The following is a 115343-nucleotide window of genomic DNA, read 5'->3' on the forward strand; positions in this document are numbered from 1 at the left end:
TTTTCAATTACCTGCTGTAATCGTCAGTGTTTCAAACGCTCGCAGCGTGCGACTTTGCGCAACCCTTCAAACCGGTGCGTTCTTCGACCTCGCCGGAACCGCTGATGTACCCGTAGCGCGACAGGTTCGGCATCAGCATCGCGGCGATGAAAGTGATGGTCACAACGGCTGCGACATAGAAGAAGAAATACTCCTCAATGCCTTGGGACCGGAGTGACAAGGCTACGTACTCAGCTGTGCCGCCGAATGCCGCGTTGCCGACGGCATACGGAAAGCCCACGCCCAATGCGCGTACCGCAGGCGGGAACAATTCAGCTTTTACAATCCCGGCGATAGGGGTGTAGAGCGACGCAATAGCCAGGCCACCAAACACCAGCAAGAATGCCGTAAACGGGCTGCTGACCGATTGCAGGGAATAGAGCAGGGGAATCACCAGCACCATGGCCAACCCGGAAAACATCAGCATGTGCGCCTTGATCCCGATACGGTCAGCGAGCAAACCAAAGAGCGGCTGGCAGAACATGAAGCCGACCAGGGCGGCGGTCATGATGAAGCTCACCGTTTCCGGACTGAAGCCAGCGGAAATCACCAGAAATTTTTGCATGTAGGTGGTGAAGGTATAGAAATACAGCGATCCGCCGATGGTGAACGCCACCACCAGCGCGACCGCCCGTTTGTGCTTGAACATGCCGCGTAGCGAGCCGGCGTCTTTGCGGTTCATGTCTTTCTTGGTGGCGGTTTCATGCATTGCACGCCGCAGATACACCACGACGATTGAGCTTAGCGCACCGATGAAGAACGGAATCCTCCAACCCCATTCGCGCAATTCTTCGCCGGTGAGGGTTTGCTGGAGAATGACCACAGTCATCAATGCCATGAGCTGACCGGCAATGATGGTGAAGTACTGAAAGGAACCATAAAAACAGCGACGACCAGGTGTCGCGATCTCACTGATGTAGGTGGCACCGGTTCCGTACTCTGCCCCTACCGATAAGCCCTGAATGAGTCTGGCGACGACGAGCAAAACCGGTGCAGCCACACCGATGGTTTCATAGGTCGGCATGACGGCAATCAGCAGGGAGCCGGCGCACATCATGAACACCGAAATAATCATCGAAACCTTGCGGCCGCGAGTGTCAGCGATCCAGCCGAAAATCCAGCCACCGAGCGGGCGCATGAAAAAGCCGACGGCGAAGACGCCGGCAGTTGCGAGCAACTGACTGGTGGTGTCGCCTTTGGGGAAAAACGAAGCCGCAAAGTAGATGGAGGTATAGGCGTAAATGAAAAAGTCGTACCACTCCACCAAATTGCCCGAGCAGGCACCCATGATGGCTCTGACGCGATTCGGACTTTTCACCGGATCGGTCTTGGCAGCGTGGCTGGTTGAGTCTGTGGTTGATGCGGACATGATGTTCACCCTTTCTTCAAGGCGAGACGATACGAGGAGCACACTGAGGCGTCTCCGACGTTGTTAGCTCGACGGGTTGATGTGCTTAACGCAGCGGCTTTGACCTGTTGACGATCAAGGCAAATGAAGAGGGGGGATGTACGCGAGAGGTCAGTTGCTCGCTGACTGGATGAGCCGGGTAGCTCAGGCAAAGATGAACGATGTAGATCATGGCACAAGCCCTCGAATCTTATTCTTGTAGTGAGTCGAGCGCTCTTTGGCGCCGACGTTGATTGCACGCTACCGCAGAGTCAGGTGGGTAATAAGCCGTCAGGCAGGCCTAACTGATATACCTAAATTCTATAGCTTGGCATGCAGCCCCGACGGGCCGGGGGATACAGCTGGCTCGAAAGCCTTGAGACCTCACGACACGCGGTTTGCGGGGCACTCCAGGGCCTGAAAATACGATTACACTCACAACACTTTCGACGCATATCGCGCCGAGCCCGATGCTGACTGGCCTGGTAATGGATGTCGTTCAACTCAAAACCCTGATTCATGTGGCCGAACTCGGCAGTCTCAGCAAGGCCTCCGACCGGCTTCACATCGCACAACCGGCACTTAGCCGGCAAATTCGATTGTTGGAAAAAGAGCTCGGCACCTACCTGTTTGATCGACATGGACGAGGCATGGAGATTACCGATGCCGGCCGCGAAGTGCTGGCGCATGCCACCCGCATCATGGAAGAAATGGAGTCCATTCGAAGTTCTGTGGTGGGCGGAAAGACCTCTTTTCGGGGAACGGTCGTCATCGGTACGACGCCGACGGTAGCGGAAATTGTCACCGTTCCGTTGGTACGCAAGATCAAAGAAGCGCATCCGAATCTCGCCGTCAGGTTTTCCTCAGCCTTCAGCGGCTATCTGCTGGATTGGGTTCAGCGTGGCGAATTGGAACTGGCGATTTCTTACGATCCGCAACCCTTGCATACGCTGCGTATCGTACCGGTGATGATGGAAAACCTGCTGCTGGTCGGCCCCGCCAGCGCCAACCTGCGTCTTGATACGCCGGTGTCGTTCGAGTCTTTGGCTGAGCAGCCATTGGTGTTGCCGAGCGCTCGACATAGCCTTCGCGTGATTCTGGATGATTGCGCACGAGAAGTCGGGATCAAGCTCAAGACCAGTGTAGAAGCGGATTCCTTTGGCGCGATGATCGCCTTGGTCTGCAATGGGTTCGGCTTGACCGCTTTGCCTTTGGCATCGATTTACACGCAAATCGAAGCGGGTGTGCTCAGTGCAGCCCCCTTGGTCGACCCCATTCCCATGCGCAAACTCGTTCAGGTTTTTCCTGCTGACAGGCGTGTCAGTCCGGCCGCCAAATTTGTCGGGGATGCCTTCATCGAGATTGCTGCCGATCTGGTCAGTCGCAAGATTTGGGCCGGGCACATGCTTTGAATTCTCGGTCAATTTGTTAGCCCCTCCGTGTAATAGCTTCTCACCACTGATGACACTGCCTTGAACCATCAAACGCGACTGCCTGGCGTATTCGGCATTTTTATATTGGGGATGCTGCAAGTTCTGGTCTGGGGAGGTTCGTTCTTCCTGATGGCCGTCATGGCCGATCCGATCATGAGAGAGACCGGTTGGGCCAGCCAATGGGTGTATGGCGCGCTGTCGCTGAGCATTCTGGTTTCCGCGTTGCTGGCGCCATTGACTAGCCGGCTTATCGCCCGCTACGGCGGCCGCCCCATCCTGGCCAGTAGCGGCCTGGGCGTCGCCATCGGGTTGTTTCTGATGGCGAGTTCGACCTCGTTGCCGATGTTTCTTTTGTCTTGGGCAGTGATTGGCGTCGGTATGGCGCTGGGGCTGTATGAAGCACTGTTCGCCGCCTTAGGGTCTCTGTACGGGGAGCGGGCGGGCAGTGCGATTACCGGGATCACGCTTATTTCAGGGTTTGCGACAACGCTGTCATGGCCTGCGGTTGCGCTGGTCATCGAACACGTTGGCTGGCGCACGACGTGCGTGGCTTATGGGGTGATATTGGTCATTGCCGTGGCACCGCTTTATCTCTGGGTGCTGGCGCGTGGCGCGGGGCCACTCGCAAAAAGCCATGCAATGAGTGATGAAAACCTCTCAATCGACCGGCGGATCTACCTGTTGCTCACGCTGATTTTTGCGTTGGGTGCAGTGATCATGACGGCGATGTCGGTCCAGCTGATTTCATTGTTGCAGGGGCAGGGCTACTCACTTGCCGCCGCCATCGGGTTGAGCGCCTTGCTGGGGCCGAGCCAGGTAGGCTCGCGCGTTCTGCAAGTGTTTTCGCGAAAGCGACACCCGATCTGGACGACATTGATCTCCGTGGTATTCGTGGCAATCGGTCTGTTGCTGGTGACCATCGCGCCGGCAATGACCGCGCTGGGGCTGGTGGTCTACGGCGCGGGTAATGGTTTGCGGGCGATCGTTCGAGGCCTGCTGCCACTGGCCCTGATGTCGCCCACCCATTATGTTTTGCTGATGGGGCGCATGGCTCGGCCTTCGCTCATTGGCCAGGCCTTGACACCCCTTGCGGGCGGTTACCTGCTGCAGACCTGGGGCGCTGGCGGTGTGCTGGCGGGCCTGACGTCGTTGGCCGTATTGAATGTGCTGTTGGTGTTTTTGCTCATTCGGTTGGTGTGAAACAACTGATCACTTCATGATGGTTTTTTGCCCTTCACAATGACCGCTTTCGAAAGCAGTCGGCTCCCATAGCGACGCAGAGCGTGTGGTTAACTGACTGCACAATTTATAAAGTTCTGCAGGAACATCGAGTTGTCACTGCGACGCCAGGCGAGTGTAAGCCGGGCGATAGGTGATACATCATTTATCTCTTTGAAAACCACCCCTGCTGCATGCACTTGCTGCATCGAAGCCGGTACAAGCGAAACACCCAGTTCTGCCGCTACCAAATGTACGACAGAGGCAAGTTGTGGAGCGCTTTGTCCCAGAATCGGATCAAAGCCCGCATCGCGGCAAGCAGCGATAACGGTGTCGAACAAGGTAGGTCCTACTTCTCTGGGATAGAGAATGAAAGGGTCCTGGCTGAGATCTTTCAGGCTCAATTTTTTCTGGCGTGCAGCCACATGATCTTTTGGCAGAACCGCGAGCAACGGTTCCTCCGAGAGAGTTCGCATCGTCAAATGATCAGCTTCAGCTATTCCCGGGCGAATAAAAACCGCGTCCAGGTCACCTTCCTTAAGGCCTGCCATTAATCGAATGGTATTGCTTTCCTCCAGGGTCAAATCGACATCCGGGTATGCCCGCCGAAAATTGCGAATCGCGGTAGCCACGACCGGATTGAAACTTGCGGATGCAGTGAAACCTATGCGCAGCGCCCCCAACTCGCCCCGAGCGGCTCGTTGAGCCGCATGCGTTGCTCGCTCTACCTGAGCCGGTATGTTTCGAACCAGGTCATGAAACGCCTGCCCAGCCGCAGTCAATTCTGCGCCTTGCGGGATTCGGTGAAATAACCGGGTGCCCACCTCACGCTCCAGGTCGCGGATCTGCAAGCTCAATGGAGGTTGTCCGATGCCGATTTTCTGAGCCGCGCGGGTGAAATTCTGCTCTTGAGCGACGGCTAGAAAGTAGCGGATGTGACGTAGTTCCATAGGTAGTAGCGCCATAGGTATTTGTAAAACATATGAAGATCAACAGCTCCATACAATAGTCCATTGGGATTCGTCTAGCTATGGTGGTTCACGCCGGCAAGGACCACCGCAGGCCTTGCCGCACCTCACCACCTCTGGAGTAGAAAATGTCCGTACGTTTGCGCAGTGCTCTTTTCACGCCGGCAACACACCCTGAACGTTTCGCCAAAGCCGAGGAGGTGGGCGCCGATCTTTTGATCATTGATCTGGAAGACGCGATAGCGCCTAAAGACAAAAAAAGTGCTCGTGCTACTGCGTTCACCACACTCAATGCGGCCAAAGAAACGCCGTTCCCTTGCATTATTCGTATCAACGGGCTGGATACGTCTACGGGGCTTAGTGACGTGCTTGAACTGTTGGCAAGTCCGGTTCAGCCTGAATTTCTGTTGCTTCCAAAAACCGAATCTGCTGCACATTTGCAGATAGTGGACCGTCTGCTCAGCGAAAAGGGACTCAACACCAAGTTGATCGGCTTGATCGAAAGTGCGGTCGGACTCAAGGCGGTATCAGACATCGCTCATGCAACGCCCCGGCTCGCCGCACTCATGTTCGGGGCGGCGGATCTGGCGGCGGATCTAGGCTGTGGACCCTTTGCAGCGAATCTCACGTTCGCACGTGTATCGCTTGTGAGCGCGTGCGCGACAGCGGCTATCGCTGCTATCGATTCTCCTTTTTTCGATATTCGCGACTTGTCCGGGCTTGAGCGGGCAGCGCTCCAGGCTGCCGACATGGGGTTTGCCGGTAAAGCGGCGATCCACCCGAGTCAGGTGGCGGCAATCAATCTCGCGTTTACACCGACCTCCGATGAAATCGATGAGGCACGGGCCGTTCTGATCGAAAACCAACGGGGTGTCGGGCAGGTGAACGGTGTCATGGTCGATGAGGCGGTCGCTCGTAACGCTCGACGCGTATTAGCCCGGTCAGGCCAATCTTTTGAGTTGTAATCGCCCAAAGCGTTTTTATGTGCTCGGCTGACAAAGAATCTCTATCAGGTGATCTCGCAACACATTCTTTTCACGCGGGTTGCGCTGTACGCACACTCGTAAATCACGCTTGGCCCATCCCTCCACAAGATCGATAACCTGAAGACGATCCAGGTCTGCTGGCTCTAACGCTGAGCGTGGGGCGATGCCGATACCGGCGCCCGATGAGACCAGGCGAGCTATCGCCCGAAATCCGGAGACCTGGACGCGCACATCTAATCGCCCGCCAAGGGCGCTGGCGTGACTCATCAAAAAGGTATGCAGTGCTGCGCCCGATTGAAGGCTGATGAATGGGAGCCCCAGGCATTCGGTAAAGCTCACCGAATGCTGGTTGGTGAATCGCCCGTTTAGCGGTGCTAACAAGACTAACTGGTCCTGCCGGTAGGGCAGAAATTCCAGATCTGGATGCTCGGACTCCAGGGCTACCACTCCGATGTCGGCACGGCCTGCGGACACGGCTGAAATAATGTCATGGCTCAATCGCTCCTCAAGGGTGATGCGGACATTGGGGTACTTGGAGAAAAAGCGCGCCAGGTCATCCGGCAAATATGAGCTGATGGCATTGTTGTTGGCAAAAAAGGTCACATGGCCGATCAAGCCATTGGCGAACGGTTGCAAGTCAGAGGTCATCTGTTCCAGCTGTGCCATGCAGCGTCTTGCATGTTCGACCAGCACATGACCCGCCGGGGTCAACCCCACGCCCCTGGCCTGACGCAGCAGCAAGGGTGTCCCGAGGCTGGCTTCAAGCCCTTTTATGCGCAAACTGACTGAGGAGGGAGCGAGGTTACAGCGCTCGGCGCCGCGCGACAGATTGCTTTCCTCGGCGACGGCCAAGAAGACCTTCAGGTCGATCAAGTCGTACAACATTGCGTTAGTCTCCGGCGAAACCATGATGGTTTTGTCTAATTTAACCTTTCGTAAGTCTCGCAGTGTTTGTATTTTACAAACGCTGTCTTCGTAAATGCTCGCTGCTCCCCTGACCGTGATTTGCCCATACTTGTGCATGCAAACTGTCAATGGGAGTACCTGATGTCCACTACAAAACCTTTAAAAGGCATTACCGTCGTTTCCATCGAACAGGCGTTGGCGGCGCCTTTGTGTACCTGTCGTTTGGCGGAAATGGGCGCAAGGGTCATTAAGGTAGAGCGAGCAGAAGGGGACTTTGCCCGCGGATATGACGACGCTGCCAAAGGACACTCTTCGTATTTTTTGTGGACCAATCGAGGCAAGGAATCGCTGGTACTGGATTTCAAGAATGCCGACGACGCGATGCTATTGAAACGGATCATCGCCAGCGCTGATGTATTCGTGCAAAACCTGGCGCCCGGAGCCCTTACTCGTGCAGGGTTTGACAGTGCGGAGCTGCGTACAGTGAATCCACAATTGATCACTTGCGACATCAGTGGTTACGGTACAGAGGGGCCCGCCAGTGGTTTGAAAGCGTATGACCTGTTGGTCCAATGCGAAAGCGGTCTGGCCGGCATCAGCGGTTCACCTGAGGGCTATGGCCGCATCGGCGTGTCGATATGCGATATCGGGGCAGGTTTGAATGCTGCGATTGGCGTGCTTTCGGCGTTGCAATTACGAGAACGAACCGGGCAGGGCTCCGGGATTTCCGTTTCGCTGTTCGATGGTGCTGCGGACTGGATGACAATTCCCTACCTGCACGAGATTTATGGCAATGGCGCTCCTACACGCCAGGGTCTGCGCCACCCCTCAATTGCTCCATACGGCGCTTATACCACTGGCGATCAGCGAGACATCGTGATCAGCATCCAGAACGAACGCGAATGGCAGCAGTTTTCTAACCTGTTCCTTGAAGGCACTGGTGCATCTACTGATCCTCGTTTTGCATCCAACACAGAACGCGTCCGTAACCGAGACGCTCTGGATGCGCTTATCAGTGCGTCCTTCGCCAGCCTGAGCGCCGAACAGGCGATTCACAAACTGGGTCAGGCCAATACCGCTTTTGGTCAGGTGCGCTCCGTCGCCGAGATGGCAGAGCATCCGGGCCTTCGTAAATGGCCGATGGCAGTCGAGACCGGAGACGTCGAGATGATTGCTCCTCCGGTACGCGCTCCTTGGGACGAACAACGATTCGAAAAAGCTCCGCTCCTGGGCGAACACAGTGATCGCTTGCGCGAAGAGTTCCAGGCAACAGCAGCACAGAACAAACAAGAGGAGGTCCCTGCATGAGCACTATTGATCTTCAACACCTGCGCCAATGGATCGGCAAGACCCATGTCGACCACGATGTCCTGTCTTCACGCCATGCGCGTTTGATGGCTGCAACGCTGGGCATCCCACAAAGCGATTTGGTCTCGGGTCATCCATTGCCGCCCTTGTGGCACTGGTTATATTTTCTTGACGGGCTGGCGCCGCAAGAGTTGGGGCGTGACGGTCACCCGGCGCGAGGTGGCTTCTTGCCTCCGGTGCCGTTGCCGAATCGTATGTGGGCCGGTGGACAGCTTGAATTCAAGAAAGCGTTGCCGCTGGATGGAAGCGTCGAGAAACGCTCCAGTATTGTTTCGATCGAGCACAAACAAGGTCGTAGTGGCGAGCTGGTGTTTGTCACCGTATTGCATGAAATTTTGCATGCCGGCGAAGTTGCCATTTCTGAACATCACGACATCGTCTACAAGGAGGCAACTCCAGTCGACTCAAACAAACCTATCGCCGCGATGCCGCAAGCCACTCATTCTTATGAATGGCTGCCTACCTCAACCACGTTGTTTCGCTATTCAGCACTGACTTTCAATGGTCATCGTATTCACTATGACGCTGATTACTGTCGAGAGGTTGAACGTTACTCGAGTCAAGTAATACATGGTCCGCTGAACGCGACTCTGCTGGCAGGCTATGCCGAACGTATCTCGGGGAAACCCGTAAAACTATTTAATTATCGAGGTGTTCGTCCTGCCTTGCTGGGTGCGACGCTGACATTAAATGCCGTCCATGAAGGTGACGACTTGCTGTTATGGGTCAGCTTGCCTGACGGCGCAGTTTCGATGCAGGCGCGCGCCAGTTTTTGAGTCTGCATTGCAGTGAGAAATACACGATGAAGTCACATCAAGGTGTTTGCCGTTTCAGTTGAAATAGACTTTATCCTAAATGGTTTTGTTAATTGATTAGATGATCAAGCAGGCAGTCTGTGCGAGTGGCTTTTGTCTTCGCACGGACTGTTGTTGGGCTGGTGGTTTGGCGCGTAAGTGCGTCAACAGATTATTTCCGCTCGTGGAGATTGAAATGATAATAATAAGTAATGCTGATAACAGTGCTGTCAAATGTCCTCCCATCACCAATAAAACACGGGTTCGAGCGATACTCGGAGCTTGCTCGGGCAATTTGGTTGAATGGTATGATTTTTTTATCTATGCCTATACGTCTATCTATTTTGCTTCGCTGTTTTTTCCGGCAGGAGATCAAAACAGTCAACTGTTAGCAACGGCGGGGATTTTTGCCGTGGGCTTTTTCATGCGCCCACTTGGTGGCTGGATATTTGGTTATATTGCCGATACGCGCGGTCGAAAAATATCAATGATCATTTCGATTTTCATGATGTGCGGTGGGTCATTGATGATCGCGATCATGCCAACGTATGAATCGATTGGTGTCGCGGCACCCATCCTGTTGGTTATAGCCAGGTTGATGCAGGGCCTTTCAGTGGGCGCGGAGTACGGAACAGGCGCCACTTACATCAGTGAAATGTCGACTGCCGGGCGTCGATCATTTTTCGGTTCATTCCAATACTCCACAATTATTGCCGGTCAGCTACTTGCGCTGCTGACAGTTGCTGTTCTTCAGCACGTATTGCTTCCCGAAGATTTGAAAGCCTGGGGTTGGAGAATTCCATTTCTCATCGGAGCGATTAGCGCCATTGTGGTCGTATTTCTACGGCGATCCATGACCGAAACGGCTTCAGTAAAAGAAATGAAGAGTAAGGAGGCCGGGTCTATTCGAGCATTGTTAAAGCATAAGCGGGCCGTCATTTTAACGGTGGCTATCACCATGGGATGTTCGCTGTACTACTATACGTTCACATCGTATATGCAGAAATACTTGGTGCTGTCAGTGGGGATGGATGCGGGGACGGTCAGTTTCATCATGACGTCTGCCTTGGTGTGCTTCATGATTTGCCAGCCATTTTTCGGCATGCTGGCAGACCGTATTGGCGTGAAAAAAAGCATGATGATATTTGGTGGTTTGGCAACATTGTTGGTTGTGCCGATTTTAACCACGTTAAAGACTGTATCGAGCCCGTATGCGGCCTTTGCACTTGTTATGTCAGGGCTCCTTGTCGCTGCCTTCTACACGCCCGTAACTGGCGTACTTAAAGCAGATCTTTATCCGGCCTCGGTCAGGGCACTGGGCGTTGGCCTGCCTTATGCGATCGGCAATGCATTGTGTGGTGGTACCGCGGAGTATGTGGCATTGATGCTCAAGTCGATGGGGATTGAAAGTTACTTCTTCTATTACGTAGCTGCATTGGTGTGCGTGACGTTCATTGCTTCGTTGTTAATGCCTGATTTGCGTAAGCATGGGTATCTGGATGGCACTGGAACTGTCGAGGACAATTTCGCGAAGTCGCCTGGGTACGGTCGTAGTGCGCACTCGTAAATTAGATCTGAGGTAACTACTGCGCTTTTGCCACTGCCGCATGTGCCACGCACACTTGAGGCAGTGGTTTTTTTGATGATTTGACCACCTGTAACCCAGGTGCTCGGACAGGGACCTTTACGCCACTGTCAGCCATGCACGCTGCTCAGATACTCAAACAACTTGGCCGCTTCCGGCGCCCGTTGCATAGGAGGACATTGAATGGCCGGTTGTCTATCGCTCTAGCCAATCAGAGTAAAGCAACGGGAAGTGTTCCTGGAGCCAGTCAAGAAAGACTTCCACCTGTGGGGCCAGGTGCGTGCGGCTTGGATACAGCAACGTCACCGGACGAGGTTGAGGCCGGAAAGGTTTCAAAATCTCCACCAGGGCGCCGTTAGTCAAATATTGGTCGACTGCAATACCCGGTACTTGAAGGATCCCGAAGCCTGCGACACCACATTGGACGTAAGCATTTGATTCGGTGACGGCGATTCCGGCATGGCTGATATAGGTTCTGTCCTGGCCATCAACCGAAAAGTGCCACGGGAGAGTCCTGTTGTTTTGGCCGGACAAGAAAGTAACGCCCCGATGGTCAACCAGATCCTCTAGTTCGGTTGGCTCGCTGTGCTCGTGCAGATACTTGGGGGCAGCGCATGTCACCATTGTTGCCATCCCGATCGGGCGGGCTATCAAGGTGGAATCCGGCAGCTCACCTATGCGTAGAGCGCAATCTATCCCTTCGCCCACTAGATCAACCGTACGATCGGTCACGCCGAGCACAAGGTTGATCTCTGGATAAATCTTCGTGAATTCTCTCAAACGGTCAATGAATTCAATCTGTGCGAATGCGCTTGGAATGTCGATGCGAAGCCGCCCCCCAAGTGTGGTTCCAGAGCGGTCAAACATTGAAGTCGCTTCCGAGATACTCCCGAGAATTTCCTTTACCCGGTCGTAAAAGCGTTCGCCTTCCGCCGTCAGTTTCACCTGGCGGGTGGTGCGCTGAAACAAGCGAACGCCCAACGAAGTCTCAAGTTCCTGAATATATCGGGTGACTTGAGGACGCCCGATTTGCAGCGACTCCGCCGCTTTGGTGAAGCTTCCCAGCTCGGCCAGCCTGGCAAACAAACGCATCGATTGAAGCAGTTCCATGACCTTCCTCATTCAGTATTGGCGAGCCGGGATTTGGCCTCTCAGGCATGACAATTGTTGCCGCTGAAAAGAACAATCATGTCATTTTGCACGCATTTATTGCGTTCTGCCAAAGCTGAACAATTGCGCCAGGGTGCAGCAGATCAATTGATCGAACTGTTCCTCCCACACTTTGGAGAACTGCAAATGAAGGCTTGGCTACTGAAAGATTTCGGACTTGATAACCTTGAACTGGGAGAAGTACCGACCCCACAACCAAAGTCCGGTGAGCTGTTGGTGAAAGTCGGAGCCGTTTCCCTGAACTTTCGCGACAAGGCCATCGTCGATGGCATTTACGAACCTCACAGGGTTCCGAAACCACTGATTCCTGTCAGTGATGCAGCGGGCACAGTGGTTTCGGTTGGTGACGGTGTAACGCGCTTCAAGATTGGCGATCGCGTCAATTCGCACCTGTACTCTCGATGGCTGGATGGCGCACCGGGGCCGCATGAGCCCGATTACTGCTTCGGCTCACCGCTGCCTGGCGGTTTGGCTGAATACATGATCATTCATGAGGATAGCGCGGTGCGTGCGCCGGACAATATGTCTGACGAAGAGGCTGCAACCTTGCCTATCGCCGCACTCACTGCCTGGTACTCGCTGGTCGACTTTGGACAGATTGAGCCTGGGCAGACCGTGCTCGTGCAAGGCACCGGCGGGGTATCGATTTTTGCCGTGCAGATTGCTGCTGCCCTCGGCGCCAAGGTGATTGCAACCTCTAGCAGCGATGACAACTTGAAAACGGTGAAAAATCTGGGCGCCGTTGCAGGGATCAACTATCGAACCACCCCCAACTGGGAAGATGAAGTGCTCAAGCTGACCGATGGCAAGGGCGTCGATCTGCTGCTCGATGTAGCCGGTGGAAGCAGCATCAATCAATCTGTTGCCGCTACCAAGGCTGCAGGCCGTATTGCGCAGATTGGCTTCTTGACCGGGCAAACTGCCCAAGTGAATCTCATGCCACTCATCTTCCGCCAGACGACCATTCGCGGTATCGCCGTAGCTCCGCGCTCTTCATTCGATCGGATGAACGTGTTTCTAGACACGCACAAAATTCGCCCTGTTATCGATCAGGTCTATCCGTTCGAGAAGGCTCGTGAAGCTTATGAGCATCTCGCCAAAGGTGCATTTGGGAAAGTAGTGATTACGATCGCTTGATGACAATCAGGGGGAGGGGCTGGCGGATTACCCGAGACGACGGCACCGATTGATAGCCCGACCACCACGTCATTGGATAGGCTGCTAAACAGCGAGGGCGCAAGCGCCCTCGCTACCCGCCTGGCGACTACCCAAGCTTGTGGTTGTCCAGTACTCGATTGACCGCTAACTCACCCAACATGATCATCCGTTGCAGCACCAGCATCGTTTGCCGTCGCGGGCCGTCCGTTATGTCGGCGAGATCGTTGACCATGGTGCTGGCTGATGCCAACGATTCACAGGCTTCGACGAGCAACGTTTCGTCATCCACCGCTGCGTCGATGGTGAAAATGGTGCTGGGCTTGTAGGGCGGTATCTGCGTTTTCGACGCCCCGGGGTCGAGGTAGAAGCTGAGTGCGCGGTCGGCCGCCTCTTTCATTTTCTTGGGGTCAAGATCAAGAAAGGCGTCGTAGGGTAATGGACTGGTATTCGGGGGGTTGGGCGTTACCTTGAACATAGTTAAAACTCCTTATGCCGTGAATAAAGAGCCAACCAACCTCGCTACCAAACGAAGGGTGGTGGCCATACGCAGGTTGGTAGACCGGGACATAAGGAAACCGGCGCACCCGAAGGTGCCCTGCGCAAGACCACCATAATGCCGAGACGAAAAAAACGCCGCGAATGGTGATGCTGTGCATACCTTATATCCGGGCTACCAAACCCGATCACTGTTTTGCAGTGACCAGCAAACGATATAGCCCGGTACCAAGTCGCACAAGCCGGCGGATTCTGGCGTACGCGTAGGCAACGACGCAAGGTGTTGTAGCCGCTTATGACGTAACACCGAGTGTCTTTAAACGCATACGTTAAACGCATGAAAGCGTTCAAAAATTGAGGTGGCGTCTGGCATTTTTTAGGGGTTGGCTATCGCAAGCGAGAGGTTTAGTGTGGTTGCTCCCATCAGGTAGAGAGATGGGGCCACGTGGTGCTTGGCTGGGTGCACTTCATCTTGACACCCACGACAGTGAGCCACATACCGATTAGACTGCTAGGCATTGATCCCGGAGGTCACTATGAGCGCCGAACTTTCCCCCATCGTTTCAGAGTTTGAAACCGAAGAGCAGGCCGCCAGCTACGACCGTTGGTTCCGTGCCAAAGTGCAGGCGTCGCTCGATGATCCACGCCCGAATGTCCCGCATGATCAGGTAATGGCTGATATGCGATCCCTTCTCGAAGCCAAGCGCAATAAGCGCGATGCTGGTTGAGTGGCGGCCCGAAGCGCGGGCTGAACTGTGGCAAATCATTGATTATATTGGCGACCGCCACCTTGTAGCGGCCAGCGAGCTGTACCACGCCATTGAGGCTGCTACCTCAGCCCTTCCGCAACATCCCTACCTTTATCGATTTGGTCGTGTACCCGGTACGCGGGAAATTGTTGTGCACCCCAATTACTTGGTGGTCTACCGGGTGACGGATCGAATCGAGATCGTGACCGTTTTGCATGCCAGGCAAGAATACCCCTGACTCCCCATCAGGGCTGTTTGCTAGTGGCCGTGCAAAAGCTTTCCAAGAACTGAGGTAGCGTCCGACATTATTGGGGGTGTTACGGTGCGGCCGCACCCACCGCCCACTTGAAATCCTGATGAGCGCGCGGTGAGATTCTATTTGATCCGAGGGTTTTGCAGGAGGTTACCGGATTGGACACCGGCGGACGGGTATGGCGCCATGTGCCTAGGAGTAACCCTGGATTGCTGTGTGACGTTCAGCCTGGGTTTCCCAATCTGCAGATCGCTCTGTCACGTATCAACGAGCTGAAGACACCCGGTTTTCCGCTGAAAAAATGGCGCTTAGTGATTTTGAAACGCTTTCAATCCTCGCTGTACGGCGGGCCTGGCTTCGATCGCGTCGAACCAGCGTGATAAGCGTGAAAGCACTGCCCAGTCCAGCCGGTCACGCATTGATGACGCAATGGTGAACGCAGAGATGTCCGCCATGGAAAACTGATCTCCGGCCATAAAGTCGCCGGTCAGAAACCGTTCTGCATAGACAAGTTGTTCAATGACGCGCAGATCGATGGCTGTGGCCGCATCAGTCCATCCTGCTTGGCGCAGGAAAAATGCCGCATGGCTCGGCCCGATTACGTCCGTTACGAAAAAGAAGTAACGATCAAACACCCTGTCGCGCTCTGGTCCAGGATGCGCTGGTGCGAGTCGGCCGGGAGCTTTGGCATCAGCGAACTGAATGATTGCGTTTGATTGGTTGATGACCAGTGCCGGTGTCGACGTATGGTCGACCAGGGTTGGGACTTTTCCTGCCGGATTAAGCGCCAGGTACGCCAAGTCACGATGCTCATTGGCTTGCAGATTCAGTCTCCGTGCCGTGTAGGGGATACCTGCTTCTTCCAAGGCTATCGCGGCCCTCAGACTGTTGCCGGTTTGAGCACCATACAGTTCTATTGTGGGGTTCATCAGGCACTCCATTGGAAATGAATGGACAATCATTGGATGCTAAGTGAAAAGCGGCGTATGCGTATGTCTTCAAGACCAAGTGCATACGCCCATAGTGATCACACTTCGAACGCTTGCCGGTTAGCGCGTACGAAGTCACCCACTGTTTGAGGCACTTGTCCGGTGATTTCGCCGATAACCCCGTCCTCACCGCTAAAGATTCCGTTCTGGTAATCGACCGCGACTGCCAGGAAGTGCTGGATCACAAACTCCGGCAGATCGTAGGTCTCCAGATGCTGGCGATACTGTTCCAGGGTCGAAGGGTTGTAGGTGATGGTGCGGCCTACAATGCCGCTGATTTCGTCGGCAATCTCTTGATGGTTCAACTCGACAGGGCCGTACAGCGGATAGGTTTTCCCGATGTGGCCAGACGGCTGTGTGAGAACGGCGGCGATTAGCCGCGCCTGGTCTTCAGCGGCGATGGGTGCATGTCGGCCGGTGCCGTATGGCAGCGTGATCTTGTTCTCCTTCACGATCTGATCAAGCACCCACGGAAAGATCAGCCACTCGGAAAAGAACGTCGGACGGATGTGCACGGTCGGTACGCCCGACCAGTCGAGTACCCGTTCTGCGATCCAGTGGTCGCGCGCGGCATGACTCAAAGAGTCTTCCCGAGCAGAAATTTGCGACATTTCCACAACGACCTCGACACCGGCTCGCCGGGCGGCATCCGCAAAATAGGCAGTCGCCTGAATGTAGCCAGGGCGCACGGGATAGCACAGGTAGGCGCCTGTGACCCCCTCCATCGCACGAACAATGTCGTCATGTTCAAGGAGGTCGCCCACAAATATTTCGGCGCCCTCGCTCTGGAGCGCTGCGCTGCGCTCGTCCTCCTGGTGCACAAAAGCCCGAACCGCATGGCCTCCGTTGAGAAGGTGGCGAATGGTGTAGACGCCGGTTTTTCCCGTAGCGCCGGTGACGAGGTATTTACGTTGCTGCATGGTGAATACTCCAAAGTTAAGGAACACACATTGCTGGCGCCGATATCACGTATCGCCGTCAGCTATCGAAAGGAGCGTGATCAATCAGGTCGCACACATTCGGGCAATCGAACCCGTGCACGTGACGGCGTCCGACATCACCGAGCCCGGTACCAATCGCCGTGTGAGGTTTCTTCCTGGCCACTTCAGCGAGCGCTTGGGTAAACGCGGCTTTCATTCCAATGCGGGGGTAGAGGGCCAGCGTATCCTCGACCAGCGATGGCGTGATTTCCTCCATCCGTAATCCCATCACGTCGACATGGGCGCCCATGTAGATCAGGGCGATCTCTGGCTGTTTGCGGTCGGCGATGCCGGCGCTAGAGTGAAGTGCGATCGCGTCCCAAACGAGTTCGGCTTTCGATTGCGGGTAACCGTTTTCCAAGAGGAAACGGCTGGCAGCGTCGGCGCCGTCGACCTCAAAACGTTGGTCGGCTGCAAATTCGTGCGTCAGACCCAGGTCGTGCAGCAGTGCGGCGAGATAGACAGCCTCGCGGTCGTATTTCAGGCCTCGCTGCTGGCCGAGGAATTCGGCAAACCACCACGTGCGATGCACATGGTGCAGGAGCGCTGTCGAGTGAACACGTTCGACGAGGAAGGAGGCCTTGCGAGCGAGTTCAGAGTCTGGAGCGCTGAAGCCGCCGATGATCACAGGTGTACTCATGTTTGCTCCCGGAGGATGAGGTTGGCTTGCAGTTCATTCTAAATAGGCGTGCTTGGCAGAGTTGACTATTTTCAGATGATTTGTGCCAATATTCCTGCCAGGTCAATGCGGGAGATCACTGTGAGAATTACGACGAAATCAAACCGTTCCTTGGTCGGCGTGGCACAAAAAAGAGTGGTGATTTTGGGTTTGCCGCCCGTGGACTCGCTTGATGTGATCGGCCCGGCAGAGGTATTTGCCTATGCAAACAACCTGCACCGCGGCGACTCTGCTCCCTACGTCCTTGAACTCGTTTGCGCGGGTGCCCATGAACACTTGGAGAGCAGCACCGGCATCGCACTCATGGCGCACAAGACGCTTGAACAGGAGCGTCTTGAAAACAAGGCCATCGACACCTTGATCGTGACGTCGGGCTGGAAAGCCATGGATCAGCTGGATCAGACCGCCATCGAGTGGATCCGCACGCGAGCCGAGAGCGTCAGGCGAGTGTGTTCGATCTGTGTCGGCGCGTTCGCCTTGGCCGAGACAGGGCTTTTGGATGGTCGAAAGGCAACGACCCACTGGCGGATGGCGCGCAGCCTGGCTGATCGCTATCCCAACGTGCAGGTGGATCCCGACCCGATTTGGGTCAAGGACGGCAACCTGTACACCTCGGCAGGCATCTCGGCGGGAATCGATCTTGCGCTCGCGTTGGTCAGCGAAGACCTGGGCGACGACATCGCTTTGGAGATCGCGAAGAATCTGGTTCTGTTTCTGCGACGTCCAGGCGGCCAGGCACAGTTCAGCGTCGCACTCCAGTCGCAGCATGCGACCGGTTCGAACCTGGATGAGTTATGTGTATGGATCAGTGAGCATCTACATTCGGAGCTTACAGTCGAGATACTGGCAGACAGGCTCGCCACCAGTGTGAGGACCTTGATTCGCATGTTTCAGAGGGAGTTCAAGACAACGCCTGCGAAGTACGTCGAGGACATCCGGGTCGAAGCGGCCTGTCGGCAAATAGAACTGGGAAGGCGGTCGATGGAGGAGGTTGCGCGCCGATGCGGCTATCACAGTGTCGACGTACTCAGAAAAGCCTTCGTGCGACGCATGGGGGTGAGTCCAAAGGAGTACGCGCAACGCTTCGCGCCAGTTAAGGACCCCGCTTAGATAGGCCCAATGGTCATGAGCTGCTGATTCATTTGAGTCAGTAGAATGTAATCGCTGCTCAGCACTAAAGTGACTTGTCATGGTCAATAAATCCCGCACGACCGTCAGCGGTCGTACTGCTCGGAGCCGACCGGATCCGTATCGGCATTTTGATCAAGGACAGTGAAAGCATGCTCGCCGCAAGATAATCAGCAACCGCCTCCACCTGGTTCCGTGAATCGGGACTCGCCGTACGTTTACCCCTCAATCCAATTCGAAGATTAAAAGCATGCACCTACGCAAAATTGCAGTTGGGCTGTCGGCCCTTGTTTTGCTCTCGACCGGGGCAGAAGCCCGCAGTCTGCTGGACCTCCTCAAACCGCCCACCCAGCATCAGGAACAAGCGTCCCACTCAGGCTCGATCAGCCAGAACGCGGCCCTGGAACTCTATTCAAACAAACAGAAACAGGCATCGTTCGACGGCTGCGCAGATCTGTTCCCGGCCGCCAAACCGATCAACATGGCCACTGTGCCTGCAACCATGAAACCCCTGGCCCTGTGCTCTGACAACTTCGCGGTGCTGTACTCGCAAACCAGCAAGACGCCGCTGGTAGTGGTCGAACGCCTTAATGCCGCCCAGTTGCAGGATGCCAAAGGGGAGGAGCGCACCAACCAGTTCTACCCGGACCCACGCATTCCCAAGAGTGGACGGGCAGAGTTGAGCGACTACCGTAGCCAACACCCGGCCGTGGACCGTGGCCATCAATCCCCGGCAGCCGATGCACCGAACCCCAATGCAATGGCTCAATCCTTTGCGCTGTCGAACATGGTGCCGCAAGACCCCACCAACAACCGGAAGATCTGGAGTAAGGTCGAGGCGGATGTCAGGAAATTTGCCAAGCGCGCCGATGGCAATGTTTTTGTCTTTACCGGCCCGCTCTTTGACTCAGGCCACACCACCATCGGCGACAACAAGGTCTGGGTGCCGACTCGTCTGTTCAAGCTGGTTTACGACGCATCGTCCAAGCGTGCCTGGGCCTACGTACTGCCCAACGCTGAAACCCGTATCGAGCGACCGATGGACTATGACGCTTTCGTGAAGAGTACCGGGCTCCACTTGCTGGGGAATCTTCCGGTCACAGGTTCCGTAGGGCGCTCTTGATGGCTTGATGAATTACACCCCAAAGGCTGGATGCAACCGATGGGGTGTTTCATTCACGGATGTATAGCGGCTCACTCAGATGCGAGCGCGACATCCCCCCGGACCTGTTGGGTGTCTGCGGCCGTCTGGCGACCCACCTTGAACCATGCTGCGTACAACGCCGGGACGAAGAAAATCGTCAGCAGTGTTGCCACGGTAAGGCCGCCCATGATCGCGATTGCCATGGGGCCCCAGAACACACTGCGCGTTAACGGGATCATTGCAAGCACGGTGGCCAGCGCCGTCAACATCACTGGACGGGCTCGGTGGATGGCAGCATCCAGCACAGCATTCCACGGGTCACGCCCTTCAGCGATCTCGATTTGCACTTGATCGATCAGGATCACCGCGTTGCGCATGATCATGCCACCCAGTGCGATGATCCCCAGGATCGCAACAAAGCCCAGCGGCGACTGGAACACCAGCAGCGCTGGCACCACTCCGATCAAGCCCAGCGGTGCGGTCAGCACCACCATCCACATGCGGGAAAAGTTCTGCAGTTGCAGCATAAGCAACAGAAGGATAGTGACCAGCATCAGCGGGGCCACCGCGAGTAGCGCTTTGTTGGCCTTGTTACTTTCTTCAACCGCTCCGCCCACATCGATGCGGTAACCGGTCGGCAGCCTGGCTTCGATGTCCTTAAGCAACGGCTGGATTTCCTGCGTCACTGATACACCCTGTTCTCCGTCCTTCACATCGGCACGCACAGTGATCGCCATGTCGCGATTTCGGCGCCACAGTACCGGCTCTTCCAGTTCCGCGCGCACCTGTGCGACTTGCGACAGCGGCACCACCGTGCCCTGACGCGTATAAAGGTTGATGTCTTTCAGCGTGTCGAGGCTCAAGCGTTCCTCTGGCACGGCACGAGCCACGATGTCGATCAGGTCCTCGTGCTCACGTAGCTGCGACAAGGTAGCGCCGTTCATCACGGTCTGGGTCGCCAGCGACACGTCGGCCGGCGTGAGGCCGAGCGCGCTCGCCTTGTCCTGATCCAGCTCGACCTTCAGCGTGCGAACCGGGTCGTTCCAGTCGAGCTGGAGATCACGCACCTTCGAGTTGGCCCCGACCACCTTCTCCACCTGGCGGGCAATTTGGCGTACAACCTGGGTATCGGGCCCCACGACGCGGAATTGCACGGGGTAGCCGACGGGTGGACCCAGCTCAAGCCGGGTTACACGCACCCATGCCTGCGGGAATTGTTGGTCAGCCGAGGCCATCAATCGCGCACGTACCCGCTCGCGTGCATCCAGGTCCTTGGTCATCACAACGAACTGGGAAAAGCCCGGATTCGGCAGCTCGGGGTTGAGCGAGAGGTAGAAGCGCGGTGCGCCGGCGCCGGTGTAGGCGGTGAAGTACTTGACCTCTTCGTCCTTCGACAGCAACGCCTCCATCCGTTTCACCTGCTCGGTGGTCGCCGCGATGGACGAGCCCTCTTTCAAGCGCAGGTCGATGACCAACTCAGGGCGCGAACTGTTGGGAAAGAATTGCTGTGGCACAAACTTCATGCCGGCCAATGCAAGTGCCAGGGCTCCAAACGTTGCGCCGATGACAACCCAGCGACGCTCAATGGCGGTATCGATCAGGCCACGCAGCCTGCGGTAGGGCTTCGTGTCATACGGATCACCGGCATGCTGGTGCTTGCCGAAGTCTTTGGGCAGCATCTTGACCGCCAGGTACGGTGTGAAGATACCCGAGCAAATCCACGAGAACAGCACTGCGGCACCGACGATCCAGAAAATGCCACCCGCGTACTCGCCCGTGGTGGATTTCGAAAGGCCAATGGGCAGGAAGCCCACGACGGTGATGAGTGCGCCGGTCAGGCGCGGCATGGCGGTGGACTGATAGGAGAAGGCGGCCGCCTTTACGCGGTCCATGCCGGCCTCCATCTTCACCACCATCATTTCGATAGCGATGATCGCGTCATCGACCAGCAGGCCGAGCGCAATGATCAGTGAGCCGAGCGAGATGCGCTCGAGGTTCCAACCCATCGCCAGCATCACCAGCGCCACACCACCCAGCACCAGCGGCACCGAGGTCGCGACCACAATGCCAGTGCGCCAACCCAGGCTGACCAGGCTCACCGCGATGACGATGATCAGCGCCTCCATCAGTGACCGCTCGAAGTCCCAGATTGCGTCTTTCACCGTGGAGGGCTGGTCGGCTACGCGCTCCAGTTCCACGCCATGCGGCAGCTCGGACTGGATCTTGTCGACCGCCGTCTCTATCGCGTTGCCAAGGTCCACGATGTTGCCGTCGCTGGTCATCGTGATGCCTAGCATCAGCACTGGCTGGCCGTTGTGGCGAACCGTGTAGGTTGGCGGATCCTCAAAGCCACGTGTAACGGTCGCAATGTCGCCGAGCTTGATCTGCCGGCCGCCTGCGGCGATGGGCACGTTGCGGATAGCCTCTTCGCTGGTGAACTGGCCGCTCACGCGCACCATGACGCGGTCGCCGTTGGTGTCGATCTGGCCTGCGGGCAACATGGCGTTCTGGCTCTTGAGGCTTTCGGCGATGGCCAGCGGTGTAATGCCCAGCGCTGCCAGGCGCTCGTGCGAGAACTCGACGTAGACACGCTTGGCCTGCTTGCCGATCACATCGATCTTCTTGACCATCGGCACCTTCAGCATGCGGCGCTTGATGTCCTCGGCGGCGTCCGACAAGTCAGCATGGCCAATACCGTCGCCCTTGACCGCGTACATCAGGCCATACACGTCGCCGTATTCGTCGTTTACGATCGGGCCGATCACGCCGTCAGGCAGCTCAAGGCTCAGGTCATTGAGTTTCTTGCGCGCCTGATACCAGGCCTCGCGCTGATCGGCCTTGGAGGTGCCGCCGCGCACGGTTAGCGTCATACCCGCGTAGCCTTGCCGCGCGTAGGTGACCACTTTCTCGAAGTTGTCGATCTGCTCGAATTTCTTCTCCATGCGGTTCAGGACCTGGTCCTGCATCTGCTGGGCGGTGGCGCCAGGCCAGATGACCATGGTAGTCATGGAGGGCACGGAAAAGTTCGGATCCTCGAGCTGACCCAGCCTGGTGAAGCTGAAGACGCCGGCCACCGCGACAAGAAGGAGCATGAACAGGACGATGGCGCGATGACGCAGCGCCCAGTCGGTGAGGTTGAAGTTGTTCATCGGGCGGCCTGCTGCGTGGTGTTCGCGTCAACGATTGTCGTCACGGGTAGCGCGACCTTCAGGCCGGAAGTCATTTTCTGGACGCCGGCGGTGACGACCAGTACGCCAGCCTTGGGGCCAGAGACGAGCACCTCATCTTTGCGGTAACCCCAAACGGCCACATGCTCCAGTTCGACGATGCCTACCGGATCTTTGCCCGCAGGCGTGACTACCCACAGCGCCGGCTGGCCGCTGCTTTGCGTCAGTGCCGTGGCCGGCACTGCCGCTACTGAGACATCAGTCATCACGCGTTCGGCCATTACCGTGGCAGTGGCGCCCAGCGGCAGCGCCTGTACTGGCTTAAGCCGCGCGCGATAGGTGCGTGTCTGCGCCGCAGCCTGCGGCGACAGCTCGCGCAGCGTGACATCGAATACCTCGTTCGGCGCACTGGCCAGCGATGCCTTGAACTGCGCGTTCTTGAATACGGACAACTGATCTTCGGGCACGTCGATGACGATCTCCGATTCATCTGGATTCGCAATCGAGACAACCGGTTGGCCCTCCGCCACGACCTGGCCTGCCTCAATGCGCACAGCCGTGACCACACCGCTACGGGACGCGCGCAGAACGGTGTACTTGAGCCGATTGCGTGCGAGTTCAAGCTTTCGCGCTTCAGCCTCGGCGGTCGCATGCGCGGTTTGGGCATTCGTATGTGCGCGCTCGTCGTCGGCCGCACTGACCGAGCCGTCAGTCTTCAGCGCGGTCAGGCGCTGGCGATCCGAATCGGCCTGGCGAGTTTGCTCGACGGAAACCGTCCACTGTTGTCGCGACGCTTCCTCAGCGAGGCGGTAGTCGCTGTCATCCAGCACAGCCAATAGGTCGCCTTCGCGCACAAACTGACCTACGTCGACCTTGCGTTGGGCTATCTTGCCACCCACGCGAAAGGCTTGGTCGACTTCATGCCGCGACTGTACGATGCCCACGTAACGACTGCTTTCGCGGGCATTGTCGTAGCTGATTTCAACGGTGCGTACTGGTCGTGGCGCCGGCACGGACGGCTTATCCGGGCTGCACGCGCAAAGCAGAGCGGCGACGGCCAAAACGCCGGCCGTAGTAAGGGAATTCTTCAAGACAGTTCCTCTTTGAAAATCGACAGATTCTTAGGAAAGTGGTGGCCGGTCGGCTTTGGCGGTTGCAGTCGGGTTTGAGGGTTGTTCAAACACCTGCCAGCCCCCACCCAGTGCCTTGTAGAGCTGCACACTGTCGAGCAGCAGCCGGGTGTCGCTGTCGTTCGCACTCAGGCGCACCGCGAGGCGTGTCCGTTGCGCGTCCAGCAGAGGCAACAGGTCGATCTGCCCTCTGTCGTAGAGCGACTGCGCATGGTTCAGTGCCGCCTCTGCGGAGTCGGTGGCCGACTGCAACGACGCAGCACGCTGGCGCTCTTGCCCCTGCGTGACGAGGGCGTTTTCCACGTCCTCGAGCGCGCGCACAATGCCGTCTTCGGCACGTAATAACGCCTCACGCTGACCGCTCTCGGCCACGTCGTTGATCGCGCGCGTGCGGCCGGCATTGAAGATCGGCATGGTGAGCAGAGCGGCCACGTTGGTGAAGCGGGCAGCGCCGAGATCCAGGCCGTTCATCTCAAGGCCCTGGCGGCCATAAGAGGCACCGAGGAACAGCCGCGGGAACCACTCAGCCGCGGCTTGTTGACGGCGCGCATTGGCAGCATCGAGCTGCGCCATCAGCGCCAATACATCAGGCCGGCGCTGTAGCAGGGTGGCGGGTTGTCCCTGTCGGGCCTCGGGCGCCAGCACGTTGGCATTGGATGGCTGGATACTGGCGGCGTTAATGGCCTGGTCACCAATCAATACTGCGATGCGGTGCCGCGCTACAGCAGCCAGGGTTTCCAAAGGAGGAATTTGCGCGTGCGCCGATGCGGCATCGGTCTGTGCGCGCTCGACGTCGAAGGAGGTTGCCAGTCCCGCACGGTGACGTGCGTTAACCAGGCGCAGTGTTTCGTCCTGTGCCGCGGAGATGGCGCGCAATGTTTCGACCTGGTGCGTCGCACCCACCAGTGTGAAGTAGTTGCTGGCTACATCGCTCATCACGAGCAGACGAACGCCGCGTACACCGTCCTCCGCAGCCACTGCCTCGGCGTCGGCCGCTGCCGCACCAGCGCGCAGGCGTCCGCTCAGATCCAGCTCCCATGAGACGTCAAGGCCCGCCCCCACAGTCTCGGTATCTGGCATCCCCTGTTTCTTGGCGGTGCTGTAACCGCTGCTACGATCGGAGCCGAAGGCGGACATTCCGACACTTGGAAAGAGCCCGGAGCGGCTGATCGTCTCACCGGCACGAGCGGTACGTACGCGCTCGGCAGCTATCTTGATATCGCGGTTCTCGCGCATTGCGCGGCGCACCAGATCTGATAACACCGGGTCGTTGAACGTCTCCCACCACGCGACTTCGGGTTCCATCTCGGAAGCCGTGCTTGCGGCGAACTTTTGCGGTAGGGGAACCGACAGTTTGGCCGCCTCCGTGGAACAACCGGTCAACGCCAGAGCGATAGAGGTGGCGAGCGCCGCACTCGTTACAAAACCGAGCAGGCGTTCAGCATGTTGCAAGGGCGCCTGCCCGAGGTAACGGGCCAGTGAACAGGAAGTGGAAAATCGCGACATCAGAGTGAGCTCGTGTAGATTCGAGGTTGCATCAGCGTAGGGGCGGGTGTGCGCGAAGTCGTCAGCGAACCGTCGCTGTTCGGTCGCCATGCGCTCATCTTGCGTTGCTGTTGAAGGGGTCACTCGGGGCCGGTGTCTACCGCCTGTTCACTGACCGCTGACGCCAGATCCGAGTCAATCGACTCCAGCAACTCTTCAGCAGACGAGAACTCGCGTTGACGCCCGGTGACCAGGTTTTCGAGGCGGCCTAACAGGGCTCCCGGCGCGGCATCACTACGCAACTTGACTACGTATGAGCGGCGGCTCGGGTATTTGGATTCAGGGTTCAGGCTCATCGCAGACCAGGGGTTCAAGAAAGTTCGACGAAAGCGTAGGCCGTCCCCTGGGTCGAGTCGTAAGCGAAAGGTCAGAGTTCGGTCGGGTCAGCACCCGCGAAACAGAGACGGCGACCAAGGAAGGGTACGCCGTCGCTTCAAGGCGACTTGGCAGTCTGAAGCAGTGAATGCGCACGTTTAGCCAGTTCGGTTCCGGCCGTTTCGGGCAATCGGTCAATCAGTGTCGACAATGCCTGGCGGTCCTCGGCCGTAGCCGCGTGATGCTCACACAACTCCACCCGCGCTAGCAGCTCCAGCCACGGTGCTTCCTGGGCGCGAGCCTCCTCAACTGCACGCCGCACCGCCACGCTGCCGGCGTCGGGCTGACCCTGCGCTCGCGCAATCGCTGCCTCCAGCAGTAATAGCTGCGGCAGGTATACGCGCTCGCCCAGTTCCTCGCCCACTCGAAGTGCTTCCCGTAGCTCGACTTGTGCGGCGTCGCAATCACCCGCCAGCAGCAACGCCTCGGCGGCGTAGCCGAGTACCTCGCTGGCTCCGGAGCGCATGCCGAGCCCGGTGTGTTCTTCGTAGGCTTCGCGGATGCGACGGTAGCCGTCGCTCGGGGAGCCGCTGCGCGCGTCGGCCCAACCGTGCCACCAACGGCAAGCCGTACGCCCCAGTGCAAGCGAATGCTCATCGACCAGCGCCTGCATGTCGTCGGCCAGCGCAGCCACACGCACGTGGTTTCCCATCCGCACCTCGATCAATACCTCCTGCCAGGCGGCGACCAGCCAGGTCATGGGCTGGCGCAACGCCTGCGCACGTACCCGCGCCTGTTGCAGATGGACTCGAGCTTGCGCAACCAGACCAGAGCGCAAGAGTTCTATCGCCAGCATGCCTTGAAGCATGACTTGGGGATCCGCCGCAAAGATATTGTTTGCCCCGATGTCCAGCGGCTCGGCGATCGCGAGGGCGCGCTCTAGCCAACGGCGGGTTGTCTGCGTGCGCCCCTGGAGGTGATGCACCTCGGCCTGCACGATGCACGCCGCCAGCATGAGCGCCGGATCGTTTGTGTCGCAGGAGAGGGCTTCGGCACGTTCCGCCACCTCCAGCGCCAGCGCGTAGTCGCCGCACAGTCCGAGCAGATAGCCGAAACCGTGCAGCAGGCGCCCGCGCATTGGATGCTCGGGTACATCGGCTAACAGCGTGTACGCGCGTTCGAACGCGTTCCTGGCTTCGCTGCCGACACCGAACGTGTGGAAGGCCGACATCCCCTGCAGCGTTGACAAGGTGATTTCGAGCGCATCGAGCTCCGTTCCTTCTGGTGCCTGCATGAGCAGGGCCAAGGCGCGCTCAGTAAGGCTGTAGCTCAAGTCCGGGCTGAAGTGCACCAATGCAGCTTCTGCGGCCTCGGCGTAGTAGCGCAGCGCAGTCATCGGCTGCCGAGCCCGATCGAAGTGCATTGCCAGTTCCGAGGCAGCAACCGGTACGCCTACCGTGCGCTCGCGTTCGAGAGCAGCGCCAACCTGGCGATGGAGTTGGGTACGCAATGAGCGCGGCGTGCGGTCGTACAGCACCTGGCGGAAGAGCGCATGCCGGAACGAGTAGGGCGGCTCCGCCGTCTCATCACCTTCGCAGGCCCGCGACGGTATGAGCCATACCTGCTCGCGTATCAGTTCCTCACAGGTGTGGGCCACCGAAGCGAGGTCGCGCTGAAGGGCCAGTGAAACCGTCTCAACCCGGAACTCGACCCCGCACACCGCTGCGGCCGAGAGCAGCGCACGCTGCTCCGGCCCAAGCTTGGCAATGTAGTGATCAATGATGGCTGCGAGGTTTTCGGGAACCGCCACACTCGCAAGCCGAGCTTCGATGGTGGCGTCGTCGTCCGTTGTGTCCATCACTTCTCTGATGACTGACGATACGAACAACGGCACACCGTCAGTGCGCTCGTGCAGGGCACGCACGAAGGCCTCATCGCATGCCAGCGAGGCCGAACGCAGCGCGATATAGTCAGCGACCTCGGTTTCCGAGAACGGATCAAGCACCACTTCCTCGCACAGACGTTGCAGGCGCAGTTCGTGGCGCAACGAACTGAGGGGATGATCGAGCGCAACCACCTCGGCGAGGCGGAAGCTCGACAGCCACATCAGCCGCGTGCGGCCGCGTCGTCGCGCCACATAATTGATCAACTGGACCGTCGCCCGATCGCTCCAATGCAGGTCTTCGGTCACCAGCAACAGCGGTCGCTGCTCCGTGTAGCGGTCCAGCAGTTCACCCATTTCCCTCAACATGCGGTCCGGACCGATTCCGGCTAACTCGCGCTGCAACGCGTCTCGCTCTTGCGCGGTACTTAACCACGGCAGTTGCAGCAGCCAGGTCGGCGCCACGGCGCGCAGCAGCGCCGGCAGGGTCGGGTCGCTGCGGCACAGATCGGCTAACGCCTCCAACACCGGCAGGTACGGCTCGCCAGTGCCGTAGTGTTCCACGCAATGGCCGCGTGCGCAGGCGATGCCGCCAAGGCTGGCGAGGAAATGTTCGATTAACGTGGTCTTGCCAATCCCCGGTTCTCCAGCGAGCCAGACCACGGCACGCTGGCCGCCATCCGCCCGTTCCCACGCCCGTTGCAGTCTTGATACCTCGGCGGTGCGACCGATGAATGGCGGTGACGGATGCGCGCCGGCCGCCGGCACCGTCACCGATACAGGTGGCTTCGACGGTACAGGGGAGGGCGCGGCGATGAAGCGATAGCCGCGCCTCGACACGGTCTCGATACAGCGGGGCTGCCGGGGGTCGTCGCCCAGCACCTTGCGCAAATCGCTGATGGCCGTTTTCAGTACCGAATCGCTGACAAACCGATGCCCCCACACGGCATCAAGCAAGGCATCTTTGGTCACTAGCGATCCCGGCTGGCGTGCAAGGACGCACAGCAGCGTGAAGGGAGTTGGCGCCAACGCCACGGCTTCTCCGTTGCGTAACAAGCAGGCGTTGGCTTCGTCGAGTTCGAACTCGACGAAGCGCAGTTGGACTGGATTCGGTTGGGGCTGTGGACGCGCCACGATTGATTCCTAAGACTGGGGCCGTTCTCCAATAACAACGCTGATCGGCTCTGAAGCCAAGCCTCATCGGTCGGAAACTGGCGCATGCGTGACTTCACTGCTGCGGCCCTGAGCCCCTGACACCTCGGTATTCCTCTCATAGTGGCCTGGCAATGATCTCAAAAAAATAATGACAACAATATCAATATTGAAATTTGTCTCAATTTTACATACCTTGACCCTGCCTGACGATGAGACCTGCGCGCCTCACGACTTCAATCACAACAAGGGCTCAAGATGAACAACAACAAGAAAGTTTCCGAATTGCCTCCCTCCGCCGTCGACGTGCTGGTCATCGGTAACGGTCCGGTAGGTGCGACAATCGCGGCGCTGCTCGGCCGCTACGGGGTCACGACCCTGGTACTGGACAAGACCCATGAGGTCGTACTGATGCCTCGCGCCATTGCTCTGGACAACGAGGCGCTGCGCATCCTGCAACTCGCCGGTTTGTCGGAAGACGCTTTCGAGAAGATCGTTATCCCAGAAGTGAGGATGCACTCCCCGGTACTCGGGCAATTTGGTCGCGCCAATACTGAGGGGTGCATCGACGGCCATCCGAAACTAGTGACGTTCTATCAACCCGACCTCGAACACGCGGTGCGCAGCCAGGTCTCCCGACTGAAGTCAGTGACCAGTCTTGGTGGCTTCGAGCTTGAGAGTCTGGTCGAGGAGTCGGATGGCGTCGTCGCCTCCGTACGGGATCAGAATGGGCAATCGCATTCCGTTCGCGCCCAGTATCTGGTCGGTGCGGATGGCGCAAGCTCCAGGGTCAGGGCACTGATTGGCCAGGAGTTCGAAGGGCAGACCTATGCGGAGGATTGGCTGATTGTCGATGTCATGAACCGGCATAAGTCAGCGATTGATCACATTGAGTTTCTCTGTAATCCGCGGCGGCCGACGCCGCACATGCCCGCACCCGGTGGAAGGGAGCGTTGGGAGTTCATGCTGCAACCCGGTGAATCGCGCGAAGAGCTGGAAAGCCCGGAAAGCATAGCCCGGCTAATCGCGCCATGGATCAACCCGCGAGAGTTGCAAATCGAGCGCAAGGCGGTGTATCGATTCCACGCGCGCTGCTGCAACAGATTCAGCAAGGGACGCATCTTCCTCGCAGGCGACGCAGCGCATATCACCCCTCCCTTTGTCGGGCAAGGCCTCGTAGCGGGGCTTCGAGACGGCGCCAACCTTGCCTGGAAACTGGCTTGGGTCCTTCGCGGCCATGCCGCGCCTGCAATACTCGATACCTATGACGTAGAGCGCCGCCCCCATGCCCAGGCGATGATCAATCTAGCGAAACTCATGGGCCGCCTGGTGATGCCCAAAAACAAGATCGCAGCTTTCTTTATCCACGGCTTGATGCGCACGCTGGCGTTGACTCCCGCTACCAGGAGGTACTTCGAACAGTTGGACATCAAGCCTAAGAACACCTTCAAGCACGGCCTGTTCGTGCAGCATCGCCGGGGCGACAAACTGGTACGTGGCAGCCTGTTTCCCCAGGCCTGGGTTCGTAACATGCAAAAGCAGATCAAGCTGAGCGACGATGCTCTTGGAGACAACCTGACCCTGGTTGGATTGGGTGTTGACCCGTTGTCACTGCTAACCACTGATCAGATCGTTTCCTGGGAAAAAATGGGAGGCCATTTCTTAGAGGTCAGAACACGCGGCCAACGCTCCGGCGGCAGCTGTGACTTCATCGAAGACATGAACCATGACATCCTGCCGCTGGCCCCTAAAGGAACGCTGGTCGCGGTTCGTCCTGACCGTATCATCATGCACCACGCCCCTGGCGCAGAGGCAGACAGTCTCCTTCGTGACTGCCGGGGCCTGCTGGTCAGCGACCACGCCACTCCTGATAGCGTTTCCGTTACTATCAATGAGCCCACTAGATTGCGAGCTTGATAATGCATTCCCCCACTCTTCCTTTAGAAGCTGATGCGCCAGAACCTCTCACGAGAGGCCACAAGAAACGTGAGCGCACCCGTCGCGGCCTGGTGGACGCGGCATTGCGTCTTATCGCACGAAAGGAAGTGGGGGAGATCGCGCTGCTCGAGGTAGCCGCGGAAGCAGAGGTATCCAACGGTACCATCTACAACTATTTTCGAACTCGCGACGAAGTACTGGAGGCGGTGGGCATCGCCATGGCCGCCGAGTTCTCCGACGCCATTTCCGCCCTGAGCACGGACGTGAACTGCGGCGCACAGCGGCTTTCGATTGGCGTGCGCATGTTTGTATGCCGGGCCGCCGACGATCACGAATGGGCCAATGCACTGCTGCGCATCATCCATTTCGATCAGGCCATGCGCTCGCGTTTGGCTGCCCATGTGCTTGGCGACCTGCGTGAAGGTCTGCGCGAGGGCACTTTCGCCTACGAGGACGAAGGCATTGCCCTGGACATGGTTGTATCGTGCACAACCGGAGCAATGCGCTCGGTTGTCGAGGGGCGTGCAGTGGCAGAGCACGATCTGCGGGTCGCCGAAATGATTCTCCGGGCTCTGGGCGTAACACCTGCCAGAGCCAAGAGAATCGCCGGCAAGCCGCTACCTGCCTGATCTGATGTCATCCTTGATCAGGCCAGGCCTGATCAATCCATCGCCGATAGCGCTTTGCCTGGCGACGAGACTTCAGCTGATTGCCGATCAATGCCATGAGGGGCGACGTCCCGGGTTGTGTCCGTTTGCCTTGGCTCAGCAAGCCAAGCTGCTTCTTGATCACCGACGCCACTGCGAGCGATGCCAGCGCCTTGTTCTTCCAGTGAACGACGATGGGCTCCACTTTGATGTCCCGACCTGCCATCCACTGTCTCGGCAGGGCTGGCTCGATTGCCAGCGCAGTGGCAAGTCCGACCATCGACACTGAGCCGCTCACCACTCGCTCAGCGACCTCCTTTCTACGCACTCCGCCAGTGACCATCAGCGGCATGCGCGCTATTTCTCCTATTCTCTCCGCGAACTCGAGAAAGTAGGCTTCTCGAGCCAAGCGGCTGCCATCGCGGGTCTGCCCCTGCATCGCCGGGCTTTCGTAGCTACCACCCGATAACTCGACCAGATCGACCGCCTTGGTGTTGAGCATTTCCACCACGCGAGCCGCATCCTCGGCATTGAAACCGCCTCGCTGAAAGTCCGCGGAATTGAGTTTCACAGCGACGCAAAAGATCGGTGCTACTCGCTGACGTATCGCGTCGATGGTTTGCAGCAGAATTTGCGCACGATTCTCCAGGCTACCGCCCCAGCGGTCATTACGCTGGTTGGTCAAGGGCGACAGGAATTGGCTAAACAGATAGCCATGCGCTGCATGAATTTCCACACCAGTGAATCCGGCGCGCTCTGCCAGCACCGCCGCTTGGGTATAGCGCTCAATCAGCTCTTCGATCTCCTGCTCATTCAAGGCCCTGGGCGGCACAAAAGCTTTTGACAGTCCGGGGATATCGACCGCCACTGCGGAGGGGCCCCTTGCCGGTTGCCCCATGGAAGCCAATAGCTGTCGTCCGGGATGATTGATCTGCATCCAGGCCTGGGCCCCACGGCTGCGGCAGGCATCGGCCCATAGCCGGAAATTCACCAGGTTCCGATCGTCCTCAAGCACGACGCCAGCCGGTCCGGTCAAGGCGTGGCGATCAACCATGACGTTGCCAGTGATGATCAGACCGGCCCCACCTTCCGCCCAACGCCGATAGAGCTTAACCAGCGCTTCCCCTGGAGCGTGATCCTCATTGGCAAGGTTCTCCTCCATGGCAGCCTTGGCAATTTGGTTTGGAATCACCGTACCGTTAGGCAATCGAAGCGGTTTGAAGAGCTTTGAGCCGGTCATGTTCTGTCCTTCAGCTAATAAAAATTCGCCAACATAACTGAACACGAGTGTTCAATTATGTCAATGTGCAGGACTTTTGTTGACCAGACGACATCGATCGCTGCATCCAGATTACTAGGTTGTAGGCCTGTTTTCGGACAGAAAAACCTACATTCTTAAAAATAGGGTTGACGCAAAATGAACACGAGTGTTCAATCTGTCCATGAGGTAATCCTGGAGAGAGAACCGTGGAATCCCTAAATCCAACACAACGCCGCATTCATCAAGCTGCCTTTCGCCTGTTCGCCGAGAGAGGCACCTCACAAGTGAACATCCTTGACCTCGCGCAAGAGGCAGGCGTGGCGCGCGGAACGGTTTATAGCAACATCGACAGCATGGAAAACCTGTTCGAGGCGGTCGCCAGCCATCTCGCGAGGGAGATGCATGAGCGCGTCAACAAGAGCTTCAATTCCCTCTCGGATCCCGCTCAGCGCCTTGCCAATGGCATTCGATTCTTCATTCGCCGAGCCCACGAAGACTCCCAGTGGGGCGCGTTCATCCATAAATTCGCCATGAGCAATTCTGCGTTACGCGAAATGTTCAGCAGCCAAGCGACCAAGGATCTTCTGAGCGGGCTTGCCACTGGGCGCTACACGTTTGCGCAGGAGCAATTGCTCTCAGTACTGACGCTGATATCGAGCAGCGTGCTCGGCTCGATTTTCCTGGTACTGGAAGGTCACAGGACGTGGCGCGAATCGGGCTCTGACACCGCCGAGCTGGTACTGCGGGCATTGGGTGTGCCGCCAGAAGAGGCTCGTGCGTTGGCGACCAAAGAGTTGCCGGCACTTCCATCTCTCGACTGAGTTCGTCACTGACTTGACTGGATAAACCCCTGATTTTTCGGGGGTTCGGGACAGCTTTGCCCTAAAAACCCGGAAAACAAGAACAATGAACAACAAAAACGAATTGCACCGGTTGGCGACACCACACCCCGCGCGGCATCCGCAGCCGACGGTAAAGGCCCAGGATCTGACTCACCTGATCTTCCAGCGACCGGACTTGAATGAGGCAGCGCGTTTCCTGACTGACTTCGGCCTGACGGTCAGTCGGCAGGAGGCCGATACGCTCTACCTGCGGGCCACCGAAGCCACTGCATATTGTTACCGCGTCCAACGTGCCGAACATGCACGTTTCATCGGGTTCGGACTTGCAGTGCAGTCCCTGGAAGATCTGGAAAAGCTCACTCGAATCCCGGGTGCGTCATCGGTCGAGAAATCGGAACATCCGGGTAAAGGGTATTACGTCAGACTGACGGATCCATCCGGTTTCATTGTGGAGGCCGTTTGCGACCAGACGCCAGGCAAGACGCTGGCTCATAGAGCTCCTCTCCACTGGAACCTGGTGCACGAGCAACCGCGGATCAACGCCACGCAGCGCCCGCCGATTGCTCCCCCTGAAGTACTCAAACTCGGTCACATCGTCATTGAAGTGGCCGACTACCAAGCGACCTGTGCCTGGTATACGCAGCATTTCGGGTTTATTCCCAGCGATGTGCAGGTACTCCCCGACGGCACGCCTATCGTCACTTTTATGCGCCTTGATCTCGGTGATATTCCCGCGGATCACCATACGCTCGCGATTGCGCAAGGGTTCATGGCCACCTACAGCCATAGCGCCTATGAAGTCGTCGATGCAGACGCCGTGGGAATGGGGCAGCGCGTCCTGCGCGAGCGCGGTTGGGCGCACTCATGGGGTATCGGCCGGCACATTCTGGGCAGTCAGATCTTCGATTACTGGCAAGACCCTTGGGGCGATAAGCACGAGCATTACTGCGACGGGGATATTTTCACGGCCACTCGGCCTACTGGCATTCATCCGGTGAGTCCCGAGGCAATGGCGCAGTGGGGGCAGCGCATGCCCAAGAGTTTTACCAAACCCAAGATGAACCTGACCAACGTGCTTCTGCTGATCCGCAATCTGCGACGCAGCCCGGACCTGACCATTCGCAAGTTGATAACACTCATGCGGATGTTCGGGTAGAGCTGCCGCCATGTCGGACAACTCAACCCGCCTTCAGAACAACACCACAGTTCTCGCGCCACCGAACGCGGGACAAACGCCGCTCCAGGAGTACCTTCAATGTCTGCTGTACACGTAGTCCGCTTTGAATTTCAGAACGGTATCCACTGGGGCGTGCTTCGCCAGGGCCGTATCACGATTGTCCCCGGTGTTTTTGAAACCACCGGCGAATTCATTCGCCAGAACAGTATCGACGACCTCGCTCAACTGAAAGGTACAGAGCTTGCGGAGGGCGAAGTAAAACTGCTGTCGCCGGTGACCCGTAACCAGCAGTTCGTTTGCCAGGGCGCCAATTACCGTCAGCACATGATCGAGTCGGGCATGGACCCGGATGCGAAGAAATTCAACATGATCTTCACCAAGGCGACGAGTTGCCTGGTGGCGGCCGACAGCGACCTGATCAAGCCGCGCCACGTGCGCTTCCTGGACTACGAGATCGAACTGGGGCTTGTGATGAAACGCGCGATCACCGGTTCAGTGTCTGTCACCGACACTAATCTGCATGAGTTCATCGCCGGCGTCGTCATCGTCAATGACTACTCGGCGCGTGACATTCAGATTCCCCAGATGCAGTTCTACAAGGGCAAGAGCTACCGCACTTTCGGCCCGGTCGGCCCGTACCTCTGCCTTCTGGATGCCTCGAACATTCATTACCTGAAAGACCTGCAGCTGCGCCTGACGGTCAACGACCAGGTGCGACAGAACGACAGCACGGCCAACCTGGTTTACGGCCCGGCTGAAACCCTGACCGAACTCTCCGCCTTGCAAGATCTTGCCGTTGGCGACCTGATCGCCACCGGCACTCCAGCGGGTTGTGCGCTAACGATTCCTTCGCCTGCGAAACAGCGCATTGCAGCCCTGATGCCCGAAGCCACCAAGTGGAAGCTTTTCCTCAAGGCGCAGGAAGGCCGGACGCAGTATCTCAAGGCAGGTGACGTGGTCGAGGCACGCATTCGCAGCGCCGATGGAGTGGTCGACCTCGGTGTGCAACGCAACCGAGTCGTGGGGGAAGCCTGATGGTTGTGCAGACCCTGAACGACATCGAAAGTCTTGAACGAGTCCCCTTGTCGGAGCGTGGCCTGGCTTGCAGCACTTATGAAGCGCTGCGTCAGGCGGTCGAGCGTACCCCCGAGGCACCAGCGCTGAGTTTCTTTGCCGATGCCGCCGATTTCAAGCGCACCTGCGAGTGGAACTACTCCCAGCTCTTCGCGGAGATCACCCGCGCGGCCAATGCCTTCCATGACCTGGGTATAAAACCGGGTGAGGTGCTGGCCTTCATCCTGCCCAACCTGCCGGAAACCCATTTCACTATCTGGGGCGGGGAGGCGGCGGGGATCGTCATGGCGATCAATCCTCTGCTCGAGGCCAAGCAGATGGCTGGCTTGCTGAATGCCGCGAAGGCATCCGTGGTGGTGACACTCGCGCCGACTCCAGGCAGCGATCTGTGGCCAAAACTGGCTTCGCAGCTGGATCAGTTACCCACGGTCAGGTCTGTCGTTTGGGTCAGCATGGAACCCTATGTCGCCGAACCTGTGCGTGAGGCTCTTAAGGTCGCGTCACTGAAGGAGCGAGACTTACACAGCGGTATCGCGATTCATGATCTGCAATCGCTGATGAAGACTCAGCCGCACACACACCTCAAGAGCGGTCGGCAAATCCGCCAGGAGGAGTGCTCTTCTTACATCTGTACGGGCGGCACCACCGGGCTGCCCAAGATCGCGGCGCGTACCCATGGCTCGGAGGTCTTCAACGCATGGGCCGTGGCTGCTCACTTGCAGCCACGCAGTGGGGGCCAGGTTATCTTTTGTGGCCTGCCGCTGTTTCATGTCAATGGCCAGTTGGTGACTGGACTGATGCCTTGGACTCAAGGCGACCACGTGATCCTCGGGACGCCTCAGGGGTATCGTGGCGAGGGGGTGATTTCACGATTCTGGGAGATGGTCGAGCACTTCGGTATCAACCTCTTTTCCGGCGTGCCTACTGTCTATGCGGCACTTCTGCAAAATGAATGGCAGGGCCGCGACCTATCCAGTCTTCGCTTTGCCATGTGTGGCGCCGCACCCATGCCGGCTGAGCTTTTCCGAGAGTTCGAGCGCCGGACCGGGGTAAAGATCCTTGAAGGTTATGGCCTCACCGAGGGCGCCTGCGTCTCCTCGATCAATCCGCCCCATGGCGAGCGCCATATCGGCTCCATCGGGATACGGATCGCCTACCAGAATATGCGCGCGGTCTTGCTCAACGATGCGGGAGAGTACCTGCGCGACGCCGACGTGGATGAGATCGGCCTCATCACGATCACTGGTCCGAATCTCTTCAATGGCTATCTGGAGGAGCGTCATCACCAGGGCCTCTGGATCGATATCGACGGTCAGCGCTGGCTGAATACGGGCGACTTGGGTCGTCAGGATGCGCAGGGTTATTTCTGGCTGACCGGACGCAAGAAGGAATTGATCATCCGTGGCGGTCACAACATCGATCCCAAGCAAATCGAGGAGGCTCTTCAGGCGCATCCTGCAGTCGCCTTGGCCGCTGCAATCGGCAGCCCCGATGCCTACTCGGGCGAGGTGCCGATCGCCTACGTTCAACTGCGCCCCGGGCAAGTTTGCAACGCCGAAGAACTTGAGGCGTTCGCGCATCTCAACATCAGCGAGCGGGCAGCCGTTCCCAAGCGCATTGAAATCCTCGAAGCGTTGCCACTGACTGCCGTGGGCAAGATATTCAAGCCCGCCTTGCAGCAGCGGGAAATTGCCAGAGTAGTCCAGCAGGAAGTGGAGCGTATGTGTCTGCAGGAAGTTGAGGTAGAGGTGGTACAGGATGGACGACGCGGGCTAGTCGCATGCATCCGGGCGGGAGGCAACCAGGAGTCGCTGGCCCTTCTTCTAGGGCGCTATAGCTTTCAAGTGGAGTGGCTTAAATGAGTGCAAGTTCGCCTTCATAAGTTAAACAAACATGCCCTGGTACTCATCAGCCAGGGCCCTTTTCACAACTTCGATCAACTCCAACCGGCACTGACATGTGCACGGGAAGGCCAAGCCTTGCCTGCGTACAACCAACAAAAAGAATAAGAGGTGGACAATGAAAGTGAATAACCGTGCGATCCCGTGTTTCTCTGTTCAGCAAGCATTTGCTTCCTGGATCAAATTAACCGGCGCCGTAGCCATACTCAGCGCTTCAACAACTGCGGGGGCCAATGGCATTGCCCTGAACGAACAAAGTGCAAGCAGTGCGGGAACTGCTTATGCAGGAAGGTCGTCATCCGCGCTGGACGCCAGCACCATCTTTGGAAATCCAGCAGGCTTGACCAAGTTGAAGCGTAGTGAGATTTCCGGCGGAGCCGCGGTCGTCTCGGTGAGCGACGACATCAGTGATGCGCAAAGCAATGTCCCGGGCACCAATAAAGGCGACTCGGTACCTTTGGGAGTCGTGCCCTTCGCTTATATGTCGACGCCACTTGATGATCGCTTTTCGATTGGTCTGGGCCTCTATGCACCCAGTGGTCTGATCAATGATTACGAGAGCAGTTTTCAGGGCCGTTACCATGGTTCCTATAGCACGACCAAGGAAATAACCCTACAGCCCACCATTGCCTATCGGATCAATGATTACGTGTCCATTGGTGGTGGACCGACCATCAACCGTTTCAATGCAAAGCTTAAGAATTACCTGGCCACCGGCGCCCTGAACAATGGTGAGGACACACTGGTCACCATCAAAGGCGATGACACTGCACTTGGCTACAACGTAGGCATCCTGGTCGACTTTACTGAGGCAACCCGTTGGGGGATCAACTATCACTCGAAGGTGGATTATGAACTCGAAGGGCATACTGAGGTTTCTGGTTCCCCGAGTGTTATTCCGCTGGACGGGAATTATGACAACAAGATAGACCTCACGATGCCCGAATCCGTGGACACCTCTATCACCCATCATTTCAATAGTCGCTGGACGGGCTACCTGGGGACCACCTGGAAACGTTGGAGCCGGATCCAGAAGGTAGAGGCAGTCAACAGCGGTCTTACCCCCGTGGGCCAGGCGGCTGGCCTTGGAAGTGTGACTGAAGAAATGAACTGGCGTGACACTTGGAGCACCGCAGTGGGCGCCGCCTATCAATTGAACCAACAATGGCTGCTGCGCGCAGGCTACGCCTATGATCCATCGCCCGTTAGAAATGCCGATCGCAGCGTGCGCATTCCGGTTGGGAATCGCCAAGCCGTGACTTTGGGCGGTGCTTATTCGCCGAATGCCGATCTGACGATAGACTTTGCTTATGGTTATCTCTGGGACTCCAAAGTCTCGGTAAAACAGTCGAACAACTCCGGTCTTCAACCGGAGTACAGTGCCAAATACGACAATAGTGCCAATGGAGTTTCAGTGCAGGCAACCTATCGGTACTAATCAGCCTAACCCTGAGCATTTCCATTACAAATTGATTAAGTAGTTTTTCCAGCACCCATTACTGAACCTGTCATGGGGCTCTTTACAGCGGGCGGACGCTACGCGTTCCACGGCGTTAGTAGCCATGCCTTATCGAGGCGCTTTACCAAGCTCCTCGCTGTCGGTGCACTCTCCACAAGAGGGGCTCTGCTTTAACTCTGCGCCTGTCTGAAGGTCGTCACTATCCGTGGCGATTTGGAAGACGCCGAACTCGCACTCCGCGAGTTCGGGACGGCGCCACCGAATTACGCAACCGATGGGGTGCTTCATTCACGGATAGATAGCGGCGGTTTAAAAGTTGCTGCGTGACATCGGATTTCAAACGCGACTCACGACTTAAACAGTCTTTCTTTCGGTTCGGTATGGCAAACAAGGGGCGGCTATTTCGGGACGGGTCAGTAGCCCTCTATCATGTCGGCAGCCTGTTGAGTCGCCTGGCTGGTGCGAGTGGCGAGTTTGCGGACTTCGTCGGCAACCACGGCGAAGCCGCGTCCGGCTTCGCCTGCGCGGGCGGCCTCTATCGCTGCGTTCAGCGCCAACAGGTTGGTCTGGTTGGCGATGCCTTGAATGGCGGCAACGATCTGCGTCAGTTTGGTGAGGTTTTCCTGCATGGCCTGGTGTTGTCGTTCCTGGGTCTCGCGCAACTGTCTCTCCTCGTGGCTCGCGTGAATGTCGGTGATGGCGCCCACCACCCGCAGCGGTGAACCGTCAGCCGCACGCCGGGTCTGGCCACGGCCGCGGAACCAACGGTACTCACCGTTCTTATGCCTGAGCCGGTAGTCGACGTCGAAGGGAGTCTTACCGCTGCGATCATCGACGTGTGCGACGAAGGCGCCTATCGCGCGCTGGCTGTCCTCCGGATGCAGGCGTGACGACCAGGCCTCCAGAGTATTGGGAAACTCTTCGGCCGTTGTATGGCCGAGCAGGCGCCGCATCTGAGAAGACCACCAGATGGCGTTCTTCGGATTGGCCGGATCGCCAGCCACCACCTCGATGTCCCAGAGCCCGTCGTGAAGCATTTCCCGGGCAATCTCGAAACGGGTGGCAGCCAGTGAAAGCGCCTCGTCCTGCAAGCGTTGTGCGTGGATGTCGCGCAACACTCCGGCGATGGTCACGGGTATGCCTTGGGCATCGCGGCGGGATTTTCCGCTGATGCGGCACCAGCGATATTCACCTTCGAAGGCCATTCGAACGTCCAGGGCATAGGATGTTCGGCCGCTGCGATCTGCAAGATGCTTCGACAACGCATCGTGGTTGCGCTGACGGTCACCCGGGTGCAGCCGCTCGCTCCAGAGATTGAGCTGGTCGGGCAACGGTGTCTGGATCGGCCAGGACCCCGACCACCGCAGTGCGCTATCGGTATCTGGTTGTGTGGTTGCGCCGAGCTCCAGTTCCCAGAACAGGTCACCCGACCCTTGAACGGCGAGTTCCCGGCGAGTCTCCAGCTGTTGCAACTGAACGTCGCGCTCGGCGAGGCGTGAGGTGATTTGCTCGAGGTTTGGGCTCAGCTTCTCTTCTCGCGCCCGCAGATCTCGCCGTTCACTGAGCAGGCTCTCCACCCTTGTCAGAATCCGCCGCAACAGCGGATCGGCCGACGTGATCGATGAGTCAGCGATCTCGGGTCGATCCAGCCTGTCTGCGAGTGAAGCCAGTGTCCTATGGGTAGTTCTGCTGAAGAACAACATACAGCGCCTCTCAGTCCGTGAAATTGAAGTCAAAGGTCATAACGAGGCTTGCCCGGCCTCGCTAAAGTAGGTGTATTGAAAGGCTGTTCACCGAGCAGTCAGTGTGACAATGCCTGGAGGTCGAAGGATGTAGCGCCCGGTAAGGTTGGCCACGTCTGTGGCCCGTCCATGATCTCTTCCGGGGTCAGCAGGCAGGCGTCCAGTTGCCGCTTCAACATATCCAGGTCGAGACCCTGACCGATGAAGACGATTTCCTGCCGGCAATCACCGGTGATGTCGTCCCATTTGGCCAGAATCCCTTGTCGGCGATAGTCGTCCTGGGGCCATTGCGATTGCGCGATGAATGTCCACCAGCGCCCGACATAGTCCCAACGAAATTGCCCGCCACTTTGCACCAGCATGCCGATGTCCAGATGCCGGCTGGCGACCCAGAAGTAGCCTTTGCAACGCAGTAGCCGCCCGTTGTGCCAGGGCCGCTGCAGGAACTCCAGCAGACGTTGCGGATGGAATGGCGCACGCTCCTGATATACCCAGGAAGCAATTCCATAGGTGTCCGACTCGGGAGGATGCTCGTCACTGGCTTCCAGACTTTTCATCCAGCCGGGTGACTGCACCAGACTCGGCAAATCGAAACGACCGGTGTCGAGGATCTTCGACAGATCGACGGCACCGTGGGTCATGGGCAGGATTTCCGCCTTCGGATTGAGGCCCGCGAGGAGGGCGCTCAGCTCCAGAAAGCCTTTCTCGCCGATCAGGTCCAGCCGACTGACGAGGATGACGTTGGCGTACTCCACCTGTTCGATCAGCAGATCGGACAAGTGGCGTAATGGCGTGCCCGTTTCGTCCTCGCCGCCAACGGTGTCCCGCGAGGCCAGCAGCGCCTGGAAGTTGCTGCCGTCGACGACGGTGACCAAGGTGTCGAGCCGCGCCAGTTCGCTCAGACTGAAGCCTTGCGAGTCGAGGAAGGCGAAGGTCTCGGCGACCGGCATCGGTTCGGAGATTCCGGTGGACTCGATCAGCAGGTAATCGAAGCGCTGCTGACGCGCCAGCAGGCTGATCTGCTCAAGCAGATCAGCGCGCAGCGTGCAGCAGATGCAGCCGTTGCTCATCTCGACCAGTTCATCGCTGCCGCGGTGTAACGACACATTGCGCGCTACGTCCTCGGCGTCGATGTTGACTTCGCTCATGTCGTTGACGATGACCGCCACCCGCATGCCTGCGCGATTGCGCAGGATGTGGTTGAGCAGGGTCGTCTTGCCGGAGCCGAGGAAGCCCGAAAGGACCGTCACCGGCAGCCGGCCCGACAGGGCCCGGTCAATCATGCGGCCACCGTTTTCGCATCGACGGCCTTGTCCAGGTAACTTTCGAACAGGTCGACGACCACCAGGCCATCATCCGCGGCATCGCCCCACAGATCCTTCACCTGGAATTCGACGTGGTAGGTGGGCTGGTGCGCTGCGCTCAAATCGCCGTGACCGATGGCATCCGGGAACGGCCATTTTTCCGAGGTGCGGTGTCGGACGATGCCTTCCTTGCCGCGCACATAGGCCGGCATACGCACGTGTCCGGCCACGTACTCGTCGCGAACCACTACCCGGTCGCCCACTTCAAATGGCGGACGGCCAGTGATGGCGGGGCGGCCCTTGTCGTGGGGCGGGTTGGCCAATTTGAAGGTTGAACCCAATGCCTGATCGAGTTCTTCCTGGGTAATGACGCCGGTTTCGACCAGCAACGTGGCCGTGGCGATAACGTAGCGCTCGTAATATTGCGTGCCAACGTGCTGGCGGACATCGAGTCGTTCTACGGCGTGACGTATTTCATCGACGCTGAATTTTTTCAATTGGTCGGCGCCGATAAACATCAGGCTGTAAGCCAGGTGTTCCCATTCCTGTTTGAATACTTGTTTGTAATCCTGGCTATTGATGACATGGGGAACCTTGCCAAAGCCTTGAAAACCACCGAGATCGTGAAAGCCATCCATAATAAAAACCTCCGAAAATTAGAAGATGAAGAGAGTCTATTGGGTCAACGTACGCGGGGCAGGGCAACCCCGATCAGCACATCCTTGGTCACCAGTTTCTGAAGCTCTTCTTCACTCATGTGCTCGGAGCCTTCGGGCCTTACGGGCAGTACCAGGTAGCGGCTTTCCGCGCTGGTATCCCAGACTTTGACGACCACATCGCTTGGCAACTCTGTGCCCATCTCACGCAGCACGGTGCGTCCTTCACGAACCAGGCGTGCACGGAACTCAAAACCCTTGTACCACTCCGGCGGCAACCCCAGGACCGGCCAGTTGGTGCAAGAGCACAGGCTGCAGACGATGACGTTTTTCAGCTGGGGCAAATCCTCCAGGGCCACGATGTATTCGCCTTGCGGGCCGGTGAAACCGAACTGCGCGCACGCGGCGGTGCCGTCTCTGAGCAACAGCTCCCGGAACTGTGGATCGACCCAGGCCTTGGCGACTACACGGGCGCCGTTTTCCGGGCTCCATTGGTGCACCATCAATTCGGTCAACTGCTCGATATAGCCCTCTGGAATCAGTTCCTTGTCTTTCATAACCTTGAACAAGGCCCAGGCCCGCTCGCTGGGCGTCGAAGTGGATGCTGGGGATACAGTGGCGCTCATGGTGTAACTCCTCATCGGTTTAACACGGTCAAAAAAGTGAAGAACAGCCCCCGGTTTTTTATTGATGTCCGGGAAGTTTGGGGGGAGTCAGCCTTACAACGTCTTCCAGTCGACAGCGGCCTCGAACGCTGCCGCCGCCTGGTAAATTGTGCCTTCGGCATAGTGCTTGCCAACGAACATCAGCCCGACGGGTAGGCCGTCCACCAGACCGCACGGGATCGACATGGCCGGATGGCCGGTAATGTCCTGTGGCGCGGTGTTGCCGATCATTTCCAGCGCTCGGGCCACGTACTCGGTGATCGAACAACCCGGCTCAGGGTGGGGCTGGGCAATGATCGGCACGGTCGGCATGACCAGCAGGTCGTAGTTCTGCAGTGCCTTGTCGTAACCGGCCCGGGCAAAGCGTGCGATGTTCTGAGCCTTGGCGTAGAAACGACCGTTGTAGCGTTCCAGACCGTACTGGCCGACGAACATGCACAGCTTGAGCGACGCGGACAATGCGTCCGCTTGTTCGCGCCAACCGGCCTGTTTATCCAGCAGACCGACGTCGTAGAGCCCCTTCCAGTTAAAGCCTGCGCCATTGCCATGCATCATTTGCATGGTCAGGCCTTCGCAGCCGATGGGGTGCCACAGCGAACCTGCCAGGTTGTGCTCGGGAACGGAGACCTCTTCGACGCGAGCTCCCAAGGCTTCGAGCCGGGCGATGGCGCCGCGTACCTTGTCGGCAACGCGTGGATCCTGGTTGGCCAGCTGGAAGCCTTCCTGCAGGATGCCGATCCGCAGGCCGCTCACACCTCGCTGCAGATAGTCGCAATAGGCGTCGACTTGAGGGGCGGCCTGGCGAGGATCGAGCCCGTCGGCACCGGCCATGACTTCCAGCATCAGCGCGTTGTCACGCACGTTGCGGGTGATGGGACCGGCATGGTCGATAGTGGCTTCGATCGCCATGATCCCGGTGTAGGGCACCAGACCGTGGGTCGGCTTCATGCCATAGGTGCCGCAGAACGCTGAAGGGATGCGGATCGAGCCGCCTTGATCGCCGCCAACCGCCAGGTCCACCTCGCCGGCTGCCACCAATGCAGCGCTTCCGGAGGAGGATCCACCAGCAGCGAAACCGTGCCGGTATGGGTTGTGTACGGGTGCCGGATCAGAGGTGTGGCTGCCACCGGAGAGGCAGTAGTGCTCACAGGTCGCCTTGCCCAGGATGGTAGCCCCGGCGTCTAGCAAACGGGTCACCACGGTTGCGTCAAACGACGGTACAAACCCTTCAAGGATTGAGGCGCCGTTCATCATCGGGACGCCAGCCAAGGAGATGTTGTCTTTGAGCGCAACAGTCTTGCCAGCCAGCTTGCCCTCACGGGCGCCATTTACTTCAGTCCTGTAATACCAGGCGTTGAGCAGGTTTTGCGGGTTAGACGGGCGGTAGCCGGAACTGCGGTCGTAGCGCACCGGCGGGGTGAAATCCGGCAACTCGTCGACCAGGTCGTATGCATCGAAACTTGGCTGCATCAATGCCAGGTATTCCACTGCCTGCTCGTGTGTCAGCTGCATGTTCAGCTGGCCAGCGATGTCCTGCAGTTGGTCGAGGGTAGGGCGAACAATGGCCATGGTTTTCCTATTCTTTTGTCTGTGATCGACGTCTGTGATCGACAACGGGTCAGCCTGTACGGGAGCGTTCGAGGGTGATTCGAAACACACCTCGCGCCGGGTACCTGGAGCGACATCAATCGAGTGGGTAACTGGGTTGAAGTTAGGCATCCTTCTCAGCCTTTGCTTGGCTGAGAAGGACAGCCATTTGGTTGAAAAGGACAACCTGCCAAGCGGGGCGCGCTCAGAACACTTTCAAGACGCGCAGGTTCAGGCGTGCGCCTTCCTTGAAGCCTTGTTCGACCTCGATGTCGGTGCCGATCTGGGCTTGAATCTGCAGCGTGGGCTCGATGAAATGCGTGACGGTGAAACGCCCGTAGGAGGTGGAGACCCCGTCGTGCTGATCGACCTCGTTGACGGTTGTCGCCGAGCCGGTGATGTAGCCGCCGCCCACGGCGAAGGTGGTGCTCGGCGTCCAGTTGTAGCGCACGGCGGCCTGGTACTCGTAGCGGGTGTTTTCTTCCAGCTTCGCCCCGGTCGGGCCGAAGTCATTGTTGGCCGACACCCAAGAGGCTTCGGCCACCGTGTCCAGCGCCCATTTCGGGGAGAAATGGTGGATGTACGCCGCCTGTAGCGTGGCGCGCCAGCGGTTCTCGCCGAGGTTCAGGGCATCGTTCTTGTCGTAGCTCCCCACCGGAAAGGACAGGTAGGGTGCCAAGGCGAAGATGTCTTTGTTTGCGGTGGGCAACGTCCACTTCAGCGGCGCGGTAATGATCGGGTCGCCGATGCCGCGGGTATCGCCCAAGGCACCGATATCTCCCGAGGCGTTCATCTGGCCGAAAGGCAACAGAATTTGCGGTTCCCATGAGAGGTTTTCTGACAGGCCGATGGCGTGCACATAGCGCAGGATGCCGATGTCCGAACTGAGCCTGGCGTCGTCGGAGACCTTGTGGCCGTTCTGGTACAGATCCGAGCGGTCGGCGTGCTGGTAGTAGAGCAGCAAGGCGTTCGCACCGGCCGGCAATGGCTCGAAATCGCCGGGAGCTACCTCGATGGCCTGGCTTTTGACAAACGGCAGGATGCACAGCACGAGTAAAGAGTGACTCAACTTCATGATCGATTTCCTGACAAAAGGGCCCCCAACCCCATGCGCTAGAGATGGGGGGCCAAAAGATGTTTGGGAGCGAGATCTGTGTCAGGGCAGAATTCGGATCAAGACCGCCCGTGGACGCCGGGTAGCGTCAGACGTCAGGTTTTAGGGATCACCGCGTCACGCAACATGCCGGTCTGCGGGTGGCAGTTGATGTACTCGAACACTTGATCCTTGGCGTCGGATACCGAGACTTCGTGATAAAGCCGTAGCTTCGACAGGCTGGTGGCGACCCGAAAGAAGGTCACGAAGATCCGCAGATGGGTCGGATGGGATTCGGCCCAGCGCTCGAGTTTTTCCAGGGAACGCCAGTGGCCAATGTTGTAGCTCAGGTTCAGAAGATTGCCGTCCAGGTCGATGTAATTCACGAAGCGATTGCTGTAGCAACCCAGGTCCTTGCCACTGTCGCGCAGGAAATCCATACCCGCCTGCAGCGTCGGCAGAATTTCGTTGAGATAGAGCGATCGTTCTTCTTCGCCGGCATCCGCCCAGTCCTGGCCGGAGCGGATAAGCGCGATATTGTCGTGGCCTTGCACGACCACGCGCCCACCTTTGGCCGGGTCGCCAACGATCACCGTCAGTTCACCGGAAGGTGCCATCCAGTCGGTCTGTGAAATCGGGAAGCGGTCACGCATCGATCCCCAGTAACCGTGCTCTTCGATTTCGTCACTGATGGTGTTCATCAGGGCGCCGACACCGGGTAATTCCTCGCGAAAGCCATACAGCGTCTCGAACTGCTCGGCCCGCGGCGCGACAATTTCCCGAAAGTAACCGAGACCATCGCTCAGGCGATCCTCCGATGACCACCATTCGATTACCTCAGGCGAGCGCAGCCAGCGGCAATGGGCGGCAGGGTCTTTCCAGTAACCGACGATCATCAGGTTGTCGTAACCGCTGTTGTCGGTGTGGTGAGTCAGGTCATGGCTCAGGGGACCGTCGGGCAGGCTCAGGCTGGCGGCGATGTGGCGCATGGCGTGCAGGGCCACTGCACGCTGGTCCTCCCCGCGGTACTGCACTCCCAAATATCCCATCACCACCTGTTCCAGTTGCTCATCGGCGCGCCCAACCCACATGGGGAAGGGGGGCTGGTATTCATCGGGGACGCGACGAGACAACGTCCTCGGGCATTTGAGGTGCTTATCGATTGCAGATTCCATGGTGGGCTCCTTGGTTCTATTTTTTGGTATGCGGTTATCTGTTCAACGTTTCGACGGGCACGGGCGACTGGCGGTTGGCGCAACCAGTCGACGCCGCAGCACCAGAGTCCCCAGCTCTAACAGGTAGGTGGCGAACTCTTCAGGTGCCAGGTCGCGCCTCTGCAAAAGCCAGGATGAATCGGACTGTCGCTGCTGCTCTGGCAGTTGCATGGGACACCTCATCAGTTGTGGTTGGAGGGGCACGGTGTGGGGTAGAAGTTAGGCGGGGACGGCACGGTACGCTTGGCTCGTACGGACAACCGTTTGGCTAGAAAGGACAGGCCCTGAAAACAGGATTACGATGAGCCAAATTGGTGCGCGCGCTCCGTCAGGCGGCGAATGCATGTATCGATAACGGGCAGGTGCAATCTGTGTGAAGCGTTAGCGGGACTCGCTCACGCAGCCGCTATCCCGAGCGTTGAGCATCTGGCATTTCATGCGCACATAACGTTGGCAACCCGAAAGGGGAGTGGCCTGCTATTTGCTAAACAGGGAACCAACGTTACCGTCACCGTTGTTGTCCAGCCGCCGCCGTGAGGTGAATGCCATGAGTCAAAGCAATCAGTATTCAACCCTTGCCGTTGCGGCTCCACGTCGCTTTGATTACTGGAAAGAAGTGGTGTGCCGTCACTGTCTCGCGGCCGACAGCAAACCGTTGGCGCAGAGCGATTTCAACGGGGCGTTGGAGGTGCACGGCATGGGGCCGCTGGACATCTGCACGCTGTCCTCGCCACTGCATTTTTGGGAGCGCTCCTCCCAGCATTTGCGCAGTGGTCCTGATGAAGATCTATGGCTCGGTTTCACCCGGCGTGGCTATGGTGAATTGGAGCAGGCAGGGCGCAGGGCAACGCTGGCGGCGGACAATCTGTTTCTTTATGACGCATCCCAGACGTTCCGATTCAGCCTGGGTGGTACCGAAAACCACTTGGTCCGCATTCCGCGACAGTTGCTCAGCCAGCGGTTGCCAGGCGTAGCAAGTTGCACAGCTGTGGTTCTGGACGATCGCCGTCCAGGGGTGATTCCATTGCGCGAGATGTTGCATCAAGCGGCGAGCATTCCTGCGAGCTTTCAAGACGAGGGGCTATCCAGCCGGTTTTCCAGCACCTTGCTTGACCTCCTGGCGATCAGCCTGGAACTTCAGGACATGAAGACGACCCATGAGGAGCTGGATCTTTATGGTCGGATCATGAACTACATCCAGCAGAATCTGACCGATCCGGACCTGTCGATAGAGCGCATCGCTCAAGTGCATTATGTGTCCACGCGAACCGTCACGCGCGCTTTCGCCCGTTACCAGAAAACGCCGGTTGCAGAGATCTGGAAAGAACGCCTGCTTGCGAGTCGCGAGGCAATAGAACGCGGCCAGGTACGCAGCATTTCTCAAGCTGCACTGGATTTCGGTTTCTCCGATTTCTCCCATTACAGCCATGCTTTTCGCAAGGCCTTTGGTGTGGCTCCTCATACACTCCTGCGCCGAAATTGAGAAAGGTTCCAGGATTCACAAAAAACGCCACTCAATGAGTGGCGTTTTTTTTGTGCATGAGATTCATGTTCTGCGTCCGGCCATTAGCCCGGCTTTGACGAGAGTTCAGAGCCTGAGGTATGAGTCGCCTGCAACGCACCCTGAAGGGTACTCATCACCATGTCATGCAGCAGCTTGCGGCGTACTCCCTTGCTTGCGTGGGGCTCTTCAACCCAGGCTGGCAGTTGGTTGAGAAGGGACACGATGCCGCTCAAGGTGGCACGCCGGGTGGCACTGGTCGGTTTACCGGTGAGCTGCTCTATAGTTTCCACCAGGTGCTCCTCGTAGCGTCGGCGCAGGGTCAGGATCAAGGCATGCTGTTCGCTGCTCAGGCAATGGAGGTCGTACTCTGCCAAACGGAAATGCGCCCCCATGCGCTCGTGCAGCAGGAGGTGCGCCTCAAGCAGGCCGTGCAGTCGTAGCGCAGGTGCGGATTTGCGACGACTCACCAGGCTGGCGCCGTGCAGCAACTGTTCGTAGAGTTCCTCGATCAGCTCGAACAGCAGGGCTTCCTTGCTGTCGATGTGGTTGTAAATGGAGCCGACATTGATCCCCAGGTAAGTGGCGAGGTCGCGCATGCTGACCCGGCTGAAACCACACCTGGCGAACAGCTCGAGCGCCTTGTGGCGGGTTTCCAGGTAGCGCGAGGGGTGCCCTTGTTCGACCGGTAGCGCCATCACTTTCATACGCGAAACTGCCCCAACAGCCGATTCAGTTGACCCGCCAGTTGGCCCAATGCCTGGCTGGCCTCGTTGGACCGGCCTGCGGCCTGGGCATTGTCGTGGGCCAGCGACGCTGCACGGGTGACATTCTGGTTGATGTCCTCGACCACGTGGGACTGCTCCAGGGTGGCGCTGGCGATCGAGGCGTTCAGGTCGGTGAGATTGCGCAGCGCGCTGAGAATCTGGTGCAGGCTTTCACCGGTTCGGCGGGCCTGTTCCACGGTGTGTTGAGCGGCTTGGCTGCTGGTGTTGATGACCTTCACCGCCGCTTCCGAGTTGCCCTGCAGGCGCTCGATCATGCCCTGGATCTGCGCAATGGACTGCTGCGTGCGCTGGGCCAGCAGGCGCACTTCGTCGGCGACCACGGCGAAGCCGCGGCCCTGTTCTCCCGCGCGCGCCGCCTCAATGGCGGCATTCAGCGCCAACAGGTTGGTTTGCTCGGCGATGGCGCGGATCACTTCCAGCACACTGCCGATCTGGGTGCTTTCCTGGGCCAGGCTCTGGATCACCTCGACAGCCTGGTCGATGGTCTCGGACAACTGGTCAATCTGGCTCAGGCTGTTGTCAAGGTTGTGCTGGCCCTGGCGTGCCTGCTCATCGGCCTGGCGGACTTCGTTGGCGGCATGTTCGGCGTTCTTCGCCACTTCCTGCACGGCGTAAGACACCTCGTGGATGGCGGTGGCCACCAGTTCCATCTGCTGGGACTGTTGCTGGCTGTGGCGCTGGCTGTCGCTGGCAATCTCGGCGAGTGATTGCGAGGCCTGGTCCAGGTTGCCGGCGGTCTGCATCGACTGGCCGATCACCGTGCGCAGCTTGTGGGTGAACACGTTGAAGTGCCCGCTCAGCGCGGTCAATTCGTCGCGCCAGCGGCTGTCCAGGTTGCGGGTCAGGTCGGCCTCGCCGCTGGCGATGTTCGCCATGGCGTCGACCACCTGCGCCAGTGGCGAAGCGATGCTGCGGGCAATCAGCAGGATCAGTGCACTGAGCAGCAGGGCGATCGTCACCAGGATGGCGATCGCCTGTATCAGTTGGCGGCGGAACTCGACTTTGACGTCGTCGACGTAGATGCCCGAGCCGACGATCCAGCCCCAGGGTTTGAACAGTTCGACGTAGGAAACCTTCTCCACCGGCGCCTCGGAACCCGGCTTGGGCCAGCGGTAACTCACCAGGCCGGAGCCGTCGCGTTTGGCCACGGCCACCATCTCGTCGAACAGCGCCTTGCCATCCGGGTCGAGGGTGCCGGTCATGCGCTGGCCCTGGAGCTTGGGATTGGGGTGCATGACCATCCGGGTGTCGAGGTCTTCGAGGAAGAAGTAGTCCTCGCGGTCGTAGCGCAGGTCACGTATTACCGCGCTGGCCTGCTGCTGCGCCTGCTCTCGACTGAGACCCTGAGCTTCCAGGTTTTGGAAGTGGCGCAGTATGCCGCTGGTGGTCTCGACCACGTGGCGGGTTTTCAGCGCCTTGGCGGCATAGAGGTCGTTATAGCTCTGCTTGAGCATCAGGCCGGCCAGAATCAGCAGCATCAGGATGGACATCAGCAGGATCAACCACAGGCGGCGGTTGATGGGGATATTACGCAGACCGAGCATGGGCGACTCCACGAGGTGTGGCAAAAGGGGGACAGCCGGACGCAACGGGCGCGTCCGGCCGGAGGGGCTCAGAGTGCGTAGTGGGCCAGTTCGCGGGCGATCAGCAGGCGCTGGACCTCGCTGGTGCCTTCGTAGATCTGGGTGATGCGCGCATCGCGGTAGTAGCGCTCCACCGGGTAGTCCTCCAGATAGCCGTAGCCACCATGGATCTGCATCGCGCTAGAGCACACGCGCTCGGCCATTTCAGAGGCGAACAGCTTGGCCTGCGAGGCTTCTGACAAGCACGGTTGCCCGGCGCTTTTCAGGCGTGCGGCATGCAGCACCAGCAGTCGGGTGGCATTGAGCCGGGTGTGCATGTCGGCGAGCAAATTGGACACGCTCTGGTGTTCGATGATCGGCTTGCCGAACTGGATGCGTTCGCGGGCATACCCCAGCGCGGCCTCGAAAGCGGCGCGGGCGATGCCCAAGGCCTGGGCGGCGATACCGATGCGACCGCCTTCCAGGTTGGACAGGGCAATGGCCAGGCCCTTGCCGCGTTCACCCAGCAAATGGTCCTGGGGGATCGTGCAGTTGTTCAGGGTCACTGCGCAGGTATCGGAAGCCTTGATACCCATCTTGTGTTCGCTACGGTCGACCACGAATCCTGGGTTGTCGGTCGGCACCAGGAAGGCCGACAGACCCTTCTTGCCCAGCTCCGGATCAGTGACGGCAAAGACGATGGCCAGCTTGGCACGCTTGCCATTACTGACGAACTGCTTGGCGCCGTTGAGCACCCACTGACCGTCGCGCAGTTCGGCGCGAGTGCGCAAGTTGTGCGCTTCGGTGCCGGCCTGTGGCTCGGTCAAGCAGAAGCAGCCGATGGCCTGGCCGCTGGCCAGAAGCGGCAACCAACGGTCTTGCTGGGACGGGCTGCCATATTTGAGCAAGGGGCCGCAGCCCACTGAATTGTGGATGCTCATCAATGCGCCGAGCGCACCGTCGCCGGCTGAGATTTCCTCCACGGCCAGGGCGTAGGCCACATAGTCGGTGTAGCTGCCACCCCACGTGTCCGGCACTACCATGCCCAGCAGGCCCAGTTCACCCATCTGCGCCACCACGGCGTCATCGATCCAGCCGGCCTTCTCCCAGGCTTGGGCATGCGGGCCGACTTCGCTGCGGGCAAAGTCGCGCGCCATGTCGCGGATCATGCGTTGTTCTTCGGTCAATTCGATATCGTGCATTGCGGTGTCTCCTGCCGATCAGGCGGTGCGAAGGGGGGTGGCGGAGGCCGGACGGAAGCCGCTGAAAAAGGAATGCACTCGCGGTGGTGCCAGTTCCGCCAGGGTGGGTGGGTTCCAACGTGGGGTCTTATCCTTGTCGATGATCAGGGCGCGCACGCCCTCCATCAGATCGCCTTTGTCGAACCACTGATAGTCCAGGTGCAACTCCAGGGCAAAGCAGTCGGCCAGGCTCAGGTAACGACCACGACGCAGCAGCTCCAGGGTCACGGCCATCGCCAGTGGCGAACGGCTGTCGAGCAGTTTGGCCGTCTGCTCGGCCCAGTCGCGCAGCTCGGGACGTTGCTCGCGCAGCAGGGCGGTGCGAATGGCCGGCACATCGGGCAGGGAGAAATACTCATCGATCACCTGGCGATAGGCCTTGAGTTCCGATCCCGCAATTCGCTCGGTGGCCATGCTGGCGAGCAGGTCTTGCAGGTCTTCCTCGGGAGCATCGGTCCAGTTCAACTGATCCAGCGCGGCACCCAGTTCGGCCAACTGCTCACTGGGCAGGCAGTAGTCAGCCAGGTTGGCATAGAGGGCGTCGGCGGCACGTATCTGGCAACCGGTGACGCCCAGATAGATACCCAGCTCACCCGGAAGTCGCGGCAGGAAATAACTGCCGCCGACATCGGGGAAAAAGCCGATGCCGACTTCCGGCATCCCCATCCGCGTGCGCTCGGTGATCACCCGCAGCGAGGCGGCCTGGGCCAAGCCCATACCGCCGCCCAACACATAACCATCCAGCAGCGCCAGCACCGGTTTGGAGTAGCGATGCAGATACTCGTCAAGGGCGTATTCCTCCTCGAGGAACACCTCGTGCATGTCGTCGCCGGCCTTGTGGCTGTCGTACAGCATGCGGATGTCGCCACCGGCGCAGAAGGCCTTTTCCCCGGCACCACGGATGGTCACGGCGACAATCTCCGGGTCCTGTTCCCAGACCCACAGGTGCCGGCAAAGCAGTGTCACCATGGGCAGGTCCAGGGTGTTCAACGCGCCGGGTCGATTCAGCGTCAGGTGGCCGACGCGGTTGCGCACACTGGCCAGCACCGGGGCTTGCTGCTCGCTCATGCTCAGGCTTCTCCACGGAACAGTTTGATGATGGCGGAGAAGTCCAGGCCGCCATTACCTTGCAGGCTGAAGGTCTGGTACAGCTGCTGTGCGGCAGCACCGAGCACCACCGGCTGGCGCACATGTTTCGCGGCTTCGGTGGCGAGGCCGAGGTCCTTGAGCATCAGATCGGTACCAAAGCCGCCACTGTAACCACGCGCGGCCGGAGCGTTTTCCAGCACGCCTGGGAACGGATTGTTGATCTCCGAACTCCAGCAGCGACCGGTAGAAGTGCCGATGACACCGGCCAGCACCTTGGCGTCCATACCCAGGGCCACACCCAGCGCCATGGACTCGGCAACGCCGACCATGGAGATGCCGAGCAGCATGTTGTTGGCGATCTTGGCCACCTGGCCGTTACCTGCGCCACCGCAGTGCACGATGTTGCGGCCCATCGCCGAGAGGATCGGCAGGGCTTGGTCGTACACACTGACCGGGCCGCCGACCATAAAGGTCAGGGTGCCTGCCGTCGCGCCGCCGGTGCCGCCGGATACCGGTGCGTCGAGCATCGGGTTGCCTTGGGCCAGGGCGAATTTTGCGACTTCGCGGGCACTGATCGGGTCGATGGTCGAACTGTCGATCAACAGCACGCCCTGGCCAATGTTGGCCAGCAGGCCGTCCTTGCCACGATAGACCTGCTTCACATGATCGGCGGTCGGCAGCATGGTGATGACCACCTCAACCCCGGCTTTGGCCACGGCGGCGGGCGAGTCAGCGGCGCTGGCGCCAGCTTCCACCAGGGCGGCGACCGCCTGCGGGAAAGGATCGAAGACGGTCAGGCTGTGGCCAGCCTTGAGCAGGTTGCGGGCCATTGGGCCGCCCATGTTGCCGAGGCCGAGAAATCCGATATGCATGATCACTACCTTTTGCGAGTGGGGAGGCGCTGTTGCGCATCGACCCGTTATGTCTGGTGTTGCACCGTTCAGCTCCCGGCCGGCCGACGCTGGGCGCCGGCCGGCAGAGATCATTTCAGGGTGATGGTGGTGTTCACCGAGCCGCCGGTGTCATCCTCGTCGAACCAGCGCTGGGTGACCGTCTTGGTCTGGGTGTAGAAGGTCACCACTTGTTTGCCGTAGGGGCCCAGGTCACCGAGTTTGGAGGCGCGCGAACCGGAGAACGAGAACAGCGGGACCGGTACCGGGATCGGCACGTTGATGCCTACCTGGCCGACGTCGATTTCTTCCTGGAAGTGACGGGCCGCAGCGCCGGAGCGGGTGAACAGGGCGGTACCGTTGCCATTCGGGTTGGCGTTGATGATCTCGATCGCTTCACTCAGGCTGGCGGCGTGCATGACGCACAGCACCGGACCGAAGATTTCTTCGCGGTACACGGACATTTGTGCAGTGACGCCGGAAAAGATGGTCGGGCCGACGAAGTTGCCGTCCTGGTAGCCAGGCACGCTAGGGTTGCGACCATCGAGTTCAAGCCTGGCGCCTTCTTCGATGCCGCTGGCAATCAGACTGTGGACACGATCCAGGGCCGCGCAGGAGATCACCGGGCCAATGTCGGTGCCAGGTTCAGTGCCGCCATTGATCTTGAGGGTTTTGGTCCGCTCGATCAGGTCCGGCAGCCAGGTCTGCGCTTCACCTACCAGAATGACTACCGGCAGAGCCATGCAGCGTTGACCGGCGGCGCCGAAGGAGGCGCCCAGCAGGTTGTTCAACGTTTGCTGCTTGTTGGCATCGGGCAGGACGATGGCGTGGTTCTTCGCGCCCATCATGCACTGCGCGCGCTTGCCGTTCTGGGTGGCGCGGTTGTAGACATGGGTACCGACTTTGGTCGAGCCGACGAAGGACACCGCTTTGATGTCCGGGTGGTCGCAGATCAGGTTCACCGCGTCGACGCCGCCATGGATGACGTTGAGCACGCCCTTGGGTACGCCGGCCTCGAGGGCCAGTTCGACCAGACGCATGGTCACCAGCGGATCTTGCTCGGACGGCTTGAGGACGAAGGTGTTGCCGGTGGCGATGGCCATCGGGAACATCCACAGCGGGATCATCGCCGGGAAGTTGAACGGGGTGATGCCGGCGCACACGCCCAGCGGCTGCATCAAGGTGTAGGTGTCGACGCCATTGGCGACGTTGTTGGCCAACTCACCCATCTGCAGATTGCCGATGGAGGCGGCGTGCTCGACCACCTCCAAACCGCGGAACACATCACCTTCGGCATCCGGCAGGGTTTTGCCCTGTTCGGCGGTGAGCAGGGCGGCCAGTTCCTTGATGTTCTCGCGGATCAGTTGCTGGTACTTGAAGAAGATCCGGGAGCGGGCGCCGATCGGAGTCTTGCGCCAGGTCTTGAAGGCTTCCTTGGCGCTGGCCACGGCGGCGTTCATTTCCTCGGCGGTGGCGAAGGGCACGCGGGCCAGGACTTCCTGGGTGGCCGGGTTGACTACGTCGCGCCACTGAGTGCTGCGTGACTCGACGAATTCGCCGTTGATGAGAAGCTTGACGCTTGGAATGCTGGAAGAGGTCATTTTCAGTTCTGCCTACTTTCTTTGGGTCGAGTTAAGCCACTCGGCCTGGAGGGCCGAGCGGTCGGATTTGAATTCAGGAGGGCCGGTGTACCGGCCCGGGTTCAGCCCTTGAGCTGCGGGAAGTCTTCTTCGAAGTACTCTTGCACGCCGCGTGCATCGCTCTGGCGGCGCTGCACTTCCATCTGTCGCAGTTCCACCCGGCGGATCTTCCCGGAGATGGTCTTGGGCAGTTCGCTGACGAATTCGATACGTCGCACCCGCTTGTAGGGCGCCAGGTGCTCGCGGGCGAAGGCGAGGATGCTGCCGGCCAATTCGGCACTGCCGGGTTCGTCATGGGCCAGGATCAGGAACGCCTTGGGCACGGCCAGGCGTAGCGGGTCAGGGCTTGGCACCACGGCCACTTCCATCACCGCCGGGTGCTCGATCAGTGCGCTCTCCAGCTCGAAGGGACTGATGCGGTAGTCGGAGGCCTTGAACACATCGTCGGCGCGGCCGACAAAGGTGACATAGCCATCCTCGTCGATCTGCGCGGTGTCGCCGGTGCGGTAGTAGCCGTCGCGCATCACTTCGGCGGTTTTTTCCGGGCTGTCCTCGTAGCACAACATCAGGCCGAGCGGACGCACGTCCAGTGGCAGGGCTACTTCTCCCTCGTTGCCGGGTACGCCGTCGGGGTCAAGCATGGTCACCCTGTAGCCCGGCAGAGGACGGCCCATGGAGCCGGGTTTGAGCAGTTGGCCGGGTGTGTTACCGACCAGAGCGGTGGTTTCCGACTGACCGAAACCATCACGCAGCGGCAAGTCCCAGGCATGCAGGATCTGCTCGATGATCTCCGGGTTCAGTGGCTCACCGGCGCCCACCAGTTCGCGCAGGTTCAAGCGCCCCTTGTAACTGCCCAGGTCCTCCTGAATCAGCATGCGCCACACGGTGGGCGGGGCGCACAGGCTAGTGACGCCATAGCGCTCCAGCGCGCCAAGCAGGGCAGGGGCGCTGAAGCGCGCGACGTTGTGGATGAAGATGCAGGCGCCGGCGTTCCACGGTGCGAAGAGGCAGCTCCAGGCATGCTTGGCCCAGCCCGGTGACGAGATGTTCAAGTGCAGGTCACCTGGCTGCAGGCCGATCCAGTACATGGTCGACAGGTGGCCGACCGGGTAGCTCTGGTGGCTGTGCAGCACCATCTTTGGCTTGGAGGTAGTGCCAGAGGTGAAGTACAGCAGCATCGGATCGGTGGCTAGCGTGCGGTCCTCGACGTCGAACTGCTCGGAATACTCGCTGGCGGCGCTGTGCGGGGTCCAGCCGGCGGGGGCCGGGCCGACGCAGATGCGGCTGCAGCCTTCTCCCAGGCCGACGAACTTGTCGACATGGGCGCTGCCGACCACCAGGTGACGAACCTGGCCGCGCTCGATGCGGTCGCCCAGGTCATCGGGGGTCAGCAGAGCGGTGGCGGGGATCACCACGGCGCCAAGCTTGAAGGCGGCCAGCATGGTTTCCCACAAGGCGACATCATTGCCGAGCATCAGCAGGATGCGCTCGCCGCGGCGTACGCCGAGGGCACGCAAGTGGTTGGCCACCTGATTGGAGCGCGAAGCCAGTTGCTGGAAGCTGTAGCGCTGTTCGCTGCCGTCTTCTTCGACGATCCACAGGGCGTTGGCCTGGTTGCCCTCGGCCATGGCATCGAAGTAATCCAGAGCCCAGTTGAACTCGTTCAGTTGCGGCCAGCGGAAGTCACGCACAGCAGTGGCGTAGTCGGTACGGTGGGCCAGCAGGAAGTCTCGAGCGGCGAGGAACGGTTGGCAGTTGCTGTTCATTGGAGTCTCCATCGATCGTGGTGACGATCGGCGCGGGTACAGGTACGGGATGGTCAGGCAGCGAAGGGGGCTTCGCTGCGGGCAGCAATGCGTACGAGACGCGTGCAGGTACCTGAGAGCGGGGAGACTGCGGCAAGCATGGATGTCTTCACGGTGTATGCCCTTGTTTGTTTTTGTTGGGTCTGGCGCGGTTCATGACCAGGCGCTTGAGCCCAGTATATGCATGCAAAAATCAATTAAAAATGCTCATAAAAACCGGTGCGTTGTGCAAAAAAATCATAGAGGTGGCGCGTTGGATTGGGGGGCACTCGCACTCTCAGGCGACGCGAGTGGCCCCCGTCTGGCAGGGGGATTTACCAGATCGGCAAGGTGTAGCTGAGGATCAGGCGGTTTTCATCCAGGTCGCTGCCGAAATTGGTCGAGCGCACTGTCGCGTTGCGCCACTTCACCCCGACATTTTTCAGCGGCCCGCTCTGCACGACATAGCCAATGTCGGTATCACGTTCCCATTCCTTGCCTTCCGGGCGGTTGCCGCCCAGATCGATGTTGTCACCGGTGAGGTAGCGGGTCATGAACGTCAGGCCAGGAATGCCGACGGCCGCAAAGTTGTAGTCGTAGCGCGCCTGCCAGGATTTTTCGTCCTTGCTGGCGAAGTCGCCGATCTGCACGAAGTTCACCAGGAAGGCATCGGTGCCGTTGACGTAGGCGTAGCCGGTGTCGCCGCTCATGCCTTGATAACCCAGGCCCAACGCATGCCCGCCGAGGTTGTAGGTGAACATCGCGCCAATCGCATTGTTATCGACATTGCTGCCGCCATCATCCGTGGAGCGGGCGAAGCGCAGATCCGTCTTCAACGACTGGCCGGTCGTCACCGGCAACACGTAGGTCAGGTTGACCAGGTGCTGGCTGTAGAAGTTGTCGAGATGGCCGTAGCTGTAGCCGGTGGCGAGGTTGCTGGTCCATTTGTAGTTCAGGCTGGCGAAATCGAAGCTGTCGCTGTCGAGATGACGTGTGGTGATGCCCTTGGCGCCGGTGCGGGTGATGCCCATGTCCTCGTAATCCGAGGAGTCGCGCTGATTGACCTGCGTCAGTCGCCCGGCATCCACGGTCAGGCCTTCGAGTTCCAGCGAGGTCAACTGACCGCCCTTGAAGGTTTGTGGCAACAGCCGTGAATCGTTGGCCAATACCGTCGGCAGTTTCGGCAACAGCGTGCCCAGTTTTAGCGTGCTTTTGGAGGCCCGCACTTTGGCGGTCAGGCCCAGTTCGCCGTACTCGTCCTGCGCACCTTTGCTCGTGTCGCGGTGGCGTTTGAGCAGGCCGGAGCCTGCGCGATCGGGGCTGGAATCAAGCTTGACGCCGAGCAGGCCGATGGCATCAAAGCCGACACCGATCAAACCGTCGGTGAAGCCTGATTCATAGCGCAGCAGGAAACCCTGGGCCCATTCCTCTTGTTCGGATTGGGCGGCGTTGGTCTGACGATAGTCACGGTTGAAATAGAAGTTGCGCAGCTCAAGGCTGGCCTTGCTGTCTTTGACAAAGTCCGCATGGGCTTGGGTGGCAAGGCTGCTGCTTGCCAGGAACAGGGTGATCAGGGTGGGTTTCATTGCTTGTCTCTTGTTGTTATGAGCAGTGATGTTATGAGCAAGCCGTTCCCGCACTGGCTGGGCCGGTGGAGGGAGGGCTCGTTGGAGGTGCCCCGCGCCGGGCGGCGCAGGGCGGGAGTAAAAAAGCGCGAGCAAAGGAGCGGACTCGCGCTCGGGGCCGTTGACCCCGCAAAGCTGCAGCGTTAGTGACTGCTGGCCATTGCAGCGCCCAGGCCAGTCTGGGCGCGGACGAACTGATCGGCATAGGCAGCGCGCTCGCGGTCGGCGCGCTCGCTACGGTCCAGCTTGGACGCCACCACGATGACCAGGAAGGCCAAAGGCATGGAGAACAGCGCCGGCTGATCGTAGGGGAAGATCGCCTGGGCATGGCCCAATACGCCGACCCACACCGACGGAGAGCCGATGACCAGGGCCAGGGCGCTGATCAGGCCAGTCAAACCGCCATAGAGGGCGCCACGGGTGGTCAGGCCGCCCCAGTACATGGCCATGATCAATACCGGGAAATTCGCAGAGGCCGCTATGCCAAACGTCAGGCCGACCAGGAAAGCGATGTTCTGGCCCTCAAACAGAATGCCGAGGGAAATCGCGACGATGCCCAGACCGACAGTGGCGATGCGCGACACACGCATTTCCTGCTTCTCGTCGGCCTTGCCCTTCTTCAGTACCGAGGCATAAAGGTCGTGCGAGATGGCCGAGGCGCCAGCCAGGGCCAGGCCGGCCACCACTGCAAGAATGGTGGCGAAGGCCACGGCGGAGAGGAATCCGAGAAACAGGTTGCCACCCACTGCCTTGGCCAGGTGCATGGCCACCATGTTGCCGCCGCCGATCATGGCGCCGCCGAGCTTACCGTCGACATAGTACTGCGGGTCTGTGCCGACGATGACAATGGCGGTGTAGCCCAGGATGCAGACCACCAGGAAGAAAAAGCCGATGAACACCGTGGCGAATAGCACCGATTTACGCGCCTCCTTGGCATTGGGCACGGTGAAGAAACGCATCAGGATGTGCGGCAGGCCGGCGATGCCGAAGACCAGTCCGAGGGACAGTGACACCGCGTTGATCGGATCGGCCAGCAAAGTGCCCGGGCCCATAATCTGCACGCCGCTGGCATGCACCGCCACGGCTTGGGCGGCCAGCGTCTCGAAGCTGAAGCCGAAACGGCTCAGGGCCAGCAGCATCAAGGTAGTGCCGCCGGCCAGCAGCAGAACCGCCTTGGTGATCTGCACCCAAGTGGTGGCGAGCATGCCGCCGAAGATCACGTAGACCAGCATCAACAGGCCGACCACCACCACCGCCGTGCGATAGTCGAGACCGAACAGCAGCTTGATCAACTGACCGGCACCCACCATCTGCACAACCAGGTAGCAACACACCACCGTCAGCGAGCCGAGGGCGGCGAAGCTGCGCACGCGAGTTTGATCCAGGCGGAAGGAGACGATGTCGGCGAAGGTGTAGCGGCCCAGGTTGCGCAGGCGCTCGGCCATCAGGAAGGTGACGATGGGCCAGCCGACGAAGAAGCCAATGATATAGATGAAGCCGTCATAGCCCTTGGCGAACACCAGGCTCGAGAGGCCCAGCAAAGTGGCCGCCGACATGTAGTCACCGGCGATTGCGAGGCCATTCTGAAAACCCGTGATACCGCCACCGGCGCTGTAGAAGTCGGCGGCGGAGTGCGTGCGACGGGACGCCCACCAAGTGATCAGCAAGGTGGCAAGGACGAAGACGAAGAACATGCCGATGGCATGCACGTTGAGCGGTTGCTTCTCCGCGGTGATAGTTGCGGCGTTGGCCAGCAGCGGGCTGAGGGCGAGAAGGGCGAGTAGGCGTTTCATGCGCGGGTCTCCAGGAGGATCTGCGCGCTGAGCGCGTCGAAACGGGTGTTGGCGGTGTTCACATACCAGGCGGTAAGCAGCCAGGACAGCAGGATAATTGCCACGCCGATCGGCATGCCGAGGCTGAGATGACTGCCGTCGTACAGCGGCAGGTGCAGCCAGGCAGGTGCGAAGGCCACTACCATGATGAAGCTGTAATAGACAGCCAGGACGGCGGCGCTCAGTGACCAGGCCAGCAGCGCGCGCTGGCGGGTGAGTCGCTGGAACTTGGGATTGGCCCTGACCTGGGCGCAGGTCTGGGCGTGGTTCGGATGGTCAGTCGTCATGATGAGGCTCCGCTTTTAATTGTTGTTGTATGTCGGCCTTTTGAGGGGCGTACGGGTACCCGGGCGACGTCCCGAAGCGGAGCGTCACCTGAATGCTGCTGGAGTCGTATCTGCCCTGGCGATCTTCCGGAGGCGAGGGGTGTTGAAATGACGTCGGTCAGGTGCCGACAGGGAACCCGTCTATGAGCTCTCGACGGGGCCGAATGTGGCAGTGATTGCGCTGTCGCACAGCTGCCTGTTTTCGGCTTGAAAGCAGTGTTTTTTCCCTGCATTCATGCCGTCAGCCCTGATTGAAATTTGGGCGTTTCCGGTTGAGAAACGATGCTGGTCAAACCAGGCTGAATGCGAGTATATGTTGGCTAATTTCCAATATGTATTGGCAGAAAAGCCTGATGAATATGCAAAAACGCACAACCCAAAGTCATGTGAATTGGGACGATATGCGCTTCTTTCTCGAGGTCGCCCGTGCTCACACCGCGAGTGGCGCAGCACGTCGTTTGGGGGTGGACTACACCACGGTGTCGCGGCGCATCCGAGCCCTTGAGCAAAGCCTTGGTGCACTGCTTTTCGAGAAGTCCCGAGCGTCGGGTTTTGTCATGACTGTCGAGGGGCAACGCCTGGTCAGTCACGCCGAAACGCTGGAAAGTACGCTGCTGGCAGCCTGCGAGCAGGTTTCCGGAACCACCGGGGGGCTCGCCGGACACCTGCGCATCGGCTGTACCGAGGCTTTCGGCTCCTGTTTCATCACCACGCAGATGAGCCACTTCATCATCCATTACCCGCATATCTCCGTGGACATCCTGCCGGTCCCGCACTTCGTCAACCTGTCACGGCGCGAGGCAGACATCGCGATCACCCTGGAGCGGCCTGAGCGCGGTCCGTACGTGTGCTCGCGGCTGTGCGACTACCGACTGCGTCTGTATGCGACACCGGAGTACCTGGCCAATCATTCGCCGATTGCCAGTCGCGAGGACCTGGCCGGTCACCCCTTCGTGACCTATGTCGAGGATCTGGCCTTCAGCTTCAAGCTGCTCTACCTGAACGACCTGCTGCCCGGTGCGCACAGCCGCCTGCGCAGCACCAGCGTAGTTTCCCAGTACCATGCGGCGCTGGAAGGGCGCGCGCTGGCCATCCTGCCTTGCTTCCTCGCTGGTCCCGACCCGCGCCTGTGCGAAGTGCTCCCGGATGAGGTGGAGGTCACTCGACAGTTCTGGATGTACTACAGCGAGGACCTGCGCAAGCTCAAGCGGATTACTTTGGTAGCCGACTACCTGCGCGCCTGCGCGGATCTCAATCGCCCGCTGCTGATGGGCGAGTCGCAAGGGATGGCCTACTTGCCATCGCCCTGAGGTTGCTACTCTGATCAGCGGTTCACCCTAAAATAATAAAAACAGGTGTCTCCATGCGTCTCGACCATGCGTTGTTAACCGATGTCAGCGGCAAACCGATACGTCAGCAGCACAAAATTTTTTCAACCGATTGGGATGAAATCAGCGACTGGTCGGATCGCGTTTACATGCCCTATCGTGTGTCCCCCATAGGGCATGCCATCAAGCCGCGCGCAACCATGCATTCATCCAGGATTGGCGAGTTGACGCTGACTCGTTTTGCCTATGGCGTTGGTGTGAGCGTCGATGAGTTTTCGCCCGAGGCGGGGAATGCATTACTGCTTACGACCATTCGCGGTAATGCCCGGCACTGGACTCAGCGTTCGGTCACCGAGGATACGGCAGTAGGTGAATCCTTCATTGCCAATTGCAGTCGTGTCGATTACCGGATCGACCTCGACCCGGATCACCTGCAACTGAATCTGACCATTCCTCATGCGGTTTTGGAACGGATGGCGCAGCAGTGGTTTGGGTTCGTGCCCGATGATCAGTTCTGGAGACACAAGTGCGTCATCGGCGGAGTCGGTTCGAGCTGGCTAAGCCTGCTGGAGTACACGGTTCGTTGCGTGGCCGAGGCTTCCGAACACATGGCTGAAGGACGTCTGGGGGCTCATCTGGAGCAAAGTCTTTGCGTTCATCTATTGCGAGAGTGGGCTGCCCGCGCCGCGCAAGCAGGGCTTGATTTCAATAGTCCAATGAACCGGATTGCACCGCGTTATGTCAGGGCCGCCGAAGAGTTCATGAGTGCCAATGCAGCGAGCCTGCCGACGTTGGCAGAGGTTGCCAGTGCCGTCGGGACCAGTGTGCGGGCATTGAGTGGGGCCTTCTCGCGTTTTCGCGGCATGACGCCCGGTGCGTTCTTGCGCGAGCAGCGGTTGCAGGGTGTGCGCCGAGATTTGTTGGCAATGGATCCGGAGTCGGGTACGACTGTTTCCGCCATCGCCTTTCGGTGGGGGTATCTAAACCTGGGTGAATTTGCGGGAATCTATCGCAAGCGTTTCAGTGAATTACCCTCCCAAACCTTGCAGCGCCGACTGCGCTAGCGATGCGAGGCAGGAAAGGGCACCGAGAGTGACGTCTAACTCACTCTCGGTGCCCGGGAAGCCAACCACTTGCTGTGGGTCAGAACACCCACAACAGCCGTAGGTTAACCCGTTGCTTTTCCTTGAAACCGTTGTCGACCGATACGTCCTGGCCGTAATTGAGCAGGGCCTGGAACGTCGGGGTCATCCAGTACGATCCCCCGACACGGTACTTGCTGGTGTTGGGTTCATCGTCCTGATCCTGACCGTCAATGCTCGTCTCACCACCCCAGAGTTGAGACGCACCGACATGCACCGACAGCTTGGGCGTCACGGCGTACCTCAGGTACGTCTGGGCTTGCCATAGTGGCTTCTGGCGCAACGTCAGGCTTTGACTCGTGAGGTCGTCATTTTTGCCAAACAGGGTCACGTCGGCGGTGAGGTCCAGGGATAACTTTTCAGTGAGGCCGGTCACATAGCCCGTCTGCAACGTCATCTTCCAACGGTTTTCGCCAAGGTTGAGTGCATCGTTTCGGTCATAGTTACCGGTCGGCACGTACAGGTAGGGCGCTATGCCCCAGTAACGGTTCTTCGCCGGATCATTCACGAGCCACAGGGTGGACGCCAGAATCAAGTCGCCCGTGCCATTGGCTTGTCCCAACGCGTCGTTATCGCGTGTTCCTTCCAGACGCCCGAATGGCAACAGGAACTGCGTATTGATCGTGTAGTCACCCAACTGCTGGTAATTCGCGACACGCAAGATGCCGATATCCGAGTCGAGTCCCGCTTTAATCGCAACCTTGTGACCATCACGGTAAAGCGACCGCCGCTCGGCATGCTGGAGGTAAAGCAAGCCAATATTGCTGCCGGCTGGAAGCGCAGCGGTGTATTCGCCGGCGTCCACATCGATGGCTTGGGCGTTGCCCGCCAGAGTCGCCAGCAGGAGGCCGGCACTGATTGTTGACGTGCCAAATGCGCATTTTTTGGATCGAGCGCGCGCAGGGGTACGTGTGGAGATCTCCATGAGTCACCTGTTTTGTTTTTGTTGTTTTCGGAGAAGGGGATAGTTTTCTTGCGCCATCGCCTGGAGCCCTTGGAGGGCTCTCATGCGAATCGAATCAGGTACGGGGTCAGGTGTTCAGATTGCGGTAGGCCGCCGTTTCGAAATCCAGATAACCGTTGGTCGAAACAGGGTCTACGAAGGGCAATATTTGAGTGGCCCAAAAACCACCGATGCCATTCTTGCGATCGATCCAATAGAAAAGGTTGGCCAGCCCAGCCCACGCCAATGAGCCCGCAGGGCGACCGGTGGGTGCGTCTTGTTCGTTGACCATGAAACTCAACGCCCATGACTTTGGCATGCCGGGGAAGAATTCCGCAGTGTGGGAAATACTCGGAATCACGCAGGGAAGGGCTTTTATTTTCAGGTTGTCGAGCCCGTTTTTTTCAGCGAAACGAATCGTCTCAGGCTTCAGGATTCGTCCGTGATCACCCTGTCCATCGTTTAGCCAGGCCCGGATGAACAGGCAATAATCCTTCACAGTCGAGAACAGGCCATGGCCTCCCATGTGCACTTCCGGTTCCTCTGGAAGGAGGGAGCCCTCGACTGCGGTCAGCGATCCGTCTTCTTCACGCTGGTGCATTCCAGCCCGTCGCTGGAGCATCGATGTGGTCATGCTAAAAGCGGTATCGGTCATGCCCAGAGGCTCGAAAATACGCTGTTGCATGACGTCACCCAGACGTTTGCCGGTAATGGCCTCGACCACCAGACCGGCCCAATCCATGTTGGAGCCGTATTCCCATTGCTCTCCAGGCTCAAACAGCAAGGGCGTTAGAAGTGCCGCCAACGACCCACTGATGATGCTGGGCTGGCGACCTTCCTGGACTAGCCTGTTGTAGTTTTCGTTAAAGAACTCATAACCCAGGCCTGCCGTATGAAGCAGAAGCATCCGCGTGGTGATGTGTTTTTTGGGGGCGCGAAGCCGCGGGGTGCCGTCGCTGTCAAACCCTTCGAGCACCTTCAGTTCGCCGATCATCGGCACATAGTTCCTGGCAGGCGCATCGAGATCCAGTCGGCCTTCCTCGACCAACTGAAGCACCGCCGTGGCGGTTATCGCTTTAGTCGTGGAAAACATGGCGAAGACACTGTCGGTCGTCATTGCACCGGCTTGACCGAGCGTCCGTTGACCTGAAGCACCCTCGTAGATCAAACCGTCGCGCCCGGTGATTGCTGCGACTACGCCTGGGACGCACTGCTGTCCAGTGGTGACGGCGTCGAGCAAGTGGTTGAGTGATGATGTAAAACCTGGATTCATTATTTTTATTCTCCTTAAACCCGACCCATAGTCCGCTCGGCTAGAGCCTATGGCGGGGCAGTGGTAGGACTGACTGGGCCGACGTGAAGCAAGGAACGTCGGGCCAGTGGAGAGTAAAAAAATAAATTTAATGCGTTTGTCGGCTGCCGGCAGAGGGTGTCGGAATCAGGCACTTATTTAAGTGCCGTGCAGGTGGGGGATGTTTTGTGGTTTGACGAGTTGTTTATGCGGCGCTTTTCCAAGCAAGTCAGACACTACCGGGCGGTATCAGGGGGGAGGGTTGGAACGGTTACGGGGCAGTGTTTACCGCCCCATAGCACCTGCCGTCTTTATTGGCTGGAGCGAATGGCCCCTCCATCAATCAACAGGTTCTGCCCGGTCAGGTAGCCCGCATGGCTGCTGCAAACGAAGGCGCACAGAGCGCCGAACTCCTCGGGTGAGCCGAAGCGTTTGGCAGGAATTTCGCTACGGCATTCGCCGAGGAATGCCTCACTGTCTTGCCCCGACTCTTCGGCAGCAGCGACCAGGTTGTCACGCAGTCGATCGGTGTCGAATGAGCCCGGTTGCAGGTTGTTGATCGTCACATTCCGACTGGCGATGTTTTCTTGCCGGGCAAGCCCTGCGATAAATCCCGTCAGACCACTGCGCGCGCCATTGGACAGACCCAGGCTTTCGATAGGGGACTTCACGGCACTCGACGTAATGTTGATGATTCGGCCAAATCCGCGGGTCGCCATGCCGTCTACCGTTGCTTTGATCAACTCGATAGGGGTGAGCATGTTGGTATCCAGCGCCTTGAGCCAGGCGTCGCGGTCCCATTCGCGGAAATCCCCGGGAGGAGGGCCTCCAGCGTTGTTGATCAAAATATCGAAATGCTCATGGGCCATGAGGGCTGCCGCGCGACCCTCGGGCGTTGAAATGTCTCCGGCTACGGCGATGACCGTCACTTCAGGATTTATCGCTCTGAGCTGACGGGCTGTTTCATTCAGCGTCTGTTCGCCTCGGGCGGTGATCACCACGTTCACGCCTTCGCTGACGAGTGCCTGTGCACAGGCTTTACCCAGGCCTTTGCTGGCCGCGCACACCAGCGCCCAGTGTCCTGCTATTCCAAGATTCATGCGTGTTTTCCTGAAAGAAGGAAGCTCAAAGAAAGTGGTTGCCTACGCAGCGCCATGCTCACGCATGATTCGCAGTGACAGGCAGGTTTGGCGATCGAGTACTGATTCCCATAAAGCGCCGCACTCTCTCTCCTTCGGCATCGCAGCGTATGGTTTCAGGTGCAGCATCCAGTTGGATATTTCCGTTCTCCATGAACACGACCCGGTCGGATATCGACATGGCAAAGTCCATTTCGTGGGTGACGATAATCATGGTCATGCCTTCACTGGCAAGGTCGCGTATGACGTTCAGCACATCGCCCACCAGCTCTGGATCGAGCGCTGACGTAGGCTCGTCGAACAGCATGATGTCCGGCTCCATGGCCAAAGCACGCGCGATCGCCACGCGCTGTTGCTGTCCGCCGGAGAGCTGGTGCGGGTACTTGTGGGCGTGGGCGAGCAGGCCGACCTTGTCCAGCAGCGCATAAGCACGGTGTTCGCTCAGCTCGCCGGGGATGCCGTGGTAACGCGGCGCCAGCGTGACGTTGTCGAGAATGGTGCGGTGCGGGAACAGATTGAAGTTCTGGAACACCATGCCAATGTGCCGCACGCCTTTGCGCAGACGGGCGCTGTTGGGTTTGTCCGACGCTTCGATGAATTTTTCACCGAACAACAGAATGTCGCCGGTATCGATGGTTTCCAGACCGTTGACCGTGCGGATCAACGACGTTTTGCCGGAACCGGAGGGGCCAATGATCGAGATCACCTGGCCGTATTCGACGTTCAGGTCGATACCCATCAGCACCTGGTGCGTGCCATAGCTTTTCTGGATGTTTTTCAGTTGCAGGATGGGCGTCGTGTTGTTGCCCGCAGCTTTACGCGCAATGTCGGGCAAGGCTTCGGCGCAGGCCTTGAGCTTGGCCACGGCGGCGGCATCGAGTGTATGCGGCTTGCGGAAATTCAGGTCCAGGTAGCGCTCCAGACGCTGCAGGAAAAAGCCGAACACGGTGACGATCAGCACGTAGTACACGCCCACCGCCGCCAGGGTTTCCATGACCAGGAAGTTGGTGGCATAGAGGCGTTGGCCGACCGTGAGGATTTCGGTCAGGGAGATGACCGAGACCAGCGACGTCAGCTTGACCACCGTGATGTATTCATTGATCAACGTAGGCAGCGAGATACGGAAAGCCTGGGGGATCACAATCAAGCGCTGCATGCCGAACAGGCCGACACCCAGCGCGCGGCCTGCTTCCTTTTGGCCCTTGGCCACGGAGATCAGGCCACCACGGTGGATCTCCGCCATGTACGCCGCTTCCGTGACCACCAGAGCAAGCAAGCCGGAGTAGAAGGGGTTCGACAGAATCGGTCCGCTACCGGGAAACAATTGGGGCAAGTTGTAGACGAAGACCACCAGCACCAGCAACGGGATGCTGCGGAAGAACCAGATGTAGACCGCCGCGGGGATGCGCAGTAAGGGTGACTGGGACAACTTGGCCGTGGCCAGGCCAAAGCCCAGCAGCATGCCGAGGAACCAGGCCAGGGCACTGAGTTGGACCACCGTGACGCAGGCTTTCCAGAAGTCCGGCAGGGAGAACAGGGAGAAGAAATACGACCAATCGAATTGCATAGGGCACCTCGATCTGCCGCCCCGGTGCAGGGGCCGCAGATGACCAGACTACAAGGACACGTTCTTAGTGGGCAGTCGGTTCTTCCAAGCCATATTTCTTAAGAATAGCGGCGTATTCACCGCTCTTTTTCGTCTCTTCGAAGGCTTTTTGCACGGCCTGGAATGTTTCGTCGTTACCTTTCTTGACGAAGATTCCCAGGGTTTGCTGATAGATCGGGTGTTCGGTGGTGATCACTACCCGGCCATTGGTTTTTTCCGCGATCATTTTTGCAGCGCCAGCGATTTCAACCTGGGCCTGAATGTTTTTGGACAACAGGGCCTGGGTCACTTCGGGCGCCGAGGGGTACTCGCTGACGGTGATGGCGCCTTTGTTGTTCGGCACACAGTAATCATCGGAGAGCTTCTTGAATTCCTTGACCCAGGTGGTGCCCTGTTCCAGGCCCAGTTTCAAGCCGCACAGGTCTTCAGGTTTTTTCGCATTGATCTCGCTGCCCTTGGGCACCATGACCGCGGCACCAGTGTTGGCATAAGCGATGGTCTGGGCCTGAGTCTGGCGCTCCGGTGTGATGTACATGCCGGAAATGACCGCGTCGTATTTGGCGGAGTTCAGGCCCAGGATCAGGCTCGGGAATTTGGTGTCGACGAACTCCACCTTGGCGTTCATGTGCTTGGCCAGGGCCGCTGCCAGTTCGGGATCCGAACCCACCACGTTTTTGTCTTTGTCATAGGACTCGAAAGGAGGGTAGGTGATTTCCATGCCGACCTTGAACGTGTCTGATGCGGCCATGCTCAACGAGGCACCGAGCATACCGGCTGCCAATACAGCCAAGCTCAACAGGTTCTTATTATTGTTTTTCATTTTTACTGACTCCGGCGTAGGTAAGGGGTTACTGAAAACTTCAATCAGGACGGTTGAGCCTGATTTTTCAAATGTCCGAAACTGGCGGGCTTGCGTGCCTTGCCTGGCAGTTGAACTTCCCCATTGGCCACCCTCTGGCGCAGATACTGATAAGTCTGCAGTGCCTGGCCATACATGTGTTCGCCGATCGTGATTTCTTCGTAGTCGTTACCTCCCTGGGCGAACCCGGGCAGCGGTTTGATCTGGGTGTGATAGTCGCAGGCATAAAACAGTGGAAAGGAATAACGCTCCTCCTTCACGCTCCGCACCCGGTGCGCAGTGGCAACGAATGCGCCTGCCGTCATCACTTCCAGCATGTCGCCGATGTTGACCACAAAGGCATCAGCCATCGGTGGTGCATCGATCCATTGTCCAAGGTTGTTCATCACCTCAAGGCCTGGTTTGTCGGCCAGGAGGATGGTGAAGCACTCATAATCAGTATGGGCGCCAAGCCCCGGTGCGTCATGGGCGGCACCGTCGAAGGGGTAGTGGATCAGGCGCAGCTTGGACGGCGGGCGGGTGACCAGGCTGTCGAAATAGTTTTCTTCCAGGCCCAGGGTCAGGGCAAAGCCGCCGAACAGGCGCCGGCCCAAGGCGAAGATCGCTTCATAGTAGGCCTGCACCGACGCCTTGAAACCCGACAGCTGCGGCCAGTCGTTGGGCCCCAGCAACGGGGTGTTGGCCAGCACCAGCGGATCATCGGCCGGGACTTCGAAGCCGACGTCGAAGGCTTCCTTGTGGTCCGGCTTGCCTTTGGAATAGACCTCTTCGCCTTCGGGCACAAAGCCCTTGTGGGTTTGCGAGGTGCCGATGTAGTGCCGCATCTTGGTGTCGAAGGGCTGATCAAAAAAGTCCTTGGCCGCCTTGCGCAGGTTGGCGATCAGCTGCGGGTCGATACCGTGATCGGTGATATAGAGGAACCCGACTTCGCTGGCGGCACGTCCCAATTCTTCGGCCACGGCCAGGCGGTGTTCCCGTTCGACGCTGAACAGACCGGCGATGTTGACCACCGGGATGCTATTGAAGTTGGCTTTGTGCGTGTCAGTGCTGGCGCTGTTGTTTTTATTGTCAGGCATGACGCATCGGCTCCCTAAGGATTGCTTGAGTGGTGGAAACGCTCGAAGTGTTCGCGCTCGGTCTGGCCCATCCACACGTTCAATGACCACAGGTCGGCGACCGGGACATTGGTGAAGGGCAAATGATGCAGATAGCCGTCGGCGCCGAATTCCGGGGTCAGGGTGCTGACCTGGTAACCGCGGGCTTGCTGCGAGCGCCAGATGCTTTCCCAGTGCTGCTGATGGAAAGCCAGTTCTTTTGCATATTCGGGAGCCGCCGGGTGCGGAACCTGCGGGCCCTGGTCGTAACCGACCCGTGCCTGGATATGGTGAACCCGCTCGATGAAAGCGCTCAGATCATCGGCCGGGTCATTCAACAGACGCTCGCAGGTCACGACCCAATGGCTGATGTCACTGGTGAACAACAGATCGGGCAATTGCCGGATCAACTCCAGGGTCACCCAGGGGTTGAACAGCGAACGCGAGCGGTGAGTTTCGAAACTGCAGACCTGGCCGTGCTTGCGCGCCAGTTCCAGCGCCTGGCCAAAAAACTCCACTTGTTGTGGCAAGGACCAGCGGTCATTGCCCGCCAGTACGTTGACGAAACGTGGGCCGAGCTCAGCGGCCCAGGCGAGTTTCTGATCGAGGTCATTGAGGTGGACGGCAGGGGACGCCGACTGGTCCGGCAGCACATCGTACGCCGTGAAAACCGTGCTGATATAACCCAGGCGATTGGCCTGGAGAAAAGCGGCGAACTCAGCCCGTTCACGGGCGTCCAGTGGCAGACGTGCTTCCATTCCATCAAAGCCCGCCTGCAACAGCTCTTCAAGCGCCTGGGCCTTGCTGGCGGTGTAACCCCACAGCGTGCGGAAAATTTCCAGCTTCATCGGTGATCCTCAAAAATTCTCAGGCCTACTGCAAAAGCACTTCGACAAAGCCAGCCGGCACTGCCGTGGCTGGTTCACTGTGGAGCCGATGTTAGGCATAGGCGGCGGGGTGGAAGAATCCGAAAATTCAAATGAATACTTCAGACTTTCGTCAACAAATAGCTAGCTATTTATCGCGCTTTTCAAGAGGGGATTTATAGGCGAGTAGGTGTCTACGCTGGCTATTAGAGAGGAGTGCCATTGTTACGGCATCATTTTGAAGAGTCTCAAGCGACACCGGGGTGCTTCGATAGACCTTCCGGGGCGTCTGCCGCATTCATCTTCTGGATCACTAGCCCGATAAACGCCGTTACCGCGAGCGGCAGGTGCCGGCGACTCGGATAGAGCACGTTCATGCCGTAACCGTTGGGTTGGTAGTGAGGCAGCACCGGGACGAGCACGCCGGCCTGAACGTCGAGCCTGGCCAGGACGGGCGGCAGCAGCGCGATGCCGAGTCCGGCCACGGCGGCCTTGCGCAGTGCCTGCGCGGTATTTGCGCTAAAACGCCCGGCCACTTGCACTTCTTCCTCACCCTTCGGACCGACCAACCGCCATGTAGCGTGACCGCTGGGATGCGCGGAGATCACGCAATCGTGGCTCAGCAGATCCTGCAACGTGCGGGGTGAGCCGCGCGCTGCGATGTAGGCGGGGCTTGCCACCATTGCGACGCTACGCGGGTCAAGGATCTGGCGACCGACATAGCCTGAATCGCGCAAGGACCCGCCACGAAAGGCGACATCGATCTGCTCGGCGATCAAGTCAGCCTTCGCATCGCTGAGCACGAAGTCGAGTCGCACGCGAGGATGCGCCGCGAGAAACTCGGTCACCCACTCCATCTCGAAGAAGTCGAAGAAGTCGGCTGGCGCCGCCACGCGCACCAGGCCGCTGGGCTCGCCGCTGCCCGTCATCAACTCCTGTCCCGCTTCGAGAAGGCCGTCGACCGCTCCCGCGCAACGCTCATGAAAATCCTGACCAGCACTGGTGAGCGTGAGCTTGCGGGTTGAGCGTTGCAGCAGCCGAGTACCGAGATTTGCTTCGAGTTGCTGGATGCGACGACTCACGGTATTGGGCGGCATGCCCAGCCGTCGCGCCGCCTCTGCAAAGCTGCCGCTGCGTACCACCTGCACAAACATGGCGATGTCGTTGAGGTCGAGCATGGCGGGGCATTCCTGTCGTAGGTGGACGAGTGCAATCCAATTCTATCGGCTAATCAAGCAATCGTCCCGGCTCTATTGTTTGAGGTATCGGGCCGCCAGGCTGCCACTCTCCTGTGAGTAATCCTCATGACCATTCAGCAACAACCTCCTATCGGTATCGTCCCAGGCGCTACACGCGAAATCGTGACCCACCGCGCAATCAGCTACCGCACCACTGGCAGCAGGCATGGCGCTATTGTCCGACTGATGAGTCCTTCCGATCTGGGCCACCTGATCAAGCCTTTCGTTTTTCTGGATCTGTTTGAAGGTGAGAGTTCATTCATAGGCGGCATGCCAATGCATCCGCACTCGGGGATCGCCACCGTCACCGTCATTACCGAAGGCAATTTGCGCTTCGAGGATGCTGATTCGGGTTCGGGGATGATCGACTATGGTGGTGTTGAATGGATGCGGGCGGGCGGCGGGGTCTGGCACGGAAAGGAGATGTCGGTAGGGACATCGAAGCGCATTCAAGGTTTTCAACTGTGGGTTGCATTACCGCCAGCGTTGGAAAACGCCAGTGTCGACAGCCAATACCTGGAGTCAAGCGCGATGCCTGAAGTGGGGCCTGCGCGGGTGATTCTTGGTGCGTACGAAGGTGTCCAAAGCCCGGTCCGCGCGCCTGCTGGAATGAACTATTTACTGGTAACGCTACGCGCCGGGGAATCCTGGACTTATGCGCCGCCCAATGGGCACGAGTCATTGTGGTTGAGTGTCAGTCGAGGTGCTCTTACCGCGCCTGGGATAGTCACTGCGGGGGAAATGGTTGTCTTCGAACCAGGTAGCGGTGCCGTTACGCTGAAGGCCGTGCACGAAGATACGGTCTTCGTCATCGGTTCAGCGGCACCGCATCCCTATGATCTAGAACTGGGGAGCTACTCGGTCCACACCAACCCGCAAGCCTTGCGTGAGGGAGAGGCAAAAATCGCAGAGATTGGTGTTCGCTTGCGTGAGTACCTGCAAAATCCAGTCAAGTCGGGTAGCGTGCCAGTTTTCAAGTAACCCCAACGCCCGGCCGGACCGGGCCTGAAAGCGCAAAACAGTTCAACGAAGTCGGCCAGGGCAGGCGGCTTTCGGCCTGAGACAAGGAGAGGTGAATAATGAGTTCATTTAGAGTTCGCGAGCTAAAAAGCACTGACACGCAAGCGCTGCTGGCCTTCGAAATTGACAACCGTGAATGGTTCGAAACGCATATTGATGCGCGTGACCCTTCTTTCTACTCGTTGCAGGGCGTCGCCGATCATATTGAAGGCTATTTAGCCGATTTTGCCATCGGCGCCTGGCACCCGTTCGTTATCGTAGGTTCCAGTGAAACAATAGTGGGTCGAGCCAACCTGAAAAGCATCGACAGGTCCGAGCGCTCGGCAGAAGTCGGCTATCGGATTGCTCAAAGCGTTTGCGGGCAGGGGTTGGCAACACTGGCGCTGAAGCATCTGATCCAGGAGGCACAGGTGCGTTGGGAACTTAGGCAACTGGTTGCTTATGTCTACGAGGAAAACGTGGGTTCAAGAAAAGTGCTTGATCGGTGTGGATTCTTGTCTGAACAACTGTCTTGTAACGACAAGAGCGGGGATGAATGCCGGTTTGTGCTAACGATTTAGTCGACGATACTCTCCCCGTACGAACCCGGTTCGAAAAAGCTCAACGACGCCGCCGAAGCCGCCCTCGACTTCCACTTCGCGTCAATTGCCGACATCAAAGCCACGCCGCGCAGACCTTGCAAGAGTTTTTCCGTCGACCCAGAGAGCGATACCGAATCCCTGGTCGTTTATTTGGTCGAGACGCTGGCCTCGGTTGATGTGATGGTCCATCAGTTGGTGGATCATCTGGACGGTGAGTCGCGCTATGCGCTGCTGGGCATTTCCAACAGCATCATGCTGGCCGAGATCACGGCCAATCGAGTGCTGGATCAGATTGATCCGCCGGAGTAAGTAGCTGCAAAAGATCAAAAGATCGCAGCCTTCGGCAGCTCCTACAGGGGATCGCGTTTCAAATGTAGGAGCTGCCGAAGGCTGCGATCTTTTGGGGCCAAGAGGAAAAGAGCAGGGCCTGTGTATCGCTGTGTATCCGCAGCTGCTATGCGGAGACTGACTTACAAATGCCCCTCGATCCGGATACATCCGGGATACACGGTTGCAGTCAAATAGCCCTGCCTTAGCGAGAAAGCAAACGCTCCTCGCCCCCCGGCTTATCGCCCTTGCGGCCTGGCCTCACACTGTATCCGGAGTAATAACCATGACCCGTATGTCGAACAAATCCCGCATTGGCCTGATCGCAGTTGCTCTGGCCGGCAGCATGAACCTCGCCTCAAGCGCCTTCGCCGCAGATGCACTGCCACAAGGTTACCAACTCGCCTCGACGGAAAAAACCAGCGAAGGCAAGTGTGGCGAAGGCAAGTGCGGTACCAGCGAAACCGGCGCCAAAGTCACCAAGACCAGCGAAGGCAAATGCGGTGAAGGCAAGTGCGGCGATGCGTCCTTCGCCCGTACCGACACTGACCAGGATGGCCGCGTTTCCCTGAAAGAACTGCTGACCGTGGCCCCGCAGGGTGGTGAGGAATTCAAGGCGATGGACACCAACAACGACGGTTTCCTCTCCGAAGGCGAGGTCTACAAATTCCGCACTAACCAATACACCTCCAACGGCAAGAAAGTACCGACTGAGCTGTTCACCAAATTGAGCAAAGCCCAGAGCTGATTGTTCGGACGCCTTCGCGAGCAAGCCCGCTCCCACATTGGATATCAGGCGTGCCTCGGATTGCAGGCACTCCACAAAACCAATGTGGGAGCGGGCTTGCTCGCGAAGGCAGTTAGTAGGGCGACACAGGAATACCTGCATCTTCGAGCAGTTGAAAACGCCCTGCGCAGTATTAATGCCCCGGCATTGGACTGCTTGGACGTTTTACATCGCGTTTTCGACTTGCCGGGTCAGGGCTCGCAATGCGGCTCGGTTGGGGCAACCGGGGCGTACGCAGTAACAGACTGATTTCCTCTGCGCTGACCGCTTTGCTGAAAAAGTGGCCCTGAATTTCATCGCAACCGTTTTCACGCAGGAAGGTTTGCTGCTCTTCGGTTTCGACACCTTCGGCAATGACCTTGAGGTTCAGTTTGTGCCCCAACGAAATCACCGCGGTGGCGATGGCTTTGTCGTTTTCGTTGTCGGGCAGGTCGCGCACGAAAGACTGGTCGATCTTGAGTCTCGCGATCGGAAAGCTTTTCAATGCGGCGAGGCTGGAGTAGCCGGTGCCGAAGTCGTCGATCGAGAGACTGATCCCCATTGATTGCAGTTCCTTCATTTTGCTGATGGCTTGTTGAAGGTCTTGCATGATCAGGCTTTCGGTCAGCTCCAGCTCAAGGTACATCGGGTCCAGTCCGGTTTCTTGCAAGGCATGCATCACCCGGTCGATCAGGTCCCTTTCGACGAACTGGCGTGCAGAAATGTTCACCGACATGGTGATCGGCGGCCAGCCCGCATCCTGCCAGTCCTTGTTCTGTTTGCACGCGGCATGAATCACCCAGTCACCGATGGGCACGATCAACCCGGTCTCTTCGGCCTGCGGAATGAATTTGATGGGAGACACGATGCCGAGCTCGGGGTGCTTCCAGCGGATCAGTGCCTCTACGCCGATAATCTGGCCTGACTGCAAATCCACCTGTGGCTGGTACAGCAGCAGGAACTCGTCATGGTTGAGTGCGTTTCGAAGCCCGTCTTGCATGGCGAGCTTGCCCTGAACCTTGTTATTCATCTCGCTCGTATAGAACTGGTAACTGTTGCGACCCAGCTCCTTGGCCCGGTACATGGCGGCATCGGCGTTGCTGAGCAACGTGTCGGTATCGCTACCGTCGGCAGGGTAGGTGGCCAACCCCATGCTGCAGGTGACGTGGAGTGTATGCCCGCTGAGCTGAATCGGCCGCAGGATGGCTTCCTGGATTTTGTGCAAGGCCGGAGTAACGCCGTCGAGATCTGAGGGCTGGTCGAACAGGATGATCACAAACTCGTCGCCACCCAGTCGCACGACGGTGTCGGTGCGGCGTACACATTCCTGCATGCGCTGGGCGACGGTTTTCAGCAGTTCGTCTCCAGCACTGTGCCCAAGGCTGTCATTCACCAGTTTGAATTTGTCCAGATCGAGAAACACCACCGTCACCAGGCGGTCGTAGCGCTGGGCATAAAGCATTGCCTGCTTGAGACGGTCTTCGAGCAGTGTGCGATTCGGCAGCCCGGTCAGTGCGTCATGGTCGCCCATATAGCGAATGCGCTTTTCGGTAAGCTGGCGTTCTATCGCAATGCCGGCAAGCGGTGTCGCCATGTCGATCAGTCGCGTCTCGGCCGAGCTGGGGCTGCGTACCTTGTTGGAATACAAAGCAAACGTACCCAATACCTTTCGCTCATGGGACAGAATCGGCGTCGACCAGCAGGCGCGAAATCCATAGGGCGCAGCGGCTGAGCGGTATTCCTCCCACAGCGGATCCAGCTCGATATCCGTGACGATGACCGGTTCTCGTCGATACACCGCGGTGCCGCATGAACCGACGTTCGGACCGATCGCAATCCCGTCAATGAGCTGGTTATAGGCTTTCGGCAAACTGGGGGCAGCCCCGTGCAGCAGGTGCTTGCCATCCTCATCCAGCAGCAGGATTGACACCATCATCCCCTCCAGCTGGGACTCCACCAGGTGAGCCAGGCTGTCGAGGACTTCTGCAAGCTCGGTGCTCCTGGCGATCAGCTCCAGGACATGACGTTGCCCAGCTCGGATGACGGCTTCTTGCTCCAGTCGGCTGTTTTGCAGGGCGAGCCGCTCTGTGGCGATACTCAATTGGACCGTTCTTTTTTCCAGCTGAAGTCGGTCTTTGAGGAATTGATTTACCGCGCGAGCCATGTTGCCGATCTCGTCTTTCCCATGTTCCGCCATCATCAAATGCGTTTTGTCAGTGTGTTCCTGACGCAATTGCCGGCTTATTTCATTCAGGCGCATGAGCACATGACGGCCCATGAAGACCCGGGTCACGAACCAGGCGAATATCAGGCTGGCGCCCAACATGATAAGCACCCATTGCTGACTACGATTTGAGGCTTCGACCAGGCGCTGCAGGGCTTCGCGATAGTCTTCGGTGTAAGCACTGGATTGCGCACGGGCCACCGCGACCAGAACCCCGGCCTCATTCTTCAGTTCCTCATTGAAGCGCTGTATGACGTTGTGCTGATTGATGAGCCTCAGGCGCAGGGAGAAGAGATCAGGCGTCTCCACATCTGCGTCGGGTAACTTGCCTGCGCTGCGTGACAGGCGCTCATATCGGATCCGCAGCCGTTGCACGGCATCACTGTCAACAGCCTGCGGCAGATCGAAAAGTAACACCGCCAGTTCCAGGCTGGCCTGGGTCTGAGTCGCGGTTAACCGGGCGGTGTGATCCTCCATGGTTTGCTCGAAGGTGACCTCGGTTTGCAGCAGGCCTTCTCGCAGCTGCGCAACGATGTTGGCGGTATTGCGGAACATCTGACTCGACTGATGCATGTCGAGTATTGCCACGCCACTGTTCGCGGCAGTCAGCTGCTGCACCAGTTGATCAAGGGCTTCAAGCTGTTCGACGGTCGCTGCATAGCTTGAACGCAGGGTGTCGGGGGAGCGGGTTGTCAGAAGCTGATCGGTCTGGCGTTCGATCAGCAAGGTACGCTGCAGCATGTCTTGCCCATCTTGCATGCGGACCAGTCGTTCATCCGTCAGATGGCGGGTGGCGTTGTTTGACGTGCGCACGGCGTAGACCGCCGTTGCACCACTCGCCAGGATCAGCAGCGCCAGCGTCAGAAACGCCAGTGTGAACTGTGCGCGTAGTGATTGCGGTAATAGCCGGCGTCCTAGCCGGGAAATAACGTCCAATGTCAGGGATTCCATTGGTGGCGATAGATGTCTCGATAGCCATTGTCAGGGTCGTACTGGAATTTCTTCCCGCCGTCGAAGGCAATATTGTCGGCATTGACCAGGTGAATCGGCGCGACGAAGCCGCTCACCGGCTGACCTGCAAACAGCCGGTTCAATTCATCCATCACTTGCCAGCCATGCAGGTTGAGCGGCTCGGCCACGGTGACGGTCTGGTAGGTTTTTGCCTGGATGCGCAAGAAAGCCGAAGCGCTGCCATCACCGGCAGACAACAGACTGATGCCGTCGCTGGGTATTGCGGCGTTGGTCAATGAGGCAATCGAGTAGTCGAAATAGATATCGTTGATGGCCAGTGTATGGGTCCAGCGCTTGCCATAGCGCTGAAGCAGTTCCTTGGTGATCGCCGGCATCTTCTCGCCACTTTCGGAGATCGCGACATCGCGCACTTCCAGCAACGTACATTCCTGACAGGCCCGAATGACGTTTTCCATGGCCTTGGCTTTCGCCATGGCGATGCTGTACTTGGAGTCGGTCAGGATGACCACGCCGGCGTGTCCGTTTGACTGTGCCACTGCCGCCATGGCCGTGAGGCGAGCCACTTCGAGCGGGTCGGTCGTGACGTTCATGGCCACCGGCGTGCCGTCAATCGGCCCGGGGCGTGCCCCGGCGTGCCAGCCAACCACCGGCACATCCCTCTTGGCGAAGAGGATCAGCGCCGCATTGTTCTCAAGGGCATCGGAGCCGCACAGAATGAGACCGTCGGGTTTCGCTGCCAGGGCATCGGAAAAGGCCTTGGCGCGTCCGGCCGATGATCCAGCGCCATCGAATATCTTCAGGGTCCAGCCCATCGCCTTGGCAGCCTCGCGAGCGCCCTGCGCGACACCGACAATTCCGCCGTTACGCAAATCTTCTGCGACAAAGGCGATGCTCTTGCCCCGCAGGGCTTGCGGGCCGGATTCAGGGCCGCTCCAGCGAACGGCTTCGAGGGTGGCCCTGGAAACGATTTCCTGCGCTTGAATCACCGTAACCGTGGCGTTTTCGACACCCGCTGCGGCTGGCAGGTCCTGGCCGAATCCGGGCGTTGCGGTGAAAAGACAGAAAACCGTAATTGAAGCCATCCGGGGTAGCCCGGGTCTGGAGCCGATGGCGCGATCATAGTCTGGCATGGCGTCCCTTTTTGCCAAGAGTGCAGCGTTCACTGTCCGAAAGGATAGTCGGTTCTGCTGTCATCCGGTCTTCTGTGGGTAAAGTGCGCGAACTTTAGTCCTGAACATTCAGGAAACGGGTCAGGGTCCATGGCACCAAACAAGGGACGAAGGCCAATTGCATCGTTGACTACATTGAGTGGATTTACAAGGCTTCGACTTTGCTTAAACACCCGTCAAAAAAAACGGCAGCCCAAACGCGGATGGTGTCGTTCCTTGACTGATTGGCATTACGGCACACCCACGCCTTTACAAAGCGCTGTTGTACAAATCCGTCACCAGCATGCAACCGGGCGCATGGGTGATGCACAGTGGCGGACGTGAGGCCTGCACCACCGATTGAGGTGTCACACCGCAGGCCCAGAACACCGGTATTTCGTCAGCTTCAATGGGGACGGCATCGCCGTAGTCCGGGGTGTCGAGCGCATGGATGCCGATCAGCGACGGGTCACCAATGTGCACGGGAGCGCCGTGGACATTGGGCATGCGTGCGGTGATTTGAATGGCCTGGATGGCGTCGGCGGCTTTCATCGGTCGCATGCTCACCACCAGCTTGCCGCTGAGGCGAGCGGTGGGGCGCGTGTCGATGTTGGTCTGGTACATGGCGACATTGCGCCCCAGATCGATGTGCTTGAGGGGGATGCCGGCATCCAGCAACGGTTGTTCGAAGGAGAACGAGCAGCCGATGGCGAACGCCACCAGGTCATCCTGCCAAAGGTGCTCGATATCCAGCGGTTCTTCGCTCAGTTCGCCATGGCGATAGACCCTGTATCGGGGCACATCATGGCGAATATCAATGGCTGCTCCGAGATTGCGAAAATATGGATCGCCCGGTTCGGTAATGTCGAGCAACGGGCAGGCTTGACGATTGAGGGTGCAATACCTGAGGAACTCGTTGGCCCAATCACTGGGCAAAATCACGATATTGGCTTGCACCCGGCCTTGGCCCAAGCCGCTGGTGTGGCCCTGATAGTGCCCGGCGGCGATGCTTTGGCGCAGGGCGAGAGGGGTGCTGCGCTGCAGTTGTTCGAAGGACAGGGCGGGTTGATTCATCATGGTATCTCGGCAGGTTCGTTGAGCCTTTTTAGAAAACCGTAGTGATGCCGTCCAACAAGGAATGTTGTTGCCCCCAGACAACTAAAAGTTATTCAGGGGGCAGTCGGCTGTCGAGGCCTGGTGCCGCCACCATGAGTAACGGACCGACATCCGCAGCGTATTGGCAGACCACCTGGCGGCTCATCTCGACGATGTTCTCGATCAGTTCCAGTCCGACCCCCGCGCGCCAAGAAGCCACGACATCCAGTTGCGGCAAGCGGCTGCCGGGGTCCAGCTGAATCAGCTCGCCGCTGGCCAGGGGTTTGGCCACCAGTGCCGCCGGCAAGGCGCCGATACCGAAGCCGTCACGAATCAGCCGGGTCATGGCCGACACCGAGTTGACGCAACTGACGCGCGGCGCGCCGATGCCATGGGCGTGCAACAGGTTGAGCACATCCTGATGCGGTCGTGAATGTTTGACGAAGGTGATGATGCGCTCGCCGGCCATCTCGGTGAGCGAGGCATAAGGTCGGGCGTAGATGGAGTTGCTGGCGGCGATCCAGTGCATGGGGTAGTGCGCCAGTTCGAGGTTGCGCACGCTTTCGTGGCGGATCAGGTCCGTCTGGAAAACGATGTCCAAATAGCCCTTTTGCAATTGCTCGCAGAGATTGCGCGCGGCGTCGGCAGTGATCTCGATTTCCACGGCAGGGAAGGTCTGCATCAGGGTCGACATCAACGGGCTGAGCCAGGTGTGAATCACCGTATCCATCACGCCAATGCGCACCAATCCCTGCTGCGGGCTGGTGTTGTCCAGCGAGTGTTTCAACGCACGCTGAACCTCGAGCATCTGCTCGGCGTAGTCGAGCACCTTGAGACCTTCAGGCGTCAGCGACACCCCGCGTGAATCGCGCACGAACAGGCGCAGCCCCAATTCGTCTTCCAGCGCGGCGATCCGGCTGGAGATCGCTGCCTGAGTGCTGAACATTTTCTCGGCGGTCAGGCTGAAGCTTTGCAGGCGGGCGACCCAGACGAAGGTTTCGAGGAATTTGAGGTTCATGGCGGTTCCCTTGGCGCTTATGGCTCTTGTAATGAAGGGGCGAGTTGCAATTGTTACTCCAGAGTCCGCCATCGCGGGCATCAAATTTTCTTATGCATAACCTCGTCTTTTTCCCGTTTGACGCGGTTCTGCCCCGACACGAAGAATCCGCCCCACGACGCAGGTCGCTGCGTCCGCCCCCCACGACAACGCCTTCACAAAAAAACAATGAGGCGTGTCCGTCATCTTCGCTTGCTGCTGCAGGAAACCTCTTCCATGGAAAAAATCATGACTGTTCACGTGCCTTCAAAGGTGGGCCGCCCCCGACCATTCAATGGGTACGCCCCGGCTGGCACATTGCTCGGCCTGAGCCTGCTCTGTGCGCCGGCCGCTCAGGCGGATTTCGTCGCGGACAGTAAAGGCAGCCTGGAAGCGCGCAACTTCTACTTCAACCGTGATTTTCGCCAGGACGGTTCGCGGGACAAGGCCGAGGAATGGGCGCAGGGTTTTCTGTTGCGGATGGAGTCGGGTTACACCGCTGGCACGTTCGGTTTCGGCCTGGATGTTTTGGGCATGGCCGGTTTCAAACTGGACTCCGGAGGCGGGACGGCGGGTACCAATCTGTTGCCGCCAGATTTGTCCGGCGGCTCACAGGATCGCTATGGCGAGTTAGGCCTGACGGGCAAAATGCGCGTGTCCAACACCACCCTGAAATTCGGGACATTGCAGATCAAGGACCCGGTGGTGAGCTCCAACGATACTCGCCTGTTGCCGAGCACGTTCAAGGGCGGCCTGGTGAATGTGCAGGAAATCGATCGTTTGAAGCTCACGGCCGGTCAGCTCACGCAGATCAATTTCGTCGACTCCACCGACTATCAAGACATGACCGCCAACCGCATCGGCGGGCAAAGCGACAAGTTTCAGTTCGCCGGGGCGGACTATCAGTTCCTGCCGAACCTGACCGCGCAGTACCGCTACGGCCAGCTGGAAAACATCTACCAGCAAAATTACCTCGGGCTTGTGCACACGCTGGACCTGGGCTCCGGCCAGTCGCTCAAGAGCGACGTGCGCTATGCGCGCAGCACCGAAGACGGCAACTTCCGAGATATCGACAACCAGGCCTTCGGTGCGTTGTTCACCTATAACCTGGGCGGCCATGCGCTGGGCCTTGGCTATCAACGCATGAGCGGCGACGATCCATTTCCGTATATCGGGCGCAGCGATCCGTACCTGGTCAACTTCGTGCAGATCGGTGACTTCGCCAACATCGACGAGCACTCCTGGCAGGCGCGCTACGACTACAACTTTGTAGCGCTCGGTGTGCCGGGGTTGACCTTCATGACGCGCTACATCTCTGGTGACAATGTGCAACGCACGGCGCCGGGTGAAGGCAAGGAATGGGAGCGCAACACTGATATCGCTTACGTGGTGCAGGACGGTTCGTTGAAGGGGCTGGGCCTTAAATGGCGCAACGCATCAGTGCGTTCGAACTTCGGTAATGACCTGGATGAGAATCGCCTGATCGTCAGCTATACCGTGACGCTGTGGTAGAGGCTGGGTGGACTTTATATTCGATACAGGAATAATTAAATCGATATTTATTCCTTTTAATATTGGTTCGTGAGGTTCATTTTGAAGGCCTGCACATCCGTGCGGATGTATTCGACATCAGACAGGAAGCCTCATCATGACCATCAAAGCGATCAACGTCCGCAACCAGTTCAAGGGTGTCATCAAGGAAATTGTGACAGGCGAAGTGGTCTCCGAAATCGATGTGCAAACCGCCTCCGGCATCGTTACTTCGGTGATCACCACCCGTTCAGTACGCGATCTTGAATTGAAAGTGGGGAGCGAGGTGATTGCCTTCGTCAAATCCACCGAAGTCTCGATCGCCAAGCTCTGAAAGGGCGAGGGCTTGAATTCGCGGAGCCGCTCACGTCAAGAAAAGGACAACCCCTGGCTCGCGCGAATCAAGTCATAAGCCTTGCGGGCAATCAGGTTCGCGGTGTTGGGCCTGATCCACAGGTAGTAGGTCACGTCCGGCAGTCGCGGCAATCCGTCATTTTCACCCAGCACGCGCATGTCTGGACCGAGCATCTCCATGCTTCGGGGGGTGACACCCAAACCAGCACGTGTCGCCGCCTTGATGCCAATCAGATTCGACGCCAGGTACGCCTGGCGCCAACTGATATTGGCGCGTTCCAGCGCCTCCAGGGCATAGCGCCGGTAGATGCTCGGTTCATCCACGAGGATCAATGGCAACGGTTCGCCGGGGTTGTGAATGTACTGCGCCGAACAGATCCACCACACCGGTGAAGTGCGTAAGGCAAAGCCTTCCAGGCTCGGGTCCTGGCGGGTGGAAATCACCATGTCGACCTTGCCCCGGTGCAAGTCGTCCATCAGAAACGGACTGCGCCCGACATCGATCTCCAGACGCAAGCGCGGTGCCGAGCGGGCGATGTGGCTGAGGATCGGCGGCAGGATGGTGTCGGCAATGTCATGGGGTGAACCGATGCGTAGTACGCCGCTCAGGCTGCTTTCACGCAGAGAGTTCAGCGCCTCGTCGTTGAGCGACAACATCTGCCGGGCATGACGCAGCAACTGCAAGCCGGGTTCGGTGAGTTGCTTTTGCCGTCCGCGCTTTTCGAACAGGCTCACCCCCACTTGCTGTTCCAGGCGTTGCATGTGTTGGGTGACCGACGATTGTGTGCGGGCCAGTTGCGCGCCGGCCTCGGCAAAACTGTGGTGATCAACCACGGCAATGAAGGTGCGCAGCAATTCGAGATCGAGGGTGGGTGAGGTCGACATGGGTATTTCCGGGGTTGTTTTTACATCAAGACTGAAAACATAAACATTACGATTGTTTATGTGTTTTTGCTGGTTTTTTATTTGGTAGATCTTTAGTGCCAGTAAATACGGGCTTTATTGAAGTGCGCTGCTGCTAAGAACACGGGAAGTTATAACGATATTAGATATTTGAATTTCCGTTACTTCAACGCTGTACCTAGGATGCCTCCACATCAGGTCGGGGGACGCCGATCAATCATCAGGGGAAGATCCATGTCGAAAAAGTGCTCAGCCGTTAAACAAATGTTGCCTGTGATGCTGGGCGCCTTGATCTCGCTGGTTGCCAGCACCGGCGCCCAAGCTGATGCAACCCTGGACAAGATCGAACAACGGCATGTGCTGGTGGTCGGCGTATTGCTGTCCGGCGGCCCGTTTGGCGGGATTGATCCTGCGACGCAAAAACCGCGCGGTTTGAATGTTGACCTCGCTCAGGAGCTGGGACGGCAACTGGGTGCCGAAGTGCAGCTGGTGCCGGTATTGCCCGCCAACCGCGTGCAGTTTTTGCAGCAGGGCAAAGTCGATTTGCTGATTGCCAACATGGAGTGGACCGCCGAGCGCGGCGAGATCCTCGGGTTTGTGCCGACACCGTTCTACCGCGTTGGCGGAACCGCAGCGGTGTTGAAGGACAGCAAGATCACCCGTTGGGAAGACCTGAAAAACCAACCGGTCTGCACCTCCCAGGGCAGCAGTTACGTCAAGCCGCTCACCGAGTTGGGCGCCGAGATCAAAGCCTTCAAGAGCTCTTCGGAATCCTTGCTGGCCCTGCGCGGCAACAACTGCGTCGCGGCGGTGCATGACGCCACGCTGATCAATCCGCTGCTCGCCGGTACCGCCGAATGGCAGGACTATCGCGCGCTTACGCCGGAACTCAACCCCGCGCCGTCGGTGATCTGGACCCGCCCCGGAGAAAGCGATACCCAGGCCAAGCTCGACCCCATCGTCAAGGAACTGCACCGCAGCGGCTGGTTGATTGAGGCCCAGACCCGCAACCACATCACCCCCGCATCACCGGCCCTGGTGGAACTGCAGAAACAGTTCCAGGCCAACGGCGCCTGACCTCGGTTCTCCACCTCATCGTTTTCAACAGGCCGTCCTTTTGCCGGGCGGTCGTTCAAGGTAGTCGTGTATGAACCGATATTTTTCTGCTAAAGCCCTGTGCTTCGCCTGGTGCGCTGCTTTGGGTGCGAATCTGGCCCAGGCCGATGCCACGCTGGACAAGATCGAGCAACGCCACGCCATCAGTGTCGGGGTGATTCTCAGTGGTCCGCCATTCGGCACCATCGACCCGAAGACCGGCGAACACCTGGGCTACAACGTCGAACTGGCCAAGGGCATCGCCAAGGCATTGGGCGTCGAAGCGAAGACCGTTTCGGTACTGGCGCCCAACCGCGTGCAGTTCCTGCAGCAGGGCAAGGTCGACATCCTGATCGCCAATATGCAGTTCACCGAAGAGCGCGGCGAGATTCTCGATTACGTGCCCACGCCTTATGAAGAAGTCGGCGGCGCCGCGTTAATTCGCAAAGGCGCTGGCGTGACTCAATGGGCCGATCTCAAGGGCAAACCGGTGTGCGTGTCCCAGGGCAGCAACTTCATCAAGCCCTTGCAGGAAACCTACGGCGCAGAGATCAAGGCGTTTCGCAGCCAATCCGAATCGTTGTTGTCGTTGCGTGGCAATGGCTGCGTGGCGGCGGTGCACGTCAGCCCGACCATGCACGCACTATTGAGTGATGCTGAATGGGCGGATTATGAAATCCCGCTGCCGGGTGATTTGATCCCGTCGAACTCGGTGATCTGGCTGCGCAAAGGCGAACACGATACCCAGGCAAAACTGGATGCCATCGTGCGCGATTGGCACCGCAGCGGCTGGCTGATCGAGTTGGGCGAGCGCACCGGCATGACGCCGTCCCAGGCATTGCGTGATCTGCATGAGCAGTACCGCAACGCGACACCGCTGGCGTCGCAACCATGAGTTCGCCCTTGTTTGTTGCCTTGCAACAACTGCTCGGTCCCCGTCATGTGCAGAGCAGCGAAGAGGCCGCGTCCTACCTGACCGACAAACAGGGCCGTTACGTCGGGCAGGTCATCGCTGCGGTGCATCCGGCGAACACCGAGGAAGTCGCGGCCGTGGTTCGCGCGTGCGTGGCCAGTGATACGCCGGTGGTGGTGCAGGGCGGCAACACCGGTCTGATGGGCGGCGCGACCCCGGATGCCAGCGGTCGAGCGGTGTTGCTGTTGCTTGATCGGCTGAATCGTGTGCGGACGGTGGACACCGACAACGACACCCTGACCGTCGAAGCGGGCTGCATTCTGCAAACCGTCCAGGACGTTGCCCGTGACGCCGGCCGGCTGTTCCCCCTGAGTCTGGGCGCCGAAGGCAGTTGCACCATCGGCGGCAATCTGGGCACCAATGCCGGCGGCACCGCCGTGTTGCGTTATGGCAACGCTCGCGAGTTGACCCTGGGCCTGGAAGTGGTCACCGCCGAGGGTGAAATCTGGAATGGCCTGCGCGGCTTGCGCAAAGACAACACCGGTTACGACCTGCGCGACCTGTACATCGGCAGTGAAGGCACCCTCGGCATCATCACCGCCGCGACCCTGAAACTCTTCCCGTTGCCCAAGGCTCAAGCGACGGCACTCTTGGCCTTCGACTCCCTGGACCAGGCAGTGCAATTGCTGTCCCATGCCCGCGCCGGTTTCGGTGCCAGCCTCACCGCGTTCGAACTGCTCAGTGCCGATTGCCTCGCGCTGTTGCGCGAGCAATTCCCGGAAGGTCCGCAACCTTTTCGCGGTGCTGATCAGCCTTGGTTTGCACTGTTGGAACTGTCCGACAACCACAGCGAAGCCCATGCCCGCCAAGCCTTTGAAGACGTGCTGGGGGAGGCCTTCGAACACGAGTTGCTGGCCGACGCGTTGATCGCCGAAAGCCTGGCCCAAAGCGAAGCCCTGTGGCTGTTGCGGGAGAACATGAGCGAGGCGCAGAAGCGCGCCGGTCGCAACATGAAGCACGACATTTCAGTGCCGATTTCCCAGGTCGTGGCGTTTGTCGCCCACACCGATGCGTTGTTGCAGGCGAATTTTCCCGGTGTCCGCCATTTCACCTTCGGCCATTTGGGCGACGGCAACTTGCACTACAACGTTGCTCATCCGCTTGATTCGACGATCGAGGCGCATATGGCTAACTACGCGGCGATCAGCCTGCTGGTTCATGACAGTGCCCACGCCCACGGCGGTTCGATCAGCGCCGAACACGGCATCGGCCAGCGCAAACGGGACATGCTCGGGCGCTACAAAAGTCCGGTAGAGCTCGACCTGATGCGCCGCATCAAGCAGGCGCTGGACCCGAAAAGCCTGCTCAATCCGGGCAAGGTATTGGAGGTGGTTTCGTCATGACACTTCGCCTGTCCAAACGCGTTCAGCGCGTCTCGCTGTCGGCCAATGCCGCCGCGAAATCCCAAGCCACGGCGTTGCGTGATGCCGGTCGCGACATTCTCGACCTGACCACCGGCGAGCCGGATTTCGACACCCCCGAACACATCAAGCAGGCCGCTTATGCCGCCATCGCCGCCGGTGCCACCAAGTACACCCCGACGCCGGGCGTAACAGCCTTGCGTGTCGCCGTGCAACGCAAACTCCAGCAGGAAAACCGTCTGGACTATCCGCTGGAATCGATCGTGATCGCTAACGGGGCGAAGCAGATCATCTTCAATGCCTTCGCCGCGACCCTCGACGACGGCGATGAAGTGCTGGTGCCGACGCCGTACTGGCCGTCCTTCCCCGACAGCGTGCGCTTCAATGGCGGCGAGCCGGTGTTTATCGAGTGCGCACTGGCGCAGGGCTGCAAGCTCACCGCAGAACAGCTGCAGCAACACATCGGCGAGCGGACTCGCTGGCTGATTCTCAATGGCCCCGGCAACCCCAGCGGCGCGGTGTACAGCGCGGCCGAATTGCAAGCCTTGGCCGAGGTGCTGCGTCGCCATCCGCAGGTGCTGATTCTGCTGGATGAACTCTACGAACATATCCGCTTTGACGGTCAGCCGGCGCAGAGCCTGCTCAATATCGCGCCGGACTTGCAGCCGCGCTGCCTGCTGGTGGGCGGGGTGTCGAAGACGTATGCCATGACCGGCTGGCGTATCGGTTTCGGAGCCGGGCCGCAAGTGCTGACTAATGCCATGGCGGTCGTGCAATCGCAATCCACGTCGGGGGCTTCTTCAGTGGGACAAGCTGCGGCGTTGGCGGCCTTCGAGGGTGGCCTGGATTTCTTGCCAGAGCAGGTCGCGGCCTATCAGCAACGCCGGGATTTACTGGTGAGCGCCTTACGAAAAGTGGAAGGTCTCGAGGTGCTCGAACCTCAAGGTGGTTTCTTTGTGTTTGTGCGCTGCGCCGGGTTGCTGGGGCGTTATCGTCCGGACGGCGTATGCCTTAACAGTGACGCCGATGTCGTGGCGTATTTGCTGGAGGAGGGCGTGGCCGGTGTGGCGGGCAGCGCTTACGGTTTGTCGCCGTGGTTTCGCCTGTCCATCGCCACGGCAACCGACAGCGTTGCCGAAGCCGGGCGTCGCATCGCTCACGCCTGCGCGCAATTGCGGGGCGAACCATGAGTCATTGGCTGGAGCTTTTCGTCCACTGGACCGCCGGGATCGGCCTGAACTACGGTTTTCTGCTGGACGCCTACCAACGCGGAACCCTGGAGCAGGGCGCGTTGACCACGGTGCTGCTGTGCTTGTTCACCATTGTCGGCAGCCTGCTGGCGGGCGTCGGATTGGCGGCGATGCTGACCTCTGGAAAACCCTGGCTGGCGAAACCGGCACGCCTATTTGTTGAGGTCACCCGCAACACGCCGACGCTGGTGCAGCTGTATTGCGCCTTCCTGGTGCTGAACATGTTGCTGACTCAAGCCGTCGGCGCGGCCAACCCGCTGACGCCGTTCGCCTGGGTGGTGATCGTGATCTCGTTGCACAAGGGCGCTTTCCATGCCGAGGCCTTGCGCGCCGGCATCGAGGCGGTGCCGACCGTGACGCTGGAGGCGGCCAGTTCGCTGGCGTTCAGCAGTCGTCAGTTGCTGTGGAATGTGCAACTGCCATTGGCCCTGCGTTTTGCCTTGCCGTCGCTGATCAACAACCTGATCGACCTGGTGAAAATGACGGCCGTGGCTTCGGCCATTGCCGTGGGGGACATCACCTACGCGGCGATCATGATCTGGACCCAAAGCGACAACGTGTTGGAGCTGATGATTCTGATCCTGAGCTTTTTCGGCCTGCTGAGTTTTATCGTCAATTGCGTGGGGCGCTACCTTGAAGCGCGCCTGAGGATGCCCGGCTATGGCCATTGAATCGACCGTCAGTGCACCGCTGGCCTGGCCTCGGCGACATGTCGGCAAGTTGCTGTTATTGGTGTGCGTCGTACTGTTGCTGGTGTATTTCGCTCCGCAAAGCCCGGTGTTCAAGGCCTTGTTGCAATGGTCGCCGGCGCTGGCCGTAGGCTTTGGTCAAAACATTCTGATCAGCCTCGTCGCCATCGGCCTGGGGTCGTTGCTGGGGCTGTTGGTCGGCGCGTTGGCGCTATCGCCACTTCGACTGCTGCGCTTGCCGGCGCGGATCTGGGTGCAGATTTTCCGCAATGCACCGTGGCTGGTGCTGATCTATTTCACTACCTACGTGTTCCCGTTCGAGATCCACATCGGCAGTGCCTATGTCTCGTTCCCGGACTGGGTCAAGGTCACCCTCGGCCTGGCCTTGCCGGCGAGTGCCAACGTGGCGGAAATCTTCCGTGGCGCCATCGCCTCGATCCCCAGCACCCAATGGGAAGCCGCGCGTTCCCTGGCGTTCACTCGCGGGCAGATTTTCCGTTCGATCATCCTGCCGCAGTGCTTCAAGCGCATGTTGCCGCCGTGGATGAACCTGTACGCGGTGATCACCATGGGCACCGCGCTGGCGTCCCTGGTGGGCGTGCATGACGTGATCGACACCGCACAAATCGCCAGCAACACCGTGAACATGACCGGTTTCACCGTGGTGATTTACCTGAGCCTGTTGGTGCTGTTCTTTGCCTATTGCTACCCGATTTCCCGACTCACCCAACGCCTGGAGCGACGTTATGCCTTCTACTGAAACCGTCGCCGAGCCTTTGGTCAGACTGCGCGACCTGCACCTGTCGTTTGGCAATAACCCGGTGCTCAAAGGCATCGACCTCGACGTGCACCGCGGCCAGGCCGTGTCGATCATCGGCCCGTCCGGCTCCGGAAAATCGACCATCCTGCGCTGCATCACTGGCCTGTTGCAGCCTCAACGCGGCAGCATCCGTGTTGGCACGACCGAGGTTCATACCCTGGCCCAGGAAGCCCAGCGCATCGAGTTGCGCAAGCGTGTCGGGTTTGTGTTCCAGCAGTACAACCTGTTCCCGCATTTGTCGGTGCTGGAGAACCTGGTGATTGCCCCGCGCAAGGTGCTGGGGCGCAACCGGATCGACGCCGAGAAAGACGCCCGCGCCTTGTTGGCCAAGGTGCGGATGGAGCACAAGGCCGATGCCTATCCGGGTCAGCTCTCAGGCGGTCAGCAACAACGGGTGGCGATTGCCCGCGCCCTGGCGATGCGCCCGGAACTGATTCTGTTTGATGAGGTGACCTCGGCCCTCGACCCGGAAACCGTCGGCGAGGTGCTGACGGTGATTCGCGAGCTGACCGAAGAGGGCATGACCTGCGTGCTGGTCACCCACGAAATGCGTTTCGCCGAAGAGATCAGCGACATCGTCTACTTCACTGAAAACGGCGTGATCGTCGAGCACGGCAGTGCCGCGCAAATCTTTCAGCACCCCACCAGCGAGCGCACCCAGGAGTTTTTGCGTCACGCACTGGGTGATCCGGGGCGCCGGCCGCCCATCGCCAATGATCCGTATCTGTTGACTAACCTGAGTCGCTACAGCCTGTCCGTCTAATACCGAGGAGCCTGTTCATGAGTACCGTTAACCGTGCCGCCGTCATCGAGGATTTCCTGAAGAAAATCCGCGTCATCCATCAACGGGGCGTCGACCGTGCCGCGCTGGTGGAAATCGTGTCCTTGCTCGAAGCCCTGGCCGAGCGCCGCGATCTGTTCAATTTCGACGAGTTCCCCGCACCGGTACCGGGGCAGGGCAGCACCGCGTTCCGCTACCGTCTCAATGACGATGGCGACACGCCGACGCTGTACCTGAACTCGCTGTTACCGGGCAAAAGCACGATCCCGCACAACCATGAAACCTGGGCGATCATCAGTGCCGTCGAAGGCCAGGAAATCAACTACGTCTACCGCCGTGATGACGACGGCCGCGAGCCCGGTTTCACCACCTTGCACCTGGAAAAGGAAGTGATCGTGCAACCGGGCACCTCCATCTCGTTTCTTGGCGAAGACCTGCATGGCATTCGTGTCGAAGGCGAGCAGGCGACCCTGCATTTCCACCTGTACGGTTTGCCGCTGGAGTCCCTCAACGGCCGTTACGGCGTCGAAGCCGACGGTCGCATCCTCAATTACAACGCCTCGCAAATGGCGCCGTCGATCAAGGCCTACGCATGATCGATCTGTATTACTGGCCGACTGGCAATGGCTTGAAGATCGGCATCCTGCTGGAAGAGCTGGAGCTTGAGTACCGCCTGCTGCCGGTCAACATCCGTGAAGGCGAGCAGAAGCAGGCAGCGTTCCAACGCATCAGCGCCAATGGGCGGATTCCGGCGATTGTCGACCATGCGCCGCAGGGCTTAAGCGAGCCGCTGAGCCTGTTTGAGTCCGGTGCCATCCTCAATTACCTGGCCGACAAGGCCGGGCGTTTTCTTCCGGCAGCGGGCAGTGCCGAGCGGCAAAAAGTGCAGGAATGGCTGTTCTGGCAGGTGGGGCATATCACCCCGTACCTGAGCCAGTTGCAGCTGTTCAAGGAGAAGGCGCCCGAACCGATTGCGTTCGCCCTGGACTTGCTCAATGCCGAAGCGACGCGGCTGTATCGGGTGCTGGAAACGCGTCTGTCTGACGTGCTGTTTGTGGCGGGCGATTACTCCATCGCCGACATGGCTATTTTTCCGTGGATTCAACCGTTGCGACAGGGCCAGGACCTGGCGGATTTCCCGCACATCCATGCCTGGCGCGAACGCCTCAAGGCCCGACCGGCCATTCAGCGCGCGTATGCCAAAGGCCGGGAAGTCGCGGCCAATGAGCGCTCTCTGGCGCTTCAATAACTCTTTTTTCAAACGGGACTCCCATGAGCCAGACCGTAACTCCAGGGCAACTGCAGCAGTGGCTGTTCGACGGGCAGGAAATTGCCCTGTTTGACGTGCGCGAGCATGGCCAATATGGCGAAGCCCATCTGTTTTTCGGGGTGAACTTGCCCTATAGCCGTCTGGAGCTGGAGGTCCGGCGTCTGGCGCCGAACCCTCAGGTCCGGCTGGTGATCTACGACCGGGACGGCGGGGATGTCGCGGCGCGTTCAGCGCAGCGTTTGCAGGTGCTTGGGTATAGCCACGTGCATGTGCTCGACGGTGGTGCCGATGGTTGGCAGGCTGCCGGGTTGCAGCTGTTTGCCGGGGTGCATGTGCCTTCCAAGGCGTTCGGTGAATTGGTCGAAGAGGCCAGCCATACGCCGCATGTCACCGCGCAGCAACTGGCCGAATGGCAACGCCGGGGCGAGCCGCTGGTGGTACTCGACGGTCGGCCGTTCGATGAGTACCGCAAGATGACCATTCCCGGCTCGGTGTGCTGCCCGAATGGCGAGCTGGGTTATCGCGTCCACGATCTGGTGCCGGACGAAAGCACGCCGATCGTGGTCAATTGTGCCGGTCGGACCCGCAGCATTATCGGCGCCCAGACGTTAATCAATCTGGGGTTGAAAAACCCGATCTACGCGCTGGAAAACGGCACTCAGGGTTGGTACCTGGAAGATTTTCAGCTGGAACATGGCAGCACCCGACGGTACGCCGAGGAAGTGTCGACTGACACGTTGCCGGGGCAGCGACTCGCTGCTGAGCAACTGGCGGAGCGGGCCGGGGTGAAGACCATTGAGGTGGCGCAGGTCGAGCAATGGGCCAAGGAGGCTGGTCGCAGCCTGTTTTTGTGCGATGTGCGCACCGCCGAGGAATTTGCTGCGGGCAGTCTGGCCTGTGCGCAACACACGCCGGGCGGGCAGTTGATTCAATCCACCGATCTGTATGTCGGCGTGCGTCAGGCGCGGTTGGTACTGTTCGACAGTGATGGCGTGCGTGCACCGATTGTTGCCAGTTGGTTGCGGCAGCTGGGGCATGAGGCCTATGTGCTGGCAGGTGGAGTGAGCAGCAATCTGGTGCTGCCTGCGCTTGAGGTGATCGCTCACGAGGCGTTGCCATTGATCACGGCGCGGGCCTTGGCCGATGCGCTGAAGGATGACGCGGTCGCACTGATTGACCTGCGACCGAGCATGACTTATCGCAAGGGCCATATCGCCGGGTCGCGCTGGTCGATTCGCTCGTTGCTGGCGTCTGAAGTGGCCGGTGAGCAGCGGCCACTGGTGTTGGTCGCCGATGATCCGCGGCTGGCCGCTTTCGCGGCGCTGGAATTACCCGAGGCTCAGCGTCTGCACGTCCGGCTGCTGGAGGGTGGACTCGATGCCTGGCGTGCCGCGGGCCTCTCCGTGGAGGAATCCGCCCATACACCGCCCGATCAGCAGTGCATCGATTTTCTGTTCTTCACCCATGACCGTCACGCCGGCAACAAGGACGCGGCGCGTCAGTATCTGGCCTGGGAAATCGGTTTGCTGGCGCAGATGAGCGACGACGAGATCGCCAGTCTCAAGCCGCTGTGCGTCACAGTGCCCCGCGATGCCCGGGTGCGTACGCGTCTGGTCCATTCGGCACGTACCGAACAGGGCAATGGCGGTCGGGCAGTCAACGTGCCGGTCACGCGGTTGAGCACGGTGCTGTTCGATAACCTGGCGCAAATGCGCGACGCCCGTGCTCGCCGTGATAGCGAGCGGGTCCTGAGCTATGGCGCCCGAGGCAATCCGACGGCCTTCGCCCTGGAAGATCTGGTGACGGAACTGGAGGGCGGTTACCGCACGCGCTTGTTCGGCACCGGGCTGGCGGCGATCGCGCAGACCTTCCTGGCCTACCTGCGGCCGGGCGATCACGTACTGATCAGCGACGCGGTGTACGCGCCCGTGCGACGGCTGGCCCGGGAGTTTCTTCAGCGGTTCGGCATTCAGGTCAGCTACTTCGCGCCAGATGGCAGCGGTCTGCAAGCGCAACTGCAAGCCAACACCAAAATGGTCTACACCGAAGTGCCGGGCTCCTTGCTGTATGAACTGTGCGACTTGCCGGCCATCGCCGCCCTGTGCAAACCGCGAGGCATTCTCCTGGCCGTCGACAACACCTGGGGCTCGGGTTACCTGTATCGACCGCTGACCCTCGGTGCGGACATCTCGATCATGGCGTTGACCAAGTACCTGTGCGGTCACAGCGATGTGGTCATGGGCAGCGTCTGCACCCGGCAAGATGTCTGGCAGCCGCTGGCGTCAATGGGCGACACCTTTGGCGCTACCGTCAGCCCCGATGACGCCTACCTGGTGCTGCGCGGCGCGCGAACCCTGGCACCGCGACTGGAAGTGCATGAGCGCCAGGCGCTTGAAATCGCTCATTGGCTGCAAGTGCAGCCGCAGGTGAAGCGGGTGTTTCATCCGGCGTTACCCGAGCATCCAGGTCACGATCTGTGGCAGCGCGATTTCAATGGCAGCAATGGTTTGTTGTCCTTTGAGCTGCTTGATGCGGACCCTCTCTACGTTGAACGCTTTATTGATTCGCTGCAGTTGTTTGGGCTTGGCGCTTCATGGGGTGGGTACGAAAGTCTGATTACTGTTGCCGATACCACGGATCGCGACAGTGCTGCGGATCGTTCATTGAATCCGGTGTTGCGGTTGCATGTCGGGCTTGAGGACGTCGAGGCGTTGATTGAGGATCTGCAGCGTGGGTTTGCGGCGATGGATCACTAGGTTTCACCGGGTGGGGTACATATCCGTTGCTGCGGTGATGGCGGCTGGCGGTTTCGCTCTTACAGCGACTCCCTTTTGCAGACGCCCAAAAGGAAGCAAAACGCTTTGCCCCTCCATTCGGTGCCTCGCTTAGGCTCGGCATGCCCTCACTCCGGCATTGCTCCGTGGGCCCGCCGCCATCGGCCATCCATGGCCGGGGGCGGCTACCGCGGCATCCTTGCCGCGGTGCCCACTGCGCAGAACCTGCGCTCGGCCTCTGGGAAAGGGGCAAGCAGATCAAGATCAAAAACCAGAGCCAAAGCCAAAGCCAAAGCAAAATCAACAGCTCCCGGCACTCACTGGTTCCTGTGGGAGCGAGCCTGCTCGCGAAAAACGTCAAGACACCGCGTTCATTCAGACAGCACGCGTAATCGTTCACGTCTTTCGCGAGCAGGCTCGCTCCCACAGGGGAATGCGTACGCTTGAAGAGACAGGTCGGCCGGTAGGCCGCCTCGCGGTGTTTTTGCGGTGCACGCCCCCTCGAGAGGCCGAGTGGAGGTTCTGCGCAGTGGGCAACCCGGCATGGATGCCGGGTTAGCCGCCCCCGGCCATGGATGGCCGATGGCGGCGGGCCCACGGAGCAGGACCGGAGCGAGGGCATGCCGAGCCACAGCGAGGCACCGAACGACAGGGGCAAGAGCCCTTGGTTACTTGGGGCTCTTCCAAGTGACTCGCTGTAAAAGCGAAACCGATAGCCGCCGTAACCGCAAAAACGGATATGCACACAAAAAACAAAACACAGCTCGGCGGCTGTTTTCTACGGTGTACCGAGCGCTACTCGGGCGACTCCCAGTAAATAAATTTATCCCCTTTCTTCCGCGAAGTAGGAAAATCAAATCAAAGCGCGTCGGCGGCTATACCTTTCCCAACAGGCGACCGCCAATGCTATTGCACCAACCTTTTTCACCCCAGGCGCCAGACCAACGCCGAACAATCGGCCAAAAGAAAAGTATCAAAATCATGCAAGCACATACCTACCAACTGCTGGAAGTCGCCAACGGCAAACCGATCAAGCTCTGGACCGAGGGCGTCCCGGTAGAACACGAAGCCAGACAGCAACTGATGAACACCGCCAAGATGCCGATCATCTTCAAGCATCTGGCCGTGATGCCCGACGTACACCTGGGCAAGGGCTCGACCATCGGCAGCGTGATTCCCACAGTCGGCGCGATCATTCCAGCCGCCGTCGGAGTGGACATCGGCTGCGGGATGATCGCCGCCTGCACGTCGCTGACCGCCAGCGATTTGCCAGACAACCTGCATGGCTTGCGTTGCGCGATCGAGAAAGCGGTGCCCCATGGCCGCACCATTGGCCGCGGCGTTCGGGACAAGGGCGCCTGGGACAGCGTTCCGCGTGAGGCGGACCGGGCCTGGGCGGCACTGGACTCGCGGTTCAAGGCGATCACCGCCAAGTACCCGAAACTCGCCAACACCAATAACCGTGGGCACTTGGGCACGCTGGGCAGCGGGAACCACTTCATCGAGGTGTGCCTGGATGAAACCGACCGGGTCTGGTTCATGCTGCACAGCGGTTCCCGTGGCGTCGGCAATGCGATCGGCAACCTGTTCATTCAAATGGCGCAGGCGGATATGCGCCAGCACCTCGCCAATCTGCCGGACCGTGACCTGGCTTACTTTAAAGAGGGCAGCCGGCACTTCGATGACTACGTCGAAGCGGTCGGCTGGGCCCAGGACTTCGCCAGGCAAAACCGTGCGTTGATGATGCAAGCGGTGATTCAGGCGACCCGAAAAGTGATCAGCAAGCCTTTTGAGGCGGCGCTGGAAGCGGTGAACTGCCACCACAACTACGTGCAGAAAGAACGGCATTTTGGTCAGGAAATTCTAGTCACCCGCAAAGGCGCGGTGTCGGCCAAGAAGGGCGAGTTGGGGATTATTCCGGGATCGATGGGCGCTAAAAGCTTCATCGTTCGCGGGCTGGGTAACGAGGATTCATTCTGCTCCTGCAGCCACGGCGCCGGCCGCACCATGAGTCGTACCAAGGCGAAAAGCCTGTTTACCGTCGAAGATCAGATCCGTGCCACCGCCCACGTGGAGTGCCGCAAGGATGCTGCCGTCATCGATGAAATTCCGATGGCCTACAAGGACATCGACGATGTCATGCACGCCCAGCGCGAGTTGGTGGAAGTGCTGCACACTTTGCGGCAGGTGGTCTGCGTAAAAGGATAGGGAAAATGGAAGATCACGATCATCGATCTGCTGAACTTTGTGCACTTTTATAAGGCCACGCAACACTGCGCTGCACTATACGAAGGCGAATATCGGATGTTCTGGAGCTCCCTGGCCCCTGTTTTCCGACGCAAATACTGCCAACCGCCGACTGGCACAAAGTCTGCAAGACACTGTTCAGGCCCACTGTGACGCAGTCGAGTGGGCAGCCCCCTCGGTCAACGACGATCGATTGGCCGAACAGGTCGTGGGCAACATCGGTGGTTCCGGCATAGATGCCTGACTTAGCACCGTAAATGAACAGGCAAAGACGCCTGGAACCGCAAGGTTTCAGGCGTTTTTTTTTGCTTTTTGAACAGCTATCGACGGGTGTCTCTTATGAATTCCAATGTTGCCACTTTGAACAAGCTGCAAACGCTGATCGTAATCGGCAATGGCATGGTCGGACATCATTGTGTCGAACAGCTGATCGAACGCGGTGCCCTTGATCACTATCGGCTGCACGTGTTCAGCGAGGAGCCGATGCGTGCCTACGACCGCGTGCACCTTTCCGAGTATTTCTCCGGCCGTGATGCCGAGTCGCTGGCCCTCGGCGAAGCCTCGCTGTACCAGACCCCGGGCGTAACCCTGCATCTGGGGGTGCCGGTCCTGGAAATCGACCGCGCACGCCGTCAGGTGATCACCGCCCAAGGCTGTGTCTCCTACGACAAATTGGTGCTGGCCACCGGGTCCTATCCGTTTGTACCGCCAATCGAAGGCGCCGAGGGCGATTCGCGCCTGGTGTATCGCACCCTTGAAGACCTCGACGCCATTCGTGCCGCGGCCAGCAACGCCCGACGCGGTGTGGTGGTCGGCGGTGGCTTGCTGGGCCTGGAAGCCGCCAACGCCCTGAAAACCCTGGGGCTGGAAGCTCATGTGGTGGAATTCGCCCCGCGCCTGATGCCGGTGCAACTGGACGAATACGGTGGCCTGGCGCTCAAGGCGCAGATCGAACGGCTCGGCGTCGGCGTGCATTTGTCGCGCGGCACGCAATCGATCAGTGCAGGCGAGGAATACCGCTACCGGATGAACTTCGCCAATGACGAATTCCTTGAAACCGACCTGATCGTGTTTTCCGCCGGTATTCGTGCGCAAGACGCACTGGCCCGCCAATGCTCGCTGGAAGTCGGCCCGCGTGGCGGCGTTGTAATTGACGACCAATGCCAGAGCAGCGATCCGAACATCTACGCCATCGGCGAGTGTGCCGCCTGGAACGGCAGCATTTTTGGCCTGGTCGCCCCGGGCTACCAAATGGCGCGCGGCGTCGCAGCACTGTTGTGCAACGAAACCGCCGAGCCGTTCATGGGCGCGGACATGTCGACCAAGCTCAAGCTGCTGGGCGTCGATGTCGGCTCCATCGGCGACGCCCACGGCAGCACGCCTGGCGCGCGCAGCTATCAGTTCATCGACGAAACCACGGCCAGCTATCGTCGCCTGGTGGTGGACGCGACGGGCAAGCACGTACTTGGTGCGGTGCTGGTCGGTGACAACAGCTATTACGACACGCTGCTGCAATACATGCAGAACGCGATTGCGTTGCCGGCGGAACCCGCCAGCCTGATTCTGCCGTCGTCCGAAGGCGCACCGACCCTGGGCCCGGGCGCGTTGCCCGAAGCGGCCACGGTGTGTTCGTGCCACAACGTCACCAAGGGCTCCATTTGCTCGGCCATCGACGGTGGCTGCACCGACCTCGGCCTGCTCAAGTCGCAGACCAAGGCCTGCACCGGTTGCGGTGGTTGTGCCGGGCTGCTCAAGCAGGTTTTCGAACATGAGTTGATTGCCCGTGGCGTCAGCGTCGACAAGAGCCTGTGCGAACACTTTGCCTATACCCGTCAGGAGCTTTATGCGCTGGTGCGGGTAGAAGGGGTGATCACCTTCGAAGAACTGCTGGCCAAACATGGCCGTGGCCACACCGGTTGCGACGTGTGCAAGCCGGCGGTGGGCTCGATCCTCGCGTCGTGCTGGAACCAGCCGATCATGGATGCCTCGCTGGTGCCGTTGCAGGACACCAACGATACCTTCATGGCCAACATGCAGAAAAACGGCACCTATTCGGTGGTGCCACGGATCCCCGGTGGCGAGATCACCGCCGACAAACTGATCGCGATTGGTGTGGTGGCGAAGAAATACGACCTCTACACCAAAATCACCGGCGGCCAGCGTATCGACCTGTTTGGCGCGCAGTTGCATGAGTTGCCGGACATCTGGGCCGAGCTGATTGAAGCCGGTTTCGAAACCGGGCACGCCTATGGCAAATCGACCCGCACGGTGAAGTCTTGCGTCGGCAGCACCTGGTGCCGTTATGGCGTGCAGGACAGCGTGCAAATGGCCCTGACCATCGAGGACCGCTACAAGGGCCTGCGTTCGCCGCACAAACTCAAGTTCGCGGTGTCCGGTTGCACACGAGAATGCGCCGAAGCCCAGAGCAAAGACGTTGGCGTGATCGCCACGGAGAAAGGCTGGAACCTTTACATCGCCGGCAACGGCGGCATGCGCCCGCGCCATGCCGAGCTGTTCGCCACCGACCTCGACGATGAAACGCTGATCCGCTACATCGACCGCTTCCTGATGTTCTACATCCGCACCGCCGACAAATTGCAGCGCACCTCGGTGTGGCGCGAAAGCCTGGAGGGCGGCCTCGACTTCCTCAAGGATGTGATCATCAACGACAGCCTCGGGCTGGGTGAAGAGCTCGAATCGCAGATGCAACTGGTGGTCAATCGCTATGAATGCGAGTGGGCCAACGCCCTCAAAGACCCGGAAAAACTCAAGCGCTTCCGTACCTTCGTCAACGATAAACGCCCGGACCCGGACATCCACTTTGTCCAGGAACGCGGCCAGCGGCGCCCGATCATGGCCGCCGAACTCAACCTTATCCCTGTTATCGAGGAGATTGCCTGATGAGCCAGTCCAATACCCAACGCATCGATTCCCTGGAAAACCCCGAGGCCTGGCAAACGGTGTGCGAGCAACAGGATCTGGTCAGCAACTCCGGCGTCGTCGTCTGGCTCGACGGCGCGCAAGTGGCGCTGTTCTACCTGCCGGGTGCCGAGGGTCGGACCCTCTACGCCATCGACAACCACGACCCGCAATCCGGGGCGAATGTGATCGGTCGCGGGTTGGTCGGCAGCATCAAGGGTGATCTGGTGGTTGCATCGCCGATCTATAAACAGCATTTCCGCCTTGAGGACGGCAGCTGCCTGGAGTATCCGCAACAGCGTCTGCGTGTCTGGCCCGTGCGGTTGAACAGCGGCGTGGTGGAAGTCGGGGTGGCTTGAGCCTGTTCAACAGCATCGCGTATCCGCATCGGAGGCATTTATGAAAACAGCCGCACAATTGCTGAAACTCAAGGTCGTGCAAAACCGCCAGGTGCATAGCGTTGCGCCGGATGAAATGGTGCTTGAAGCGCTGAGGATCATGGCGGAAAAGAACGTGGGCGCACTTCCGGTGATCGAGGCCGGGCAGGTGGTTGGCGTGATCAGCGAGCGTGACTATGCGCGCAAGGTCGTGCTGCAGGGGCGCTCTTCGGTGGGTACGCCGGTGCGCGACATCATGAGTGCGCCGGTGGTGACGGCTGACAGTCAGCAGAGTATTGAGCGTTGCATGGCGGTGATGACTGACAGCCATCTGCGTCATTTGCCGGTGGTGGAGGGGGGCGAGCTGATTGGGCTTTTATCGATTGGGGATTTGGTCAAGGAGGCTATTGTTGAGCAGGCGGATTTGATTCGGCAGCTGGAGCATTACATTCGCGGGCACTAGACCTGGCAGCACCATTAAGGTTGGGGTACATATCCGTTTCTGCGGTCACGGCGGCTATTGGTTCCGCCCTTACGGCGGGTCACTTGGAAGAGCGCCAAGTAACCAAACGCTTTTGCCCCTGACGTACGGTGCCTCGCCTAGGCTCGGCATGCCCTCGCTCCGGTCCTGCTCCGTGGGCCCGCCGCCATCGGCCATCCATGGCCGGGGGCGGCTACCGCGGCATCCTTGCCGCGGTGCCCACTGCGCAGAACCTGCGCTCGGCCTTCCGACGGGGCAGATCAAGATCAAAAGCAAGATCAAAAGCCCGGAGTTGTACCTGTGGGAGCGAGCCTGCTCGCGAAAAGCGTCCGGACACCGCGTTCATTCAGACAGGACGCGTAATCGTTCACGTCTTTCGCGAGCAAGCCCGCTCCCACAGGGGGAGTGCGTACGCTTGAAGAGACAGGCCGGCCGGTAGGCCGCCTCGCGGTGCTTTTGCGGTACTCGCCCCCTCGAGAGGCCGAGTGGAGGTTCTGCGTAGTGGGCAACCCGGCATGGATGCCGGGTTAGCCGCCCCCGGCCATGGATGGCCGATGGCGGCGGGCCCACGGAGCAGGACCGGAGCGAGGGCATGCCGAGCCTAGGCGAGGCACCGATCGAAAGGGGCAAGAGCGCTTTGGTTACTTTCCGCCGGGCCGCGCAGGCTTTTCGAAAGTGACTCGCTGTAAAAGCGAAACCGTAATAAGCCATCACCGCAGAAACGGATATGCCCACGAACTCGGGGGTTTTGCGCCTTTCTTGATCAGTGTCAACCGCATAACCAGGCTGTCTCTGTAGTCTCAAGAGACCGACAGCCAGTGCGCTCACCCCAATTGTTCGCCGTAGCGCGGGTTGCCTTGACCCAAGGCGAAAACACCATGATCTATCCGCTGATTCTGACCTTGCACCTGTTTGCCGCGCTGATCTTCATCGGCACGGTGTTCTTCGAAGTCCTGTTCCTGGAAAGCATCCGCAAACAGTTGCCCGCCAGGGTAATGCTGCTGGTGGAGCAGGGTATCGGCCGCCGGGCCCGCACACTGATGCCGTGGGTGCTGCTGGTGTTGTTCGGTGCCGGGCTGGGCATGGTCTGGTTGCGCTACTTGCCAGCCCTGGCCTCACCACTGTCCTCATCGTTCGGCACCTTACTGGCGTTGAAAATCGCGGTGGCCGTGAGTGTGCTGCTGCATTTCCTCGGCGCCATGTTTCTATTCAAAAGCGGCCGAATGAGCCCGCGATACCTGCACTTCATCCATGGCAGCCTGTTCTGCCACATGATCGTTATCGTGCTGCTGGCCAAGGGCATGTTTTACCTGACGTGGTAGTCGGGGCTGACCGGTGGTCCGTTGTGCAGACACTTCGCTTGCGCTTGACGCAAATCAAGGAGCATTGATGGTTAAACCCGGAGACTGAAAGTCCGCAGCCAGTCTCGGAGACCGTCATGCTCGATTTATTTCACAACCCAGGCGAGATCGCCCGGTGCGATCAAGGCGTGCTTGACCCTAACTGTCATGCCGACACGCAAAAATTTCATGACGGTATTGGCTCTCTGGACCTGCTTCGTGCATTGCGCGTCAGCCGCCAGAAGTGCCGTCCGCTGTCCCTGAACGTGCAACTGCCTTCCAGCCTCAAGCCGTCTTCCTGTGCCCCGCGCGATATCGCCGGCGAGCACAACGGTATCGAACAGTACCTTGAGCATCTGGAGCGGGAAATCGACCTCGTCGGTTGTCACCTCGGTGCGCAGCAACGGGTCGAGCAATTTCATCTGGGCGGCGGAACCCCCGCGCCTGCCTATCTGGAACGGCTGATGAATCATCTGCGTGGCCGGTTCAAATTTCTAGAGCATGAAGGCGGCGATTACAGTGTCGAGGTCGACCTTCACCACACCGACTGGGCGACCATGGGGTTGCTGCGCGACCAGGGATTCAACCACGTCAGCATCGGCGTTCCAGATATCGACGCCGACTGTGACAGGTCGGTGGCCTGCTACCAGAACCCGGCGCCGATCCAGTCGCTCATGGATGCCGCACGCACCTTTGGTTTTCGATCCATCAACGTCGATCTGGGTTTTGGTCATGCCTGGCAGACGCCAGACAGTTTTGCGCTGAAGCTGGCGAGCATTATCGAGCTGGAGCCGGACCGGCTGATGGTGTTCGACTATGCCCGGCCACCACGGCGCTATCGGCCGGTGCTCGGTGACAAAGTCAGAGAGTTGTGCAGCCAGGACGATAAAGGCGCGATGCGCCAGATCTGCTTTGATCAGCTGCTTGGTGCGGGTTATCACTACATCGGTCTGGGGCAGTTTGTCCGGCCTGATGATGATTTGGCGGTCGCTCAGGAGCGAGGCCGGTTGCGCCGTACCTGTGAGGGTTTCTCCCGTCACGGTTATTGCGATCATGTCGGATTCGGTTTGGGCGCCATCAGCCAGATCGACGATTTGTACACACAAAACACCGACGAGATTGAGCGTTATCAGCAGCAACTGGACATGAAGCAATTGCCGACGTGTCGAGGCTGGCGCTTCGAGGCGGGGGATCAGATCCGGCAAATGGTCATGGAGCGTCTGGCCTGTGATCAGGAACTGGATATCCGCGCTATCGAGCGGCGCTACGGGCTGGCTTTTTCAACGTACTTCTCCGCCGTCTGGCCGTTGCTGGAGCAATTGAGCCGGGACGGGTTGATTGAATTGTCAGACCGTTTCATCAGCATCCTTCCCGCCGGTCGGCCGGAAGTGGATGCCATCTGCAACCTGTTTGAAAAGGATTTGGGCGGTGCGAAGCATTAACCCCTGCGAGTTGATCGATCATGAACACGACATTTGATTTCAATCGCGCCCTGGTCGAAAAGTACGACCGCCCGGGGCCGCGTTATACCTCTTACCCCACGGCGCCGCAGTTTCACCAGGCGTTTGCCGTTGACGACTATCAGCGTGCCGCCCGCGACAGCAATCAGGTGGCCGCGCCGAAACCGTTGTCGGTGTACATCCACATCCCGTTCTGCAAAAGCCTTTGTTACTACTGCGCCTGCAACAAAATCATTACCCAGAAAACCCATCGCGCCGTCGAGTACCTGACGTACCTCAAGCGTGAAATCGCGATGCAGGCGGCCTTGTTCGACAGCACGCGCAAACTCACTCAGTTGCACCTGGGGGGCGGCACGCCGACCTATTTGACCAGCGAGCAGCTGGCGGACCTGATGGACTGCCTGCACCAGGCGTTCAACATGGATGACAGCGATAACCATGAGTTCTCCATCGAGGTTGACCCGCGCACCATCAGCACCGAGCAGATTCAGTCGTTGCGCCAATTGGGCTTCAATCGCCTGAGCTTCGGCGTGCAGGATTTCGATCCCGACGTGCAGGCAGCGGTCAATCGCCAGCAAAGTGAAGAGCAAATTTATGCGCTGGTCGCGGCGGCGCGGGAGGCGCACTTCAAGTCGATCAGCGTCGACCTGATCTACGGCCTGCCACTGCAAACCGTGCAGAGTTTTGACGTTACCCTCAGTAAGATCATCGCGCTGCGTCCGGACCGGATTGCCGCCTACAGCTACGCGCATTTGCCGGAGATGGTCCGCGCACAACGGCTGATTCGTCCCGCCGACATGCCGCCACCGGAGCGCAAGCTGGAACTGCTCGAGCTGACCATCCGCCGTCTGACCGAGGCCGGTTACGTCTACATCGGCATGGATCATTTCGCCTTGCCGGATGACGAGCTGGCGCTGGCCCGGGCCAATGGCACCCTGCAACGTAACTTTCAGGGCTATTCCACCCATGCCGACTGCGATTTGATCGGCCTAGGGGTGTCGTCGATCGGCAAGGTCGGCGACAGCTACAGCCAAAGCGTCAAGGAGCTTTCTCAGTACTACGCTCGTATCGATCAAGGGCTGTTGCCGGTGCATCGCGGTTACCGCTTGAACGCCGACGACCTGCTGCGCCGCGAGGTGATCAGCGACCTGATGTGCCATGGCCGTATCGCGTTCGACAAGTATGAAGCGCGGCATGGCATTCGCTTCACCGAGTATTTTGCCGAGGCGCTGGCACAGCTGGGCGAGCATGTGCGCGATGGATTGCTGCAGATTCACCGCAACGAATTGGTGCTGTTGCCACAAGGGCATTTGATGATGCGCAGTGCCGCGATGGCGTTTGACGCCTATCTGGGTGGTGAACAAAAAGGCCAGTTTTCTCGCACGGTCTGAGAATACGAGCCCTCTATGGACTCAAGTTGATCTCAATCAAGGGCAGGGGGCGCAACGCTCCCTAACATGACCGCAAGCCCCTTTGAAATCAGCGAGCCCATGACAATCCATCAGCCTTCGATACTCGGCAACCTGCGCGCCTGGGGTGTCGGTCTGGTGGTCATGCTGACGCTGATGCTCGCCACCTTCGAGGGGGCGCAGGCCAAGCAATACGGCGACATCGAGCAGCAGCGCATCGAAAAAACCTTCCATCAGACCGATTCCGTTTCCGCCCCCGAAGGCCGGTTCAAGGTGCGCACGCTGTCCGCCGCCGGCAAGGTCATCGGTTATGTGTTCCAGAGCCTGGACGTGGTGGATATTCCGGCTTACTCGGGCAAGCCGATCAACACCCAGGTGATCCTTGACACTGCCGGCGTGATTCAGGATGCCTATGTGCTGGAACACCATGAGCCGATTCTGCTGATTGGCATTCCTGAGGCAAAACTTCACGGTTTCAGCGCCAAGTACAAGGGCGTGAAGGTCAGCCAGCGGGTCGTCGTCGGCCATTCCAGTGATCCGAATGCAGTCACGGTCGATGCCATCGCCGGCGCAACCGTCACGGCCATGGTGGTCAACGAGGTCATCATGCGCGCCGCTCATGATGTGGCTGTCTCACTCAAGCTGATCGAAGACACGGGCGGTGTGGCAAGCAAGCCCGCCACCGTGCGGCTGAACTTTTTCGAACCCGCCACCTGGGAACAACTGACCGGCAACGGCGCCATCCGCCGCTTGAACCTGACCCGTGGCCAGGTCGACGCCGCCTTCAAGGGCACTGATGCCGAAGGCGTGGAAAACGCCGCCGCCGATCAGGTGGATGAGACCTTTATCGAGCTCTACACCGCCGACCTGAATCCGCCGACCATCGGCCGTGCTCTGCTGGGCGACAACCAATATCGCTTCCTCATGCAAGACCTCAAGCCTGGCGAGCAAGCCATCGCGGTACTGGGTCGCGGGCTGTTTTCCTATAAAGGCTCGGGGTATGTGCGCGGCGGGATTTTCGATCGGGTGCAATTGCGCCAGTTCGGGAATGTCATCAGCTTTCGCGACATGGACCATCAGCGGCTCTCGGATGTGTTTGCCAAAGGCATGCCCGAGTTCACTGAAATGTCGATTTTCATTGTGCGCGAACCGGCGAAGTTCGATCCGGGATCGCCCTGGTCTCTGGAGTTATTGGTACGTCGCCAGACCGGCCCGGTCAGTGGCACGTTCAGCAGCTTCGAACTGGCCTATCAATTGCCCGAGCCTTACCTTGAACGACCACTGCCCAGCGCCGAAGAACTGGCCGCCCTTGAGGAAGCCAGTCGGCCCATGTGGTTGAACATCTGGTATCAGAAATCCTTTCAGATCGCCGTACTCGGCACCGCGTTGCTGCTGCTGACAGCGATCCTGTTTTTGCAGGACACCTTCACCCGTCGCCCGCATTTTCTGCACTGGCTGCGCCGCGGTTACCTGGTGTTTACCGTGGTGTTTATCGGCTGGTACGCGCTGGGGCAGTTGTCAGTGGTCAATGTCCTGACCTTCGCTCATGCGCTGTTTGACCATTTTCGCTGGGAGCTGTTTCTCACCGATCCGCTGATCTTCATGCTCTGGGTCTTCGCCGCTGCGAGCATTCTGCTGTGGGGCCGTGGCGTGTTCTGCGGCTGGTTGTGCCCGTTTGGCGCCTTGCAAGAGTTGATCAACGAGGCCGCACGCAAGCTGAAAATCCCTCAATACGAATTACCCTTCGCGGTGCATGAACGCTTGTGGGCGATCAAATACATCATTTTGCTGCTGCTGTTCGGCATCTCCCTGGAGTCGATGTCCACCGCCGAACTGTTCGCCGAGGTGGAACCGTTCAAGACCGCCATCACCCTCCGGTTCGACCGCCAGTGGTGGTTCGTGCTCTACGCGGTGGCGCTGCTGGTCATCAACATTTTCACGCGCAAAGTCTATTGCCGCTACATCTGCCCGTTGGGTGCGGCGCTGGCGATTCCGAGCAAATTTCGCCTGTTCGACTGGCTCAAACGCCGCAAGGACTGCGGCACGCCCTGCCAACTGTGCGCCAAGGAATGCGAGATCCAGGCGATTCATCCCGATGGCCGGATCAATGCCAACGAGTGCCACTACTGCCTCGATTGCCAGATGACGTACCAGAACGACAACAAATGCCCGCCGCTGATCAACAAGCGCAAGAAACGCGGCAAAGCGGCACCCGCCGCTGTGCAACTGATACCTGTCGTGGAAGTGACCGCTCTGGAATGAACCCCGCGAGCGCTTGTCCGCAGTGACCGTTTTTATCCCTTCAAGGAAAACACCTGATGAACGACACAGAATCCAAAAAAACCACTGAAGTGCCGGAACCGACCGGCCTCAGTCGTCGCGGCTTCCTGGGCACCAGTGCGGTGACCGGCGCGGTACTGGCCGGTGCCACGGCCATCGGTGGCGCGGTCTTCACCCGTGAGACATGGGCGGCAGCGGCCAAGGACGCGCAACTGAAAACCCACGTCGGACCGGGCGAACTGGACCAGTACTACGGTTTCTGGAGCGGCGGCCATCAGGGTGAAGTGCGGATCATGGGCATTCCGTCGATGCGCGAGTTGTTGCGTGTTCCGGTGTTCAACGTCGATTCCGCGACCGGTTGGGGCCTGACCAACGAAAGCAAACGGATCATGGGCGACAGCGCGCATTTCCAGAATGGCGACTGCCACCACCCGCATTTGTCGATGACCGATGGCAAGTACGACGGCAAATACCTGTTCATCAATGACAAGGCCAACAGCCGCGTTGCGCGTATCCGTCTGGACATCATGAAGTGCGACAAGATGCTCACCGTGCCCAATGTGCAGGCTGTTCATGGGCTGCGCCTGCAGAAAGTGCCGCACACCAAGTACGTGTTCGCCAATGCCGAATTCGTGATTCCGCACCCCAATGACGGCAGCACCTTCGACCTGCAGGACAAGAACAGCTACACCATGTTCAACGCCATCGATGCCGAGAAAATGGAGATGGCGTTCCAGGTCATCGTCGACGGCAACCTGGACAACACTGACGCCGACTACACCGGCAAATACGCGGCATCGACCTGCTACAACTCGGAGAAGGCCTACGACCTGGGCGGCATGATGCGCAACGAGCGCGACTGGGTGGTGGTGTTCAACATCCCGCGCATCGAAGCGGCGATCAAGGCCGGCAAGTTCATCACCCTCGACGGCTCGAAAGTGCCGGTGGTCGATGGTCGTAAAACCGATGGCAAGGACAGCGCGTTCACCCGATACATCCCGACGCCGAAGAACCCCCACGGCCTCAATACCTCGCCCGATGGCAAGTATTTCATTGCCAACGGCAAGCTTTCGCCGACCTGCACCATCATTGCCATCGCCAAGCTTGACGATCTGTTCGACGACAAATTCAAGGACCCGCGTGACGTAGTGGTCGGCGAGCCCGAGCTGGGTCTTGGCCCGCTTCACACCACTTACGACGGTCGCGGCAATGCCTACACCACGCTGTTTATCGACAGCCAGGTGGTGAAGTGGAACGTGGAAGAAGCCATTCGCGCCTACACCGGTGAGAAGGTCAACTACATCAAGCAGAAACTCGATGTGCAGTATCAGCCGGGCCACAACCATGCCTCGCTGACTGAAACCAGTGAGGCCGACGGCCAATGGCTGATGGTGCTCAGCAAGTTTTCCAAGGACCGTTTCCTGCCGACCGGCCCGCTGCACCCGGAAAACGATCAGTTGATCGATATCTCCGGCGAGGAAATGAAACTGGTGCACGACGGCCCGGCCTTTGCCGAACCCCACGACTGCGTGATGGCCCGCCGCGACCAGATCAAGACCAAGAAGATCTGGGACCGCAACGACCCGTTTTTTGCCGAAACCGTGGTCATCGCCGCGAAGGACGGGATCAAGTTGGAGACCGACAACAAGGTCATCCGCGACGGTAACAAGGTCCGTGTCTACATGACCTCGATGGCGCCGGCCTACGGCCTGCCGGAGTTCACCGTCAAACAGGGCAACGAGGTCACGGTGACCATCACCAACATCGACCAGATTGAAGACGTGACCCACGGCTTCGTGATGACCAACCATGGCGTCAGCATGGAAATCAGCCCGCAGCAGACCTCATCGATCACCTTCATCGCCGACAAGGCTGGCCTGCATTGGTACTACTGCAGCTGGTTCTGCCATGCGCTGCACATGGAAATGGTCGGTCGCATGAAGGTCGAGAAGGCCTGACCGTTGCCCATCGACAGGAGCGAAGCAATGACTGAGAGCAAGGGAAACCCGGTGAAGGTCATTGTGCTTGCGCTCCTGCTGATGTCTGGCAGCGCGCTGGCGGTGCAACCCATTACCACGTTGCCGTTGACGGTGGACGCCGATCAACGCTGGCACCTGCCGGCCGGAGAATACCGTGGCTCGTACAGCGTCGATCAGCCGATGCAGATTGTCTGCGAGCCGGGCGCGGTATTTCAGGGCGAGGGGCAGGGCAACGGTCTGATCATCAGTGCGCCGGATGTCGGCATCGAGGGCTGCACGTTTCTGGACTGGGGGCACGACCTCACCGCCATGAATGCGGCGGTGTTTATCCAGCCCAAAGCCCATGGCGCGGTGATTAAAGGCAATCGCCTGCAGGGTAAGGGCTTCGGTATTTGGGTCGACGGTACGCAGGATGTGAGCCTGATCGACAACTGCATTCAGGGTGATCCGACGATGCGTTCCCAGGATCGCGGCAACGGCATTCATCTGTATGCGGTGCATGGCGCCAAGGTCATTGGCAACCAGGTGCGCGACACCCGCGATGGCATTTACATCGATACCTCCAACGGCAACCTGCTGCAAGGCAATACCCTGGAAGACCTGCGCTACGGCGTGCATTACATGTTCGCCAACGATAACCAGTTGATCGGCAACACCACCCGCCGCACCCGCACCGGCTACGCCCTGATGCAAAGCCGCAAGCTCATGGTGATCGGCAATCGCTCCGAACAGGATCAGAACTACGGGATCCTGATGAACTACATCACCTATTCAACCTTGCGTGACAACTTCGTCACTGACGTGCGCGACGGCTCGACCGGCGACAGCATGATCAGCGGTGCCGAGGGCAAGGCGCTGTTCATCTACAACTCGCTGTTCAACAGCATCGAACACAACCACTTCGAGCACAGCGCCGTGGGAATTCATCTCACTGCCGGCTCGGAAGATAACCGCATCGCTGACAACGCTTTTGTCGGCAACCAGCGGCAGGTCAAGTACGTCGCCACTCGCTTGCAGGAATGGTCGGCGGATGGCCGGGGCAATTACTGGAGCGATTACCTGGGCTGGGACCGCAACAACGATGGCCTCGGCGATATCGCCTACGAACCCAACGACAACGTCGACCGTCTGCTGTGGCTGTACCCGCAGGTGCGGCTGTTGATGAACAGCCCCGGCATCGAGCTGCTGCGCTGGGTGCAACGGGCCTTTCCGGTGATGAAATCGCCGGGGGTGCTCGACAGTCATCCGCTGATGAAGTCATCCCCTCAAACCCTGACCCAGGAGCCCACCTCATGAACGTCATCGACATCGAAGGCGTCAGCCAGCGCTATGGGCATGCCACCGTGTTGCATCAACTCAACCTCAGCCTCGCTGAAGGTGAAGTGCTGGGTTTGTTCGGGCACAACGGTGCGGGCAAGACCACCAGCATGAAACTGGTGCTTGGCCTGCTCCAGCCCAGCGAAGGGCAGGTCAGGGTGTTCGGCCGTTTGCCCAGCGATCCCCACGTGCGACGCCTGCTCGGTTATCTGCCGGAGAACGTGACGTTTTACCCGCAGCTGAGCGGTGTTGAGACCTTGCGCCATTTCGCGCGACTCAAAGGCGCCGCGTCCGCTCAGGTGGACGTGCTGCTGGAGGAAGTCGGCCTGGCCGGTGCGGCGTATCGACGGGTCAAGACCTACTCCAAAGGCATGCGGCAACGCCTGGGGCTGGCACAAGCGCTGCTCGGTGAGCCGCGTTTGTTGCTGCTCGACGAACCTACGGTCGGCCTCGATCCCATCGCAACCCAGGACCTTTATCGCTTGCTCGATCGCCTGCGCAGCCAGGGCACCAGCATCATTCTCTGTTCCCACGTATTGCCGGGTGTAGAGGCGCATATCAACCGCGCCGCGATTCTGACCCAGGGCCGCTTGCTGGCCCTCGGTAGTCTGCGCAGTTTGCGCGAGGAAGCCGGGCTGCCGACGCTGATTCGCGCCAACGGCCTGAAGCACGCCGGGCCCTTGCAGCAACGCTGGAACAACGCCGGACACGTCACCGAACGCTGGGGCGTCGAAGGGCTTGAAGTGGCCGCGCTCAATGGCAGCAAGCTCGGGCTGTTGCGCCAACTGCTCAATGAAGACGAACCGGCCGACGTGGAAATCCATCAGCCGTCTCTGGAAGATATTTACCGCTACTACATGAGCCGGGCCGCTGCGGCGCCGATCGGGGAGGCCGTATGAATGCTGTCTGGAACATGGCCCGCAAGGAATTCAGCGATGGTTTGCGCAATCGCTGGTTGTTGGCGATCAGTGTGTTGTTCGCGGTGTTGGCTATTGGCATCGCCTGGCTGGGCGCCGCGGCCTCCGGGCAGTTGGGCTTCACTTCGGTGCCGGCCACCATCGCCAGCCTCGCCAGTCTGGCGACGTTTTTGATGCCGTTGATTGCGTTGCTGTTGGCCTATGACGCCATCGTCGGCGAGGACGAGAGCGGCACCTTGCTGCTGTTGCTGACGTATCCGTTGGGTCGCGGGCAGATTCTGCTCGGCAAGTTTGTCGGCCATGGGTTGATCCTGGCGCTGGCGACACTGATCGGTTTCGGCTGCGCCATGCTCGCCATCGCGGTGCTGGTGGACGATGTCGAACTGAGCCTGTTGCTTTGGGCCTTTGGCCGGTTCATGGCGTCGTCGACGTTGCTGGGCTGGGGTTTTCTGGGGCTGGCCTATGTGCTGAGCAGTGTGTCCGCCGAGAAATCCACGGCGGCCGGGCTGGCGCTGGGCGTCTGGTTCTTCTTCGTGCTGGTGTTCGACCTGGCACTGTTGGCGCTGTTGGTGCTCAGCGAAGGGCAGTTCAACCCGAAAGTGCTGCCCTGGTTGCTGCTGCTCAATCCGGCCGACATCTATCGCCTGATCAATCTCTCCGGTTTTGAGCCCGGCGCCGGTACCGCGGGTGTGCTGACGCTGGGCAGCGATTTGCCGATGCCGGGCTCGATGCTCTGGCTGTGCCTGTCGCTGTGGGTGGCGGTGCCATTGGGCTCGGCCTGGCTGTTGTTTCGTCGCCGGGCGACATGAATTTTTACTTTGGTTTTTAGGAGCAGTTGACAATGAACACCTTTTATCTGATGACGGTACGCGCGGTGGCGGGCCTGATGATGTGCCTCTTGCTGACGGCTTGTGACAACCCGGCGCAAGCCACTTACAGCGACGCCGCCACAGCCTTTCATCCCAGTGATGAATGCCATGTCTGCGGGATGATCATCAACGGATTCCCCGGGCCCAAGGGCGAAGTCGTCGAGCGGGCCGGGGTGAAGAAGTTCTGCTCCACGGCGGAAATGATCGGTTGGTGGTTGCAGCCGGAAAATCATCATGGCGATGCAAAACTGTATGTCCACGACATGGGCCGCAGCCCGTGGAACGCGCCGGATGATGCCCATTTGATCGATGCCAAGGACGCGTTCTACGTGGTCGGCACCCAACTCAAGGGCGCCATGGGTGTGGTGCTGGCGTCCTTCTCCAGTCGTGAGGCCGCTGAAAAGCTTGCCGCTGAACAGGGCGGTCGTTTGCTGCGCTTCAGCGAGATCACTCCGGCGCTGTTGCAGCAACACTAACGTCGTCGAAAAAGTCTGATCGCGGTCAAGTCGTTTTTTCTTCTCCTGTTCAAAGATAGGGGCTGGCTATGTCCCCCAGTGCTGGCATCCGCGATGCCCAGGAGTAAATGATGAAAACCGAGTTTCAGGATCGTTTGGCGGTGGTCACGGGTGCCAGCTCCGGGATTGGCCTGGCACTGTGCGCTGCGTTGTTACCGCGCGGGGTCAAGGTGCTGGCGATGTCTCGGACCCTGGGTGAACTGCCGGCGTTGCAGCAGATCTACGGGGAACGGTTGCAGTGGTTTGCGGGGGATGTCACGAGTCAGCAAGACCTGCGCGAGCTGGCCGAGCGGGCTGCGGCGATGGGCCCCGTGGACTATCTGGTGCCTAACGCGGGTATTGCCGAGATGGCTGACAGCCTGGATATGGCGGCCTTCCAGCGTCAGTGGGCGGTTAATGGTGCCGGGGCGTTGGATACGCTGGCTGCGTTGCGGGGGGAGTTGGCGAGTCCGGCTTCGGTGGTGTTTATCGGGAGTTTTCTGACGGGTTCGAGTTTTCCGGGATTGGCTGCGTGCATTGCCAGCAAGGCTGCGCTGGCGGCTCAGGCGCGGACGCTGGCGGTGGAGTTTGCGCGTTTTGATGTGCGTATTAATCTGGTCTCGCCGGGGCCGACGGCTACCTCGATGTGGGATCACTTGGGGCTGAGCGAGGGGGAGCTTGGCGATGTTGCCGACACGCTTGGTAAACGTCTGTTGCCGGGGCATTTTCTTGATGCTGCGGCGGTGGCTAATGTGATTGTCTTTCAGCTGTCGCAGGGTGCTCGGGGTGTTTATGGTCAGGACTGGAAGGTTGATAACGGGTACACGTTGGGCTGACTTTTGGAGTACATATCCGTTGTTGCGGTGATGGCGGCTTAGGGTTCCGCCCTTACGGCGGGTCACTTGGAAGAGCGCCAAGTAACCAAACGCTCTTGCCCCTGACGTACGGTGCCTCGCTGTGGCTCGGCATGCCCTCGCTCCGGTCCTGCTCCGTGGGCCCGCCGCCATCGGCCATCCATGGCCGGGGGCGGCTACCGCGGCATCCTTGCCGCGGCATCCTTGCCGCGGTGCCCACTGCGCAGAACCTGCGCTCGGCCTTCCGACGGGGCAGATCAAGATCAAAAGCAAGATCAAAAGCCAAAGCAAGATCAACAGCCCCCGCCGCTCAGTCACTGATCGTTCCCACGCTCCGCGTCCGGCTGTCGACGCAAGACTCGAGTCCTGCGCACTGGTGACGCGGCGCGTGGGAACGATCTTCATTGTCTTTTCCGCTGTCGCAAGGCGCTCGCGATGTTTACGGTCAGGACTGGAAGGTCGGCAGC

General features: G+C 59.2%; 95 protein-coding genes and 2 pseudogenes. 51 read left to right on the top strand and 46 right to left on the bottom strand.

Annotated features, from left to right (window positions below; all coding sequences use genetic code 11):
• Window positions 1-31 precede the first annotated feature (31 nt).
• Entirely contained in the window at window positions 32-1408 is a 1377-nt protein-coding gene (locus tag PMI27_RS24540; protein WP_033053256.1) for an MFS family transporter, read from the bottom strand.
• Between the two features lie 488 nt (window positions 1409-1896).
• On the opposite strand from PMI27_RS24540, the gene PMI27_RS24535 reads away from it, so the two are divergent.
• Both PMI27_RS24535 and PMI27_RS24530 read left to right on the top strand, forming a co-directional pair.
• Window positions 1897-2838 (top strand): LysR family transcriptional regulator, encoded by a 942-nt coding sequence (locus PMI27_RS24535; RefSeq protein WP_008146607.1) that lies wholly within the window; start codon window positions 1897-1899, stop codon window positions 2836-2838.
• Window positions 2839-2949: 111 nt separating this feature from the next.
• Window positions 2950-4059 carry an MFS transporter gene (locus tag PMI27_RS24530; RefSeq protein WP_008146605.1) on the top strand — a complete coding sequence of 370 codons (1110 nt, stop codon included), beginning with the start codon at window positions 2950-2952 and terminating at the stop codon, window positions 4057-4059.
• A gap of 89 nt (window positions 4060-4148) precedes the next feature.
• On the opposite strand, the gene PMI27_RS24525 is transcribed toward PMI27_RS24530, so the two are convergent.
• The gene (locus PMI27_RS24525; protein WP_008146603.1) at window positions 4149-5027 is read right to left on the bottom strand and encodes a LysR family transcriptional regulator; all 879 of its coding nucleotides are present in this window, start codon (window positions 5025-5027) and stop codon (window positions 4149-4151) included.
• A 146-nt stretch (window positions 5028-5173) separates the two neighbouring features.
• On the opposite strand from PMI27_RS24525, the gene ripC reads away from it, so the two are divergent.
• Window positions 5174-6010, top strand: coding sequence for an itaconate degradation C-C-lyase RipC (ripC, locus tag PMI27_RS24520; protein WP_008146601.1), 837 nt, complete (start codon window positions 5174-5176; stop codon window positions 6008-6010).
• A 15-nt stretch (window positions 6011-6025) separates the two neighbouring features.
• Here ripC and PMI27_RS24515 read toward each other — a convergent pair whose 3' ends face one another.
• Entirely contained in the window at window positions 6026-6916 is an 891-nt protein-coding gene (locus tag PMI27_RS24515) for a LysR substrate-binding domain-containing protein (protein ID WP_008146599.1), read from the bottom strand.
• Window positions 6917-7078: 162 nt separating this feature from the next.
• Between PMI27_RS24515 and PMI27_RS24510 the strand changes: the two genes are divergently transcribed.
• The 3 genes from PMI27_RS24510 (at window position 7079) to PMI27_RS24500 (ending at window position 10666) form a co-directional block, all read left to right on the top strand.
• Window positions 7079-8245: a CaiB/BaiF CoA transferase family protein gene (locus tag PMI27_RS24510; RefSeq protein WP_008146597.1), complete on the top strand. Its 1167-nt coding sequence runs from the start codon at window positions 7079-7081 to the stop codon at window positions 8243-8245.
• Window positions 8242-9081, top strand: coding sequence for an FAS1-like dehydratase domain-containing protein (locus PMI27_RS24505; protein WP_008146595.1), 840 nt, complete (start codon window positions 8242-8244; stop codon window positions 9079-9081). Before PMI27_RS24510 ends, PMI27_RS24505 begins: the two co-directional genes overlap by 4 nt.
• A 214-nt stretch (window positions 9082-9295) precedes the next feature.
• A complete protein-coding gene (locus PMI27_RS24500) occupies window positions 9296-10666 on the top strand; it encodes an MFS family transporter (RefSeq protein ID WP_008146593.1) in 1371 nt (456 codons plus the stop codon).
• Window positions 10667-10879: 213 nt separating this feature from the next.
• On the opposite strand, the gene PMI27_RS24495 is transcribed toward PMI27_RS24500, so the two are convergent.
• Window positions 10880-11794: a LysR family transcriptional regulator gene (locus tag PMI27_RS24495; RefSeq protein WP_008146590.1), complete on the bottom strand. Its 915-nt coding sequence runs from the start codon at window positions 11792-11794 to the stop codon at window positions 10880-10882.
• 186 nt (window positions 11795-11980) lie between these two features.
• Between PMI27_RS24495 and PMI27_RS24490 the strand changes: the two genes are divergently transcribed.
• Window positions 11981-12991, top strand: a complete 1011-nt coding sequence (locus PMI27_RS24490; protein ID WP_008146588.1) for a zinc-dependent alcohol dehydrogenase family protein — start codon at window positions 11981-11983, stop codon at window positions 12989-12991.
• 127 nt (window positions 12992-13118) lie between these two features.
• On the opposite strand, the gene PMI27_RS24485 is transcribed toward PMI27_RS24490, so the two are convergent.
• Window positions 13119-13487: a DUF6124 family protein gene (locus PMI27_RS24485; RefSeq protein ID WP_024164531.1), complete on the bottom strand. Its 369-nt coding sequence runs from the start codon at window positions 13485-13487 to the stop codon at window positions 13119-13121.
• A gap of 556 nt (window positions 13488-14043) precedes the next feature.
• On the opposite strand from PMI27_RS24485, the gene relB reads away from it, so the two are divergent.
• Window positions 14044-14235, top strand: a complete 192-nt coding sequence (gene relB / locus PMI27_RS24480; protein ID WP_007902309.1) for a type II toxin-antitoxin system RelB family antitoxin — start codon at window positions 14044-14046, stop codon at window positions 14233-14235.
• Window positions 14225-14494 (top strand): type II toxin-antitoxin system RelE/ParE family toxin, encoded by a 270-nt coding sequence (locus PMI27_RS24475; protein ID WP_008157277.1) that lies wholly within the window; start codon window positions 14225-14227, stop codon window positions 14492-14494. The genes relB and PMI27_RS24475 overlap by 11 nt, the downstream gene beginning before the upstream one ends.
• A 323-nt stretch (window positions 14495-14817) precedes the next feature.
• On the opposite strand, the gene PMI27_RS24470 is transcribed toward PMI27_RS24475, so the two are convergent.
• The 3 genes from PMI27_RS24470 to PMI27_RS24460 form a co-directional block, all read right to left on the bottom strand.
• Window positions 14818-15438, bottom strand: coding sequence for a glutathione S-transferase family protein (locus tag PMI27_RS24470; protein ID WP_008157274.1), 621 nt, complete (start codon window positions 15436-15438; stop codon window positions 14818-14820).
• 98 nt (window positions 15439-15536) lie between these two features.
• The gene (locus PMI27_RS24465) at window positions 15537-16418 is read right to left on the bottom strand and encodes an NmrA family NAD(P)-binding protein (RefSeq protein WP_008157273.1); all 882 of its coding nucleotides are present in this window, start codon (window positions 16416-16418) and stop codon (window positions 15537-15539) included.
• 58 nt (window positions 16419-16476) lie between these two features.
• Entirely contained in the window at window positions 16477-17118 is a 642-nt protein-coding gene (locus tag PMI27_RS24460; RefSeq protein WP_008157271.1) for an HD domain-containing protein, read from the bottom strand.
• A gap of 105 nt (window positions 17119-17223) precedes the next feature.
• Here PMI27_RS24460 and PMI27_RS24455 point away from each other — a divergent pair, with 105 nt between their 5' ends.
• Window positions 17224-18267 carry a DJ-1/PfpI family protein gene (locus PMI27_RS24455; protein ID WP_033053259.1) on the top strand — a complete coding sequence of 348 codons (1044 nt, stop codon included), beginning with the start codon at window positions 17224-17226 and terminating at the stop codon, window positions 18265-18267.
• A 268-nt stretch (window positions 18268-18535) separates the two neighbouring features.
• Window positions 18536-19408: a DNA/RNA non-specific endonuclease gene (locus PMI27_RS24450; protein WP_008157267.1), complete on the top strand. Its 873-nt coding sequence runs from the start codon at window positions 18536-18538 to the stop codon at window positions 19406-19408.
• Between the two features lie 71 nt (window positions 19409-19479).
• On the opposite strand, the gene PMI27_RS24445 is transcribed toward PMI27_RS24450, so the two are convergent.
• The 5 genes from PMI27_RS24445 to PMI27_RS24425 form a co-directional block, all read right to left on the bottom strand.
• Window positions 19480-22578 carry an efflux RND transporter permease subunit gene (locus tag PMI27_RS24445; protein WP_008157266.1) on the bottom strand — a complete coding sequence of 1033 codons (3099 nt, stop codon included), beginning with the start codon at window positions 22576-22578 and terminating at the stop codon, window positions 19480-19482.
• On the bottom strand, window positions 22575-23687 hold the full coding sequence (locus tag PMI27_RS24440) for an efflux RND transporter periplasmic adaptor subunit (RefSeq protein WP_008157264.1): 1113 nt from the start codon (window positions 23685-23687) through the stop codon (window positions 22575-22577). Before PMI27_RS24440 ends, PMI27_RS24445 begins: the two co-directional genes overlap by 4 nt.
• A gap of 30 nt (window positions 23688-23717) precedes the next feature.
• Window positions 23718-25232, bottom strand: coding sequence for an efflux transporter outer membrane subunit (locus PMI27_RS24435; protein WP_008157262.1), 1515 nt, complete (start codon window positions 25230-25232; stop codon window positions 23718-23720).
• A 119-nt stretch (window positions 25233-25351) separates the two neighbouring features.
• Window positions 25352-25567 (bottom strand): hypothetical protein, encoded by a 216-nt coding sequence (locus PMI27_RS24430; RefSeq protein ID WP_008157260.1) that lies wholly within the window; start codon window positions 25565-25567, stop codon window positions 25352-25354.
• Between the two features lie 137 nt (window positions 25568-25704).
• The gene (locus PMI27_RS24425) at window positions 25705-28602 is read right to left on the bottom strand and encodes an AAA family ATPase (RefSeq protein WP_008157258.1); all 2898 of its coding nucleotides are present in this window, start codon (window positions 28600-28602) and stop codon (window positions 25705-25707) included.
• A 276-nt stretch (window positions 28603-28878) separates the two neighbouring features.
• Here PMI27_RS24425 and mhpA point away from each other — a divergent pair, with 276 nt between their 5' ends.
• Window positions 28879-30537 carry a bifunctional 3-(3-hydroxy-phenyl)propionate/3-hydroxycinnamic acid hydroxylase MhpA gene (gene mhpA / locus PMI27_RS24420; RefSeq protein WP_008157256.1) on the top strand — a complete coding sequence of 553 codons (1659 nt, stop codon included), beginning with the start codon at window positions 28879-28881 and terminating at the stop codon, window positions 30535-30537.
• Between the two features lie 2 nt (window positions 30538-30539).
• On the top strand, window positions 30540-31187 hold the full coding sequence (locus PMI27_RS24415; RefSeq protein ID WP_008157254.1) for a TetR/AcrR family transcriptional regulator: 648 nt from the start codon (window positions 30540-30542) through the stop codon (window positions 31185-31187).
• Window positions 31188-31194: 7 nt separating this feature from the next.
• Here the strand turns inward: PMI27_RS24415 and PMI27_RS24410 are convergent, their stop codons facing one another.
• Window positions 31195-32445 carry an NADH:flavin oxidoreductase/NADH oxidase family protein gene (locus PMI27_RS24410; protein ID WP_008157252.1) on the bottom strand — a complete coding sequence of 417 codons (1251 nt, stop codon included), beginning with the start codon at window positions 32443-32445 and terminating at the stop codon, window positions 31195-31197.
• 227 nt (window positions 32446-32672) lie between these two features.
• Here PMI27_RS24410 and PMI27_RS24405 point away from each other — a divergent pair, with 227 nt between their 5' ends.
• The 5 genes from PMI27_RS24405 (at window position 32673) to PMI27_RS24385 (ending at window position 38898) form a co-directional block, all read left to right on the top strand.
• The gene (locus PMI27_RS24405) at window positions 32673-33287 is read left to right on the top strand and encodes a TetR/AcrR family transcriptional regulator (RefSeq protein ID WP_008157250.1); all 615 of its coding nucleotides are present in this window, start codon (window positions 32673-32675) and stop codon (window positions 33285-33287) included.
• Between the two features lie 85 nt (window positions 33288-33372).
• A complete protein-coding gene (locus PMI27_RS24400) occupies window positions 33373-34464 on the top strand; it encodes a VOC family protein (RefSeq protein ID WP_008157248.1) in 1092 nt (363 codons plus the stop codon).
• Window positions 34465-34563: 99 nt separating this feature from the next.
• A complete protein-coding gene (locus tag PMI27_RS24395) occupies window positions 34564-35520 on the top strand; it encodes a fumarylacetoacetate hydrolase family protein (RefSeq protein WP_008157246.1) in 957 nt (318 codons plus the stop codon).
• Complete coding sequence (locus tag PMI27_RS24390; protein WP_008157244.1) at window positions 35520-37421, top strand: acyl-CoA synthetase; 1902 nt, start codon at window positions 35520-35522, stop codon at window positions 37419-37421. Before PMI27_RS24395 ends, PMI27_RS24390 begins: the two co-directional genes overlap by 1 nt.
• 157 nt (window positions 37422-37578) lie before the next feature.
• Entirely contained in the window at window positions 37579-38898 is a 1320-nt protein-coding gene (locus PMI27_RS24385; protein ID WP_008157242.1) for an outer membrane protein transport protein, read from the top strand.
• A 446-nt stretch (window positions 38899-39344) separates the two neighbouring features.
• Here the strand turns inward: PMI27_RS24385 and PMI27_RS32405 are convergent.
• From PMI27_RS32405 to PMI27_RS31835, 9 genes and pseudogenes are all read right to left on the bottom strand, one after another.
• A pseudogene (locus PMI27_RS32405) lies at window positions 39345-39629 on the bottom strand (methyl-accepting chemotaxis protein); the annotation flags it as partial.
• Window positions 39615-40622: pseudogene (locus PMI27_RS24380) on the bottom strand (PAS domain-containing protein); the annotation flags it as partial. The pseudogenes PMI27_RS32405 and PMI27_RS24380, both read right to left, overlap by 15 nt.
• Before the next feature lie 98 nt (window positions 40623-40720).
• Window positions 40721-41944 (bottom strand): GTP-binding protein, encoded by a 1224-nt coding sequence (locus PMI27_RS24375; protein WP_008157237.1) that lies wholly within the window; start codon window positions 41942-41944, stop codon window positions 40721-40723.
• Window positions 41941-42603, bottom strand: a complete 663-nt coding sequence (gene nthB, locus PMI27_RS24370) for a nitrile hydratase subunit beta (RefSeq protein ID WP_008157235.1) — start codon at window positions 42601-42603, stop codon at window positions 41941-41943. Before nthB ends, PMI27_RS24375 begins: the two co-directional genes overlap by 4 nt.
• 44 nt (window positions 42604-42647) lie before the next feature.
• Window positions 42648-43247 (bottom strand): nitrile hydratase subunit alpha, encoded by a 600-nt coding sequence (nthA, locus tag PMI27_RS24365; RefSeq protein ID WP_008157233.1) that lies wholly within the window; start codon window positions 43245-43247, stop codon window positions 42648-42650.
• Window positions 43248-43340: 93 nt separating this feature from the next.
• On the bottom strand, window positions 43341-44855 hold the full coding sequence (locus tag PMI27_RS24360; protein ID WP_008157232.1) for an amidase: 1515 nt from the start codon (window positions 44853-44855) through the stop codon (window positions 43341-43343).
• 223 nt (window positions 44856-45078) lie between these two features.
• The gene (locus PMI27_RS24355) at window positions 45079-45948 is read right to left on the bottom strand and encodes a transporter (protein ID WP_008157230.1); all 870 of its coding nucleotides are present in this window, start codon (window positions 45946-45948) and stop codon (window positions 45079-45081) included.
• 134 nt (window positions 45949-46082) lie between these two features.
• Window positions 46083-47141: an aliphatic aldoxime dehydratase gene (gene oxdA / locus PMI27_RS24350; protein ID WP_008157229.1), complete on the bottom strand. Its 1059-nt coding sequence runs from the start codon at window positions 47139-47141 to the stop codon at window positions 46083-46085.
• A gap of 42 nt (window positions 47142-47183) precedes the next feature.
• On the bottom strand, window positions 47184-47351 hold the full coding sequence (locus PMI27_RS31835; protein ID WP_008157226.1) for a hypothetical protein: 168 nt from the start codon (window positions 47349-47351) through the stop codon (window positions 47184-47186).
• Window positions 47352-47727: 376 nt separating this feature from the next.
• On the opposite strand from PMI27_RS31835, the gene PMI27_RS24345 reads away from it, so the two are divergent.
• Entirely contained in the window at window positions 47728-48663 is a 936-nt protein-coding gene (locus PMI27_RS24345; RefSeq protein ID WP_008157225.1) for a helix-turn-helix domain-containing protein, read from the top strand.
• An 83-nt stretch (window positions 48664-48746) separates the two neighbouring features.
• Here the strand turns inward: PMI27_RS24345 and PMI27_RS24340 are convergent, their stop codons facing one another.
• The 10 genes from PMI27_RS24340 to PMI27_RS24295 form a co-directional block, all read right to left on the bottom strand.
• A complete protein-coding gene (locus tag PMI27_RS24340) occupies window positions 48747-49388 on the bottom strand; it encodes a TetR/AcrR family transcriptional regulator (protein ID WP_008157224.1) in 642 nt (213 codons plus the stop codon).
• Window positions 49385-51013, bottom strand: a complete 1629-nt coding sequence (locus PMI27_RS24335; RefSeq protein WP_008157223.1) for a methyl-accepting chemotaxis protein — start codon at window positions 51011-51013, stop codon at window positions 49385-49387. Before PMI27_RS24335 ends, PMI27_RS24340 begins: the two co-directional genes overlap by 4 nt.
• 68 nt (window positions 51014-51081) lie before the next feature.
• Complete coding sequence (locus PMI27_RS24330) at window positions 51082-52233, bottom strand: acyl-CoA dehydrogenase family protein (protein ID WP_008157222.1); 1152 nt, start codon at window positions 52231-52233, stop codon at window positions 51082-51084.
• Between the two features lie 18 nt (window positions 52234-52251).
• Window positions 52252-53340 (bottom strand): enoyl-CoA hydratase/isomerase family protein, encoded by a 1089-nt coding sequence (locus PMI27_RS24325; RefSeq protein ID WP_008157221.1) that lies wholly within the window; start codon window positions 53338-53340, stop codon window positions 52252-52254.
• 2 nt (window positions 53341-53342) lie between these two features.
• On the bottom strand, window positions 53343-54233 hold the full coding sequence (mmsB, locus tag PMI27_RS24320) for a 3-hydroxyisobutyrate dehydrogenase (protein ID WP_008157220.1): 891 nt from the start codon (window positions 54231-54233) through the stop codon (window positions 53343-53345).
• Window positions 54234-54343: 110 nt separating this feature from the next.
• Window positions 54344-55852: a CoA-acylating methylmalonate-semialdehyde dehydrogenase gene (locus PMI27_RS24315; protein WP_008157219.1), complete on the bottom strand. Its 1509-nt coding sequence runs from the start codon at window positions 55850-55852 to the stop codon at window positions 54344-54346.
• 101 nt (window positions 55853-55953) lie between these two features.
• Window positions 55954-57657 (bottom strand): AMP-binding protein, encoded by a 1704-nt coding sequence (locus PMI27_RS24310; RefSeq protein WP_008157218.1) that lies wholly within the window; start codon window positions 57655-57657, stop codon window positions 55954-55956.
• 353 nt (window positions 57658-58010) lie between these two features.
• Window positions 58011-59261: an OprD family porin gene (locus PMI27_RS24305; RefSeq protein ID WP_024164532.1), complete on the bottom strand. Its 1251-nt coding sequence runs from the start codon at window positions 59259-59261 to the stop codon at window positions 58011-58013.
• A 182-nt stretch (window positions 59262-59443) separates the two neighbouring features.
• The gene (locus tag PMI27_RS24300; RefSeq protein WP_008145787.1) at window positions 59444-61093 is read right to left on the bottom strand and encodes a cation acetate symporter; all 1650 of its coding nucleotides are present in this window, start codon (window positions 61091-61093) and stop codon (window positions 59444-59446) included.
• Window positions 61090-61419 (bottom strand): DUF485 domain-containing protein, encoded by a 330-nt coding sequence (locus PMI27_RS24295; protein ID WP_008145786.1) that lies wholly within the window; start codon window positions 61417-61419, stop codon window positions 61090-61092. The genes PMI27_RS24300 and PMI27_RS24295 overlap by 4 nt, the downstream gene beginning before the upstream one ends.
• A gap of 398 nt (window positions 61420-61817) precedes the next feature.
• Between PMI27_RS24295 and PMI27_RS24290 the strand changes: the two genes are divergently transcribed.
• Window positions 61818-62768 carry a LysR family transcriptional regulator gene (locus PMI27_RS24290; protein ID WP_033053263.1) on the top strand — a complete coding sequence of 317 codons (951 nt, stop codon included), beginning with the start codon at window positions 61818-61820 and terminating at the stop codon, window positions 62766-62768.
• Between the two features lie 53 nt (window positions 62769-62821).
• Complete coding sequence (locus PMI27_RS24285) at window positions 62822-63850, top strand: AraC family transcriptional regulator (RefSeq protein ID WP_008145780.1); 1029 nt, start codon at window positions 62822-62824, stop codon at window positions 63848-63850.
• 79 nt (window positions 63851-63929) lie between these two features.
• On the opposite strand, the gene PMI27_RS24280 is transcribed toward PMI27_RS24285, so the two are convergent.
• From PMI27_RS24280 to PMI27_RS24245, 8 genes are all read right to left on the bottom strand, one after another.
• Window positions 63930-64853, bottom strand: a complete 924-nt coding sequence (locus PMI27_RS24280) for a transporter (RefSeq protein WP_008145778.1) — start codon at window positions 64851-64853, stop codon at window positions 63930-63932.
• Window positions 64854-64959: 106 nt separating this feature from the next.
• Window positions 64960-66144: a serine hydrolase domain-containing protein gene (locus PMI27_RS24275; RefSeq protein WP_008145776.1), complete on the bottom strand. Its 1185-nt coding sequence runs from the start codon at window positions 66142-66144 to the stop codon at window positions 64960-64962.
• 329 nt (window positions 66145-66473) lie between these two features.
• Window positions 66474-67262: an SDR family oxidoreductase gene (locus PMI27_RS24270; protein ID WP_008145774.1), complete on the bottom strand. Its 789-nt coding sequence runs from the start codon at window positions 67260-67262 to the stop codon at window positions 66474-66476.
• Window positions 67263-67320: 58 nt separating this feature from the next.
• Complete coding sequence (locus PMI27_RS24265; RefSeq protein ID WP_008145771.1) at window positions 67321-68868, bottom strand: amino acid ABC transporter permease/ATP-binding protein; 1548 nt, start codon at window positions 68866-68868, stop codon at window positions 67321-67323.
• Between the two features lie 64 nt (window positions 68869-68932).
• Entirely contained in the window at window positions 68933-69727 is a 795-nt protein-coding gene (locus tag PMI27_RS24260; protein WP_008145768.1) for an ABC transporter substrate-binding protein, read from the bottom strand.
• 44 nt (window positions 69728-69771) lie between these two features.
• Window positions 69772-70842, bottom strand: a complete 1071-nt coding sequence (locus PMI27_RS24255; protein ID WP_008145765.1) for an isopenicillin N synthase family dioxygenase — start codon at window positions 70840-70842, stop codon at window positions 69772-69774.
• A gap of 14 nt (window positions 70843-70856) precedes the next feature.
• Entirely contained in the window at window positions 70857-71708 is an 852-nt protein-coding gene (locus PMI27_RS24250) for a sugar phosphate isomerase/epimerase family protein (RefSeq protein ID WP_008145764.1), read from the bottom strand.
• Between the two features lie 266 nt (window positions 71709-71974).
• Window positions 71975-72904 carry a LysR family transcriptional regulator gene (locus PMI27_RS24245; protein ID WP_008145762.1) on the bottom strand — a complete coding sequence of 310 codons (930 nt, stop codon included), beginning with the start codon at window positions 72902-72904 and terminating at the stop codon, window positions 71975-71977.
• Between the two features lie 126 nt (window positions 72905-73030).
• Between PMI27_RS24245 and PMI27_RS24240 the strand changes: the two genes are divergently transcribed.
• The 4 genes from PMI27_RS24240 (at window position 73031) to PMI27_RS24230 (ending at window position 75640) form a co-directional block, all read left to right on the top strand.
• A complete protein-coding gene (locus PMI27_RS24240) occupies window positions 73031-73945 on the top strand; it encodes a pirin family protein (RefSeq protein ID WP_008145759.1) in 915 nt (304 codons plus the stop codon).
• A 98-nt stretch (window positions 73946-74043) separates the two neighbouring features.
• Window positions 74044-74544: a GNAT family N-acetyltransferase gene (locus PMI27_RS24235; RefSeq protein ID WP_008145758.1), complete on the top strand. Its 501-nt coding sequence runs from the start codon at window positions 74044-74046 to the stop codon at window positions 74542-74544.
• A 6-nt stretch (window positions 74545-74550) separates the two neighbouring features.
• A complete protein-coding gene (locus tag PMI27_RS0229120) occupies window positions 74551-74874 on the top strand; it encodes a DUF6124 family protein (protein ID WP_050595019.1) in 324 nt (107 codons plus the stop codon).
• A 304-nt stretch (window positions 74875-75178) separates the two neighbouring features.
• Window positions 75179-75640, top strand: a complete 462-nt coding sequence (locus PMI27_RS24230; protein ID WP_008145757.1) for an HvfA family oxazolone/thioamide-modified RiPP metallophore — start codon at window positions 75179-75181, stop codon at window positions 75638-75640.
• A 172-nt stretch (window positions 75641-75812) separates the two neighbouring features.
• Here the strand turns inward: PMI27_RS24230 and PMI27_RS24225 are convergent, their stop codons facing one another.
• From PMI27_RS24225 to PMI27_RS24210, 4 genes are all read right to left on the bottom strand, one after another.
• Window positions 75813-78833: an EAL domain-containing protein gene (locus tag PMI27_RS24225; RefSeq protein ID WP_008145755.1), complete on the bottom strand. Its 3021-nt coding sequence runs from the start codon at window positions 78831-78833 to the stop codon at window positions 75813-75815.
• Window positions 78821-79984, bottom strand: coding sequence for a substrate-binding domain-containing protein (locus PMI27_RS24220; protein WP_008145752.1), 1164 nt, complete (start codon window positions 79982-79984; stop codon window positions 78821-78823). The genes PMI27_RS24225 and PMI27_RS24220 overlap by 13 nt, the downstream gene beginning before the upstream one ends.
• A 288-nt stretch (window positions 79985-80272) precedes the next feature.
• Entirely contained in the window at window positions 80273-81076 is an 804-nt protein-coding gene (locus tag PMI27_RS24215) for a putative hydro-lyase (protein ID WP_033053268.1), read from the bottom strand.
• Between the two features lie 91 nt (window positions 81077-81167).
• Window positions 81168-82115 (bottom strand): LysR family transcriptional regulator, encoded by a 948-nt coding sequence (locus tag PMI27_RS24210; RefSeq protein WP_008145748.1) that lies wholly within the window; start codon window positions 82113-82115, stop codon window positions 81168-81170.
• A gap of 267 nt (window positions 82116-82382) precedes the next feature.
• Between PMI27_RS24210 and PMI27_RS24205 the strand changes: the two genes are divergently transcribed.
• Together PMI27_RS24205 and PMI27_RS24200 are read left to right on the top strand one after the other, a co-directional pair.
• Window positions 82383-83645 (top strand): OprD family porin, encoded by a 1263-nt coding sequence (locus tag PMI27_RS24205; protein WP_050595031.1) that lies wholly within the window; start codon window positions 82383-82385, stop codon window positions 83643-83645.
• A gap of 136 nt (window positions 83646-83781) precedes the next feature.
• Window positions 83782-83997, top strand: a complete 216-nt coding sequence (locus tag PMI27_RS24200; RefSeq protein ID WP_008145745.1) for a TOBE domain-containing protein — start codon at window positions 83782-83784, stop codon at window positions 83995-83997.
• A 35-nt stretch (window positions 83998-84032) separates the two neighbouring features.
• Here the strand turns inward: PMI27_RS24200 and PMI27_RS24195 are convergent, their stop codons facing one another.
• Window positions 84033-84902, bottom strand: coding sequence for a LysR substrate-binding domain-containing protein (locus tag PMI27_RS24195; protein ID WP_008145742.1), 870 nt, complete (start codon window positions 84900-84902; stop codon window positions 84033-84035).
• 252 nt (window positions 84903-85154) lie between these two features.
• Here PMI27_RS24195 and PMI27_RS24190 point away from each other — a divergent pair, with 252 nt between their 5' ends.
• The 24 genes from PMI27_RS24190 to PMI27_RS24075 all read left to right on the top strand — a co-directional run bounded on the left by PMI27_RS24190 (window position 85155) and on the right by PMI27_RS24075 (window position 114858).
• On the top strand, window positions 85155-85997 hold the full coding sequence (locus PMI27_RS24190; protein ID WP_008145739.1) for a transporter substrate-binding domain-containing protein: 843 nt from the start codon (window positions 85155-85157) through the stop codon (window positions 85995-85997).
• A gap of 70 nt (window positions 85998-86067) precedes the next feature.
• The gene (locus PMI27_RS24185; RefSeq protein ID WP_008145737.1) at window positions 86068-86910 is read left to right on the top strand and encodes a transporter substrate-binding domain-containing protein; all 843 of its coding nucleotides are present in this window, start codon (window positions 86068-86070) and stop codon (window positions 86908-86910) included.
• Complete coding sequence (locus tag PMI27_RS24180; protein WP_008145734.1) at window positions 86907-88331, top strand: FAD-binding oxidoreductase; 1425 nt, start codon at window positions 86907-86909, stop codon at window positions 88329-88331. Before PMI27_RS24185 ends, PMI27_RS24180 begins: the two co-directional genes overlap by 4 nt.
• Window positions 88328-89539, top strand: a complete 1212-nt coding sequence (locus PMI27_RS24175) for an aminotransferase class I/II-fold pyridoxal phosphate-dependent enzyme (protein WP_008145732.1) — start codon at window positions 88328-88330, stop codon at window positions 89537-89539. Before PMI27_RS24180 ends, PMI27_RS24175 begins: the two co-directional genes overlap by 4 nt.
• Complete coding sequence (locus PMI27_RS24170; protein ID WP_008145730.1) at window positions 89536-90270, top strand: amino acid ABC transporter permease; 735 nt, start codon at window positions 89536-89538, stop codon at window positions 90268-90270. Before PMI27_RS24175 ends, PMI27_RS24170 begins: the two co-directional genes overlap by 4 nt.
• A complete protein-coding gene (locus PMI27_RS24165; protein WP_008145729.1) occupies window positions 90260-91048 on the top strand; it encodes an amino acid ABC transporter permease in 789 nt (262 codons plus the stop codon). The genes PMI27_RS24170 and PMI27_RS24165 overlap by 11 nt, the downstream gene beginning before the upstream one ends.
• Window positions 91035-91871 carry an amino acid ABC transporter ATP-binding protein gene (locus PMI27_RS24160; protein ID WP_008145727.1) on the top strand — a complete coding sequence of 279 codons (837 nt, stop codon included), beginning with the start codon at window positions 91035-91037 and terminating at the stop codon, window positions 91869-91871. Before PMI27_RS24165 ends, PMI27_RS24160 begins: the two co-directional genes overlap by 14 nt.
• Before the next feature lie 17 nt (window positions 91872-91888).
• Window positions 91889-92485, top strand: a complete 597-nt coding sequence (locus PMI27_RS24155; RefSeq protein ID WP_008145725.1) for a cysteine dioxygenase — start codon at window positions 91889-91891, stop codon at window positions 92483-92485.
• Window positions 92482-93138 (top strand): glutathione binding-like protein, encoded by a 657-nt coding sequence (locus PMI27_RS24150; RefSeq protein ID WP_008145723.1) that lies wholly within the window; start codon window positions 92482-92484, stop codon window positions 93136-93138. The genes PMI27_RS24155 and PMI27_RS24150 overlap by 4 nt, the downstream gene beginning before the upstream one ends.
• Before the next feature lie 23 nt (window positions 93139-93161).
• On the top strand, window positions 93162-95915 hold the full coding sequence (gene metC, locus PMI27_RS24145) for a cystathionine beta-lyase (RefSeq protein ID WP_008145721.1): 2754 nt from the start codon (window positions 93162-93164) through the stop codon (window positions 95913-95915).
• Window positions 95916-96914: 999 nt separating this feature from the next.
• Window positions 96915-98141, top strand: a complete 1227-nt coding sequence (locus PMI27_RS24140; protein ID WP_033053272.1) for an RtcB family protein — start codon at window positions 96915-96917, stop codon at window positions 98139-98141.
• A gap of 378 nt (window positions 98142-98519) precedes the next feature.
• Entirely contained in the window at window positions 98520-101081 is a 2562-nt protein-coding gene (gene nirB, locus PMI27_RS24135; protein ID WP_008156771.1) for a nitrite reductase large subunit NirB, read from the top strand.
• Window positions 101081-101458, top strand: a complete 378-nt coding sequence (gene nirD, locus PMI27_RS24130; RefSeq protein ID WP_008156769.1) for a nitrite reductase small subunit NirD — start codon at window positions 101081-101083, stop codon at window positions 101456-101458. Before nirB ends, nirD begins: the two co-directional genes overlap by 1 nt.
• Window positions 101459-101498: 40 nt before the next feature.
• Window positions 101499-101939: a CBS domain-containing protein gene (locus PMI27_RS24125; RefSeq protein ID WP_008156768.1), complete on the top strand. Its 441-nt coding sequence runs from the start codon at window positions 101499-101501 to the stop codon at window positions 101937-101939.
• Window positions 101940-102835: 896 nt separating this feature from the next.
• Window positions 102836-103279, top strand: coding sequence for a CopD family copper resistance protein (locus PMI27_RS24120; RefSeq protein WP_008156829.1), 444 nt, complete (start codon window positions 102836-102838; stop codon window positions 103277-103279).
• Between the two features lie 116 nt (window positions 103280-103395).
• Entirely contained in the window at window positions 103396-104739 is a 1344-nt protein-coding gene (locus PMI27_RS24115; RefSeq protein ID WP_008156831.1) for a coproporphyrinogen III oxidase, read from the top strand.
• A 20-nt stretch (window positions 104740-104759) separates the two neighbouring features.
• A complete protein-coding gene (hemN, locus tag PMI27_RS24110; RefSeq protein ID WP_008156833.1) occupies window positions 104760-106148 on the top strand; it encodes an oxygen-independent coproporphyrinogen III oxidase in 1389 nt (462 codons plus the stop codon).
• 99 nt (window positions 106149-106247) lie between these two features.
• Entirely contained in the window at window positions 106248-108428 is a 2181-nt protein-coding gene (nosR, locus tag PMI27_RS24105) for a transcriptional regulator NosR (protein WP_177327849.1), read from the top strand.
• A gap of 53 nt (window positions 108429-108481) precedes the next feature.
• Complete coding sequence (gene nosZ, locus PMI27_RS24100) at window positions 108482-110404, top strand: TAT-dependent nitrous-oxide reductase (RefSeq protein WP_443200780.1); 1923 nt, start codon at window positions 108482-108484, stop codon at window positions 110402-110404.
• A 27-nt stretch (window positions 110405-110431) separates the two neighbouring features.
• Window positions 110432-111721: a nitrous oxide reductase family maturation protein NosD gene (locus PMI27_RS24095; protein WP_008156839.1), complete on the top strand. Its 1290-nt coding sequence runs from the start codon at window positions 110432-110434 to the stop codon at window positions 111719-111721.
• Window positions 111718-112641 (top strand): ABC transporter ATP-binding protein, encoded by a 924-nt coding sequence (locus tag PMI27_RS24090; protein ID WP_008156841.1) that lies wholly within the window; start codon window positions 111718-111720, stop codon window positions 112639-112641. Before PMI27_RS24095 ends, PMI27_RS24090 begins: the two co-directional genes overlap by 4 nt.
• Window positions 112638-113468: an ABC transporter permease gene (locus tag PMI27_RS24085; RefSeq protein ID WP_008156842.1), complete on the top strand. Its 831-nt coding sequence runs from the start codon at window positions 112638-112640 to the stop codon at window positions 113466-113468. The genes PMI27_RS24090 and PMI27_RS24085 overlap by 4 nt, the downstream gene beginning before the upstream one ends.
• Window positions 113469-113500: 32 nt before the next feature.
• The gene (locus PMI27_RS24080) at window positions 113501-114004 is read left to right on the top strand and encodes a nitrous oxide reductase accessory protein NosL (protein WP_008156844.1); all 504 of its coding nucleotides are present in this window, start codon (window positions 113501-113503) and stop codon (window positions 114002-114004) included.
• 110 nt (window positions 114005-114114) lie between these two features.
• Complete coding sequence (locus PMI27_RS24075) at window positions 114115-114858, top strand: SDR family NAD(P)-dependent oxidoreductase (RefSeq protein ID WP_008156846.1); 744 nt, start codon at window positions 114115-114117, stop codon at window positions 114856-114858.
• Window positions 114859-115343 lie beyond the last annotated feature (485 nt).

The sequence above is a fragment of the Pseudomonas sp. GM41(2012) genome, assembly GCF_000282315.2.
Classification (GTDB): domain Bacteria; phylum Pseudomonadota; class Gammaproteobacteria; order Pseudomonadales; family Pseudomonadaceae; genus Aquipseudomonas.

Excerpts from the sequence above, each read along its gene's own strand:
- nthB (WP_008157235.1), bottom strand. The coding sequence starts at position 42,603 with ATGGATGGCTTTCACGATCTCGGTGGTTTTCAAGGCTTTGGCAAGGTT.
- PMI27_RS24245 (WP_008145762.1), bottom strand. The coding sequence starts at position 72,904 with ATGCTCGACCTCAACGACATCGCCATGTTTGTGCAGGTGGTACGCAGC.
- PMI27_RS24115 (WP_008156831.1), top strand. The coding sequence starts at position 103,396 with ATGCTCGATTTATTTCACAACCCAGGCGAGATCGCCCGGTGCGATCAA.
- PMI27_RS24225 (WP_008145755.1), bottom strand. The coding sequence starts at position 78,833 with ATGGAATCCCTGACATTGGACGTTATTTCCCGGCTAGGACGCCGGCTA.
- PMI27_RS24230 (WP_008145757.1), top strand. The coding sequence starts at position 75,179 with ATGACCCGTATGTCGAACAAATCCCGCATTGGCCTGATCGCAGTTGCT.
- PMI27_RS24255 (WP_008145765.1), bottom strand. The coding sequence starts at position 70,842 with ATGCCTGACAATAAAAACAACAGCGCCAGCACTGACACGCACAAAGCC.
- oxdA (WP_008157229.1), bottom strand. The coding sequence starts at position 47,141 with ATGGAATCTGCAATCGATAAGCACCTCAAATGCCCGAGGACGTTGTCT.
- PMI27_RS24215 (WP_033053268.1), bottom strand. The coding sequence starts at position 81,076 with ATGAATCAACCCGCCCTGTCCTTCGAACAACTGCAGCGCAGCACCCCT.
- PMI27_RS24095 (WP_008156839.1), top strand. The coding sequence starts at position 110,432 with ATGACTGAGAGCAAGGGAAACCCGGTGAAGGTCATTGTGCTTGCGCTC.
- PMI27_RS24335 (WP_008157223.1), bottom strand. The coding sequence starts at position 51,013 with ATGCTCGGTCTGCGTAATATCCCCATCAACCGCCGCCTGTGGTTGATC.
- PMI27_RS24075 (WP_008156846.1), top strand. The coding sequence starts at position 114,115 with ATGAAAACCGAGTTTCAGGATCGTTTGGCGGTGGTCACGGGTGCCAGC.
- PMI27_RS24240 (WP_008145759.1), top strand. The coding sequence starts at position 73,031 with ATGACCATTCAGCAACAACCTCCTATCGGTATCGTCCCAGGCGCTACA.
- nosR (WP_177327849.1), top strand. The coding sequence starts at position 106,248 with ATGACAATCCATCAGCCTTCGATACTCGGCAACCTGCGCGCCTGGGGT.
- PMI27_RS24250 (WP_008145764.1), bottom strand. The coding sequence starts at position 71,708 with ATGAAGCTGGAAATTTTCCGCACGCTGTGGGGTTACACCGCCAGCAAG.
- PMI27_RS24280 (WP_008145778.1), bottom strand. The coding sequence starts at position 64,853 with ATGGAGATCTCCACACGTACCCCTGCGCGCGCTCGATCCAAAAAATGC.
- PMI27_RS24395 (WP_008157246.1), top strand. The coding sequence starts at position 34,564 with ATGTCTGCTGTACACGTAGTCCGCTTTGAATTTCAGAACGGTATCCAC.
- PMI27_RS24390 (WP_008157244.1), top strand. The coding sequence starts at position 35,520 with ATGGTTGTGCAGACCCTGAACGACATCGAAAGTCTTGAACGAGTCCCC.
- PMI27_RS24400 (WP_008157248.1), top strand. The coding sequence starts at position 33,373 with ATGAACAACAAAAACGAATTGCACCGGTTGGCGACACCACACCCCGCG.
- PMI27_RS24085 (WP_008156842.1), top strand. The coding sequence starts at position 112,638 with ATGAATGCTGTCTGGAACATGGCCCGCAAGGAATTCAGCGATGGTTTG.
- PMI27_RS24460 (WP_008157271.1), bottom strand. The coding sequence starts at position 17,118 with ATGAGTACACCTGTGATCATCGGCGGCTTCAGCGCTCCAGACTCTGAA.
- PMI27_RS24080 (WP_008156844.1), top strand. The coding sequence starts at position 113,501 with ATGAACACCTTTTATCTGATGACGGTACGCGCGGTGGCGGGCCTGATG.
- PMI27_RS24325 (WP_008157221.1), bottom strand. The coding sequence starts at position 53,340 with ATGAGCGAGCAGCAAGCCCCGGTGCTGGCCAGTGTGCGCAACCGCGTC.
- PMI27_RS24275 (WP_008145776.1), bottom strand. The coding sequence starts at position 66,144 with ATGAATCCAGGTTTTACATCATCACTCAACCACTTGCTCGACGCCGTC.
- PMI27_RS24450 (WP_008157267.1), top strand. The coding sequence starts at position 18,536 with ATGCACCTACGCAAAATTGCAGTTGGGCTGTCGGCCCTTGTTTTGCTC.
- PMI27_RS24155 (WP_008145725.1), top strand. The coding sequence starts at position 91,889 with ATGAGTACCGTTAACCGTGCCGCCGTCATCGAGGATTTCCTGAAGAAA.
- PMI27_RS24220 (WP_008145752.1), bottom strand. The coding sequence starts at position 79,984 with ATGCCAGACTATGATCGCGCCATCGGCTCCAGACCCGGGCTACCCCGG.
- PMI27_RS24470 (WP_008157274.1), bottom strand. The coding sequence starts at position 15,438 with ATGAACCCCACAATAGAACTGTATGGTGCTCAAACCGGCAACAGTCTG.
- PMI27_RS24355 (WP_008157230.1), bottom strand. The coding sequence starts at position 45,948 with ATGAAGTTGAGTCACTCTTTACTCGTGCTGTGCATCCTGCCGTTTGTC.
- hemN (WP_008156833.1), top strand. The coding sequence starts at position 104,760 with ATGAACACGACATTTGATTTCAATCGCGCCCTGGTCGAAAAGTACGAC.
- PMI27_RS24315 (WP_008157219.1), bottom strand. The coding sequence starts at position 55,852 with ATGACCTCTTCCAGCATTCCAAGCGTCAAGCTTCTCATCAACGGCGAA.
- PMI27_RS24495 (WP_008146590.1), bottom strand. The coding sequence starts at position 11,794 with ATGGAACTGCTTCAATCGATGCGTTTGTTTGCCAGGCTGGCCGAGCTG.
- PMI27_RS24295 (WP_008145786.1), bottom strand. The coding sequence starts at position 61,419 with ATGACGACTGACCATCCGAACCACGCCCAGACCTGCGCCCAGGTCAGG.
- PMI27_RS24290 (WP_033053263.1), top strand. The coding sequence starts at position 61,818 with ATGCAAAAACGCACAACCCAAAGTCATGTGAATTGGGACGATATGCGC.
- PMI27_RS24185 (WP_008145737.1), top strand. The coding sequence starts at position 86,068 with ATGAACCGATATTTTTCTGCTAAAGCCCTGTGCTTCGCCTGGTGCGCT.
- PMI27_RS24160 (WP_008145727.1), top strand. The coding sequence starts at position 91,035 with ATGCCTTCTACTGAAACCGTCGCCGAGCCTTTGGTCAGACTGCGCGAC.
- PMI27_RS24285 (WP_008145780.1), top strand. The coding sequence starts at position 62,822 with ATGCGTCTCGACCATGCGTTGTTAACCGATGTCAGCGGCAAACCGATA.
- PMI27_RS24310 (WP_008157218.1), bottom strand. The coding sequence starts at position 57,657 with ATGAACAGCAACTGCCAACCGTTCCTCGCCGCTCGAGACTTCCTGCTG.
- PMI27_RS24175 (WP_008145732.1), top strand. The coding sequence starts at position 88,328 with ATGACACTTCGCCTGTCCAAACGCGTTCAGCGCGTCTCGCTGTCGGCC.
- PMI27_RS24445 (WP_008157266.1), bottom strand. The coding sequence starts at position 22,578 with ATGAACAACTTCAACCTCACCGACTGGGCGCTGCGTCATCGCGCCATC.
- PMI27_RS24435 (WP_008157262.1), bottom strand. The coding sequence starts at position 25,232 with ATGTCGCGATTTTCCACTTCCTGTTCACTGGCCCGTTACCTCGGGCAG.
- PMI27_RS24190 (WP_008145739.1), top strand. The coding sequence starts at position 85,155 with ATGTCGAAAAAGTGCTCAGCCGTTAAACAAATGTTGCCTGTGATGCTG.
- nirB (WP_008156771.1), top strand. The coding sequence starts at position 98,520 with ATGAATTCCAATGTTGCCACTTTGAACAAGCTGCAAACGCTGATCGTA.
- PMI27_RS24090 (WP_008156841.1), top strand. The coding sequence starts at position 111,718 with ATGAACGTCATCGACATCGAAGGCGTCAGCCAGCGCTATGGGCATGCC.
- PMI27_RS24260 (WP_008145768.1), bottom strand. The coding sequence starts at position 69,727 with ATGAAAAACAATAATAAGAACCTGTTGAGCTTGGCTGTATTGGCAGCC.
- PMI27_RS24265 (WP_008145771.1), bottom strand. The coding sequence starts at position 68,868 with ATGCAATTCGATTGGTCGTATTTCTTCTCCCTGTTCTCCCTGCCGGAC.
- PMI27_RS24385 (WP_008157242.1), top strand. The coding sequence starts at position 37,579 with ATGAAAGTGAATAACCGTGCGATCCCGTGTTTCTCTGTTCAGCAAGCA.
- PMI27_RS24490 (WP_008146588.1), top strand. The coding sequence starts at position 11,981 with ATGAAGGCTTGGCTACTGAAAGATTTCGGACTTGATAACCTTGAACTG.
- PMI27_RS24195 (WP_008145742.1), bottom strand. The coding sequence starts at position 84,902 with ATGTCGACCTCACCCACCCTCGATCTCGAATTGCTGCGCACCTTCATT.
- PMI27_RS24530 (WP_008146605.1), top strand. The coding sequence starts at position 2,950 with ATGCTGCAAGTTCTGGTCTGGGGAGGTTCGTTCTTCCTGATGGCCGTC.
- PMI27_RS24330 (WP_008157222.1), bottom strand. The coding sequence starts at position 52,233 with ATGCACGATATCGAATTGACCGAAGAACAACGCATGATCCGCGACATG.
- PMI27_RS24340 (WP_008157224.1), bottom strand. The coding sequence starts at position 49,388 with ATGAAAGTGATGGCGCTACCGGTCGAACAAGGGCACCCCTCGCGCTAC.
- PMI27_RS24210 (WP_008145748.1), bottom strand. The coding sequence starts at position 82,115 with ATGAACCTCAAATTCCTCGAAACCTTCGTCTGGGTCGCCCGCCTGCAA.
- PMI27_RS24125 (WP_008156768.1), top strand. The coding sequence starts at position 101,499 with ATGAAAACAGCCGCACAATTGCTGAAACTCAAGGTCGTGCAAAACCGC.
- PMI27_RS24515 (WP_008146599.1), bottom strand. The coding sequence starts at position 6,916 with ATGTTGTACGACTTGATCGACCTGAAGGTCTTCTTGGCCGTCGCCGAG.
- PMI27_RS24305 (WP_024164532.1), bottom strand. The coding sequence starts at position 59,261 with ATGAAACCCACCCTGATCACCCTGTTCCTGGCAAGCAGCAGCCTTGCC.
- PMI27_RS24170 (WP_008145730.1), top strand. The coding sequence starts at position 89,536 with ATGAGTCATTGGCTGGAGCTTTTCGTCCACTGGACCGCCGGGATCGGC.
- mhpA (WP_008157256.1), top strand. The coding sequence starts at position 28,879 with ATGAACAACAACAAGAAAGTTTCCGAATTGCCTCCCTCCGCCGTCGAC.
- PMI27_RS24455 (WP_033053259.1), top strand. The coding sequence starts at position 17,224 with ATGCGGGAGATCACTGTGAGAATTACGACGAAATCAAACCGTTCCTTG.
- PMI27_RS24165 (WP_008145729.1), top strand. The coding sequence starts at position 90,260 with ATGGCCATTGAATCGACCGTCAGTGCACCGCTGGCCTGGCCTCGGCGA.
- mmsB (WP_008157220.1), bottom strand. The coding sequence starts at position 54,233 with ATGCATATCGGATTTCTCGGCCTCGGCAACATGGGCGGCCCAATGGCC.
- PMI27_RS24500 (WP_008146593.1), top strand. The coding sequence starts at position 9,296 with ATGATAATAATAAGTAATGCTGATAACAGTGCTGTCAAATGTCCTCCC.
- relB (WP_007902309.1), top strand. The coding sequence starts at position 14,044 with ATGAGCGCCGAACTTTCCCCCATCGTTTCAGAGTTTGAAACCGAAGAG.
- PMI27_RS24535 (WP_008146607.1), top strand. The coding sequence starts at position 1,897 with ATGCTGACTGGCCTGGTAATGGATGTCGTTCAACTCAAAACCCTGATT.
- metC (WP_008145721.1), top strand. The coding sequence starts at position 93,162 with ATGAGCCAGACCGTAACTCCAGGGCAACTGCAGCAGTGGCTGTTCGAC.
- PMI27_RS24345 (WP_008157225.1), top strand. The coding sequence starts at position 47,728 with ATGAGTCAAAGCAATCAGTATTCAACCCTTGCCGTTGCGGCTCCACGT.
- PMI27_RS24485 (WP_024164531.1), bottom strand. The coding sequence starts at position 13,487 with ATGTTCAAGGTAACGCCCAACCCCCCGAATACCAGTCCATTACCCTAC.
- PMI27_RS24510 (WP_008146597.1), top strand. The coding sequence starts at position 7,079 with ATGTCCACTACAAAACCTTTAAAAGGCATTACCGTCGTTTCCATCGAA.
- PMI27_RS24200 (WP_008145745.1), top strand. The coding sequence starts at position 83,782 with ATGACCATCAAAGCGATCAACGTCCGCAACCAGTTCAAGGGTGTCATC.
- PMI27_RS24430 (WP_008157260.1), bottom strand. The coding sequence starts at position 25,567 with ATGAGCCTGAACCCTGAATCCAAATACCCGAGCCGCCGCTCATACGTA.
- ripC (WP_008146601.1), top strand. The coding sequence starts at position 5,174 with ATGTCCGTACGTTTGCGCAGTGCTCTTTTCACGCCGGCAACACACCCT.
- PMI27_RS24465 (WP_008157273.1), bottom strand. The coding sequence starts at position 16,418 with ATGCAGCAACGTAAATACCTCGTCACCGGCGCTACGGGAAAAACCGGC.
- PMI27_RS24180 (WP_008145734.1), top strand. The coding sequence starts at position 86,907 with ATGAGTTCGCCCTTGTTTGTTGCCTTGCAACAACTGCTCGGTCCCCGT.
- PMI27_RS24205 (WP_050595031.1), top strand. The coding sequence starts at position 82,383 with ATGACTGTTCACGTGCCTTCAAAGGTGGGCCGCCCCCGACCATTCAAT.
- PMI27_RS24235 (WP_008145758.1), top strand. The coding sequence starts at position 74,044 with ATGAGTTCATTTAGAGTTCGCGAGCTAAAAAGCACTGACACGCAAGCG.
- PMI27_RS24360 (WP_008157232.1), bottom strand. The coding sequence starts at position 44,855 with ATGGCCATTGTTCGCCCTACCCTCGACCAACTGCAGGACATCGCTGGC.
- PMI27_RS24120 (WP_008156829.1), top strand. The coding sequence starts at position 102,836 with ATGATCTATCCGCTGATTCTGACCTTGCACCTGTTTGCCGCGCTGATC.
- PMI27_RS24475 (WP_008157277.1), top strand. The coding sequence starts at position 14,225 with ATGCTGGTTGAGTGGCGGCCCGAAGCGCGGGCTGAACTGTGGCAAATC.
- PMI27_RS31835 (WP_008157226.1), bottom strand. The coding sequence starts at position 47,351 with ATGCAACTGCCAGAGCAGCAGCGACAGTCCGATTCATCCTGGCTTTTG.
- PMI27_RS24505 (WP_008146595.1), top strand. The coding sequence starts at position 8,242 with ATGAGCACTATTGATCTTCAACACCTGCGCCAATGGATCGGCAAGACC.
- PMI27_RS24140 (WP_033053272.1), top strand. The coding sequence starts at position 96,915 with ATGCAAGCACATACCTACCAACTGCTGGAAGTCGCCAACGGCAAACCG.
- PMI27_RS24270 (WP_008145774.1), bottom strand. The coding sequence starts at position 67,262 with ATGAATCTTGGAATAGCAGGACACTGGGCGCTGGTGTGCGCGGCCAGC.
- PMI27_RS24410 (WP_008157252.1), bottom strand. The coding sequence starts at position 32,445 with ATGACCGGCTCAAAGCTCTTCAAACCGCTTCGATTGCCTAACGGTACG.
- PMI27_RS24540 (WP_033053256.1), bottom strand. The coding sequence starts at position 1,408 with ATGTCCGCATCAACCACAGACTCAACCAGCCACGCTGCCAAGACCGAT.
- PMI27_RS24415 (WP_008157254.1), top strand. The coding sequence starts at position 30,540 with ATGCATTCCCCCACTCTTCCTTTAGAAGCTGATGCGCCAGAACCTCTC.
- PMI27_RS24525 (WP_008146603.1), bottom strand. The coding sequence starts at position 5,027 with ATGGAACTACGTCACATCCGCTACTTTCTAGCCGTCGCTCAAGAGCAG.
- PMI27_RS24300 (WP_008145787.1), bottom strand. The coding sequence starts at position 61,093 with ATGAAACGCCTACTCGCCCTTCTCGCCCTCAGCCCGCTGCTGGCCAAC.
- PMI27_RS24150 (WP_008145723.1), top strand. The coding sequence starts at position 92,482 with ATGATCGATCTGTATTACTGGCCGACTGGCAATGGCTTGAAGATCGGC.
- nirD (WP_008156769.1), top strand. The coding sequence starts at position 101,081 with ATGAGCCAGTCCAATACCCAACGCATCGATTCCCTGGAAAACCCCGAG.
- nthA (WP_008157233.1), bottom strand. The coding sequence starts at position 43,247 with ATGAGCGCCACTGTATCCCCAGCATCCACTTCGACGCCCAGCGAGCGG.
- PMI27_RS24375 (WP_008157237.1), bottom strand. The coding sequence starts at position 41,944 with ATGATTGACCGGGCCCTGTCGGGCCGGCTGCCGGTGACGGTCCTTTCG.